General features: G+C 56.6%; 105 protein-coding genes, 8 tRNA genes and 2 pseudogenes (1 of these 115 running past the window's edge). 45 read left to right on the forward strand and 70 right to left on the reverse strand.

The annotated features are described in order from the left end of the window. Positions 1–53: 53 nt before the first annotated feature. The 3 genes from F7D08_RS05030 to F7D08_RS05040 all read left to right on the forward strand — a co-directional run bounded on the left by F7D08_RS05030 (position 54) and on the right by F7D08_RS05040 (position 1,404). Positions 54–126 (forward strand) — tRNA-Asn (locus tag F7D08_RS05030). Between the two features lie 73 nt (positions 127–199). Next, a tRNA-Asn gene (locus F7D08_RS05035) sits at positions 200–275 on the forward strand. 418 nt (positions 276–693) lie between these two features. Continuing rightward, positions 694–1,404: a M23 family metallopeptidase gene (locus F7D08_RS05040; RefSeq protein WP_226803381.1), complete on the forward strand. Its 711-nt coding sequence runs from the start codon at positions 694–696 to the stop codon at positions 1,402–1,404. A gap of 17 nt (positions 1,405–1,421) precedes the next feature. Here the strand turns inward: F7D08_RS05040 and F7D08_RS05045 are convergent, their stop codons facing one another. Further along, positions 1,422–3,053 (reverse strand): substrate-binding domain-containing protein, encoded by a 1,632-nt coding sequence (locus F7D08_RS05045; protein ID WP_152209594.1) that lies wholly within the window; start codon positions 3,051–3,053, stop codon positions 1,422–1,424. A 147-nt stretch (positions 3,054–3,200) separates the two neighbouring features. Continuing rightward, on the reverse strand, positions 3,201–4,418 hold the full coding sequence (locus F7D08_RS05050; protein WP_152209733.1) for an NADP-dependent isocitrate dehydrogenase: 1,218 nt from the start codon (positions 4,416–4,418) through the stop codon (positions 3,201–3,203). A 126-nt stretch (positions 4,419–4,544) separates the two neighbouring features. On the opposite strand from F7D08_RS05050, the gene F7D08_RS05055 reads away from it, so the two are divergent. From F7D08_RS05055 to F7D08_RS05120, 14 genes are all read left to right on the forward strand, one after another. Next, positions 4,545–5,669 (forward strand): GuaB3 family IMP dehydrogenase-related protein, encoded by a 1,125-nt coding sequence (locus F7D08_RS05055; RefSeq protein ID WP_152209595.1) that lies wholly within the window; start codon positions 4,545–4,547, stop codon positions 5,667–5,669. 210 nt (positions 5,670–5,879) lie between these two features. Beyond that, on the forward strand, positions 5,880–6,365 hold the full coding sequence (locus tag F7D08_RS05060; RefSeq protein ID WP_226803382.1) for a hypothetical protein: 486 nt from the start codon (positions 5,880–5,882) through the stop codon (positions 6,363–6,365). Positions 6,366–6,451: 86 nt separating this feature from the next. After that, positions 6,452–8,518 (forward strand): AMP-dependent synthetase/ligase, encoded by a 2,067-nt coding sequence (locus tag F7D08_RS05065; protein WP_152209596.1) that lies wholly within the window; start codon positions 6,452–6,454, stop codon positions 8,516–8,518. A 5-nt stretch (positions 8,519–8,523) separates the two neighbouring features. Then, on the forward strand, positions 8,524–9,012 hold the full coding sequence (gene def / locus F7D08_RS05070; protein WP_152209597.1) for a peptide deformylase: 489 nt from the start codon (positions 8,524–8,526) through the stop codon (positions 9,010–9,012). A gap of 290 nt (positions 9,013–9,302) precedes the next feature. Continuing rightward, positions 9,303–10,130: a 30S ribosomal protein S2 gene (rpsB, locus tag F7D08_RS05075; RefSeq protein ID WP_152209598.1), complete on the forward strand. Its 828-nt coding sequence runs from the start codon at positions 9,303–9,305 to the stop codon at positions 10,128–10,130. A gap of 79 nt (positions 10,131–10,209) precedes the next feature. After that, positions 10,210–11,061, forward strand: coding sequence for a translation elongation factor Ts (gene tsf / locus F7D08_RS05080; protein ID WP_152209599.1), 852 nt, complete (start codon positions 10,210–10,212; stop codon positions 11,059–11,061). 178 nt (positions 11,062–11,239) lie between these two features. Beyond that, complete coding sequence (gene pyrH / locus F7D08_RS05085; protein WP_152209600.1) at positions 11,240–11,980, forward strand: UMP kinase; 741 nt, start codon at positions 11,240–11,242, stop codon at positions 11,978–11,980. Between the two features lie 70 nt (positions 11,981–12,050). Next, positions 12,051–12,602, forward strand: coding sequence for a ribosome recycling factor (frr, locus tag F7D08_RS05090; protein WP_152209601.1), 552 nt, complete (start codon positions 12,051–12,053; stop codon positions 12,600–12,602). 26 nt (positions 12,603–12,628) lie between these two features. After that, complete coding sequence (locus F7D08_RS05095; protein WP_152209735.1) at positions 12,629–13,615, forward strand: phosphatidate cytidylyltransferase; 987 nt, start codon at positions 12,629–12,631, stop codon at positions 13,613–13,615. 160 nt (positions 13,616–13,775) lie between these two features. Next, the gene (gene rlmN / locus F7D08_RS05100; protein WP_152209602.1) at positions 13,776–14,945 is read left to right on the forward strand and encodes a 23S rRNA (adenine(2503)-C(2))-methyltransferase RlmN; all 1,170 of its coding nucleotides are present in this window, start codon (positions 13,776–13,778) and stop codon (positions 14,943–14,945) included. 161 nt (positions 14,946–15,106) lie between these two features. Then, the gene (gene hisF / locus F7D08_RS05105; protein WP_100493944.1) at positions 15,107–15,877 is read left to right on the forward strand and encodes an imidazole glycerol phosphate synthase subunit HisF; all 771 of its coding nucleotides are present in this window, start codon (positions 15,107–15,109) and stop codon (positions 15,875–15,877) included. A gap of 90 nt (positions 15,878–15,967) precedes the next feature. Beyond that, complete coding sequence (hisI, locus tag F7D08_RS05110) at positions 15,968–16,375, forward strand: phosphoribosyl-AMP cyclohydrolase (protein ID WP_152209603.1); 408 nt, start codon at positions 15,968–15,970, stop codon at positions 16,373–16,375. A gap of 2 nt (positions 16,376–16,377) precedes the next feature. Then, entirely contained in the window at positions 16,378–17,934 is a 1,557-nt protein-coding gene (locus F7D08_RS05115) for an anthranilate synthase component I (protein WP_152209736.1), read from the forward strand. A 160-nt stretch (positions 17,935–18,094) separates the two neighbouring features. Further along, positions 18,095–18,460 carry a phage holin family protein gene (locus F7D08_RS05120; RefSeq protein ID WP_152209604.1) on the forward strand — a complete coding sequence of 122 codons (366 nt, stop codon included), beginning with the start codon at positions 18,095–18,097 and terminating at the stop codon, positions 18,458–18,460. Between the two features lie 41 nt (positions 18,461–18,501). Here the strand turns inward: F7D08_RS05120 and F7D08_RS05125 are convergent, their stop codons facing one another. Next, positions 18,502–19,905 carry an amino acid permease gene (locus F7D08_RS05125; RefSeq protein WP_152209605.1) on the reverse strand — a complete coding sequence of 468 codons (1,404 nt, stop codon included), beginning with the start codon at positions 19,903–19,905 and terminating at the stop codon, positions 18,502–18,504. A gap of 313 nt (positions 19,906–20,218) precedes the next feature. Between F7D08_RS05125 and F7D08_RS05130 the strand changes: the two genes are divergently transcribed. Then, positions 20,219–20,899 (forward strand): DUF1287 domain-containing protein, encoded by a 681-nt coding sequence (locus F7D08_RS05130; protein ID WP_152209737.1) that lies wholly within the window; start codon positions 20,219–20,221, stop codon positions 20,897–20,899. Between the two features lie 19 nt (positions 20,900–20,918). On the opposite strand, the gene F7D08_RS09720 is transcribed toward F7D08_RS05130, so the two are convergent. Continuing rightward, positions 20,919–21,089, reverse strand: a complete 171-nt coding sequence (locus tag F7D08_RS09720; RefSeq protein ID WP_193316200.1) for a hypothetical protein — start codon at positions 21,087–21,089, stop codon at positions 20,919–20,921. Between the two features lie 129 nt (positions 21,090–21,218). Further along, positions 21,219–21,584 (reverse strand): YccF domain-containing protein, encoded by a 366-nt coding sequence (locus F7D08_RS05135; RefSeq protein ID WP_152209606.1) that lies wholly within the window; start codon positions 21,582–21,584, stop codon positions 21,219–21,221. A 248-nt stretch (positions 21,585–21,832) separates the two neighbouring features. Between F7D08_RS05135 and F7D08_RS05140 the strand changes: the two genes are divergently transcribed. Then, positions 21,833–22,279, forward strand: coding sequence for a hypothetical protein (locus tag F7D08_RS05140; protein ID WP_152209607.1), 447 nt, complete (start codon positions 21,833–21,835; stop codon positions 22,277–22,279). A gap of 34 nt (positions 22,280–22,313) precedes the next feature. Here the strand turns inward: F7D08_RS05140 and F7D08_RS09800 are convergent, their stop codons facing one another. Beyond that, positions 22,314–22,493, reverse strand: a complete 180-nt coding sequence (locus F7D08_RS09800) for a hypothetical protein (RefSeq protein WP_152209608.1) — start codon at positions 22,491–22,493, stop codon at positions 22,314–22,316. 151 nt (positions 22,494–22,644) lie between these two features. On the opposite strand from F7D08_RS09800, the gene F7D08_RS05150 reads away from it, so the two are divergent. The 14 genes from F7D08_RS05150 (at position 22,645) to F7D08_RS05215 (ending at position 34,060) form a co-directional block, all read left to right on the forward strand. Next, positions 22,645–23,502, forward strand: a complete 858-nt coding sequence (locus tag F7D08_RS05150; protein WP_152209609.1) for a deoxyribonuclease IV — start codon at positions 22,645–22,647, stop codon at positions 23,500–23,502. Between the two features lie 96 nt (positions 23,503–23,598). Further along, positions 23,599–25,686 (forward strand): bifunctional indole-3-glycerol phosphate synthase/tryptophan synthase subunit beta, encoded by a 2,088-nt coding sequence (locus tag F7D08_RS05155; RefSeq protein ID WP_152209610.1) that lies wholly within the window; start codon positions 23,599–23,601, stop codon positions 25,684–25,686. A gap of 35 nt (positions 25,687–25,721) precedes the next feature. Beyond that, the gene (trpA, locus tag F7D08_RS05160; protein ID WP_152209611.1) at positions 25,722–26,591 is read left to right on the forward strand and encodes a tryptophan synthase subunit alpha; all 870 of its coding nucleotides are present in this window, start codon (positions 25,722–25,724) and stop codon (positions 26,589–26,591) included. Positions 26,592–26,693: 102 nt separating this feature from the next. Beyond that, positions 26,694–27,629 (forward strand): prolipoprotein diacylglyceryl transferase, encoded by a 936-nt coding sequence (lgt, locus tag F7D08_RS05165; protein ID WP_152209612.1) that lies wholly within the window; start codon positions 26,694–26,696, stop codon positions 27,627–27,629. 59 nt (positions 27,630–27,688) lie between these two features. After that, positions 27,689–28,357 carry a ribulose-phosphate 3-epimerase gene (gene rpe / locus F7D08_RS05170; protein ID WP_033891136.1) on the forward strand — a complete coding sequence of 223 codons (669 nt, stop codon included), beginning with the start codon at positions 27,689–27,691 and terminating at the stop codon, positions 28,355–28,357. Between the two features lie 51 nt (positions 28,358–28,408). Next, a complete protein-coding gene (locus tag F7D08_RS05175) occupies positions 28,409–28,672 on the forward strand; it encodes a phosphoribosyl-ATP diphosphatase (RefSeq protein WP_100493955.1) in 264 nt (87 codons plus the stop codon). A 115-nt stretch (positions 28,673–28,787) separates the two neighbouring features. After that, positions 28,788–29,639 carry an ATP phosphoribosyltransferase gene (gene hisG, locus F7D08_RS05180; protein ID WP_152209613.1) on the forward strand — a complete coding sequence of 284 codons (852 nt, stop codon included), beginning with the start codon at positions 28,788–28,790 and terminating at the stop codon, positions 29,637–29,639. A gap of 14 nt (positions 29,640–29,653) precedes the next feature. Next, positions 29,654–30,271: a CDP-alcohol phosphatidyltransferase family protein gene (locus tag F7D08_RS05185; RefSeq protein ID WP_152209614.1), complete on the forward strand. Its 618-nt coding sequence runs from the start codon at positions 29,654–29,656 to the stop codon at positions 30,269–30,271. Next, on the forward strand, positions 30,261–31,238 hold the full coding sequence (locus tag F7D08_RS05190; protein WP_152209615.1) for a DUF881 domain-containing protein: 978 nt from the start codon (positions 30,261–30,263) through the stop codon (positions 31,236–31,238). Before F7D08_RS05185 ends, F7D08_RS05190 begins: the two co-directional genes overlap by 11 nt. Further along, a complete protein-coding gene (locus tag F7D08_RS05195) occupies positions 31,238–31,570 on the forward strand; it encodes a small basic family protein (protein WP_100493959.1) in 333 nt (110 codons plus the stop codon). Before F7D08_RS05190 ends, F7D08_RS05195 begins: the two co-directional genes overlap by 1 nt. Positions 31,571–31,572: 2 nt before the next feature. Continuing rightward, positions 31,573–32,394 carry a DUF881 domain-containing protein gene (locus F7D08_RS05200; RefSeq protein WP_152209616.1) on the forward strand — a complete coding sequence of 274 codons (822 nt, stop codon included), beginning with the start codon at positions 31,573–31,575 and terminating at the stop codon, positions 32,392–32,394. Between the two features lie 6 nt (positions 32,395–32,400). Continuing rightward, entirely contained in the window at positions 32,401–32,844 is a 444-nt protein-coding gene (locus tag F7D08_RS05205; RefSeq protein WP_152209617.1) for an FHA domain-containing protein, read from the forward strand. Positions 32,845–32,925: 81 nt separating this feature from the next. After that, positions 32,926–33,558 (forward strand): MerR family transcriptional regulator, encoded by a 633-nt coding sequence (locus F7D08_RS05210; protein ID WP_152209738.1) that lies wholly within the window; start codon positions 32,926–32,928, stop codon positions 33,556–33,558. A gap of 100 nt (positions 33,559–33,658) precedes the next feature. Next, positions 33,659–34,060, forward strand: a complete 402-nt coding sequence (locus tag F7D08_RS05215) for a hypothetical protein (RefSeq protein WP_152209618.1) — start codon at positions 33,659–33,661, stop codon at positions 34,058–34,060. Positions 34,061–34,258: 198 nt separating this feature from the next. Here the strand turns inward: F7D08_RS05215 and F7D08_RS05220 are convergent, their stop codons facing one another. The 9 genes from F7D08_RS05220 to F7D08_RS05260 form a co-directional block, all read right to left on the reverse strand. After that, positions 34,259–34,978, reverse strand: coding sequence for an HAD hydrolase-like protein (locus tag F7D08_RS05220; protein WP_152209619.1), 720 nt, complete (start codon positions 34,976–34,978; stop codon positions 34,259–34,261). A gap of 154 nt (positions 34,979–35,132) precedes the next feature. Next, positions 35,133–35,480: an RNA polymerase-binding protein RbpA gene (locus F7D08_RS05225; protein ID WP_100493965.1), complete on the reverse strand. Its 348-nt coding sequence runs from the start codon at positions 35,478–35,480 to the stop codon at positions 35,133–35,135. An 88-nt stretch (positions 35,481–35,568) separates the two neighbouring features. Then, positions 35,569–38,148 (reverse strand): DEAD/DEAH box helicase, encoded by a 2,580-nt coding sequence (locus tag F7D08_RS05230; protein WP_152209620.1) that lies wholly within the window; start codon positions 38,146–38,148, stop codon positions 35,569–35,571. A gap of 29 nt (positions 38,149–38,177) precedes the next feature. Next, positions 38,178–38,495, reverse strand: coding sequence for a hypothetical protein (locus F7D08_RS05235; protein ID WP_152209621.1), 318 nt, complete (start codon positions 38,493–38,495; stop codon positions 38,178–38,180). 9 nt (positions 38,496–38,504) lie between these two features. Then, complete coding sequence (locus F7D08_RS05240) at positions 38,505–40,418, reverse strand: helix-turn-helix transcriptional regulator (protein ID WP_152209622.1); 1,914 nt, start codon at positions 40,416–40,418, stop codon at positions 38,505–38,507. Positions 40,419–40,570: 152 nt separating this feature from the next. Then, on the reverse strand, positions 40,571–41,965 hold the full coding sequence (locus F7D08_RS05245) for a UTP--glucose-1-phosphate uridylyltransferase (RefSeq protein WP_193316207.1): 1,395 nt from the start codon (positions 41,963–41,965) through the stop codon (positions 40,571–40,573). 410 nt (positions 41,966–42,375) lie between these two features. Next, positions 42,376–42,449: transfer RNA gene (locus F7D08_RS05250), tRNA-Pro, on the reverse strand. Between the two features lie 115 nt (positions 42,450–42,564). After that, positions 42,565–44,694, reverse strand: a complete 2,130-nt coding sequence (der, locus tag F7D08_RS05255; protein ID WP_152209623.1) for a bifunctional cytidylate kinase/GTPase Der — start codon at positions 44,692–44,694, stop codon at positions 42,565–42,567. Continuing rightward, positions 44,691–45,461: a pseudouridine synthase gene (locus tag F7D08_RS05260; protein ID WP_152209624.1), complete on the reverse strand. Its 771-nt coding sequence runs from the start codon at positions 45,459–45,461 to the stop codon at positions 44,691–44,693. The genes der and F7D08_RS05260 overlap by 4 nt, the downstream gene beginning before the upstream one ends. A gap of 183 nt (positions 45,462–45,644) precedes the next feature. Here F7D08_RS05260 and F7D08_RS05265 point away from each other — a divergent pair, with 183 nt between their 5' ends. After that, positions 45,645–46,583: an MIP/aquaporin family protein gene (locus F7D08_RS05265; RefSeq protein ID WP_152209625.1), complete on the forward strand. Its 939-nt coding sequence runs from the start codon at positions 45,645–45,647 to the stop codon at positions 46,581–46,583. On the opposite strand, the gene F7D08_RS05270 is transcribed toward F7D08_RS05265, so the two are convergent. The 17 genes from F7D08_RS05270 to F7D08_RS05350 form a co-directional block, all read right to left on the reverse strand. Further along, complete coding sequence (locus F7D08_RS05270; RefSeq protein WP_226803384.1) at positions 46,497–46,832, reverse strand: DUF3017 domain-containing protein; 336 nt, start codon at positions 46,830–46,832, stop codon at positions 46,497–46,499. The genes F7D08_RS05265 and F7D08_RS05270 overlap by 87 nt on opposite strands. 92 nt (positions 46,833–46,924) lie before the next feature. Next, positions 46,925–48,562 (reverse strand): bifunctional phosphoribosylaminoimidazolecarboxamide formyltransferase/IMP cyclohydrolase, encoded by a 1,638-nt coding sequence (gene purH, locus F7D08_RS05275; RefSeq protein ID WP_152209626.1) that lies wholly within the window; start codon positions 48,560–48,562, stop codon positions 46,925–46,927. Beyond that, the gene (locus F7D08_RS05280; protein WP_226803385.1) at positions 48,559–49,791 is read right to left on the reverse strand and encodes a cell division protein PerM; all 1,233 of its coding nucleotides are present in this window, start codon (positions 49,789–49,791) and stop codon (positions 48,559–48,561) included. Before F7D08_RS05280 ends, purH begins: the two co-directional genes overlap by 4 nt. A 116-nt stretch (positions 49,792–49,907) precedes the next feature. Further along, positions 49,908–50,819 (reverse strand): succinate--CoA ligase subunit alpha, encoded by a 912-nt coding sequence (sucD, locus tag F7D08_RS05285; RefSeq protein ID WP_152209627.1) that lies wholly within the window; start codon positions 50,817–50,819, stop codon positions 49,908–49,910. Further along, positions 50,819–52,036 carry an ADP-forming succinate--CoA ligase subunit beta gene (sucC, locus tag F7D08_RS05290; RefSeq protein ID WP_264371452.1) on the reverse strand — a complete coding sequence of 406 codons (1,218 nt, stop codon included), beginning with the start codon at positions 52,034–52,036 and terminating at the stop codon, positions 50,819–50,821. Before sucC ends, sucD begins: the two co-directional genes overlap by 1 nt. Before the next feature lie 76 nt (positions 52,037–52,112). Next, a complete protein-coding gene (locus F7D08_RS05295) occupies positions 52,113–52,694 on the reverse strand; it encodes an adenine phosphoribosyltransferase (RefSeq protein ID WP_152209629.1) in 582 nt (193 codons plus the stop codon). A gap of 54 nt (positions 52,695–52,748) precedes the next feature. Then, positions 52,749–53,174 (reverse strand): preprotein translocase subunit YajC, encoded by a 426-nt coding sequence (locus tag F7D08_RS05300; protein ID WP_152209741.1) that lies wholly within the window; start codon positions 53,172–53,174, stop codon positions 52,749–52,751. Between the two features lie 89 nt (positions 53,175–53,263). Next, positions 53,264–54,328 (reverse strand): Holliday junction branch migration DNA helicase RuvB, encoded by a 1,065-nt coding sequence (gene ruvB / locus F7D08_RS05305; protein WP_100493978.1) that lies wholly within the window; start codon positions 54,326–54,328, stop codon positions 53,264–53,266. Beyond that, a complete protein-coding gene (gene ruvA / locus F7D08_RS05310) occupies positions 54,328–54,954 on the reverse strand; it encodes a Holliday junction branch migration protein RuvA (protein WP_152209630.1) in 627 nt (208 codons plus the stop codon). Before ruvA ends, ruvB begins: the two co-directional genes overlap by 1 nt. 68 nt (positions 54,955–55,022) lie before the next feature. Further along, positions 55,023–55,607, reverse strand: a complete 585-nt coding sequence (gene ruvC, locus F7D08_RS05315; protein WP_100493980.1) for a crossover junction endodeoxyribonuclease RuvC — start codon at positions 55,605–55,607, stop codon at positions 55,023–55,025. A 6-nt stretch (positions 55,608–55,613) separates the two neighbouring features. Further along, positions 55,614–56,369: a YebC/PmpR family DNA-binding transcriptional regulator gene (locus F7D08_RS05320; protein ID WP_152209631.1), complete on the reverse strand. Its 756-nt coding sequence runs from the start codon at positions 56,367–56,369 to the stop codon at positions 55,614–55,616. A gap of 96 nt (positions 56,370–56,465) precedes the next feature. Continuing rightward, positions 56,466–58,499 carry a threonine--tRNA ligase gene (gene thrS / locus F7D08_RS05325; protein WP_152209632.1) on the reverse strand — a complete coding sequence of 678 codons (2,034 nt, stop codon included), beginning with the start codon at positions 58,497–58,499 and terminating at the stop codon, positions 56,466–56,468. A gap of 182 nt (positions 58,500–58,681) precedes the next feature. Next, positions 58,682–58,757 (reverse strand) — tRNA-Gly (locus F7D08_RS05330). Between the two features lie 31 nt (positions 58,758–58,788). Continuing rightward, positions 58,789–58,861 (reverse strand) — tRNA-Val (locus tag F7D08_RS05335). A 47-nt stretch (positions 58,862–58,908) separates the two neighbouring features. Beyond that, positions 58,909–58,983, reverse strand: a tRNA-Val gene (locus tag F7D08_RS05340). Positions 58,984–59,028: 45 nt separating this feature from the next. Then, positions 59,029–59,099 (reverse strand) — tRNA-Cys (locus F7D08_RS05345). Between the two features lie 28 nt (positions 59,100–59,127). Further along, positions 59,128–59,200, reverse strand: a tRNA-Gly gene (locus F7D08_RS05350). A 155-nt stretch (positions 59,201–59,355) separates the two neighbouring features. Here F7D08_RS05350 and F7D08_RS05355 point away from each other — a divergent pair. Further along, entirely contained in the window at positions 59,356–60,189 is an 834-nt protein-coding gene (locus F7D08_RS05355) for a PAC2 family protein (RefSeq protein WP_152209633.1), read from the forward strand. 146 nt (positions 60,190–60,335) lie between these two features. Here F7D08_RS05355 and uppP read toward each other — a convergent pair whose 3' ends face one another. After that, positions 60,336–61,220, reverse strand: coding sequence for an undecaprenyl-diphosphatase UppP (gene uppP, locus F7D08_RS05360; protein ID WP_152209634.1), 885 nt, complete (start codon positions 61,218–61,220; stop codon positions 60,336–60,338). A gap of 139 nt (positions 61,221–61,359) precedes the next feature. On the opposite strand from uppP, the gene F7D08_RS05365 reads away from it, so the two are divergent. Continuing rightward, complete coding sequence (locus F7D08_RS05365) at positions 61,360–62,151, forward strand: fructosamine kinase family protein (RefSeq protein ID WP_152209635.1); 792 nt, start codon at positions 61,360–61,362, stop codon at positions 62,149–62,151. 142 nt (positions 62,152–62,293) lie between these two features. Here F7D08_RS05365 and dnaJ read toward each other — a convergent pair whose 3' ends face one another. Together dnaJ and hrcA are read right to left on the reverse strand one after the other, a co-directional pair. Continuing rightward, positions 62,294–63,439 carry a molecular chaperone DnaJ gene (gene dnaJ, locus F7D08_RS05370; protein ID WP_152209636.1) on the reverse strand — a complete coding sequence of 382 codons (1,146 nt, stop codon included), beginning with the start codon at positions 63,437–63,439 and terminating at the stop codon, positions 62,294–62,296. 88 nt (positions 63,440–63,527) lie between these two features. Further along, the gene (gene hrcA, locus F7D08_RS05375; protein WP_152209637.1) at positions 63,528–64,631 is read right to left on the reverse strand and encodes a heat-inducible transcriptional repressor HrcA; all 1,104 of its coding nucleotides are present in this window, start codon (positions 64,629–64,631) and stop codon (positions 63,528–63,530) included. Between the two features lie 377 nt (positions 64,632–65,008). On the opposite strand from hrcA, the gene tkt reads away from it, so the two are divergent. Together tkt and tal are read left to right on the forward strand one after the other, a co-directional pair. Next, on the forward strand, positions 65,009–67,111 hold the full coding sequence (gene tkt / locus F7D08_RS05380) for a transketolase (protein ID WP_152209638.1): 2,103 nt from the start codon (positions 65,009–65,011) through the stop codon (positions 67,109–67,111). 73 nt (positions 67,112–67,184) lie between these two features. Continuing rightward, complete coding sequence (gene tal, locus F7D08_RS05385; protein ID WP_152209639.1) at positions 67,185–68,288, forward strand: transaldolase; 1,104 nt, start codon at positions 67,185–67,187, stop codon at positions 68,286–68,288. 82 nt (positions 68,289–68,370) lie between these two features. Here the strand turns inward: tal and F7D08_RS05390 are convergent, their stop codons facing one another. Then, positions 68,371–69,537, reverse strand: coding sequence for a pyridoxal phosphate-dependent aminotransferase (locus tag F7D08_RS05390; protein ID WP_152209640.1), 1,167 nt, complete (start codon positions 69,535–69,537; stop codon positions 68,371–68,373). A 206-nt stretch (positions 69,538–69,743) separates the two neighbouring features. Between F7D08_RS05390 and brnQ the strand changes: the two genes are divergently transcribed. Continuing rightward, entirely contained in the window at positions 69,744–71,093 is a 1,350-nt protein-coding gene (gene brnQ, locus F7D08_RS05395) for a branched-chain amino acid transport system II carrier protein (protein ID WP_152209641.1), read from the forward strand. A gap of 201 nt (positions 71,094–71,294) precedes the next feature. After that, complete coding sequence (locus F7D08_RS05400) at positions 71,295–72,404, forward strand: 5-methyltetrahydropteroyltriglutamate--homocysteine S-methyltransferase (RefSeq protein WP_152209642.1); 1,110 nt, start codon at positions 71,295–71,297, stop codon at positions 72,402–72,404. 181 nt (positions 72,405–72,585) lie between these two features. On the opposite strand, the gene F7D08_RS05405 is transcribed toward F7D08_RS05400, so the two are convergent. The 17 genes from F7D08_RS05405 to F7D08_RS05485 form a co-directional block, all read right to left on the reverse strand. Continuing rightward, positions 72,586–74,163, reverse strand: coding sequence for an aminotransferase class I/II-fold pyridoxal phosphate-dependent enzyme (locus F7D08_RS05405; protein WP_152209643.1), 1,578 nt, complete (start codon positions 74,161–74,163; stop codon positions 72,586–72,588). A 142-nt stretch (positions 74,164–74,305) separates the two neighbouring features. Continuing rightward, positions 74,306–75,253 (reverse strand): PfkB family carbohydrate kinase, encoded by a 948-nt coding sequence (locus F7D08_RS05410; RefSeq protein WP_152209644.1) that lies wholly within the window; start codon positions 75,251–75,253, stop codon positions 74,306–74,308. Next, a complete protein-coding gene (locus tag F7D08_RS05415) occupies positions 75,250–76,314 on the reverse strand; it encodes an ADP-ribosylglycohydrolase family protein (protein ID WP_152209645.1) in 1,065 nt (354 codons plus the stop codon). Before F7D08_RS05415 ends, F7D08_RS05410 begins: the two co-directional genes overlap by 4 nt. Before the next feature lie 6 nt (positions 76,315–76,320). Further along, positions 76,321–77,178 carry an HAD family hydrolase gene (locus tag F7D08_RS05420; protein ID WP_152209646.1) on the reverse strand — a complete coding sequence of 286 codons (858 nt, stop codon included), beginning with the start codon at positions 77,176–77,178 and terminating at the stop codon, positions 76,321–76,323. After that, positions 77,175–78,125, reverse strand: a complete 951-nt coding sequence (locus F7D08_RS05425) for an L-lactate dehydrogenase (protein ID WP_152209647.1) — start codon at positions 78,123–78,125, stop codon at positions 77,175–77,177. The genes F7D08_RS05420 and F7D08_RS05425 overlap by 4 nt, the downstream gene beginning before the upstream one ends. Positions 78,126–78,249: 124 nt before the next feature. Further along, on the reverse strand, positions 78,250–78,498 hold the full coding sequence (secG, locus tag F7D08_RS05430; RefSeq protein ID WP_152209648.1) for a preprotein translocase subunit SecG: 249 nt from the start codon (positions 78,496–78,498) through the stop codon (positions 78,250–78,252). Between the two features lie 63 nt (positions 78,499–78,561). Then, on the reverse strand, positions 78,562–79,365 hold the full coding sequence (gene tpiA / locus F7D08_RS05435; protein WP_152209649.1) for a triose-phosphate isomerase: 804 nt from the start codon (positions 79,363–79,365) through the stop codon (positions 78,562–78,564). Between the two features lie 86 nt (positions 79,366–79,451). Next, a complete protein-coding gene (locus F7D08_RS05440; RefSeq protein ID WP_100493997.1) occupies positions 79,452–80,657 on the reverse strand; it encodes a phosphoglycerate kinase in 1,206 nt (401 codons plus the stop codon). A 140-nt stretch (positions 80,658–80,797) separates the two neighbouring features. Then, entirely contained in the window at positions 80,798–81,748 is a 951-nt protein-coding gene (whiA, locus tag F7D08_RS05445; protein ID WP_152209650.1) for a DNA-binding protein WhiA, read from the reverse strand. A gap of 155 nt (positions 81,749–81,903) precedes the next feature. Further along, positions 81,904–82,857, reverse strand: coding sequence for an RNase adapter RapZ (gene rapZ / locus F7D08_RS05450; protein WP_152209651.1), 954 nt, complete (start codon positions 82,855–82,857; stop codon positions 81,904–81,906). After that, positions 82,857–83,828, reverse strand: a complete 972-nt coding sequence (locus F7D08_RS05455) for a shikimate dehydrogenase family protein (protein ID WP_152209652.1) — start codon at positions 83,826–83,828, stop codon at positions 82,857–82,859. Before F7D08_RS05455 ends, rapZ begins: the two co-directional genes overlap by 1 nt. Before the next feature lie 126 nt (positions 83,829–83,954). Further along, positions 83,955–86,255 carry an excinuclease ABC subunit UvrC gene (gene uvrC, locus F7D08_RS05460; RefSeq protein ID WP_152209653.1) on the reverse strand — a complete coding sequence of 767 codons (2,301 nt, stop codon included), beginning with the start codon at positions 86,253–86,255 and terminating at the stop codon, positions 83,955–83,957. A 2-nt stretch (positions 86,256–86,257) separates the two neighbouring features. After that, positions 86,258–89,284 (reverse strand): excinuclease ABC subunit UvrA, encoded by a 3,027-nt coding sequence (gene uvrA / locus F7D08_RS05465; protein ID WP_152209654.1) that lies wholly within the window; start codon positions 89,282–89,284, stop codon positions 86,258–86,260. A 196-nt stretch (positions 89,285–89,480) separates the two neighbouring features. Next, on the reverse strand, positions 89,481–90,719 hold the full coding sequence (locus F7D08_RS05470; RefSeq protein WP_226803386.1) for an MFS transporter: 1,239 nt from the start codon (positions 90,717–90,719) through the stop codon (positions 89,481–89,483). A 145-nt stretch (positions 90,720–90,864) separates the two neighbouring features. After that, entirely contained in the window at positions 90,865–91,563 is a 699-nt protein-coding gene (locus F7D08_RS05475) for an SOS response-associated peptidase (RefSeq protein WP_152209655.1), read from the reverse strand. 44 nt (positions 91,564–91,607) lie between these two features. Then, entirely contained in the window at positions 91,608–91,931 is a 324-nt protein-coding gene (locus F7D08_RS05480) for a DUF2316 family protein (RefSeq protein ID WP_152209656.1), read from the reverse strand. A 63-nt stretch (positions 91,932–91,994) separates the two neighbouring features. Continuing rightward, positions 91,995–92,396 (reverse strand): VOC family protein, encoded by a 402-nt coding sequence (locus tag F7D08_RS05485; protein WP_152209657.1) that lies wholly within the window; start codon positions 92,394–92,396, stop codon positions 91,995–91,997. Positions 92,397–92,769: 373 nt separating this feature from the next. Here F7D08_RS05485 and F7D08_RS05490 point away from each other — a divergent pair, with 373 nt between their 5' ends. After that, positions 92,770–94,113 (forward strand): MFS transporter, encoded by a 1,344-nt coding sequence (locus F7D08_RS05490; protein ID WP_226803387.1) that lies wholly within the window; start codon positions 92,770–92,772, stop codon positions 94,111–94,113. Between the two features lie 740 nt (positions 94,114–94,853). On the opposite strand, the pseudogene F7D08_RS05495 reads toward F7D08_RS05490, so the two are convergent. From F7D08_RS05495 to F7D08_RS09805, 4 genes and pseudogenes are all read right to left on the reverse strand, one after another. After that, positions 94,854–95,351, reverse strand: a pseudogene (locus tag F7D08_RS05495) (GNAT family N-acetyltransferase). Beyond that, complete coding sequence (locus F7D08_RS05500; protein WP_193316202.1) at positions 95,348–95,740, reverse strand: SdpI family protein; 393 nt, start codon at positions 95,738–95,740, stop codon at positions 95,348–95,350. Before F7D08_RS05500 ends, F7D08_RS05495 begins: the two are co-directional and overlap by 4 nt. A 13-nt stretch (positions 95,741–95,753) precedes the next feature. After that, the gene (locus F7D08_RS05505) at positions 95,754–96,098 is read right to left on the reverse strand and encodes a hypothetical protein (protein ID WP_152209660.1); all 345 of its coding nucleotides are present in this window, start codon (positions 96,096–96,098) and stop codon (positions 95,754–95,756) included. Positions 96,099–96,109: 11 nt separating this feature from the next. After that, positions 96,110–96,259 carry a hypothetical protein gene (locus tag F7D08_RS09805; RefSeq protein ID WP_226803388.1) on the reverse strand — a complete coding sequence of 50 codons (150 nt, stop codon included), beginning with the start codon at positions 96,257–96,259 and terminating at the stop codon, positions 96,110–96,112. 148 nt (positions 96,260–96,407) lie between these two features. Here F7D08_RS09805 and F7D08_RS05515 point away from each other — a divergent pair, with 148 nt between their 5' ends. Further along, positions 96,408–97,106 (forward strand): response regulator, encoded by a 699-nt coding sequence (locus F7D08_RS05515; RefSeq protein ID WP_152209662.1) that lies wholly within the window; start codon positions 96,408–96,410, stop codon positions 97,104–97,106. Next, positions 97,082–98,281 carry a histidine kinase gene (locus F7D08_RS05520; RefSeq protein WP_226803389.1) on the forward strand — a complete coding sequence of 400 codons (1,200 nt, stop codon included), beginning with the start codon at positions 97,082–97,084 and terminating at the stop codon, positions 98,279–98,281. The genes F7D08_RS05515 and F7D08_RS05520 overlap by 25 nt, the downstream gene beginning before the upstream one ends. Before the next feature lie 26 nt (positions 98,282–98,307). Here the strand turns inward: F7D08_RS05520 and F7D08_RS05525 are convergent, their stop codons facing one another. From F7D08_RS05525 to F7D08_RS09810, 3 genes are all read right to left on the reverse strand, one after another. After that, positions 98,308–98,583: a hypothetical protein gene (locus tag F7D08_RS05525; RefSeq protein WP_152209663.1), complete on the reverse strand. Its 276-nt coding sequence runs from the start codon at positions 98,581–98,583 to the stop codon at positions 98,308–98,310. A 217-nt stretch (positions 98,584–98,800) separates the two neighbouring features. After that, complete coding sequence (locus F7D08_RS05530; protein ID WP_152209664.1) at positions 98,801–99,931, reverse strand: hypothetical protein; 1,131 nt, start codon at positions 99,929–99,931, stop codon at positions 98,801–98,803. 624 nt (positions 99,932–100,555) lie between these two features. Next, positions 100,556–100,903, reverse strand: a complete 348-nt coding sequence (locus F7D08_RS09810) for a hypothetical protein (RefSeq protein ID WP_226803390.1) — start codon at positions 100,901–100,903, stop codon at positions 100,556–100,558. Between the two features lie 279 nt (positions 100,904–101,182). Here F7D08_RS09810 and F7D08_RS05540 point away from each other — a divergent pair, with 279 nt between their 5' ends. Then, the gene (locus F7D08_RS05540) at positions 101,183–102,076 is read left to right on the forward strand and encodes a MazG family protein (protein WP_152209665.1); all 894 of its coding nucleotides are present in this window, start codon (positions 101,183–101,185) and stop codon (positions 102,074–102,076) included. A 79-nt stretch (positions 102,077–102,155) separates the two neighbouring features. Here the strand turns inward: F7D08_RS05540 and F7D08_RS05545 are convergent, their stop codons facing one another. From F7D08_RS05545 to F7D08_RS05590, 10 genes and pseudogenes are all read right to left on the reverse strand, one after another. Continuing rightward, positions 102,156–102,761, reverse strand: a complete 606-nt coding sequence (locus tag F7D08_RS05545; protein WP_152209666.1) for a pyridoxamine 5'-phosphate oxidase family protein — start codon at positions 102,759–102,761, stop codon at positions 102,156–102,158. Between the two features lie 47 nt (positions 102,762–102,808). Further along, complete coding sequence (locus tag F7D08_RS05550) at positions 102,809–106,339, reverse strand: ATP-binding protein (RefSeq protein ID WP_152209667.1); 3,531 nt, start codon at positions 106,337–106,339, stop codon at positions 102,809–102,811. A gap of 167 nt (positions 106,340–106,506) precedes the next feature. After that, a pseudogene (locus tag F7D08_RS05555) lies at positions 106,507–107,127 on the reverse strand (DUF4194 domain-containing protein); the annotation flags it as partial. Between the two features lie 2 nt (positions 107,128–107,129). Next, entirely contained in the window at positions 107,130–108,689 is a 1,560-nt protein-coding gene (locus F7D08_RS05560; RefSeq protein WP_152209669.1) for a DUF3375 domain-containing protein, read from the reverse strand. Positions 108,690–108,747: 58 nt separating this feature from the next. Further along, positions 108,748–109,947 carry an ABC transporter permease gene (locus tag F7D08_RS05565; RefSeq protein WP_193316203.1) on the reverse strand — a complete coding sequence of 400 codons (1,200 nt, stop codon included), beginning with the start codon at positions 109,945–109,947 and terminating at the stop codon, positions 108,748–108,750. After that, the gene (locus tag F7D08_RS05570) at positions 109,940–110,638 is read right to left on the reverse strand and encodes an ABC transporter ATP-binding protein (RefSeq protein WP_152209671.1); all 699 of its coding nucleotides are present in this window, start codon (positions 110,636–110,638) and stop codon (positions 109,940–109,942) included. Before F7D08_RS05570 ends, F7D08_RS05565 begins: the two co-directional genes overlap by 8 nt. Beyond that, positions 110,635–111,750, reverse strand: coding sequence for a peptidoglycan-binding protein (locus F7D08_RS05575; protein WP_152209672.1), 1,116 nt, complete (start codon positions 111,748–111,750; stop codon positions 110,635–110,637). Before F7D08_RS05575 ends, F7D08_RS05570 begins: the two co-directional genes overlap by 4 nt. 12 nt (positions 111,751–111,762) lie before the next feature. Beyond that, positions 111,763–112,605: a hypothetical protein gene (locus tag F7D08_RS05580; RefSeq protein WP_152209673.1), complete on the reverse strand. Its 843-nt coding sequence runs from the start codon at positions 112,603–112,605 to the stop codon at positions 111,763–111,765. A 108-nt stretch (positions 112,606–112,713) separates the two neighbouring features. Further along, positions 112,714–113,544: a hypothetical protein gene (locus tag F7D08_RS05585; protein WP_152209674.1), complete on the reverse strand. Its 831-nt coding sequence runs from the start codon at positions 113,542–113,544 to the stop codon at positions 112,714–112,716. Positions 113,545–113,685: 141 nt separating this feature from the next. After that, the gene (locus F7D08_RS05590; RefSeq protein WP_152209675.1) at positions 113,686–114,513 is read right to left on the reverse strand and encodes a hypothetical protein; all 828 of its coding nucleotides are present in this window, start codon (positions 114,511–114,513) and stop codon (positions 113,686–113,688) included. A gap of 249 nt (positions 114,514–114,762) precedes the next feature. Between F7D08_RS05590 and F7D08_RS05595 the strand changes: the two genes are divergently transcribed. After that, positions 114,763–115,343 carry the 5' portion of a response regulator transcription factor gene (locus F7D08_RS05595; protein WP_152209676.1) on the forward strand. Its footprint extends 91 nt past the window's final position, so only the first 581 of its 672 coding nucleotides appear in the window; it begins with the start codon at positions 114,763–114,765; its stop codon lies off the right edge, out of view.

Below are 115,343 nucleotides of genomic sequence, written 5' to 3' on the forward strand. Positions count from 1 at the left end.
CGGTTGGCATGATGTTGATTCAGCTGGCGGCAGTTGGGTTGATAATTGAATATTCCTGCGTAGCTCAGTTGGCAGAGCATCCGACTGTTAATCGGACGGTCGCTGGTTCAAGCCCAGCCGCAGGAGCTCATTCAACCGGAGTTGTTCGGTTGGCATGATGTTGATTCAGCTGGCGGCAGTTGGGTTGATAATTGAATATTCCTGCGTAGCTCAGTTGGCAGAGCATCCGACTGTTAATCGGACGGTCGCTGGTTCAAGCCCAGCCGCAGGAGCCACTTGAAACCCCTTGATTTTCAAGGGGTTTCATTGTATTGGGCAGTGATTCCACCCGGCCAGAACGGCCCTGGTAGTCAATAAATTGGGGTATAGGGGTTATACCAAAATCTTCTCTTCAGAGGTTTTTAGCGGCCGAATCGTCTCGTCAAAGCATCGAAACGCAGAACGAAACCAGATCACATCATTGATTGATTCTTGCAGCCATGGTTGGCGACCAGCGCAGCCGACGGACTGAGTTTATACAAGCAGCTTTATTTATGTGGATAACTCGGCAAGCTCGAACCACATACCCCATTTCAGCTGGACAGCATACGTGACTATGTCTCAAGGTGGAAGAAGACCGGCGATGAGGACGGTCGGACATCGATACATGCCATATGCGCATGTGTCGATATGTGTTGGGAAAGGGGATTGGTGATGATGTACGGGTATTGGTTTGATTGGCGGCGGCGATCTGCCCGACGTGCTGCGAGACAGCGTGAACAGGAGCGCCGGCGAGCTGAAGAGCGCAGGACGTGGGTCGATGCAGTGGTAGCGGCTGCAACGGCTCTTGGTCTATTGCTGGCGTTGCTAATCGGACTATTGTTGTCCGGTTCGAAGATTGATGCTTCCGCTCGTGGTGGGGATGCGGCGATACGGAGGCTTTCGTCTGATACTGTCGCATTGATTCCGGCTGACTTCACTGATCTGTCGGCGTTGGAACGGCAAGTAGATTCCTCATGCTCAGCTCGATTTGATTGGCCTGTTTCGAATGCGCAGGTAAGTCGGCCCTTTGATCGCCCTGTTACACCTTGGGCTCCGGGGCATCGCGGCATTGACCTTGCCGTTGACCCTGGTGAGACGATATCGGCTCCTGATGCTGGAACAATCAGTTTCATGGGCCGCGTAGGCGGCAAGGATGTGGTGAGTATTCGGCATCGTGGGGGAGTGACTTCAACGTTCGAGCCCGCAACTACTGATTTGCATACCGGTTCCATCGTCGGCAGAGGCGACATCATCGGCATTGTGGAGGGGGATTCAGATCATTGCGAATTGCAGTGCCTGCACTGGGGGTTGAAACGAGGAGCAGACGATTACCTCAATCCTGAGCCTTATGCAGCCAATCGCAAGATTGTGCTTAAGGAGTGAGCCGATAATCTCAACACTCACAAGCCGGCGTCAGCCAAGGTGATATAGCCGGGATCAATCAATGTGGCCTTGAGGTTACTGGCGCTCACTGCCACAACCGGCTCATTCAACGTCGGTATCTTCTTGATGCCGCCTACTTCAGTGTCACGAACCGAAGCCATTGAACTGATGGATTTGCCGGTGTTCAGTCGCCCGCACATTTCCGCAAGGTCCGTAGCCAGAGTCTGGCGGTTTTCGATGCCTGTCATCCACTGCTTGCCGTTCACCACAGAAGGAATGCTGGAGATATAAGCGCCATAACCGGTGACCAACGGCCATTGTGCATCCTTGACCTTGGTGTCGGTGGAATCGTTTGAGCCGTCGACATTTTGCGAACCATTGGATTCGTCGTTCTCCGGGGATTTGATCGGATCGGGAACCTGTTGGCGAGCGAGATCTTTCTTGCCAGTGATATTGCCCACGATTCCGGAAATGGTGATTTGAGGATTGATGTCCGCAGCGGAACCGTCATAGCCTAGATCATTGAGTTCCTTGACCACTTCGGAGGCAATGTAATCATTCATGGCGATGATGCCGTCGATACGGGTCGGAGCTGCAGAACTGCTGAGTTTCTCCAATCGCTTGGCAAGTACTCGTGCGGTGGCTCCATCCTTGCTGACATCGTAGGCGACGCTCATCCAATCATCTTCGGTCGAACTGCTGGTAAGCGTGCCGGAGGGGCTGACGATCACGCCTTTTTGATAATACGTGCCCAGCACTTGCCAGATACCGAGGAATGCCTCCTTGGCAAAAGTGGCGTCGACGCTTGCTCCGTTTTCGTCGGCGGAAATATACGGCAGCATGACCTCGATATGCTTTGGATTGTCCTTACTGGCTTTGTCGAGCTCGAGTTTGACGGCCAGTTTTTCCGCTTGCAGATGCCCAATCGTTCGGGCGTCGGAGAATTGCACAAAGGCGTCTGGCTTGTATCCCTCGATGCTGTTGGCCATCAATACCACATGCATGCCGGATTCTTGGGCGAGTTTGAGCGAAGAGACCAGCCGCTGCACCGCTTGCGCCTGAGTTGCGGAGGAGGAGTCGTTGGAATCATCCTCATCTGATGAATCGGCGGAATTCGCGCTGTCATCCGAATCCGCATTCGCCGAGCCCTCACTCGTGTCGTCTTCGGTGCTGAGCTCCTGGCTGACATAGTCTCCATATTGTCTGGTCGACTCATCGGCCTTGACCACGGGGGCTACGAGTAGCGTCATATTATCTGGGGTGAGTGCGATTCCGGAATCATCGGAACTGGCTTTCCCGGAGAGATGATCGACCACGAAATCCTGAATCGCACGGCTTTGTTTATCGAGGGAGTCAGATGTGGTGTGGGTGATGTTCTTTTTCTTGAACCCATAATCAACCAATGCGCCGGTCAGTTCGGGCGTGAGTTTGGCCCATTTGTTCAACGGCGTCTGTTGGTTGAGCGTAATGCCGTCGGAAGGCGTGAAAATCGCCGCCGCTCCTACGGAGGAGGAAGTCAGTGTGGTTTTCGAGGAATCCGTCTCTGACTGCTTGTCGGTGTCGGAAGCGCACGCGGTCAAAGACAATGCCATGGCGCAGGCAACGGCAATGGCAGTGATGACGGTGGCAGAGCGGTGTGCGAACCCCATAAGCGAACGGAACCCCCTTGAAGAGATCGGTATACAACACACTGTGCCATGATTGTAGTAGACAGGTTATGAAAAATCCCGGATACATGCACGGCAACGGCATATATCCGGGATAAATCAGGGCGGAACCTGATGATGACGAGGTAATCAGGCCAAGGCCTTTTGCAGATTTTCATCCAACGCGTTCATGAAGCCCTCGGTGTCGAGCCACGGCTCATCGGGGCCAATCAGCATGGCGAGATCCTTGGTCATCTGTCCGCCTTCGACGGTGTCGATGATGACCTTTTCCAATGTCTCGGCGAAGTGGCGCACTTCGGGAGTGCCATCCAGGTCGGCGCGATGCTTGAGACCACCCGTCCAAGCGAAGATGGAGGCGATCGGATTGGTAGAGGTCTTCTCGCCCTTGAGCCAACGGCGGTAGTGGCGGGTCACCGTGCCGTGGGCAGCCTCGGCCTCGACGGTCTGACCATCCGGAGTCATCAGCACGGAAGTCATCAGACCCAACGAGCCGAAACCTTGCGCCACGGAATCGGACTGCACGTCGCCGTCGTAGTTCTTGCAGGCCCAGATGTAGCCGCCATGCCATTTGAGCGAGCTGGCCACCATGTCGTCGATGAGTCGGTGCTCATACGTCAGACCTTCAGCGGCGAACTTATCCTTGTATTCGGTTTCGAACACTTCGGCGAAAATATCCTTGAACTGGCCGTCATATGCCTTCAGAATCGTGTTCTTGGTGGACAGATACACCGGATAATGACGCATCAGTCCGTAGTTGAAGCATGCACGGGCGAATCCGCGAATCGAATCGTTTACGTTGTACTGTACCTGTGCCACGCCGCCGTCCGGGCCGTAGTTGTACACCACGTGCTGGATGGGCTCGGAACCATCGTCCGGGGTGAAGGTCACGGTCAGCTGGCCGGCGCCCGGGACCTTGAAATCGGTGGCCTTGTATTGATCGCCGAAGGCGTGGCGGGCCACCACGATCGGCTTGGTCCAGCCTGGCACCAGACGGGGCACGTTGCTCATCACAATAGGCTCGCGGAAGATTGTGCCACCCAGAATATTGCGGATGGTGCCGTTGGGGGACTTCCACATCTTCTTCAGGCCGAATTCCTTGACTCGGGCCTCGTCAGGCGTGATGGTCGCGCATTTGACGCCCACGTGATGCTTCTGGATGGCGTGTGCCGCGTCGATGGTCACCTGATCGTCGGTTTCGTCGCGATGCTGGATTCCCAGGTCGTAGTAGTCGAGATTCACGTCAAGATATGGCAGAATCAGCCTATCCTTGATGTCCTTCCAGATCACGCGGGTCATTTCGTCGCCGTCTAGTTCGACGACGGTGCCTTCGACCTTGATTTTGGCCATGCTTCCTCCTGATTGTTTTTCGCGGAATGCTTTAGTCATATCGCAAGTTTGTAACGAGGCAATCCGTCATTCGAGAATATGGACACGCGGTTGGGGGCGTCCGTCCCGGGCAATACTCTGGAGACCATGTCTCAGGAAATTGAAATCGGTTTGGGTAAAAAAGGCCATCTCGGCTATGCGCTCGATGATGTAGCCATCGTTCCTTCTCGTCGTACTCGTGACCCCGAGGATGTCTCCACCTCTTGGCAAATCGACGCCTATGAGTTCGACGTGCCGGTGATTGGCGCTCCCATGGATTCGGTCACCAGCCCCGCCACCGCCATTCAGATGGGCAAGATGGGTGCGCTGGGAGTGCTTGATTTGGAAGGCTTGTGGACCCGTTACGAGGATCCGACGCCTTTGTTGGATGAGATTTCCCAGTTGCCTGCAGAGGAAGCCACTTCCCGCATTCAGCAGATTTATGCCGAGCCGGTCAAGCCGGAGCTTATCACCCAGCGGCTGCATGAGATTCGCGCGGCAGGCGTGACCGTGGCCGGCGCCCTGTCACCGCAGCGCACCCAGCAGTTCTACTCCACCGTGGTCGATGCCGGTGTGGACCTATTCGTGATTCGTGGAACTGTGGTTTCCGCCGAGCACGTCTCCTCCTCGCACGAGCCATTGAATCTGAAGAAGTTCATCTACGACCTTGACGTGCCGGTGATTGTCGGCGGTGCCGCCAACTACACCGCCGCCTTGCACCTGATGCGTACCGGTGCGGCCGGCGTGCTGGTCGGTTTCGGCGGTGGCGCGGTTTCCGCCACCCGTCAGACCCTGGGCGTTCAGGCTCCGATGGCCACCGCTATCGCGGATGTGGCCGAAGCTCGCCGTGACTACATGGATGAATCCGGCGGCCGTTACGTGCAGGTGATTGCCGACGGTGGCATGGGCGATTCCGGCAGCTTCGTCAAGGCTCTTGCTCTGGGAGCCGACGCGGTGATGCTCGGGGCTCCGCTGGCACGTGCCACTGAAGCTCCCGGCAAGGGCACGCACTGGGGCTCCGAAGCCCGTCATCAAACACTGCCTCGCGGCTACCGCACCACGGTCGGCACTGTGTCGCCGCTTGAGCAGATTCTGTTCGGACCCAGCCACCAGGCGGACGGCAAGACCAATTTCATCGGCGCGCTGAAACGCGCCATGGCCTCCACCGGTTATGTTGATGTGAAGAACTTCCAACGCTGCGGCATGGTGGTCAACCCCTATTCTGCTCGCTGAACGAACACTGCGATAGCAATGTGATTCGCATCATTACCGCTATCGGATACGCCCGCGAAATTCGACGAATTCCTATGATTTGTCTGTTTTCGCGGGCGTTTTTATACGCATAGCTGAGCCGTTTTGATTTTCTTCGGTTTTCGTGGTGGGCTTGGTAATGGATGCAGCCAAGGGAGGCTGTGCCAAGAAGGGGATCATAGGTGATTTGCCATGGACTATTTTGGCTATTTTCACAACCGTCGTACGCCATTGCCGAGTTTCGACGGTTTTATAACCGTGGAGCTTTCGGATCGTCCGGTCCGTTACCATATTCAACCGTTGTTCCCAAGCGGACTCAACGCGCAGGAGTGCCACACCATGGCGATGGCGGCATGCCGAATCGCATGCAATTGCGCGGATGCCATCCGCGGCAAGCTGAGCGTCGACCGCCTGCAACGAGCCTTGACCGCTCCCTGCCTGGAACGGTTGCAGACCATGCAATATCTGCTTGACATTCATATGGTCACGCACCCTGACATCAAAGCGAAGTTCTGCTATCTTCCCACCGTGCCCAATCTGATTGACGGCATGATCACCAGCGATAAAACCATGGAGATGACGGTGCTGATGACCATCGGGCGAGAAAACCTCCGCGTCAACTTGAAGATGCGATATATCGGGTCCCGCTGGATGTGTGTTTTCGCCGATCTGGGTTGATTCAGACTGATTCGGCGCATATAGGACTTCACGCATAGGCGATGCGTGCGGCGTTGTGATATGACGCTTCGCCTATAGTGGAGCGTATGCGTGAACATGTTGAAGAACCTAGGTACGTCACCACCGATGAGGATACGGTCTTTTCGCTATTGGCCAAGCGAGCGGCACGTACCCCGAACGACACCATTGCCGAATGGCAGGATGATGAGACCCACCAGTGGCATAGCGTGACTGCTGATGAGATGCTTGCCCGCGTGCGCGAAGTGGCGAAGGGCCTTATGGGACTTGGCGTCAAGGCCGGCACCATGGTGCTGATCTATTCGCCCACCTGCTATGAATGGGGGGTCGCCGACTTCGCATGTGCCGCCATCGGCGCCGTGGTCGTACCCGTGTATGAAACCGACTCTGCCAAGCAGACCGCGGGCATCATCGAGGAGGTCGATCCCGCGATCGCCTTCGCCGGTGATTTCCAACGTGCCCAGACGCTTGAGCAGATTCGTGTGAATCATCCGGGCATGAAGTACGTCTTCAACTTCAAGGCGGACGGTCTCGACGCGGTGGCTGATTTTGGTCGCGGCATCAGCGATGAGGCCTTGGACGCCGCCATCGCTAGGATCAAGGCGGATGACCTGCTCACCGTGGTCTATACCTCCGGGTCCACCGGCAAGCCCAAGGGCGCCATGCTTTCCAACCGCAACTACACGCATATCGTGCTCAACGGTTATGAGATTCTGAACGGCATGCTGTATCAGGATAATCGTCTGCTCCTGTTCCTGCCGCTGGCTCATTGCTTCGCACGCTACATCCAATACGTGTGCATCGGTGGTTGCGGCGTGGTGGGGTACATCCCCAATGCCAAGCATCTGCTGGCGGACATCCGTAGTTTTAAGCCCACGTACTTGCTTGGCGTACCGCGCGTATTCGAGAAGGTCTACAACGCCGCCTCCCAGAAGGCAGGCGCCGGCATCCAAGGCTACATCTTCGCCCAATCGGTGAAGCATTTTGTCAAGTGGAGCAAGGACGAGCAGGCCGGACGCGGCCATTCGTTGATTGAGCGCATGCGTCACTCCTTCTTCATGGCCACCGTCGGCAAGTCGATTCGTTCCGCGCTTGGCCCGAACCTGAAGTGGCTTGCCTGTGGCGGCGCTCCGCTCAACGTGGATCTGGCCCATTTCTTCAACGGCATGGATGATATTACCTTCATCCAAGGCTATGGCATGACCGAAACCGCGGCTCCGATGCTCGTCAATTGGGAGGACGACAACGAGGTTGGTTCCGTAGGCAAGCCTGGCCCTGGCATGGGCGTGCGCTTGGGGGAGGACGACGAAATCGAGCTCACAGGTCCGAATGTGTTCCTTGGCTACTACAAGCAGCCTGAACTCACCGCCGAGGCCATGACTGCCGACGGCTGGATCAAGACCGGCGATCTGGGCCGTATCGATGACCGCGGGTTCACTTTCATCACCGGTCGCAAGAAGGACATCATCATCACCGCGGGCGGCAAGAACATCAGCCCGGCCCCGATGGAAGACATCATCGACACCTGTCCAATCGTCGCTCATGCAGTGGTGGTGGGCGATGGCAAGCCGTTCGTCTCCGCGCTGATTGAACTCGACCCCGATATGCTTCGTTCCTGGCTGTCGGGACAAGGCCTGGACGCCGACATGACTCTCGCCGAGGCCAAGGACAACGACGCGGTTCGCGCGTTCATCCAGCAGTACATCGATCAGGCCAACGCCAACGTGTCCCGAGCCGAATCCGTGCGTAAGTTCGTCGTGCTCGACGAGGAATTCAGCCAGGATCGCGGCACGTTGACGCCGAGCATGAAGGTGGTGCGCCCCAAGGTGCTGCAGCGTTATGCCTCCATCATCGAAGAGGATCTCTACGCACCAAAACCGTCGAACAAACCGCTTCCCGCCACCGCCAAGATTATCGACAGCACGTCCGAGACGGTTAAGAAAGCTTCCGAACAGGTCAAGCAGGCGTCGGAGCAGGTTAAGCAGGCTTCCGAACAGGTAAAGACCAGTGTGTCTGATTCGCTTGCTAGCGTGCAGGAGAAAATCAAGAAGACGAAGGCCGAATCCGAGCAGGAAGAATCTGCCGCCGAATCCGGGGACGATTCCGCCAGCGTTGATGAGAAGAACGAGGAGTAATACCAGTGGCCATCCGCGAAATTCGAGTCGTGCCCGATCCCGTGCTGCGCACACCATGCGATGAAATCAAGGAGATCACTCCTGCGGTGCGTCGACTGGTGGAAGACCTGCTCGAGACAGTGAACGATCCCGGCCGTGCAGGCTTGTCCGCCAATCAGATCGGTGTGAGTCTGCGTGCATTCTCGTACAACATAGACGGCAAGATCGGCTATATCCTCAACCCGGTGATTGAGGAGACTTCCGGCGAACAGTACGGTGACGAAGGCTGCCTGTCGGTGCCGGGACTGTGGTACAAGACGCGCAGGGCCGATTACGCCCGCGTACGTGGCATCGATCTCGATGGCAGGGAAGTCATATTGGAAGGTCACGGTCTTATGGGCCGCATGCTGCAGCACGAATGTGACCATCTGGATGGACACGTCTACCTTGATCGACTTGAAAAAGAGGAACGCCGTGAGGCCCTGCGCTACATGCGCAACCGCTCGACCAAGTGATCCATCCGTCGATTCAACTCTCGCATCCGGGCCAAAGCCTCTCCATCGCACAGCGAGGAGAGGCTTTGGTTTAGACGCTGTGATATCCTCGAAACTTGTGTGCCACCCCGGCAATGAACGCAGTCGCAGGTGTTCGGAGCCACTCAATATTGTCTACCGGCACACAACAAATTCGCGTCATGCTCGCGACGGCCTGTGTCGGTCGGCTGCAAGCCCGGAAGCAACGGGGGAGCTGCTGCACGCAGGTGCGCATGGCCAGGCAAGAACCGACAATGAAAGGTAGTAATACCATGGCTCAAATCACTATGAGCGAAATGCTGAAGGCAGGCCTGCACTTCGGCCACCAGACCCGTCGTTGGAACCCGAAGATGAAGCAGTTCATCCTCACCCAGCGCAACGGCATCCATATCATCAACCTGTTCAAGTCGCTCGACATGATCGACAAGGCGTACGACTTCATCAAGACCACCGTTGCCCACAACGGCACCGTGCTCTTCGTCGGCACCAAGAAGCAGGCCCAGGAAGCCATCGCCGCCCAGGCCACCCGCGTGAACATGCCGTACGTTTCCGAGCGTTGGCTCGGCGGTATGCTGACCAACTTCCAGACCGTTTCCAAGCGCGTGAACCGCCTCAAGGAACTTGAGGAGATGGACTTCACCGACGTGCACGGTTCCGGCCTGACCAAGAAGGAACTGCTCCTGCTCGAGCGCGAGAAGGACAAGCTGAACAAGCAGCTCGGTGGTATCCGCAACATGAACCGCACCCCGTCCGCTATGTTCGTCGTCGACATCACCAAGGAATCCCTGGCTGTCGAGGAAGCTCACAAGCTGGGCATCCCGGTTGTGGCCATCGTCGACACCAACGCCGATCCCGACGTTGTCGACTACCCGATCCCGGCCAACGATGACGCCATCCGTGGCATCGAACTGCTCACCAGCCTGATGGCTGACGCTGTCGCCGAGGGCCTGCTGGAGCGTTCCGGCCAGGCTGCCAAGGCCGCTGACTCCGAGCAGCCGATGGCCGCTTGGGAGAAGGAGCTCCTGACCAACGAGGCTCCTGCCGAGGCTGCTCCGGCTGCCGCCGAAGCTGAAACCGCCGAGGCCCCGAAGGCTGAGTGATGCTCTACGATGGGAAGTGCCTGAACAAGCGCTTCCCATCCGTTTTGGGTAAGCAACATCTTCTTAAAGGAGAAAATCAATGGCAGCAATTACCGCCGCACTGATCAAGCAGGTTCGCGAGGACACCGGCGCCGGCATGCTCGACGTCAAGAAGGCCCTGACCGAAGCCGAAGGCGACGTGGCCCGCGCCAAGGAAATCATTCGCGCCAAGGGCATCGCCGCAGCCGGCAAGCGTGAAGGCCGCAAGGCTCAGGAAGGCACCATCGCGTCCAAGGTTGTCGAGGGTGCCAATGGTGAGACCGGTTACGCCGTCGAGCTGAACTCCGAAACCGACTTCGTGGCCAAGACCCCGAAGTTCGTCGAGTTCGCTGACGAGGTGCTCGGCTACGCCGTCGCCGCTGAGGCCAACAACGCCGAAGAGCTGGAAGCCGCCAAGGCCGGCGACTCCACTGTGAAGGTCGCCATCGAAGAGGCCGCCGCTCTGTTCGGCGAGCACGTCAAGGTCGGTCAGTTCGCCAAGATCTCCGGCGAGCACGTCGAGATCTACGCTCACAAGAAGTCCGCTGAGATGCCGCCGAGCATCGTCGCCATGATCGCCACCGACAAGGCTGGCGCCGCCGTGGCTCACGAAGCCGCTCTGCAGATCTCCGCCATGGGTGCCAAGTGGCTGACCCGCGAGGATGTCCCGGCCGATGTGGTCGAGTCCGAGCGTCGCGTGGCCACGGAGAAGTCCCAGGCTGAGGGCAAGCCGGAGAAGATCATCCCGAAGATCGTCGAAGGCCGTCTCAATGCCTTCTTCAAGGAAGTCGTGCTGCTCGAGCAGCCGTTCGTCAAGGATCCGTCCAAGACCGTCGGCAAGCTGTTCGAGGAAGTGGGCGGCAAGGCCACTGCCTTCGCCCGCATCGAGGTCGGCAAGGGCGAAGAGGAGTGAGTTAACGCTCATCCGATGCTCCTGACGCATTGATGGAAAACGTCATCCAAGGCAAGGTCTTTGGATGACGTTTTTTATTGCGCGGGTGTCGTTGCACAGGGTGTCGTTGTAAGCCGATACCCTTATCTACGGATATTTTTCAGGTACTTTTCGTGGATTCAAGGAAAGGTAGTCATAAATGACTGAAAGCGATAAGCCGCGCAGGGTTCTGCTCAAGCTGTCCGGTGAAGCGTTTGGCGGCGGTAAGGTCGGTATCGACACCCATGTGATTCGCCGCATCGCCGAGGAAATCGTCCCGGCCGTCCAGCAGGGCGTGCAGGTCGCCATTGTGGTCGGCGGCGGCAACTTCTTCCGCGGTGCCGAACTGCAGCAGGCCGGCATCGACCGTTCCCGTGGTGATTACATGGGCATGCTCGGCACGGTGATGAACTGCCTCGCGCTGCAGGATTTCCTTGAGCAGGAAGGCCAGTCCACCCGCGTGCAGACCGCCATCACCATGGGCCAGGTCGCTGAACCATACATTCCGCTCAAGGCCATCCGCCACCTCGAAAAGGGCCGCGTGGTCATCTTCGGCGCAGGTGCCGGCATGCCGTACTTCTCCACCGATACGGTTTCCGTCCAGCGTTCGCTGGAAATCCACTGTGATGAAGTGCTGATGGGCAAGAACGGCGTAGACGGTGTCTACACCGCCGACCCGCGCAAGGACCCGAATGCCAAGCGCTTCGTGACCCTGAGCTATAACCGCGCTCTGGTCGACAACCTCGCCGTCATGGATGCCTCCGCACTGTCAATGGCCCGCGACAACCGCAAGCTCATCCGAGTCTTCGGTCTCGAAGGCGCAGGCAACGTGACCCGTGCTCTGGTGGGCGACGAAATCGGCACGTTGGTCTCCACCGCCGAGTCGCGCGTGGCTGAATGAGCTCCAACGCCTACAATCAAATAACAAGCGTTCATCGAAGAACACAACCGTCCAACAACAAGGAGTAAACATGTCTCTTATCGATCAGGCCAAGGAACAGATGGCCAAGACCGTGGAAAACACGAAGGAGAACTTCTCCGGCATCCGTACTGGCCGTGCGAACCCGGCCCTGCTCAACGGCATTATGGTCGACTACTACGGTGCGCCGACCCCGATCAAGGCCGTGGCGTCCATCGGCGTCCCGGAGCCGCGCACCCTTGCCGTCACCCCGTTTGATGCGTCCCAGGCCGCAGCAGTGGAGAAGGCCATCCGTAATTCCGATCTCGGCATCAGCCCGAACCGTGATGGCAACGTCATTCGCCTGACCATGCCGGAACTCACCGAGGACCGCCGCAAAGAATACGTCAAGCTCGCCAAGGGCAAGGCCGAAGATGGCAAGGTCGCCGTGCGCAACATTCGTCGCAAGACCAAGGAGACCATCGACAAATCCGTCAAGGACGGCGATATGGGCGAGGATGAAGGCGATCGCCTGCTGAAGGACCTCGACAAGGTCACCAAGTCCATCACCGATGAAATCGATGCTCTGCTGGAAACCAAGCAGAAGGAGATCATGGAGGTCTGAGAGGACCGGATTCGGAAAGACGCATGATGGAACGTAACGAACAACTGCACGAAGAGGCCGAGGAAGCTCTCGATCAGATCAACAAGAAGACCGGCCGTAACATGCCCCAAGCCATAGGTACGGCCGTGTTGCTGGTTGCCCTGATTCTGGGAAGCCTGCTATTGAGCGTTGACCTGTTCGTGCTGTTGGTCGTCGTGTTTATGGTTTTGGCATTGTGGGAGCTCAGAGTGGATTTCGCCACGGTGGGACTTCATATCCCAGTGGTCATGTTGTGGATCTGCTCGGCATTTACGCTGATTGCCACCTATTACGCGCCATACCATCTCATCGCGATGTCCCTCAGCGTCATCGTCTCCATCATTCTTGTCGCCATTGCGGCTAGCGCAAAGCTGAGTTTCGGCAACCGCCTATCCCTGGCGGTTGCCGGCAAGCTCTCTAGTACGGATGCCAGCGCACGACTGGAATCCTCATTCAACCACGACGGCGGCGAGCTGCATCATTCGCGTCTCAGCCATGTGGCTGTTTCCGTGCTTACCGTGCTGTACATCCCGCTGCTGGCGAGCTGTATCATCATTCCCCTGACCTTCAACGACCATCCAGTGGCTCACGCCATCATGCTGGTGTTCCTGCCTGCCTTGTCTGATACAGGTGGTCTGTTCGCCGGCGCATGGCTTGGCAAGCATAAGCTCAGCCCCCGCATTTCACCGAAGAAGTCCGTGGAAGGCCTCATCGGTTCCATGCTATTCGCCATGGCCGGTGCCTTTGCGGTATTCGCCTGCACCTATGACTCATCGGCATGGGCCACCCGCTGGTGGGTTCCGATCATTGCCGGAATCCTTATCGGCGCGGTGGGTACGTTCGGTGACCTGTGTGCCTCCATGCTGAAGCGTGATATCGGCATCAAAGACATGGGCCATCTGCTCAAAGGCCATGGTGGCGTGATGGATCGTGTGGATTCCATCCTGATGAGCGCTCCGTTCACCTGTGCGCTGCTGTGGATCACAAGCTTGTGAATTCGCTCCGTCGTTGTTGATGTTCGCACGATGATGAAGCGAAAAAAATGATGGCGTCCCGCGTCCGCGCTGGGACGCCATCGCCGTTACGGCGCATGCACGGCATGCATCGTTCATATTGATAATTATCCTTGATTTGGTGAGAGTGGAGCGATACCCAATGACTACACACGAAACCGAGACCCCGGAAACCGGCATCACCCCTGGCGGCACATCCGGCGCATTCCGTGATGTGCTCTCCAAAGATCATGCCCGCCGCGGCAAGCCGCCGCTGCATTTCGTCGACATGACACCGGAGGAACGAATCGCCAAGGCGGCAGAATTGGGATTGCCGAAATTCCGTGCCAAGCAGCTGGCCAATCACTATTACGGACATTTCGATGTCAACGCCGCCGAATTCACCGATTTCCCGGCGGCCAAGCGAGCCGAAGCCGCTGAAGCGTTCTTCCCCCAGCTCATCACTGAGGTCACCCGACAGGTGGCTGATGAGGGAACCACGATCAAAACATTGTGGAAGCTGTTTGATGGTTCCTTGATCGAATCCGTGCTGATGCGTTACCCGACTCGAACCACGCTCTGCATTTCCTCGCAGGTCGGCTGCGGCATGGGCTGCCCGTTCTGCGCCACCGGCAAACTTGGTCTGACCCGCAACATGTCAGCCGGAGAAATCGTCGAACAAGTGCGCGTCGCCGCGAAAATGATGCGCGACGGCGAAGTCGCCGGGGGAGAAGGCCGTTTGAGCAACATCGTGTTCATGGGCATGGGTGAGCCCATGGGCAATTACAAGTCCGTGCTTTCCGCCGTTCGGCAGATTTCCTCCATGCCTCCCGAGGGTTTCGGCATTTCCGCGCGCAACATCACCGTCTCCACTGTGGGCGTGGTCCCCGGCATCAGGAAGCTCACCGCCGAAGGTATTCCGGTGCGTCTTGCCGTCTCCCTGCATGCGCCGAGTGACGAACTGCGTGACGAACTGGTGCCGATGAACAAGCGCTTCAACACCACACAGGTGTTGGATGCGGCGCACGACTACTGGCTTGCCTCGAAGCGCCGCGTCAGCATCGAATACGCTCTCATGCGTGGCATCAATGACCAAGCCGAGCACGCCCGTCTGCTGGCTAAGCGTCTGAACCATTACGGTGATAACTGGGCCCATGTGAACCCGATTCCGCTTAACCCGATTGAGGGATCCAGGTGGACGGCCTCCAAGCCTGAAGACGAGCGCCGATTCCTGGAAATCCTGCACGATGCCGGCATCACCGCCACATTGCGTGACACACGAGGCCAGGATATCGACGGCGCATGCGGCCAGCTCGCCGCTAAAGAGCGCTGATGATCCCAGTCGGCATGCAGCCAGCACATTCCCTGTGCTGGCTGCATGCCGTTTTTTGATTATGCGCTGCTTCTCATATTGCAGAACCTATGAGGGTCCATGTAACGGACGATAGGTAGGCTGAAAACGCAAAGGAACGAAACCGAACAGGGGAGTGGAGCATGTCGCTGGCGGTACGAGTCATCCCGTGCCTGGACGTTGACAACGGTCGCGTGGTGAAAGGTGTGCATTTCGAAAACCTGAAGGATGCCGGCGATCCGGTGGAGCTGGCGGCCGAATACTACCGTCAAGGTGCCGATGAACTCACCTTCCTGGATGTCACCGCGTCCAGTTCGCATCGCAACACGATGATCGATGTGGTCTCCCGCACCGCCGAACAGGTATTCATCCCAATGACGGTTGGCGGCGGCGTGAGAACGCCTGAAGACGTCGATTCGCTGCTGCGTTGCGGTGCAGACAAAGTCGGCGTCAACACCGCCGCCATCAATGACCCTTCGCTGATTAGCCGTGTGGCGGAGCGATTCGGCAATCAGGTGCTGGTGCTTTCCGTGGATGCCCGCCGAGAGAAGGGTGAGCAGCATACGCAATCCGGCTTCGAGGTCACCACGATGGGCGGCCGCAAGTCCACTGGTATTGACGCGATTTGGTGGGTCAAGCGGGCTGAAGAACTTGGTGCCGGCGAGATTCTGCTCAATTCCATGGACGCGGACGGTACGCAGCAAGGTTTTGATCTTGAAATGATTCGCGAGGTCCGCAAGGAAGTCAAGATCCCTATTATCGCATCCGGCGGTGCCGGCAAGGTGGAGGATTTCCCGCCGGCCATCGAGGCCGGAGCCAATGCGGTACTGGCCGCCTCCGTGTTCCATTACGGCATCATGACCATCGCGGATGTCAAAGCCGAACTGAAAAAACACGGCTACACTGTGCGGTAGCTCCGCGATTTACCGGCGCACGGAATCCCCGGTCCGTCCATGGTCCGTCAGATGGCGCAAGAGTTACATATCAAAGGCAGATAGATAATCATGACTGACATCACATACGATAATGCAACCGAACTTGATCCGCGCATTGCCTCACGACTGAAGCGCGATGCCAAGGGTCTGGTCGCCGCGGTAATCCAGCAGTACGACACCCATGAAGTGCTGATGGTCGGTTACATGAATGATGAGGCACTGCGCAGAACACTCACCACAGGGCGTGTCACGTTCTGGTCTCGTTCTCGCCAGGAATATTGGCGCAAAGGAGACACTTCCGGTCATGTGCAGTATGTGAAGAGCGTGTCCCTTGATTGCGATGGCGATGCACTTCTGGTCGAAGTGGACCAGGTTGGAGCCGCATGCCATACCGGCAAGCGCAGCTGCTTCCTCGAAGGAGGCCCGCTGCCGGTAGTCGAAGGGCATCGTCCCTCCGAACAAGAAAAGGAGGATTGATGATGAGCGAATGCAGCGTGAAGCATCTGAAATGGGGCGCGACATGGCCGAGCCGTGAACAGTTCCATGAGCTGGCCGATCAGGGATACCGCGTGATTCCCATTGTGCGTCGATTGCTTGCCGATTCGCTGACGCCGGTCGGCTTCTATGAACGTCTTGCCGGAGGGCGCAGCGGCACCTTCATTCTTGAATCCGCCGAATTCGGCGGGAGCTGGAGCCGTTACAGCTTCATCGGCGTCAATTCGATGGCACAGTTGCGCTCGAACAATGGCCAGGCTGATTGGCTGGGCAAAGTACCGGTCGGCGTTCCCACTACCGGTGATGCGGTTGAGGTGGCCCATGCCACGCTCAAAACCCTGAAGGCCCCGCACGTGGAAGGACTGCCGAACCTGACCTCAGGACTTGTCGGCACTGTCGGTTGGGACGCGATTCGCCACTGGGAGCCAACCTTGCGTGCCGAGGCGCCAAACGAGACCGGGCAGCCGGAAACCGTACTGGCGTTGGCCACTGACATCGCCGTGGTCGACCACGTCTCCGGTTCGGTCTGGCTCATCGCCAACGCCGTCAATGTGGATGACAAACCCACGCGCGCGGACAACGCCTACAACGAGGCCGTGGCGCGGCTTGACCAGATGCAGCGTGACGCCGCAACGCCGACGCCGGGCGAGGCCCGAGTCAACGTGCTGGATGAGTCGGTGCCTCAGCCGGAGCTTCGTTTCCGCACGGAAAAGAGCCATTACGAACACGCGGTGGAAGAGGCCAAGCGGCACATCATCGATGGCGACGTGTTCCAGGTGGTCATCTCCCAGCGTCTTGACATCGATTCTCCTGCTGACCCGTTCGATGTCTATCGCGTGTTGCGCACATTGAACCCAAGCCCATATATGTACTTCATGGCGCTTACGGATGCGCAAGGCCGTGATTTCAACGTGATTGGATCCAGCCCGGAGACCCTGATCAAGGTGGATAACGGCCATGCCATGACCTTCCCGATCGCCGGTTCCCGCCCGCGTGGAGCGACGCCCGAAGAGGATGAGAAACTCGCCAAGGAACTGCTTGCCGATCCGAAAGAACGCAGCGAACATATCATGCTCGTGGATTTGTCCCGCAATGACTTGAGCAAGGTGTGCGTGCCGCAATCCGTGGACGTTGTGCAGCTCATGGACATCAAGCGCTTCAGTCACATCATGCACATCTGCTCGACAGTCACCGGCAAGGTGGATCCATCGCTGACCGCTTTCGATGTGTTCAAATCCGCGTTTCCGGCCGGTACCCTTTCCGGTGCCCCCAAGCCTCGTGCTGTGGAGATCATCGACGAGCTGGAACCTGCAGATCGCGGCATTTACGGTGGTACGGTCGGCTATTTCGATTTCTCCGGCAACATGGATATGGCCATCGCCATTCGCACCGCATTCCTGCGTGATCATGAGGCGAGTGTGCAGGCCGGTGCCGGCATCGTACTCGATTCCGTGCCCGCCAACGAATGGCAGGAAACCCGCAACAAGGCCGAAGCCAGCGTCGAAGCCGTGCAGATTGCGGCTCAGCTGCGCGAACTGTAGTCCAAACGGCTCTGTCGTTCCGGCATTACTGGATTGCGACTGAGCAGGGTATGCGGCTGTTCCGCCATGGTTGGTGAGACAGCCGCATTGGCATATCGCTGAGTCAGCTCACAGCATTCATCACAGTCCATTGACATTTACGCTGGAATAATCAGGACATATGAAAGCTTTTATTTCTCGTTGGCTGGTGCTGACTGTGGCTGCAGCCGTGATGGTCGCCGTGCTTCCCGGCATGGAGGCGGTAGGTGAGCCCCCGATTCTGGGCATTGCAGCGTTTGCCCTATTCATGGCGTTGATTAATGCATCAATCAAACCGGTGATTCATCTGCTGGCTTTGCCGTTCACCATCCTGAGCTTCGGTTTGTTCGCGCTGATCCTCAACTGGCTTTTTATGGAGCTTGCTTCATGGCTGGCGTTTTCGATCTTCGATGTAGGCGTGATTATCGATGGATTCTGGTGGTCGGTTATTGGCTCGATTATCATGTCCATCGTCTCAAGCATCGTTGGCTCGGTTATCGGCGAATAAGCCAATAATATCCATAGCGCAGCATTGCCAGGGTATTCGGACTACTTCTGCTTTTCCTTACGCTTACGCTCGAGTGCATAGTAACCCGCGTAACAGCAGATTACGAACGGAACCATACAATACAGTGTGCTGCGCTGCGTTTCGTCCAGCACCACCAATACCAGCGCACCGATGCACATCACAATCGCCAGCCAAGGCAGCACAGGATATCCGGGCGCCTTGTATCCAAGCTCATCAACGGTATGGCCGGATGCCACCCATTCGCGGCGGAATCGGATATGGCATACGCATACGGAGAACCACACCACCAGCGTTGCCAAACCGGAAACAGCTACCAACACCAGATATACAGTGGACGCGGCAATGACCGAAGACAACAGCGCAAGCAGCGAGCCGGCCATGCTAAACAGCACCGCCCAGACCGGCACACCATGGAAATTCGTTTTGGCGAATCGAGTGGGAATCAGATGCTCCTTGGCCAGCGACCACACCATACGGGAGCACACGTATAGTCCTGAATTCGCGGCGGAGAGCACAGCGGTCAGCACCACAAAATTCATCACATCACCGGCGAACGGCATGCCGATCGATTGAAACACCAACACAAACGGACTGGTTTCCACGCCCGCCTGATGCCAGGGGATCAGCGCGGCCATCACCAGAATCGAGCCGATGAAGAACATCGCCAGCCTGAACACCGTGGTGTGCACGGCCTTCGGAATCGCCTTGCCCGGCTCCTTGGTCTCGCCGGCAGCGACACCCACCACTTCAGTGCCGGAGAACGCGAACACCACGGTCAGCAGCGTGGCGAATACAGGGGCGATGCCGTTCGGGAACCAGCCGTCAGCCACAAAGTTGGTGAATAACGGTGCCTCGGTTTGTCCGGCAATCGGAATCGCGCCGAAGATAGCCAGCAAGCCGATGATGATAAAGGCCACGATAGCGAACACTTTGATGGACGCGAACCAGAATTCCGCTTCGCCATAGAGACGGACAGACAGAATATTCAGTAAGAACACTACGGCAATGAATGCGGCGGACCATACCCAAGCGGGCGAATGAGGGAACCATCGTTGCATCAGCAATCCAGCTGCGGTGAACTCGCTGGCCAATGCTACCGCCCAGTTCAACCAATACAGGATGGCGATGGTGAATGCGGTACCGGGGCCAATGAAGCGCTTGGCATACATATGGAAGCTACCGGCGTACGGCATCGCCACAGACAGCTCGCCAAGCGATACCATGACGCAATATACCAACAGTGAGCCGACCGCATATGCCAAGATCGCGCCGAGAGGTCCGGCCTGATGAATCGTATAACCGGAGCTGACAAACAGGCCGGTGCCGATGACGCCGCCGAGGGAGATCATCGTCAAATGACGTGATTCCATTTTCCGCTCGAGACCGGTTTCCTCGGTGGACTTGCCTGTACCGGCGTTCGCCATGCTGGGGCTCCTTTATACGTTGTGCACGGATGTTGCCGTGCCGAAATAGTGCCGAATATCACATCATACCGGTTGATATGGCAAAACGATGTGGATGCATGGCGGAACTTTGTCTTGAGCGCGCTATTTGTGGTATTGGATGCCTACAGTGGTGAATGATGATGATAACAAGGCGATGGTGGTTGCTGAATCGCATGATGGCTGACTGACGAAGAGGAATGACATGGCACAACATCTCGCACAACGTGGGTTAAACAGTGCTGAGGATAAGCGGAGAAAAGTAATTATCGCCATCATCATCGTTATTGCATTGATGATTGCAGTCGGCATATCAGCTGGAAGATATCTTACGCAACAATTCAGAACCGATTCGGCTCCATCGGCACAGCCATCAACAAAGCCGATGACTGCCAGCTATAATCCCAGCCCCGTGGATTTCAATGGCAATGGCGTGGATGATTATGGCGATATCGTAGCTGGTGCACGCAAGGATGCCGAAGCCAGACCGCAATATGACGACGGTTATTATCAGGGCGGTTATCCGCCGGATGACCGCGGTGCCTGTACTGATCTAGTGTGGCGCGCGTTCCGTGAGGCCGGCTATGATTTGAAAGCCATGGTGGATGCCGATATCGCTGCCGATCCCGCCAGCTACGCGTCGGTTGCCCCCAATCCTGACCCCAATATCGATTTCCGACGTACCGGTGTGCTGGATGTGTTCTTCTCCAAATACGGGCAGACGCTGACCACGGATACTGCGGACACCAGTGCATGGCAGGCCGGCGATATCGTCGTATTCGAGCACACTCGCCATATCGGCGTGATCTCCGACAAGCGAGACGGCAATGGCCTGCCGTTTGTGCTGCACAACATGGGACAACGGCAGCGCGAAAACGATTACTTTGCGTTTAAACATCACATGACCGTGACCGGCCACTACCGGTTCGATGCGTCCAAGGTGCCGCAGCAGGTGCTAAAGGCCTGGCGGCAATAGGGACGGTCGCACGAAGCTATTACTCCGCCTTCTGATCGGAGTGGAATACCAGAATGCCTTTGGCCGAATTGGTGATGGAAAATGCCGTCAGCGTCCAGCCTTGAGCTTCCATCTCGTTGGCCTTGGCTTCGACTTGCTGTGCCATACTTGCGGCTCGCGGAGCGTAGCTCACCACCACTGTTTTGTACATATGAATCTCCTTGATCAACGGTCATACATCTATCTGACGAATGTAGCCTTTCAGTCTTTCAAGAAGACAATCCTTCAATGAATATTCGGTAACCCAACAATACGAAGTTGGATTACCAAATAGTGCTGATTACAGGTTTTCGATTTGTGTGCCGAACGGCCAGAGCGCCAGTTTCGCCATCTTGAACGACTGCAGTCCGAATGGAATGCCGATGATGGTGATGCAATTGAGCACGCCCGCGGCAACGTAGCTCAACGCCATCCATATGCCGACCAATACCACCCACACGATATTGGCGAGTGTAGAGCCGAAGCCACCGCCGTAACGTACGGTTTTGCCGAACGGCGTCAACGTTAGGCCAGCCATCTTAAAAGCTTGAACGCCAAGAGGAATGCCGACAATAGAAGCACACAGCACAAGTCCTACCAGAGCCCAGCCGATGGCGATCTCAATGCCGCCGAGAATGATCCATAGAATATTGCCGATAAGTCGCATCCCAAGTTCCTTCCCACGTCTCTTGTTTTGCCAATGGCATTCCATTATTGCGCAAATTCATTTGCTGAATTATCAGGGACTTCCCGGATATTGCCCTGAACAATCAATGAGATGCCATCGGCTTGCATGAGACTGGCATGCGCAGTATTGGTGCAGGAAGCATGAGGTGGATATCAATGACATGCGATGCGCGGAATACTGTATGCGAGATGACTGTAATCGCCCCGTCCATGAGGAAAGGATCCTGCATGATGAATGAGCAAGACAAGCAAGGATACCGATGGGGCGCGGTGATTGCGGGTGTTGCGGTACTGGTCGTCGTCGTGTGGTGCGTCTTCGCGAAATGGTGGATGAACCGACCGGCGGATACTTCGCACGTTCAATATTCCTATTCGGCATCCAGCAAATTCGACAAGGCCCAGCTTGATGCGGCTGGCAGAACTGTTACCCAGTCTTTTTCAGGATTCTCTGGCTGCACGCTGAATAAAGTCTCATATGATGAAGCCACGGCCAATAGAATGTTGGAATGGGGATATGACACGGAGGATCACAATCGCATGTTTGTGGCTACGGTCTATTTCACTTGCGATGGCAGTGATCCGTCTTTATCCAAAGGGGCCCAATCCATGTCCTGGTATTTGCGATTGAATGACGACGGAAAGACCTGGACGGAAATCGATTATGGCAATGGGTGAGCTCAAAGTCGAAGCCCATCTATGAGACGGATGACTACTGCTGTTTGGATTGATCGCGTTGATTGCGCTGATGGCGTTCCCAGAGATATCCGGCTATGTCCAGCGCAAGACCCAGGACGGCTATGGCGGTGATGAGCGAATTTTCGCCTATGGAAACAATGAGAAGCAATACATAACAGACAATCCGCGCCACAAGCCACCAATTGATAGTCATACATCAATACTACCGATGAGCGATCTGGTTTGAACAGTGACACGCTACGTGTACAGCCTCGGTTATCTTGCGTTGTTACTCAGTCGCACATGGCTGGCTACCGTAAGATATCGATAGCGCATACAGCACATATAACGTGGAAGGCACAGTTATGACGGCATTGTTCATCGGATCGCATCTCTCAACGGCAGGTGGGTGGAACGCATTGCTCAAGCGCTCCCATGATGAAGGTGGTACGGCATTTGCGTTCTTCCCACGTTCCCCGTATGGCAAACGCTCAAAAGCACTGGACCCGGCACAAGCAGGGGAGTTTGGCGCACGATTGAAGGCACAGGGCTATGGGCCGCTGGTGGTGCACGCGCCTTATGTCTACAATCTCGCGGGCAAGGATGAAGCCAAGCGCCAATTTGCCATCGAAGCATTGGCCGAAGATATCGAATTACTGACGCCGATTCGCGAAGCCGGGCAGGAAACCTACATCAACATCCATCCGGGGTCTCATGTCGGGCAAGGTGCTGAAACCGGCTGCCGGCTCATCAGCGATGGGCTCAACAGGGTTCTCGAACGCGCAAGCGGCATCCCGGTATTGTTGGAGACCATGGCTGGCAAAGGCACGGAATGCGGCAGAAACTTCGAAGAACTCGCCACCATCGTGGATGGTATTGACAACAAGGCCAACATTGGCATTACATTCGACACCTGCCATGTATTCGACGCCGGATACGATCTGGTGAACAATTATGACGATGTGATGGGCCAATTGGATGAGATCATCGGTCTGGACACAGTCAAAGCAATTCATGTGAACGACTCCCAATTCGGACTTGACTCGCACAAGGATCGCCATGCCAACATCGGCGAAGGGCAGCTGGGCATCCCATTCTTCAAACGACTTGTCAACGATCCGATTATGGCACGGCTACCTATGATCCTGGAGACCAAGGAACAGACGCCAACCACACATCGAGAGGAAATCGAGCTGTTGTGCTCACTTGCAAATCATTCATGAATAGCAAGCAATAGCCCAAAATGTAGGACGGGGAGCCACTGAATGCAATCAGTGACCTAGAGTGACGCATGATCGACTACCAACAAAGGGAGGATCATGTCGGTTCTGGACGAATTGGTGGCGGGAGCGCTGGAAGACCAGCAAACCCGTGAACGTACCGTGTCACTGGAGGATGTGAAGAAGGCCGCGATTGCAGCCCCGGCTCCGATTGATGCGATGCGATGGCTTAAGCGCGCTGACGGCATTCCGGTGATTGCCGAAATCAAGCGCGCGTCCCCGTCCAAGGGCCACCTGTCCGACATTCCGGATCCTGCCGGTTTGGCCCGCGAATATGAGAAGGGCGGCGCAAGCGCGATCTCAGTGCTTACCGAAGGCCGTCGTTTCCTTGGTTCGCTTGACGATCTGGACAAGGTCCGTGCCGCCGTGCACATTCCAGTGCTACGCAAGGACTTCATCGTCACCGACTACCAGATTTACGAGGCCCGTGCACACGGTGCCGATTTGGTGCTGCTCATTGTGGCGGCATTGGATGATGCCAAGCTCAAGCATTTGCTTGATGTGGCGCATGAGCTCAATATGACCGTGCTCGTGGAGACGCATACCCGTGAGGAAATCGAGCGCGCACGTAAGGCAGGTGCCCGAGTCATCGGCATCAATGCCCGCAATCTGAAAAACCTGCGCGTGGACGTCAACAAATACAATGAATTGGCCGCTGATTTGCCTGACGATGTCATCAAGGTGGCGGAATCCGGTGTCTTCGGCGCGGTCGAAGTGGAGGACTACGCCCGTGCGGGAGCGGACGCCGTCCTGGTCGGTGAGGGCGTGGCCACCGCCGACGATCATGAGCTTGCAGTGGAACGACTAGTAAAGGCAGGAGCACAAGTGAAAGCATCCGAAACCACCCCGTTAAGCGAACATCAAGGACCGTACTGGGGACAGTTCGGCGGCCGTTATGTGCCGGAAGCTCTGATCACTGCGCTCGATGAACTCGAGCGTGTCTACGACGAGGCTAAGGCCGATCCGGAATTCCATAAGGAGTTCATGACCTTGCAGCAGCGTTACGTGGGCCGTCCGAGCCCGCTGACTGAAGCTCCGCGCTTTGCCAAGCTCGTCAAGGACAAGACCGGCCTCGATGCACGTATCTTCCTGAAGCGTGAGGACCTGAACCATACGGGTGCCCACAAGATCAACAACGCGCTCGGCCAAGCGCTGCTCGTCAAGCGCATGGGCAAGACCCGTGTGATTGCCGAAACCGGTGCCGGCCAGCACGGCGTGGCCACCGCCACCGTCTGTGCCATGCTCGGACTCAAGTGTCGTATCTACATGGGGCAGATCGATGCCCGCCGCCAGGCCCTGAACGTAGCCCGTATGCGCATGCTTGGTGCCGAAGTCGTGGAAGTCACGCTCGGCGATCGCATTCTGAAGGACGCCATCAACGAGGCCCTGCGTGATTGGGTGACCAACGTCAAGGACACGCATTACCTGCTCGGCACGGTTGCGGGTCCTCACCCGTTCCCGGCCATGGTGCGTGACTTCCAGAAGATCATCGGCGAGGAAGCCAAGCAGCAGCTGCAGGATTGGTACGGCATCGACCATCCGGACGCGATCTGCGCCTGCGTGGGCGGCGGCTCCAACGCCATCGGTGTGATGAACGCGTTCCTCGATGACGATCGCGTGAACCTGTATGGCTATGAGGCTGGCGGCAACGGTCCTGAATCCGGCAAGCACGCCATTCGCTTCGCTCCCGGTACCGGCCAGCTTGGCATGTTCCAGGGCGCCAAGAGCTACCTGCTGGAGACCGACGAAGGCCAGACCCTCGACACCTACTCCATCTCCGCAGGCCTTGACTACGCATCCGTTGGCCCTGAGCACGCTTGGCTCAAGGACATCGGCCGCGTGAACTACTCCTGGGCCACCGACGAAGAGGCCATGAACGCCTTCCGCGACCTGAGCCAGACGGAAGGCATCATCCCTGCCATCGAAAGCTCCCACGCCGTTGCTGGCGCCTACAAGGCGGCTGCCGATCTGAAGGCCAAGGGATACGACAAGGCCGTGATGATCATCAACATCTCCGGCCGAGGCGACAAGGACATGGCCACCGCCGGCAAGTGGTTCGGGTACCTGACCGACGATCAGGCCAAGGCTTTGGAAGTCACCGGCGCACACGGCAACACCGTCGCGTGATTCCGACTCAATGCGTAAGTAGGAGAAAAACCATTATGACCAATACAGCAACCACGCCATCCGGCCAGCCGCTGGGCATCAGCCACAAGCCCAGCCAGACCGAGGCGATGTTCACTAAGTTCAAGGCTGAGAACAAGCCGGCCTTCATCGGCTACCTGCCATACGGTTTCCCGGATCCGGAAGCTTCTCTCGACGCGCTCAAGACCATGGTCGAGCACGGTGTCGATGCCGTGGAAATCGGTCTTCCGTATTCCGACCCGGTGATGGATGGTCCGGTGATTCAAGCCGCATCCTCCATTGCGTTGAAGAACGGCGAAACCATCAAACGCGTATTCGAGGCGGTCGAGACCGTGGCCAATGCTGGCGGCGTGCCGCTCATCATGAGCTACTGGAACCTCATCTACCACTACGGCGTCGAACGCTTCGCCACCGATTTCGAGAACGCCGGTGGTGCGGGCCTCATCACCCCGGATCTGATTCCCGATGAAGCTGGTGAATGGATTGAGGCCTCCGACCGTCACGGTCTGGACCGCATCTTCCTCGTCTCCCCGGATTCCGCTGATAACCGTCTGGAGACCGTGGCCCGCAACGCGCGTGGCTTCGTCTATGCCGCCGCACGTATGGGCGTCACCGGCGAACGCTCCACCATCGATGCTTCTCCGGAAGTGCTCGTGGAACGCACCCGTAATGCCGGGGCCAAGAACGTGTGTGTGGGCATCGGTGTGTCCACCGCCGAGCAGGGCGCTAAGGTCGGCTCCTATGCCGACGGCGTGATCGTTGGCTCCGCATTGGTTCATACCTTGCTGGCCGATGACAACAAGACCGCTCGCGATACGGCTGAAGGCTTGAAGCTGCTTGCCGCCAAGAGCGAGGAACTTGCCGAAGGTATTCATAACGCTCGATGAACTTTCTGGCGAGTCACTACCTTGTTGCGTCCATGACGCAGTAGGGTAGTGACTCGGCAAGTACGAGTAACGAGCAAAGAATACGGCACGACACGAGGCATCATGAATCTGGCTTATATACCATCACCGACCTTCTCGCAGTTCAAGATCGGTCCGGTCACTATCCATATGTACGCCATCTGCATCCTGATTGGCGTCTGCGTTGCGGTATGGATCCTCACCAAGCGATGGAAGCGCTACGGCGGTACCTTCGATCAGATTCTTGACACCACGTTGGTCACCGTGCCCTGCGCGCTGGTGGGCGCACGTCTTTACCACTGCATCACCACACCGTCCGCATATTTCCCTCCCACTGGCGAGCTCATCAATATCGTCAAGGTCTGGGAAGGCGGCATGGCCATCTTCGGCGGTATCTCCGTGGGCACTTTGGTCGCATTCCTGTGGTGTCGTCATAAGCATTACCCATTCGCCATCTTTGCCGACGCCATCGCGCCGGCATTGCCGGTGGCCCAGGCCATCGGACGACTGGGCAATTGGTTCAACCAGGAACTGTACGGTTGGCCCACGAATCTGCCATGGGGTTTGAAACTCAACGACGCCGACGCCATCGGCAAATCCGAAATCTGCTACAACGGATCGCAATGCCCTGACTACAAGACCACGCTGTTCCACCCGACGTTCCTTTACGAGATGATCTGGAACCTCATCGGTGCGGCGCTCATCATCTACGTTGGCTCCAAGCTGTTCGACCGTCTCAAGGCTGGCCAGCAGTTCGCCATGTACCTGATGTGGTATGGTCTTGGCCGTACTTGGATCGAGAACGTGCGCATCAATTACTCCACCGTCATTCTTGGTCTGAGGACCAACGTGTGGACGGCGATCATCGTCTTCATCATCGGTTGCGTGCTCTTCGTGGTGCTTTACCAGTATGGTCCCGATCCCAAGGCGCAGGCGCAACGCCTCGCCACAGTCACTGCCGATGAGCTTGAGCGTCAGCGCCTTCAAGAGGAGCAGGACGCTCAGAAGAAGCACAAGTAACAAGAAAAACGTGGAAAATAATAAGACCAAGTCCCATTGCAAAGATAAGGTAGGGAACCATGAGCAAGATCGCAATCGCCCCTAGCATTCTGTCCGCTGACTTCTGCAACCTTGAGCGTGATCTCAAGGCCATCTCCAACGCTGACCTGGTTCACGTCGACGTTATGGATCATCATTTCGTGCCGAACCTCACCCTTGGTGAGCCGATTGTCGGTCGCATCTGCCAGGTCACCGATTTGCCGGTCGACGTGCACCTGATGATTGAGGATCCCGATCGTTGGGCTCCCGAGTATGCGAAGCTTGGCGCCGCATCCGTTTCCTTCCATATGGGTGCCACCCACGCTCCGGTCCGTCTGGCTCGTCAGCTGCGCGACATGGGCTGCAAGGCCTGCTTCGCCGTGCGCCCGGCCGAGCCTGTCGAGCCGATTTTCGACATTCTTGATGAGTTCGACATGATTCTCGTCATGACCGTCGAGCCTGGCTTCGGTGGCCAGAAGTTCCTCGACAACCAGATGGCCAAGGTTCGCCGTCTGCGTGACGAGATCACTCGTCGAGGACTCAAGACCCGCATCCAGGTCGATGGCGGCGTGAGCCCCAAGACCGCCCACATCGTTGCCGAAGCAGGAGCCGATGTGCTTGTGGCCGGTTCTGCCGTGTACGGCGCCGAAAGCCCGGCACAGGCCATCGACGATATTCGTGCCAAGGCCGAAGCCGCCTACAAGGACTGAAATTATCCAGGTCGCCCACTCAAGGGCTTCCGTAATAAAGGACATTACATTATGAAGACGTTTGAATCCCTGTTCGCCGAGCTCTCCGAAAAGGCCAAAACTCGTCCGGAAGGCTCCCTGACCGTTGACGAGCTCGACAAGGGTACCCATTTCATCGGCAAGAAGATTATCGAAGAGGCCGGTGAGACCTGGATGGCCGCCGAATACGAAGGCGCTGACCGTACCGCCGAGGAGATGAGCCAGCTGATATACCATGTGCAGGTCATGATGATCAAGCACGGACTCACCCTCGAGGACGTGTACAAGCACCTGTGAGTTTTCAAGGCCCGGTGCCAAGTAGGTCCGGGCCTACTTGATCTTTGCACTGATTCGCCGCCACTACTTCATCATTTATTCAATAACCAACTCCCGATAGGGGAGAGGAGTCATCATGCTGAGAATCGCCGTACCCAACAAGGGAATGCTGTCCGAGCCGGCATGGAACATGCTCGCCGAGGCCGGTTACCGTCTGCGTACCAACACTCGCCAGCTCGTGGTTCAGGATCCCGACAACGATATCGAACTGTTCTACCTGCGTCCGCTCGATATCGCAGTGTACGTGGGCCGTGGTGCCATTGATGTCGGCATCACAGGAGAGGATCTGCTCAAGAACTCCGGCACGGCCGCCCTCGAACATATGCCGCTTGGCTTCGGTGCCTCGACCTTCCGTTTCGCGGCGCCGAACGAATCTCCGATTTCCACGCTCGAAGACATTCAGGGCAAGCGAGTCGGCACCACGTTCGACAAGCTCGTTCACGACTACTTGGTGGAGCATGGTGTTGAAGCCGAAACCATCCATTTGGATGGTGCTGTGGAATCTTCCGTGCAGCTGGGTGTGGCCGATCTGATCGCCGATGTGGTCTCCACCGGTACCACGCTGCGCAATGCCGGCCTGCGCGTGTTCTCCGAACCACTCATGCATTCCGAAGCCTGCCTGATCCGTTCTCCGCGCCTCGACAAGGACGATCCTCGTCTGGCCGTGCTGTCCCGCCGTCTTAAGGGCGTGCTCACGGCACACCAGTACGTGCTGATGGACTATGACATTCCTGTCAGCAAGGTCGCCGCCGCCGTGGCCGTGACCCCGGGATTCGAAAGCCCGACCATCTCCCCGCTGCATGATAAGCAGTGGAACGCCGTACGAGTCATGGTCCCCAAGGCCAAGGTCAACCAGCTTATGGATGATTTGTATGAAGTAGGGGCACGCGGCATCATCGTTACCGCGTTGCAGGCCTCTCGCATTTAAACTATTAAGCCGTTATGACCCATCAGAATGTCGATACGAAATACAGTCCGGAAGCTCGTGACATCTACTTCACGATTCCGAATCTGATCAGTGCACTAAGAATCATTTCGATTCCATTCATCACCGCACTGATCTCACACCATCAGATGATTGCGGCGTTGACGTTGATCGCTATTTCCTCGGCATCTGATGGAGTCGACGGCATTATCGCGCGCAAATTCAACCAGGTCAGCAAAATCGGCCAGATTCTCGATCCTCTGGCCGACAGATTGTTGATTATCTGCTCGATTCTTGCCCTCGGGCTTGCCGGCATCATCCCCATGTGGATGCTCATCGTCGTTGGTCTGCGTGACCTGTGGATGGCGATTCAGGTGTTGTGGCTTGCCCAATATGGATATGGCCCATTACCGGTCCATTTCGTCGGGAAGGCAGGCACGGCACTGCTGATGATTTCCATCGTGGCGCTGATCGTGGCCGACTTGGGTACCAGTGCATTCTTCCACACACTGTATTTGGCGGCTCTTGCGGCCGGTGTCTGGGGAATCGCGATGTATTGGCTTGCCGGATATATCTACACCCGTCAGGGCGTGACCTTGCTGCGCAAGGAACTGGGGGAGAAGTATGGCGCCTGATTCCGTTGCACCGGTCTCCTTCCCTGTGCCGCAGGAGAATACGCCAGTGCATCGTCGCGCCGTTTTTTCTCGTTCCATACGCGGCATAGACTCCCATCATGCCCTCGCCGCAACGGACGACATCGCTATCCGAGCCCGGCGTCGTCGCAAAACCGATGATGATTCCCTGCGCCTCATCGATGATTTGGTCAACCGTCCAATGGACCCGATGTTCTCGGATTCCAGGTTGGTTCATGAGCATCGTTCGGCAGTGTCGATATGGTTTAACCGCATCGTCGTGTTCCTTATCTGCGTAGGCGTCGGTTTTGCCGGCAGTTTGTTTGTCCAACAGCTGCAATCCGATCCCCGCAAGCAGGTCAGGCAGACCTTGATCAGCCAGCTGGAGGATCGAAACGATACGATTACCCAGCTGACCGGTGATGTCAACGCGTTGAAAACCCAAGTTGATGATCAGTCGAAGAGAATCTCCGGCAATGTGAAAAGCGACACTTTGATTCAAGACGAATTGGTCAATGGCACCGTACGAGTAACCGGTCCGGGAATCACCATGACATTGGCCGATCCGATCGCCGCAAGCCAATCCGATCAATCCACTTCCACCCGTGTAGGCAGCAGCAACAACATCCGTGTCGTCACCGATTTGGATCTGCAGCAGCTTGTCTCGCTGATGTTTGGCAATGGTGCCGAGGCAATCGCCATCAACGGCAATCGTATCGGTGCGCAAACATCCATTCGCAAGGCCGGCGGACATATTCTCATCGGTATGACCGCCATCGAAAGTCCCTACACCATTGAGGCCATTGGCGATAAAAATGTGCTAGCGGAGCAGATGGGCAGCAGAAAACTTGCAAGCCTTTACGATTCATTCAAAAAAGCCGGTATCTACCCTCAGGTCAGTACATCGAATTCGATTACACTTGAAGCAGCAGTAGCTGGTGATATCCAGTATGCAGAGAGGAATAAGTAATGGCAGCGGTTCTGGGTCTGATTATCGGAGTTGTTGTCGGCGTATTCGTGCGTCCGGACATCCCCGTTGTTGTGCAGCCCTATCTGCCCATCATGGTGGTTGCCGCCCTTGACGCTTTGCTCGGCGCCGCGCGAGCCTACTTCGAGCGCAGCTTCTCTGACCGAGTGTTCGTCATTTCCTTCCTGGCGAATGTGATCACCGCAACATTATTGGTGTTCCTCGGCAATCAGCTCGGTGTGGGATCCCAGCTGCAGACTGCGGTCATCGTGGTGCTCGGCATACGAATCTTCTCCAATGTCTCCGCCATCAGGCGATTCATCTTCAGAGGCTGACCATGGCACGTAGGTCTCGATCAAACAACATGCTGGAGAAGCTTCACGACCAGCATGCCCAGGATAAAGTCAACGACCGGATGGAAACCGGGTCGTTTCCTAAAGTGCGCAAAAAACCACGTAGGGATTTGAACCGCCACACCAATCGCTCTCGCCTCATCTCCTCCATTCTGGTCATGCTCATGTGCGCCTTGCTGGGCTTTGCCTACATGAGCCAGATCAACAACACCAAATCGACCTATGAGACACTGGACGAAAATGAACTGGTCCGCCTGCTCAACGAGTCGAATACGCAGATTTCCAATCTTGAACAGCGTAAAAGCCAGCTTTCCAGCCAGCTCAATTCACTGAAATCCGCTGCCAACGAGCAGGAGCAGGCTCGTAAGATCGCAAAACAGAATGAGGAAACCAGCGGATTGATTTCCGGCAGATTGGCGGCACGCGGCAGGGGAGTGACCGTTACCATCAGCAAGGGCACCTCGGCAAAAGTCGATGCTTCGATCATGTTTAATTTGATTGAAGAACTGCGCAATGCAGGAGCGGAGGTCATGGCTGTGAACGAAGTCCGTGTGGTCGCCTCCACCTATATCCAGGATGCCGATAGCGGACTTGTCTGCGATGGCATCACCATCGAACCGCCATATACCGTCAAGGCAATCGGCAACCCACAGGAGCTCTCCAATGCGGTCGATATCGCTGGAGGTGTCGGCGCCCAGCTTCAAGTCAAATATGGTGCTACTGTCGATGTACAGTCTTCGGATAACATCATCATTGACGAAGTGCGTGAAGCTACGCAAAATAAGTATGCAAAGACGGTAGAATGAGGAGTTATGACTGATCCGATTCCAAGCGCAGGCGAAACCACCATCATTGGTCTGCCTGCCATTAATGTGCTGCCCGTTACCTCCACCGGCGATCGTCCGCTGACCCAGGAGGATTTGGATACCATCACGCGTCTGTCCGACGGTACGGCTTTGCTGATTTCCACCAGGGGAGCAGTTTCCGGTTCCCGCTACCTGCTTGATGAGGATGAGATCACCGTAGGTCGCGACCCCCGCGCCGACATTCTTCTCGACGACTCCACCGTGTCTCGTCAGCATGCGGTGTTCCGCCGAGTCGGTGGGAAGTTCTCGGTGATTGATGCCGGCAGCCTGAACGGCACCTATGTGAACCGTCAGCGTGTCGATCAGGCGGTGTTGAAGAACGGTGACGAAATTATGATTGGCAAGTTCCGCCTCGTCTTCTTCACCAAATCTGCTGTTATCTCTCAGTAGTATTCATTGCTTTTCGCCTTACACTGGTGTCAGCATTGCAAATCATGCGGTTACTCGCCAGTGTAGGTGAAGGGGTGTGTGATGGGAGCAACAGGTCTGCATCTTCATATTCCGCTCGAGGAGCGTGATAGTTTGAACGATGAAGCGATTCAGGGGGAGTTGTTCTCCAATGCTGATGAGCAGGAGGCCAAGCGCGGCTACCGCGGCACTGTGGCCTCCAAAGTGGCTGGCATCACCTATCGACAGCTCGACTACTGGGCGCGCAAACAGATTGTCGAGCCTTCGATAACCCCATCACACGGTTCCGGCTCACGCCGACTGTATTCGTTTAAGGATGTGGTGATTCTTGCCGTGTCCAAACGATTGCTGGATGCCGGCGTGAATCTGCAGAATGTCACTGCGGCCATCGGTTTTCTGACTCAGCGAAGTGTTGATCAGTTGGCTCACGTCACCATCATGTGTGACGGCCAGCATGTACATGAATGCACCACCAGCGAACAAATGCTTGAGCTGTTGCAAAGCGGTAAGGCCGTATTCGCCGTCTCGGTCGGTTCATTATGGCATCAGATCGAGGCCGCTTTGGAACACGAGGATTACGTCGACTTGGAGGCACAGCCGATGAAAATCAGTGCCAATCGACCAATCGACGAGCTGACTGCCATGCGTATGCGCAAGAAGCTTGAAGCTCGACGGCTGCAGCGAGGAATGGCTTGACTCGATGAGATTCCAGACGATTTGTTGAGTATATCGACAAATCGTCTTTTTGCATATGCATAGATATTACTGAATCGGACCGAATAATACGGAGATTGATATGACGATGTTCGTGGAACTTTTGCCGGCATTGCTATGGATCATTGCAGCGGTATTGGCACTCAACATCATTGGCATGACTGTCATACGTGGCCATATATTCACTCCACGGAGCAAACGTCCGCCGGTCTATCCAGTGAGTTGGAACATGGTGATGCTGCACGTCGCATCGTTCATCATGGCTATTGTGCCGTTTCCGGTGTATGCGTTGACCGCTGACCAGATGGATGTCGACGTGCGTGGTTTCTATGAGATGAATGCATTCGCTGCAGCAATCGTCATCATTGTGCTGGTGATGCTTGAGATTCTGGTGATGTATCTTCAGGCGCATCATGCAATGGAAGCCGAAATGGACCGGCAACTTGGCATCGCAATCCATAAAAACAGTGCTAGAGAAAAATAGCCGATAATGTACGTTATGTCAGATTAGATTACGCTTCTTATTCTCCGATACGAGAGTCGACTCTCCATAGAACTTACTTCACAAGTAGCTGGAGGGCGATGTATCTGTTGCTCGGGCGTAAGACTTGGCCCGAGCGGCCCGGAGCGAACCCGAGCAACAGATACATCGCCCTCCAGCGTCAAATTCTAATAAAACGAATCAGTGCGAGGCGAAGTAACGATTCGCCGCGTCTTCAAGCTGATCGGTGGTTTCGATGATTTCGTACACGCCGTGTTCTTCCATTTCGCCTTCCGGAGCGTACCCCCAGCGGCAACCAATGGTATCGAGTCCGCAGGCACGAGCACCATCAATATCGGTGTAACGGTCGCCGATCATGACGGCCTTATCCCCCTGTGCCGCGTCAAAACCGATCTTCTCGAAGCAGTAGCGGATAACCTGATCTTTATCGAGACGCGTGTTGTCTTTGGAAGCGCCGTAAATGCCATCGAGCAATTCAGTCAAATGGAAATGCTCGCAGATCGGAATGCACTGATATTCGGGCTTGCAGCTGGCCAATGCCAGGTAATAACCGTCTTCGCGCAGCTTCTGCAGCTGTTCACGGATACCGGGGAACACGACATTCACCAAGCGGCCTGGCACCTTGTTGCCGGGCTCGTTCGGATCGTCGAACACGGCTTTGTCCGCATAATAGCTGCGGTAAATATCGACTGCGTGATCGAGCTCGTCCTCCGGCACATGGTTGCGCTGCAATGATTCGATGATGGCCGGTCCGATGAATCGTTTCAACTCGGCATCATCGGGAACCGGACGTCCCAACGCCTCAAAGGTTTTGACTACGGAAGCGATGATACCGCCATCGGACTTGGTCAGCGTGCCATCGAGATCAAGCAGAACCACGTTCCTCGGATGCTGTGCCATGGTGAGGTACTCCCCTGTTTTCTTTCTCTAATGTGTTGTCGCCCATTGTGCTACGTGATGTACGGCGACATATCCAGCAATGATTATGCCCAGTCGGTTTGACTGGGCATTGGTTTACGTGTTGTTCACTCACGCATAGTGGAATCCGGCGAACTCACTCGTAATCCGGAATCCAACCATCACGATGCATCTGCAGGCGCTTCTCCAGCAGCTTGGCCAGCTCTTCTTCGCTACGGCGCTCAAGCAGCATGTCCCAATGAGTGCGGCTCGGCTTGCTGATTTCGTCGGCCTCGCGATCCTCATCGCCTTCACGATGGGCTACGGCACCACAGCGGCACTCCCACTCATCAGGCACTTCGGCGCCTTCGGCAAACGGCAAGATGGTACGGTGACCCTTCGGGCACACATATGCCACATCGTTTCGTGCAGCGAAATCGACGTTGTCGTCAGATTCCAGTGATTTCGCTCCGATGCTCATACCCCTGAGGCTACGTTCTGCCATATTGGCATCCTCCTTGCAATTTCAATAACCGTACTACTGTACGCAACAGTTCGGACTTGGCTGGTATTCCCAGGCGTAACACAGCTCGTTATTCCACTCCGGAGTAAGAGACAATGCCGCGATTCACACGATCTGCCGCTTCGTGTGCGATGTTCTGCAATGCTTCTCCCCCATCCATAGGCAAAGGTCCGGCAACTGCGATTTGCTGCAGGACATCGGCCAGACGTTTTGCCGTGCGTACGAAATCACCGCCTGTCATATCCGTCCCGTAAAGACATGCCGCCAGCGACCCGCCATCGGCCCATTCATACATGATATCCACAATGCCGCAATCCGGTTGTGCGGTTTCCTCCAGACCGTGGTCTTCGCACAGCGCATCGATATTGGCGCAGACTCCCTTGAGCTTGGAAGCCGCAATGGCGATCCTGCCGGAAGTCCCCCCGGGATAGTGGCGTGGTTCGCCCTGCGAACCACGGCGTGACTCATACACGAGGCTGGATAGTACCGCAGCGAATCCATTGGCATCAAGCTTATTGAAGATGCCCGCAAGCAGTGCTTCGCATAGTTCAAGATCATGCTCGCTGTAGATGCGGCGCAGCAATCGGCCCTTATCGATGAGGGTCATGTCAATGCGACCGTCATCGTGCTCGTGGCGCTCTAAGTAATGCAGTTGGCACAGGATGTCGCAGATATGGTCGAACTGCCGAGCCACGGAACCTGTTCGGGAATCATAACGGTTTTGCACACGTGCGAGTTCCCGAGTCTCTCTGGCCCAGCGATGCCCCCACTTGAGGTGCTGCTGCAGATCCGGGCAGTCGCGGCAGGGATGCTCACGCTCGGCCGCGCGCAAAGCGCGAATCTCCTCATCCAATTGCTGGAAAGCTTCAGAGCGTTCCTTATCGGTGAGAAACACCTCATGTTTAAGCTTTTTGCGGCCTTCCTTTTCGATGTCGCTGAGCTTCATGCGAATGGTCATGAACTCTTTGAAATCACCATGGTTGCACTGGAATGCCTGTTCGTAGCCCTTCAGTGCGGTTTTCAGCGTGGTGATTTGCGATTCAAGCTGCCATGCCGATTCATTGGCCTCCCACTGGGCGAACGACTGATCCAAGGTGACGCGAGCCGTTTCGTAATCACTGGAATTCAAAAGATTCACGGCCATATTGAATGTCGGACGGAAGCTGGAGTGCAATGGATACACACGCTTGGATGACAATGCGGCTGCGGTGGCCGGTATGAAATCCGCATGATCGACGACGATGGCATGACCGATGGTGTCGATGCCTCTCCGTCCAGCGCGGCCGGTGAGCTGCGTGAACTCACCGGGCGTCAGCGCCACATGCCCGGTACCGTTGAATTTCTCCAGTTTTTCCACCACCACGCAGCGGGCTGGCATATTGATGCCCAAGGCCAATGTTTCGGTGGCGAACACCATCTTGACCAGACCCTCCTCGAACAGACGCTCGACGATCTGACGGAAAAGCGCGATCATACCGGCATGGTGGGAGGCGAATCCTTCCTCCAGCGCAAACCGGAACTTTGAGAAGTGCAGCGCCTTCAGATCCTCTTGAGTGAGCTGGTCCTCCACCATCTCATCCACGATACGGCGAATCCTGACGGCCTCCTCATCTGTGGTGAGTTCCAGCCCGGCATTGATGCATTGCTCCACGGCCTGATCACACCCATTGCGGGAGAAGATGAAATAGATTCCTGGCAGCATGCCAAGGAAGTTCAGCTCGTCAACCACTGCCCAACGGCGTGGGGTATGCCGTTGCGGCTTGGGTATATGGCCCTTGGATCCTTTGCCCTTGAACCCTTTACGCTTATCCGGCCGTTGCTCGCCACGGCGCCTTGCCGCCTTGCGATCAAAACGATCGAGCGTATTGATCAATTCCGGATTCAGCTTTGTGGTCTGCTGTCCGTCGCCATCGCGACGATAGAGATCAAGCATCTGGGGCTCGGTGTGGTCGTCTGCCTGTACGATGACATGCTGTTCCAATGGCACCGGGCGATGCTCACTGATCACCAATTTGGTATCGCCTCGGACTGATGCGATCCAGTTGGAGAAATCCTCCACATTAGACACGGTTGCGGATAACCCGACGATTTTCACCGTTTTCGGCAGATGAATGATGACTTCCTCCCAGACCGGTCCACGGAACCGGTCCGCGAGATAATGCACCTCATCTAAAATCACATAGCGCAAAGCCGTAAGCGTTGCGGAGCGTTCGTAGATCATATTACGAAGCACTTCAGTGGTCATCACCACAATGTCGGCTTCGGAGTTGATGGAAGTGTCGCCGGTGAGGAGGCCTACCTTATCCGGACCGTAGACCTCGACGAGATCATGGTATTTCTGATTGCTCAGCGCTTTAATCGGAGTCGTATAGAATGCTTTGACATTGCGATCCTGCGCGAGATAAATGGCGAAGTCCGCCACTACGGTCTTGCCTGCACCTGTAGGGGCTGCGACCAGCACATTGCTGCCTGATTCGAGGGCCTCATTGGCTTCGGTCTGGAAATCATCTAGGTCAAATGGCAAGGTGGCGGCGAATCGAGCCGCGACTGATGCACGGCGCTGTTTGACCTTCTGGAATGATGCATACCGCTGTGAAGGAGTCAGCACAGTTGTGGATGCTTCAGCCTTCTTGTGATGGTGACGTGCCATGATGCTTTCTATCTCGTAGATGGACCGGTCTAGCTATTGAACTTCTTCCACTCGTTCCAAGTCCGGATATGACGTTCCCGCTTGGCGGCCTGACGTTCAATGACCTCTGCGTGGGCATCGGCATAACGTTCTTGAGCCACGCGTAATGGTTGAGTGAATGCGATGGGAGATGCTGGACGCGACACGTCATCGGTCCGGCCCATTGCGGCGAGCTTTTCTCCCACCTGCCCGCCGATTTCGCTGGCGTCACGTAACGCACGCATGCCATGAATTCCCGCATATACCAATCCGGCGATGATCATGGCCAGCATGAACAACGCCAGCACCAGCCATATCCACCAAGGCATATGGACTCCTTACTTATCCGCGCTTAGGCTGAGTTCTCGTTCGGCTCGAGCCACAATCATCGTACGCAAGGTCTCCGGGGCAACCGCGGTGATATGCCGTGCGTGAGCGATGCAGAATGCCACAAACCACGAATCCGAGGAGACCGTCAGATGTACCTTCTCCCCCGCTCCGCATTGTTCGACTGTGGCTCCGGGCAGCGTCTTGATGAATGACAAATCAGCTTGATCGGTAATGAACACCGCTTCGGTGCCGTTATCGAAGCTCCACTTACGCAGTTCGCTGACCGGCATATTCGGTACATCGACGGGCTTGGTGGGTCTGACCACCTCGGCCCTCTCGATGCGGGCCAAACGGAGCACCTGCCAAGTGCGAGGCTTGCCGTTCGCCTTATCGATGGTCTTGTCTTTGGAGACGTACGCTTTCTTTTCCTTCGGGGCTGCCGCACCGACATCCGTGTAAACGGCTGCGTAGTAGACGCCCTCATCAATGAAGATTTTCGCCGGGGCCACAAGCTTGCGACGCGTGCGGCCTGTGCTATCGGTGTATTCCATGTCAAGCAGGCAATCCGTGTTAATAGCACGCTTGACCACGGAGAAGCTGCGGGGTTCCAGCTCATAGCCAGTCAGGCTCAGCCACGGTGTCTGGCCAGGTGTCACATGCCGGCGAAGACGCTCATATAAGGACTCCGCCTGCGCACGCTGCTTATCCGGCAGCAGTGGCGAATGCGCCAGATAGCTCACGGACGCAGTCAGCATGCTGAGATACTGCGGTGAAATGCCGGCAAGACGCTCCAAGCCTAGGGAATTCGTCGCGGAGACGATGCCTTCGGCATCCAGCAGCGGCCAATCAATATCAAAGAACTGGCTGCCAGCCATCTCACCGTCATCGGAAACTGTGGTGAGCGTGTTGATATCTTTGTGAATGATATTGACGAACTTCTTCAGCTCGTCATCGTTCTTCGGCTTGCCGATGAAGCGAACGGCAAGCTCGCTCAACGAGAATTCCTCGCCAAGATGAGCGGACAAGAACAACATCAGGCGTAGTCGGCGATCCACTTCACTACCGGTCTGGAATGCCGAACCATTCTTCTTATTCTGGGCCTTGATTGATTCCGGGTCGCCGGGTTCACGGACATCGCGGCTGATCGATGGCGACACCACGGATGCGCTGACCGGACCGGCGGATTCATCGGCCAACACGAACTGGCTCGCCGCATGGAGCCGACGATGATATGCATCCACGGCTTCCTGCGGGCTCACGATAGTCGCGCCGGGATGTTCAAGCACGTACATGGCCAAATCATCGGAATCCGTATAGGCCACATTCAAGTGCTCGCCATCCACGTCGATGGTAGCGGCGAAACGACGCGAATCAATGACTTTGACCAGGGAATCCGGAATATGCTGTGTACCGAGTCCGGGAGCGATGGAGTCCAGTCCCAGACCGGGAATCGGCGTCTGCGGTACACGCGGCGTAGTGCGGGACGCACGTTGCGCAACCTGCGACTGGTCCGGCTCAGAGGAAATGGCCATCGAACGGGCCAGATAGTTGGCAGAAGCCAGTACGGGCATATCTTCTGGCTCGAACATCAGCCTAATACGAGGTTCGTCGCCGAGCTGAAGACGATAGGAAGCGAAATCCTGTCCCTCAGATTTGGAGGAATATTCAGGCTGTCGTGATTCAATGGCGATGCCCATGGCGGCGAGCTTGGCGCGATCGCGCTGGAATTGCTTGGCGAATGCTGCCTTGGCTGCTTGATCGGCCAATTCCCCGTACGAGTCGGCGTATGCCTTGACCCGCTGCGCGATTTGGCGGGAAGTAAGCCATTGCGGGAACGCGGACGATAGCACGGCCAGTACATCCAGCTCGTGCTTACCCCACTTGTCGGAAAAACGCCGACGCCCGCTTGTACCTTCTGCCATTAGTCCTCACGTATAGATATTGTTTCGTTATAAGTGTGTGAGTTTTTTTATCTCACGCTTCCTCTATCTTAGAGGTTTTTTTCTGCAATATGTGTCATTTCACGAAATTTAACGACTCTTTTTTGTCGGAGCCGTTAAATTCCGCGTACAAATCACACCCAATCGTCAGGCTCGATGCCCTGCGGGCCAACATATTCACCGTTTGGCACGTAGCTGGGCTCTTCCTTGTCCTCCAATTTGGCATCAGCGAACATGACCACATCGCGGCCGAACGTCCAGTCTCCTCGGATCGTCACCGAATTGGCGGCTGCCAGTGAAGGCACCGCATACGGAAAACGCTCGTCAAAATCATGGATGTTCTTATAGAAGCGTGGATCGAGATCGACGTTCGGGAATATGTAGTTGCCATCTTCCATCTCATAGGTATCGGTCAGATGGAAGCGATCGGAACGCATGATGAACAGGTCATTGGTGGTCTTCACCGGCAGGAATCGCATACGGTCGACCTGCACGCAGATGGCGCCATTGAACAGGCCAATCGCGGCACCCATGGCGGTTTCGAGCTGAATCACATGTTCGGTGTCGGGATTCGTGGGGTCGACGGTCTTCTTATTGCGAATCACCGGCAACGGAAGCACGCCATTGTATTCGGCCAGCTTGGCTTTCAGGGCATCGATACGAATCCAAATCGAATTGGTGTTGAAGTAAGGATGCTTCTTGATGTCTTGCGCGGCGGCCTTATCCTCCGGATGCACCTGGCTCATTTCGCGCAGCATGAGACGGCCTGTGACCTTATCGCGCACGATATGGCCTCCCTTACGGTCGGCCGGGGTGCGAGTGGCGACTTCGGCCATGAAAGGAGCGCCGGTGTTCTCGAAATGCTGGGCAAGCGTACGCGACGGGCGGGCGCCAAGGTTGTCCGAATTCGAAATGAACAGATACTTAAAGCCATGCTCCTCAAGGACGTCCAGCAATCCCGATTCCCAGATCGTAGAGAACAGGTCACCGTGGCCCGGCGGACACCATTCGAGTTCGGGGTTCTGCGGGAAGCTGACCGGTTCGCCAGTCTCAATCACCAGTTTCGGCTCCTGATGCTGGATGATTTCCATGGGGATTTCGGTCTGTTCGAACTTGCGGTTGTACTTGAGCACCTTCATCGTATCCGCGGAGGTGCGGAAGGAGTTCATAAAGGTCAATGGCAGTTCCACGTTCAAGCGTGTCCGGGCGGTGAGCACCTGGCCGATGATGATATCGATGAATCGCATCTGCTTGGCCTTGTGGCGTCGCACCGGCAAAAGAGACTTCGCGCAGTCGAGACCCATGGAAGTGCCGAGACCTCCGTTAAGCTTCAGAAATGCGGTCTTGGCGAATGCATCCACAGCCTTGTCATGGTTGATGGTTTCATACACATCGTGGAAGCTGGGAACATGTTCCAACGGTTCGACATCATCTTCACGAATCCAGCTGGAGTCCTCTTCATGGCGCCACACGTTAAACAGATGGTGGAACTGATTGATGGCAGTTTCACTCATGCCATGCTCGCGCATTTTGATTGCCGAGTGCTCGAAGATTGCATCATCGGCGTTTGCAGCGAGTTCATCGGCGTTGGTGGCACCAATTTCCGCGGTGAGGTTTTTCTCCCCATCGTTTGGCTGGAGGCCATCGGTTGGTTCGGTCATTCAGGTCCCTTTCATCAAAACTACAAGGCACCAGTCTATCGCGTGATAATGCGTAGTGCCTCATGATAAGCGCAATAAGTAAGTGCTTTTATGGTGAATGCAGCGTGAACTCCATGCTTACAGAGACGTTTGTTCCATATATGCCGAAAACAAGTGCATAGAATGACGGGTTTGCCCATTTTATGTGATTACATATTGTCACGGGTTCAGAGGTCTCTGGGTCAAGCGTGGCAGAGCAAACAAGAAGCCCGGAACCACAATGATTCCGGGCTTATCTGTCGGCTCAGCGGGATTTGAACCCGCGACCCCTTGACCCCCAGTCAAGTGCGCTACCAAACTGCGCTATGAGCCGATGCTGCAAAAGCAACGGATAGATAATTTACCATGTGATGCAAATATTGCAAACCGGTAAAGGTTCAGCGTGTCTTCGCATCACATGGCGGTTGACGCAAATGTTGTAGGACTTGCTACTTGCGCTTCTTCTTTTCGCGGATGTTCACCGAAATCTGGATTGGAGTGCCTTCGAAGCCGAACTCCTCACGAAGCTGGCGTTCGATATAACGGCGGTATCCATGCTCCAGGAAGCCGGTGGCGAAAATCACGAAACGAGGCGGGCGTGTGGACGCTTGCGTAGCGAACAGGATTCGCGGCTGCTTACCACCGCGCAACGGATGCGGGTGCGCGGCCTGAATCTTGCCGAGGAACGCGTTGAGCTTGCCGGTGGGGATACGCTGATCCCAGGATTCCAGAGCGGTGTGCATCGCATTGGACAGACGGTTCGTGTGCCAGCCGGTCTTAGCGGAAAGGTTCACGCGCTGAGCCCAGGTCACACGATCGAACTCGGTGTTCCACAGGCGTTCCAGACGCTGCTTGTCGAACTCGTCCATGGCATCCCACTTGTTGAACACCAGCACGATTGCGCGTCCGGCATCCACTGCAGTGGACATGACCTTCAAATCCTGGTCGGAAATCGGCTGGGAAGCGTCGAACAAGATCAGAGCCAGCTCGGAACGCTCGATGGCAGCCTGCGTACGCAGTGAGGAATAATATTCCGCGCCGGTCAGTTTATGCTGACGACGTTTGATGCCTGCGGTATCGATGAACAGCCAGTCCTCACCATCGATGTCGATGATTTCATCGACCGGATCGCGTGTGGTGCCGGCCAAGTCGTTGACTACGGAACGTTCCTCGCGTGCCAGCTGGTTCAGCAATGAGGATTTGCCCACGTTCGGACGGCCCACCAGAGCGATGCGGCGCAAATTGGACGGGGTCAGGAAACCAGAGGTCTTTTCCGCCTTCTTCAACTTGTCGAGCGCGGCGTCGAGCAGCTCGCCTACTCCCCTGCCGTGCATGGCGGATACCGCGTACGGTTCGCCCAAGCCGAGTTTCCAGAACTCCGCAGCCATGTATTCGCTGGCATGGTCATCAATCTTGTTGACGGCCAGCGTAACCGGCTTACCGGCGGCTCGCAGCATCTTGACGATGCGTTCGTCGGTATCGGTCATACCGACCTGGGCATCCACCACGAACACCACGGCATCGGCCAGCTGCACAGCCACCTGAGCCTGCGATGCGATTGCGGAGTCGATGCCTTCCACATCGGCTTCCCAGCCGCCGGTATCCACGAGTTTGAAATCAGTGCCGGCCCATTCGGCGTCATAGCTCACGCGGTCACGCGTTACGCCAGGGGTATCTTCCACCACTGCGGCTCGGCGGCCGAGGATACGATTCACCAGCGAGGACTTGCCCACGTTCGGACGGCCCACCACGGCAAGCACGCCGACCGGCTTAGGACCGGCCTTACGCGTGCCTTCGGTGAAGCCACGACCGGTGATCAACGCCTCATCGGCCTCGTCGAGATCATAGCCTTCAAGGTTTGCCGCATACTGCTCATATTCCTGGTTTTCGATGGCGTCTTCCACCAAACCAATCAGTACATCCAGCGTATGCTCGAAATCCATATCCGAATTGTCGACGGTGGTCACGCCATCGGCTGCGGCCATGAAACTGGTTACTTTGGAATCGGCCTTATCGCGTGCAGCCACATCCTCGGCGCCGACCCCAGAGACAGCCTGACCGGTGCGACGGGCCTGACGGACCTCCTCGCGCGCGGTCAGGAGCACGCGCACTTCAGCGTCAGGAGCCACCACGGTCGTGATATCGCGCCCCTCGGCCACGATGCCCAATCCACCGGAGAATGAGTCCACGGACGCTTCGCGGGCAATGTAGGCGCGCTGTGCAGCGATCAGTACGTTACGTACCGGAATCACGTTCGAGACCTTCGACACATGGGAGGAGACCTCCGAGGAGCGAATAGCTTCGGAAATATCCTCATCATCGGCGAAGACCCGCGGATCGTCTGGATCGACGGAAATATCGAAGTGATCGCCGGTGAAGAACTCGCCCACGGCTTCGGTGACGATACGCTCATCCACAGTTTCGGCATCAAGGTCAATGCCCTGCTTCAGGCACCACCATGCACAAGCGCGATACATGGCGCCGGTATCGAGATAAGCGTATCCGAAATACTTGGCCAATGCTTTCGACGTGGATGATTTGCCTACGCCGGCAGGACCATCAATGGCAACACGGATCACAGACCGACCTCCTTGGACAGTGAACGAACCTCAGTCTGGGACAGTACGCGGTAGGAACCGGATTTCAGATCGCCGAGCTTGATTGGGCCGATTTGGGTGCGAACCAGTCGCTTGACCGGGAAGCCAATCGATCCGAAGATACGGCGGACAATACGGTTCTTGCCGGAGTGCAGTACGACTTTAACCATGGTGTAATCACGGCTGGCATCGATGATGGCGCAGTGGTCGAGCTTGATCCAGCCGTCATCCAGCTGTACGCCGGTCTTAACCAGGCGACGGCACACGGTGCCGGACAGCTTGCCTTCAACGGTGGCGATATAGGTCTTCTCGACTTCGTACTTCGGGTGCATGACGTGCTGGGACAGTTCGCCGTCATTGGTCATGAGAATCAGACCTTCGGAATCGTAATCCAAACGGCCCATGTGGAAGATGCGCTCGTACTTGTCTCCCACGATATCGCGCAACGTGTAGCGGCCCTTCGGATCCTCCATGGCGGACAGCACCTTGCGAGGCTTGTTCAGCGCAAGGGTGATATGGTTCGGGTTCACGCGCACGCGGGAACCGTCCACGCGCACCTGCTGTGTCTTGGGGTTCACACGGGAACCGAGCTCGGTGACCAGTTCGCCATCTACCTCAACGCGGCCTTCGGTGATCATTTCCTCACACTTGCGGCGAGAGCCGAAGCCTGCTTGAGCAAGAAGCTTCTGAAGACGAATGGAATTGGAATCATCATACGCTTTTTGAGCGCGGGAATATGCGTTTGGCATCGTTCTCCCAACGTGGCCGGGCAGGTTGTTATGTCAACCTGAATCTAATAATCGGGTTGGCTTGGCTGAAATTCACAGCTATTTCCAACCTTTACATAATACCGCATGGCCGGACTACTGATAGACTTGCAACCGTTTGTGCGGATTCGTCCGCCTTCCAATAGATGAAAAGGATTACAAATCATGGAAGAAACTAAGCAACAGCCGCTTGCCTTGCGTGTATGCGCTGAATTGGCTGGCAGCCTTCTGCTGTGCTTCGCCATCTATGCATTCTCCACGTGGGGCTCTGCTGTATATGGCGTGAATGTCGTGTTCATCCCGTTCGCCACCGGTTTGGCTTATGCGGTGATTACTACGCTTTTCGCTCGTATCTCCGGCGGTCATCTCAATCCCGCCGTTACCGTGGCTGCGGTACTGACTTCTAAGACCGCGCTGGTTGACGGTGTTTTGTATGTGATCGCACAGGTCGTTGGCGCCATTGCCGCTGCGTTTGCCGTAGTCAAGTTGCTGCCCACTTCCGAGCAGGTTGCCGCAAAGGTGTGGCTCTCCCCCGCCGTGAATGGTTTCGAGCAGGGTTCCGTCTCCTACACGTTACTCACTCAGTACGGTATTACGTTCTCCGTGACGCTGGCGATTATCGTGGAAGTAATCGCCTCCTTGATTGTGGTGGGCGCGGCAATGTCCTCGATGGATAAGACCAGCGAGTCTCATGGCCGTTACGCTTTGACAATGGGCGGCGCATACGCCATCGCCGTGGCCATCAGCTATCCGGTGACTGGTGCCGGTCTCAATCCTGCCCGTTCCACTGGCATCGCCTTGGCTGCAGTGAATGAAGGCTTGACTCAGAATCCGCTGCAGCAGCTGTGGGTCTTCTGGATTGCGCCGGTTCTGGCTGCCGCCATTGTGGCTTTGGTGATGATTGTGGCGCAAATGGCCACTGCCACGAAGCCGAAGGATGCGTCTGCCGCTGCTGTTGCGGAAGTTACCGGTGAGGATAAGAACGCTGAGCAGAAGTCGTTTGATGATGCAAATGCGTCAGCGGAGGAAGGCGCTGGAGAACAGGCCGAAGAAACTGAAGTACGTGATCAGCAGGCCGATTCCCAGGGCGATGCCGATAAATGAGTCGAAGGCAACTGATCGCACCTTCCACGGGCTTTTCTCGCGCATAATAAGCCGAATCAGCCCAGTGGTGATGGCCGTCACGGAAAGCAATACCGTGGCGGCCATTGTGTATCCGAACGCCGCCACGACGGCAATAACAACAACGATCCCCAGCACGATCCACTCGAACCAGGGTTTGCCTTCATGGGCTTCGGATACGAAGGGATGATTATGCATGGTGCTCTTTCTGATATTCCCGGAAACGAACATTCGTGATATATGATACGGTTCCCACCGCCATAGGTGATGGGAACCGTATCGCTTGCATCGTATTCGACAAGCCGATCAATGATCAGTGACGATCAGTGGAAGAAGTGACGGGTACCAGTCAGATACATGGTCACCCCTGCCTTCTTGGCGGCTTCGATAACTTCCTCATCGCGGATGGATCCGCCAGGCTGCACAATGGCCTTCACGCCTGCGTCGATCAGCACCTGAGCGCCATCGGCGAACGGGAAGAACGCGTCGGAAGCGGCAACGGAGCCGGTGGCGCGATCGGCGCCATCGGCCAATGTGTTGGCACGCTCGACGGCAAGATGGCAGGAATCCACGCGGTTGACCTGACCCATGCCAATACCCACGGTGGCCTGGTCATGGGCCAGCAGGATGGCGTTGGACTTCACACAGCGAATGGCGCGCCATGCAAACACGAGATCCTTCAGCGTGTCAGCGTCAGCTGCCTCGCCGGAGACCAGCTTCCAAGCGTCCGGGTCATCACCGGTGGCGTTGATCAGATCGGTGTCCTGAACCAGCAGACCGCCATCGATCTGGCGTACGGATTCGTGGCCCTTCGGCGGCTCTGCGACCTTCAGAATGCGCAGGTTCTTCTTCTTGGTCTGCAGCAGCTCCAGAGCTTCGGCATCGTAATCGGGCGCCACAATGACTTCCGTGAAGATTGGACGCACGCTTTCGGCCATCTCAAGCGTCACCTTGGAGTTGCAGGCGATGACACCGCCGTATGCGCTCATCGGATCGCAGGCATGTGCCTTCTTGTGTGCTTCGGCTGCAGTGGCGCCGATAGCCAGGCCACACGGATTGTTGTGCTTGACCACGGCAACGGCGATGGAAGGAGCCATGTCCCATACGGTACGCCAGGCGGCGTCGGCATCCACGTAGTTGTTGTAGCTCATCGGCTTGCCGCCGAGCTGTTCGGCGTGCGCGAAGCCGGTCTGGTTCAGCGGATCGATGTACAGTGCGGCCTGCTGATGAGCATTCTCACCGTAACGCAGCGTATGGGCACGATCCCAAGTGCGGGTGTACTGTGCCGGGAACTTCTGGGAGTTGACTTCAGTGCCCTGGTCGTCCTTATCCACTTCAACGGATTCCAGGGAAGCGGGCTTCGTCCAGTGCTTGGAGGTCCACTCATTGATCGTGGCATCGTAGGCGGCGGTGTGGGCGAAAGCCTTGGCGGCAAGCCACTTGCGCTCCTCGAGAGAGAATCCGGTACCATCGGCCACGCGAGCGGCGACCAGTGCGTAATCCGCCGGGTCGGTCACAATGGCGACGGTCGCATGGTTCTTGGCCGCACCGCGAACCATGGACGGACCGCCAATATCGATCTTTTCGATGGTGTCGGCCTCATTGGCGCCGGAACGAACGGTATCGGCGAATGGATACAGGTTGACGACCACCAGATCGAACGGCTTGATGCCGAACTCCTCGAGCTGCTTGGCATGCTCGGGATTGGTCATATCAGCCAGAATGCCGGCATGAATATAAGGGTGCAGCGTCTTGACACGGCCGTCCAGGCATTCGGGGAAACCGGTGACATCAGACACCTCAGTGACCTTGACGCCCAACTCAGCGAGCTTCTTAGCGGTTGATCCAGTGGATACGACTTCGGTACCTGCCTTCACGAACGCGTCGGCGAGTACTTCGATCCCTTCCTTGTGGAAAACGGAAACCAGTGCCCGTCGTATCGGCCTGTTCGTGTTTGTCATCCTTGTTCCTCCTTGGATTTTTGGGGTTGTGACACGTCTGAGTCCAGCTTGGCGTTAGCGCTTGAAGCCGTGGGAACAGCGACGTTGGAAGACTTGGTTTTTCCAACTATCCAGAATATCGAAAAAACGAGTGCGGTGCCAATCAGAGCTATAAGCCATGCCGCCGCGAGCCCTAATGCCGTCGGATGACCGACGGTTCTGGTCGAAACCATAACATCTACACCTACATGGGAGAGGCGGTGCTTGCCCAACGATCCATTCGACAACGCGAATAGCAGTGTGAAGCCTAAGGATACGAATACCGCACTGATGCAGAAGGAAACAGCGGGATAGACCAAATCCAATACCACGGGTACGCGCATGCGCGCATCGCGTACCTTCATCGGTCGATACCGGAATCCCTGAGGAAGGAAAAGCGTCAGAAGACCGACGAGAAGAGCGATTGCGAACGGCGTGCACATGGCAACGGTACGCCAGAGTCCGCTGGTCACGGGTTCGGGGAGAATGCCGAACACCGGCACTGCGGGCAGTGAACTGGACTGCCCAACCCATAACGTGAAATTGGCGAGCTCGCCAATGGCGAAGCCTGCGCCGAACAGCCAGGATATGGCCCAAATCATCACGTTCGGCAACCATATCAGCATGGCTATGGTGGTGAGGATCCGCGATCCCGTTTCCATGCCTGACATGTTGAATATGGACACCACTACCGCATTATTGAGCACTATCCAGATAATTACCGTGATGAGACCGGCAACGAGATACAACGTTGCGATGATGGCACTGATGATGCCACCTAGGGTGAGTGAACGGAGGGCCTGCACGGAAAGCAGTTCCCGCGCCTTGGCATTCACCGATTTCAGAAAGTCGGAGTGCGTCACCGCTGCAAGACCGTAGCCTAGAGCGAAGATGAGTGCGGCCTTGAGCAGAATCAGCCATTGCGGGTCCACCAGGCCCCCGCCGATAGAGCGTCTGAATGACTCATTGATAATTAGCCAGGCCACCAAACCGGCCGCCCCCGCATGAATGGACAGTGCCTTGAGCCTGACGACGACAGTCTCGACAAGCCAAATCAAGAGAACGGTGAGCAGTAAGGGAATGATGGTAAGCGTCACAGCATCGGTTTCGAAACCGGAGCCTTCGCTCAGCAGTACCATCGCCTGTGTGAGCGATGCCGTACTGCCTGTGAGATTGTCACCGCCTTCTTCCATGGAGATGACAAGCAGCATCAAGGCGATGTAGCATCCTATAGCAATGGCATACACGGCCATGGATGCGAGAGCGGCGACAATCCCCCGCATCCATTGGCGTATCACTGTTTTCATAAAGACCGTTCTGTACGCGATCAGATGATATTGGCCTTGGTAAGCAGATCGCGCATGATCTGTGCAGCTTGGCCAGGGGTCTTGCCCACGGGGATTCCCGCCGCTTCGAGAGCGTTCTTCTTATCCTGGGCAGTACCCTTGCCACCGGAGACGATGGCACCTGCATGGCCCATCTGCTTGCCCTCAGGGGCGGTGAAGCCAGCAATGTAAGCGACTACGGGCTTAGTCATATAATCCTTGGCCCATGCAGCCGCCTCCTGCTCGGCGAAACCACCGATCTCACCAATCATCATGACGGCTTTGGTGTCGGGGTCAGCCTCGAAAGCTTCCAAAGCTTCGAGCAACGTGGTACCGACGATAGGATCGCCGCCGGCACCAAGGCAGGCGGTGAAACCGATATCGGAAAGCTCGCCCATCAACTGGTAGGTCAAGGTACCGGACTTCGACACCAGGCCCAGAGGGCCACGACCGACGATGCCGTCAGGGATGATGCCGAGATTGACGCCGGGATTCCCCAAAGTGACCAGTCCCGGGCAATTCGGGCCGATAATGCGCACGCCCTTCTCAAGAGCCAGTTCGACGAAATATGCGGAATCGGCTACGGGAATGCCCTCTGTGATCACGACGATCAGTTTGATGCCGGCTTCCACGGCTTCCACAACCGCGTTCTTGGCGAAACGCGGCGGTACGAACACCACGCTGGCCTGTGCGCCAGTGGCCTCACGCGCTTCGTCGCAGGTGGCATATACCGGGATATCCACATCCTCGCCGTTACGGGCAGCCTCAAAGGTCACAGCCGTGCCGGCCTTACGCGGATTGACGCCGCCGACGATGTTGGTGCCGGCCTTAAGCATACGGGCGGTATGAGTCATGCCCTGATGGCCGGTCATACCCTGAACGATGACGGGTGCGCCGTCTTCAACAAACAACATCAGCGAATCTCCTTGGACTGAGTGGCCTCGGCGGCGAGCTGGGCAGCCTTCTGAGCTGCGCCTTCCATGGTTTCAGACACGTGAATGGTCGGGTTGGCGGCTTCGGCGAGAATATGCAGACCTTCAGCTGCGGCGTTGCCGTCAAAACGAACGACGATTGGCTTGGAACTGCCGAGGGTCTTAACGGCTTCGAGAATGCCGTTGGCCACTTCCACACAGGAGGTGATACCGCCGTAGACGTTGATGAACACCGATTCGACCTGTGGATCGGAAAGCACGATTTCCAGGCTCTGTGCCATAACCGTGGCCGATGCGCCACCACCGATGTCCAGGAAGTTGGCCGGCTTGATGCCGGTTCCCTGCTCTTCGCCCGCGCCGGATACGGCGTCGAGGGAGCTCATGACCAGACCTGCGCCATTGCCGATGACACCTACTTCGCCGTGCAGATGCACATAGTGCAGGCCATGCTCACGAGCCTTCTGCTCGAATGGGTCAGGAATGATCGGATCTTCGAAACGGGTCCATCCATCATGACGGAACGCGGCATTGTCGTCCAGGGAAATCTTGGCATCAAGCGCGCACAGCTGCTTGGATGATTCATCATTCGGATCGCCGATCTTGGCCAACGGATTGATCTCCACCAGTGTGGCGTCGTTTTCCTTGAAGCAGCGCCACATTTTCAACAGAATCTGGGCGGCCTGATCGACGTCGGCATGATAGAAGCCAATGCTTTCGGCCATCTTGGTCGCGGCCTCGAGATCGAAATCACCAAGAGCTTCGATGTGCAGTCGTTTGACGGATTCAGGGTGCTCTTTGGCGATTTCCTCAACCTCGGTGCCGCCGTTGGCGGTGGCGAGCACGTCGAAATCTCGGGAAGTACGATCCACGGAGATGGACACATAGTATTCGTGCAGGATGTTCTTGGCCTCAGCCACCAACACACCAGACACCTTGTGCCCATGGATGGTCATCGGGAGGATGCTCTCCGATTCGAGAATGGCCTCATCGCGATTGCGGGCGATCTTCACGCCGCCCGCCTGACCACGATGGCCGATCTTCACCTGTGCCTTGATAACGCATGGGTAGCCGATCTTATCGGCGGCTTCGGCGACTTCATGGGAGTTTTGGGCGAAAATGGCACCCGGAGTGGGGATGTCCTGTTCCTCAAGCAACTCTCGCGCCTGGTATTCGTAAAGGTCCATGGATCCTTCCCTAATGAAATGAATAATCCGGCATGTAACTGTACATGTTACATGCCGGACCTCATAAAGTGGCGATTAACTGGTGAGACAATCAGGCTGGCATCGAAATGAGCGAGCTCACTGGCACATCGCCCAGCTTGTCAAGACCATCCAGACCATTGAGCTTCATCACGAAACTGAATCCTGCGACCTTGCCTCCAGCCTTTTCGATGAGATCGGCTGCGGCCTTGGCAGTACCACCAGTGGCGATGAGATCGTCGACAATCAGGACGCGTTCACCGTTCTGAATCGCGTTGGTCTCGATTTCGACACTTGCTGTGCCGTATTCCAGATCATACGATTCGCCAATGGTCTTCGGCGGGAGCTTGCCAGCTTTGCGCACGGCGATGAAACCCTTGTTGAAGTGCTCGGCAAGTGATGGGCCGAACAGGAAGCCACGGGACTCAAGGCCGGCGATGGCGTCGAATTCATCCGGCTTCACCGGCAGTGATTCTTCAAGTGCCTTGAGGAGGATCTTAAGACCGCGCGGATCGGCAATCACCGGCATGAAATCACGGAAGATAATGCCTTCCTTAGGAAAGCCCGGTACGGAACGTACAAGGGAGACCAGATATTCGGCGTCTTCCTTGCCTACGATGTTGAGTGCTTCGATTGTGATATCCGACTGTGCCATGTTGATTGCCTTTGCCAGTTTAGTAACGGATGACTGCTCTACCTCGAGAAAACCTTACTTGGTCTCAGTTTCGGTGTTGTTGCCTTCAGCGGAATCGGACTGGGAATCGTTTTCGGCTACAGTGGTGTCGATCGGTTCCTGACCAGCCTCGTCATTGGCCGGAGCCTCATCGGCTTCCTCCTGCTGCAGCGGGTTGCCGTTCTCGTCTACTTCGTCATCGGAGACATACGCAGGGCGAACGTATTCACGGGCGATGGCATTGAATCCGAAGCGCAGCTTGGAGCCCTCGGAATCGATGACGATCTCCTCGTATTGCTCATCGACTTCCACAACCTTGCCGATGACCTGACCAATGGTGATGACTTCGGTGCCCGGCTTCAAGTTGCGACGGAAATCCTGCTTTTCTGCCTGCTGCTGCTTGGCCTTCTTGGACTGCCACCACATCATGCCGCCGATGACCACAATCATGACGATAAGCATTGCGTATGAAGAATTCACGGAAAACTCCTTTAGAACAACGGCTAAGACATCAATTGACATATAGCCGGATTGTGCAAACAGGCTAAAGTCTAGAAGAGCTTGCTGACATCATCGCTGGGTGTCAGACCAAGATGCTGCCATGCCTTTTCGGTTGCTACACGTCCTTTGGGCGTTCGAATCAGAAAACCTTCACGCACCAGATATGGTTCGCACACGGTCTCCACGGTCTCTGATTCCTCTCCCACCATAGCGGCGAGATTGTTGAGTCCCACTGGCCCGCCGTTGAAGTTACGCACGATGGCATTCAACACAGCAATATCCAGACGGTCCAGACCTTCCGAATCGATTTGGTACAAGGCCAATGCTTCTTTTACGTCCGCCGGACGTACCACGATCAAATCATGGACGATGGCCCAGTCGCGTACACGGCGCAGCAGCCTGTTGGCGATACGCGGTGTGCCGCGGGAGCGCAAGGCCAATTCATGCGCCGAGCCTTCATCGAGATTGACGCCCAACACGTTGGCCGAACGTTCGATAAGCTTCTCCAGTTCCTCATGAGGGTAGAAGTCCAAGTGCGCGGTGAATCCGAATCGCGCCCTCAGCGGGCTGGGCAGCATGCCTTCACGGGTGGTGGCTCCAATCACCGTGAAGCGTGGGAGCGTCAATGGTATTGAGCTTGCACCTGGCCCCTTGCCCACCATGACGTCCACGCGGAAATCCTCCATGGCGATATAGAGCAGTTCTTCCGCCGCTCTTGGCAGACGATGAATTTCGTCGATGAACAGGACCTCGCCAGTATCCAGAGAGCTGAGAATCGATGCCAGGTCCCCCGCATGCTGGACAGCCGGCCCGGAGGTGACACGAATTGGCACTTCCAATTCGTTGGCCACAATCATGGCCAACGTGGTTTTGCCTAGTCCTGGAGGACCGGCGAGCAGAATATGATCCGGCGGCACATCACGTTTGCGTGCAGCATCCAGGAACAACTGGAGCTGGGCCTTGAGCCGAGGCTGGCCGATAAAACCATCCAGTACATGAGGGCGCAGCTCTTCATCACTGACGGGCTCGTTGCCAATCGGCTGCGAGGAGACCATGCGCAGGGATTCCTCATTGGCGCCGGTGTTTGACGTTCCGAAATCAAGTGATTCGTTCATCAACGTCCCCTATCCATCAAAGTCAAAGCAAAGCGCAGCACTCGAGGTACATCCTCTGCCGCCAATGGTGTATTGATGTCATTATCCGCAATAGCCTCGGTGACCGCCTGCTGCGCATCCTGCTGACGCCACCCCAGCGAGATCAGGCCTTCCACGACTTGCTCCATACCGGTGTCGATAGGCTGCTGCGGTGCGGTTTCAGCAGTGTGCGCTCCTTCGATCTGGTCCAGGTCAATCGAACCTTTCAGCTCAAGGATTATTTTTTGCGCACCTTTTTTCCCTAAGCCTGGAGCTTTGGCTAAGGCTGTGGCATCGTTGTCGGCAATGGCGTGCGCCAGTTGGATTGGCGTCAACGTGGAGAGCAACGATTGCGCAACTTTCGGACCAATGCCTGAGACTTTGATGAGCTGCAGGAATGTCTTTTTTGCGTCCCTGTCAAGAAAGCCATGCAGGGTTACCGCATCCTGTGAGATATTCATATACGTATAAATGCGGGTTTCCTGCCCTGCATGAATCCTACTGAGGTCAGAAGAGGACATACGAACCTCGTATCCCACTCCCCCAACATCAATCAGTGCAGCGTCAGATTCCACCGAATCAACTCGGCCGGTCAGCATGCCAATCATCTACGCATCCTTTCACGCCGTGGTCTTTTTAGCCCGATATCAGTAATCGAACAACTGTTCGAAGTATACTACATGCCGCGGTCGTGATTCATGCGTCGACGTGCCGTATGCTGTGCCGCCTCGGCCCATTGGCGTTGCGCAGGAGTCAAGTGCTGTTCCCTCTCGCCGCCCTGAAGGGCACCGGCCGGTCGTAAAGCATGACATATGGCCAACGCCAATGCGTCGGCTGCATCGGCCGGAGTAGGCATTTTCGTGAGATTGAGGATGCGCGTGACCATGCGTTCCACTTGAATCTTTTGCGCCTGGCCATTACCGGTAATGGCCAGCTTAGCTTCCGTCGGCGTATGCAATGCAACCGGGATATTGCGTTGTGCGGCTGCGAGCATGGCAAGCCCTGCTGCCTGTGCCGTGCCAAGTACCGTATTGCGATTGGACTGCGCGAACACGCGTTCGATGGATACGCTATCAGGTGCAAAACGGTCCATTTTTTCAGACAAACCATTGTAGATTGCCAGCAGACGCAAATCCTGGGAGATATCAGGAGAGGAACGAACAACGTCGACGTGAATAAACGAAAGCCGGCGATGTTCGCCGGCTTCAATCACGCCGACCCCGCAGCGTGTAAGCCCGGGATCGACGCCAAGAATAATCACTGGTGATTACTCCTCATCAAGCTGGGCCATGACCTCGTCGGAAGCGGTCCAGTTGGAGTAGATGTTCTGCACATCGTCCAGATCATCGAGGTTGTCGATGAGCTTGGAGACCTTGCGAGCATCGTCGAGGCTTAGTTCGACTTCGTTCTTCGGCTGCATGACCTGATCGGCGGAATCGTAGTCGAAACCGGCATCCTGCAGGGCCTTGCGCACGGCGAACAAATCGGACGGGCCGGTGATGACGGTGTAGACTTCTCCGTCATCGGTCACGTCTTCGGCGCCAGCCTCAGCGGCGGTTTCGAAGAGCTTATCGTAATCCACGCCTTCGGAAGGAACCACAATCTGGCCCTTACGCTCAAAGTTGAAGGACACGGAGCCGGAGGTGGCCAGAGAACCGTTGCCCTTGGTCAGGGTGGAACGGACTTCTGCGGCGGCACGGTTGCGGTTATCGGTCAGGCACTCGATGATGAGGCCGACGCCTGCGGGAGCGTAGCCCTCGTACACGATGTCCTCATAGTTGGCGGCACCGTCTTCGGCACCGGAGCCACGCTTGACGGCACGGGCGATGTTGTCGGCCGGCATGGAAGCCTTCTTGGCCTTGTAGATGGCGTCGTACAGGGACGGGTTGCCGTCCGGGTCGCCACCGCCGAGACGAGCGGCGATTTCGATGTTCTTAATGAGCTTGGCGAAGAGCTTGCCGCGCTTAGCGTCGATAGCGGCCTTCTTGTGCTTGGTGGTCGCCCACTTGGAATGACCTGACATTGGTGCTCCTAGCGATTAAACGAATGATGTCAAACGGAATGATTGTAGGCCGGTAATCAGACATAGCCAATTACCGGCCTAGATGACTGTACGGAATCAGTCTTCGACGGCGGCCTTGAAGTCGTCGGCGGAGTTGACCTGAACGCGCTTCTTGATCACGGTGAGGATCTGCTCGCGGGCCTGATCGACCGGTACGCCATTGAGCTGGCTACCGTCACGGAAGCGGAAGCTCACAGCGTTGTTGTTCATATCTTCCTCACCAACGATGAGGATGAACGGCACCTTGGACTTGGAGGCGTTGCGAATCTTCTTGCCGAAACGATCGTCGGAGTAATCGATTTCGCAGCGGACCATATCCTCTTCCAAGGACTTGACGAAGTCAGCCAGGTGCGGTGCGAATTCGTCGGCAACCGGGACGCCAAGTACCTGAACAGGAGCCAGCCATGCCGGGAACGCGCCTGCGTAGTGCTCAAGCAGCACGGCGAAGAAGCGCTCGATGGAACCGAACAGAGCACGGTGAATCATCACCGGGCGCTGGTGGGTGCCATCCTTGGCGATGTACTCGAGCTGGAAGCGCTCAGGCAGGTTGAAGTCGAGCTGAATGGTCGAGACCTGCCAGGTGCGGCCGATGGCATCGCGGGCCTGCACGGAGATCTTCGGACCGTAGAAGGCGGCACCACCCGGATCAGCCACGAGGTCGAGGTGCGATGCCTCGGCGACCTCACGCAAGGTGTTGGTGGCCTCTTCCCAAATCTCGTCGGAGCCGACGTACTTGTCCGGATCCTTGGTGGAGAGCTCCAGATAGAAGTCGGACAGACCGAAATCGCGCAGTACCTTGAGCACGAAGGTCAGGAGGTTGGTCAGCTCATCCTTCATCTGCTCGCGGGTGCAGTAGATGTGGGAATCGTCCTGAGTCAAGCCGCGCACACGGGTCAAACCATGCACTTCGCCGGACTTCTCGTAACGGTACACGGTACCGAACTCGAAGAGACGCAACGGCAGCTCACGGTAGGAGCGCTGGCGGGACTTGAAGATCAGGTTGTGCATCGGGCAATTCATCGGCTTCAGGTAGTAGTCGGCGCCCGGCTTGGTCACGTTGCCGTTCTCGTCGTATTCCTCGTCGAGGTGCATCGGCGGGTACATGCCGTCCTTGTACCAGTGCAGATGGCCGGAGGTCTCGTACAGACCGCCCTTGGTGATGTGCGGGGTCTGCACGAAGCTGTAGTGGTACTTGCGGTGCATTTCGCGGGAGTAGTCCTCCATCGCGTTGATTACCGCAGCGCCCTTCGGATGGAACACGGCCAGACCCGGGCCGATTTCCTCCGGGAAGGAGAACAGGTCCATTTCGGCACCGAGTTTACGGTGATCGCGCTTGGCTGCCTCTTCCAGGCGGGTCTGGTAAGCCTTCAGATCCTCCTTGGTGGCCCAAGCGGTGCCGTAGATGCGCTGCATGGTCGGGTTCTTCTCGGAGCCGCGCCAGTAAGCGGCCGCGGAGCGCTCGATCTTGAAAGCCTTGATATAGCGGGTGTTCGGCAGGTGCGGGCCGCGGCACAGGTCCTTCCAGACCACATTGCCGTCGCGGTCGACGTTGTCGTAGAAGCTCAGTTCCTTCTCGGAGATTTCAGTAGCTGCTGCCGGATCGAGATGTGCTTCCTTATCCTTGATAAGCTCGATCTTGAACGGCTGGTCAGCTTCTTCCTTCAGTGCCTCCTCCTCGCTCACGGAACGGCGACGGAAGGACTGGGAGGACTTGATGATGCGCTGCATGCGCTTTTCGATGTCCTTGAGGTCTTCCGGGGTGAACGGCTTGTCAACCTGGAAGTCGTAGTAGAAACCATCTTTGATGACCGGGCCGACGCCAAGCTTGGCATCCGGATAGATTTCCTGCACGGCTTGGGCCATGACGTGGGTGGCCGAGTGGCGCATGATGGCGAGACCGTCCTCGGAATCGAGGGCAATAGGCATTACCGAGTCGCCGTCCGACAGCGGGGTGTAGAGGTCACGATTTTCACCGTTGATCTTCACTGCGATGATGTTCTTGTCTTCCGCGAACAGCTCTACGCCAGTGGTGGTTGCTTCCACCTCCTTCGCCTCGCCGTTGACTGTTATGGAGATGGTAGCTTGCGCCATGATTTGTCCTTTGCTATCGGGGTCCGCGTTACTAATGTGCAGGCCTGGACTGGTTAATCAACAGTGGACACGATAGGCACTGCGTCAGACAATAGCTCATGCGCGTTGTTATCGTTAACGGGATTGGACGCCGGTGGTATGTGTCGGAATACAAGAAAACCTCGCCGAAGCGAGGTTCACCATGGAGCGGACAACGGGACTCGAACCCGCGGTCTCAACCTTGGCAAGGTTGCGCTTTACCAACTAAGCTATGTCCGCAAAGAATCCTGCCGTGAGAAGCAAGATTCAGTGGGCGATGTAGGAATCGAACCTACGACCCCTTCGGTGTGAACGAAGTGCGCTAGCCGCTGCGCCAATCGCCCGATGAAAAATCGGTATTGAATTATGACAAGATGAATCTCTTCACCTTTGGTGGGCGATACAAGATTCGAACTTGTGACCCCTTCCGTGTCAGGGAAGTGCGCTACCACTGCGCCAACCGCCCGGGCCTGCATTGTTTGGTGGCAGCAAATTACTTTGCCGCCGTCCGAGGTGGGTACGAGAGTCGAACTCGTCTATACGGCTTTGCAGGCCGCTGCCTAACCGCTTGGCTAACCCACCGTAAGGTCTGTCAACTCATCGGACCTAGAGCGGACAACGGGACTCGAACCCGCGGTCTCAACCTTGGCAAGGTTGCGCTTTACCAACTAAGCTATGTCCGCGATGCTCTCTGCAGTGTTCCCTGCCGAAGCACGAGTGATTACTATACTCACAAGCATGTAGTTCGTCCAATCTCGGCGTGTCGTCTCGATTTGTCCTTGCTCGCTCATGGCTAAAGCACGCATGTATCGCAACTTCGACACGTTACCCTAGAGGCATGAGTGAAGAAGCGCAGATGTCGACGCCGGTGCTCATTGCCGCGTTCGAAGGATGGAACGACGCATGCCAAGCCGCTACCAACGTTATTCGCTATCTTGTCGGCCAGTACGAGTCCCGTGAAATTCGCCATATCAGTTGCGATGGATACTACGACTATCAGGTGGCTCGTCCCATGATGTGTCATGCCGCCGGCTATGCAAACCTGATTTGGCCTCAGACCACGTTCTATGACATCGTTCTGGAGCCGGATCGACATCTGTATGCGCAGATCGCTCCTGAGCCAAATTATCGGTGGCGTCAATATTGCAACGAGAGTTTGGCGATCGCCGAGGAACTCGATGTGAATCAGATCATTACCATGGGATCGATGTTCTCCGATTGCCCGCACACCAGACCGTTGCCATTATCGATCAGCGACAGCAACTGTCAATGCGAAGGCGATCGGGAATACAACGGCCCTGTGGGCATTCCCACCGTTCTGGATGTGGCTGCCGCTGATCAGGGATTCGCCCATGCCTCCATGTGGGTTTCCATTCCCCAGTACCTTGGCAGTGACGAGTGCGCGGCAGGTACCATACGACTTCTTCATGCGCTTGGCAATCGCATCGGGTTCACCTTTGACACTGGCGACCTGCAATCCAAAGCCGAACAATGGAAAGCGCAGGCGTCGGTTCTGGTCAGGTGCAATGATCAATTAGGCGATTACGTCAATCATCTAGAACATGAATATGATTTGAAGAAGAAGGCCGACGAGGAAGCGTCATTGGGGGCTCCGCAGGCCGAACAATTGGTCAAGGAAGCGGAAGATTATTTGAGAAGCATGGGTGAGTAGCCTACATGAAGTGGCTCGGTCTTGCGCGGATACACGGTTTCGAGGTTCCTGTTGGCGCTGCATAATACGAAAAGGGTGCTTGCTCTCAGTTAAGAGAGCAAGCACCCTTTCATCGTAGGTCGCAGATTAGTTTACCTTGCGAAGCGTCATGCTGCCGCGGCCACCGAGGGGTCGATGGCCGGCAGGATTCCCATCAGCAGCAGGATGGCGACCACGACGGCAAGGCCAATACGGTAGATGGCGAAGGCCTTGTAGGAGAATGTGGACACGAACTTCAGGAAGCCGATGATGACGATGTAGCCGAGGATGAAGCAGACGATGGTGGCCACAATCGTCGGGCCCCAGCCGGGGAACAAGGCGTCGGTCTTGTAGTTCTTTACTGCCTTGACCGCTTCGAGCAGACCGGAACCGAACACGGCGGGAATGGCCATCAGGAAGCTCAGGCGAACAGCTGCCTCACGTTCATAGCCGAGCGCGCGGCCCACGGTGATGGTGCCGCCGGAACGGGAGACGCCAGGAATCAGGGCCAGAGACTGGCCAAGACCGAAGAGGAAGGCATCGCGATAGGTCATATCGGCCATGGTCTTGGACTGGCGGGCACGGGCATCCACCACCCACAGCAGGATACCGAAGAGGAACAGCACGGTGACGGTGATCCACAGATTACGCAGGGTGGTTTCGATCACGTTCTGCAGTGTGAAGCCCAAAATAACGATTGGGATTGAGCCGACGATGACATTCCAGCCCATGGTGGCGTAGTAGTCGCCGCGACCCATGCGGGATTTGAAGTCCTTGCCGTTCTTGCCGAACAAGCATGCGAACCAGTGAGTCAGAATATTGATGATGTCGTGGCGGAAATACAGGATGACGGCAAGCTCAGTGCCGATTTGGATGATGGCGGTGAACGCGGCGCCAGGATCGGAGCCCAGCATCAAATCGCCGAAAATACGAATATGCGCGCTGGAGGACACCGGCAGATACTCGGTCAGCGCCTGAATAATGCCAAGAACAATGGCTTGGAAGAAATTCATAACCCCTCTTAATTACTATCTATCTCGTAGTTATGACGATGAACACACTACCTAATGGGGTGTAGAACGACACTAAGAATTGCTGACATACTTGGCTTCTACAATAAATGCGGTACCAGTTTCGAGGAAGGGAACAGCAATGGCGACATATCGTAAAAGCAGGGCGTTTGCGCCTCAAGGTTTCTTCGAATGCGAAGGCAAGGGCCTGCAATGGCTCGGCGCAGCGCATGCGCAGGGCGGTCCACGTGTGGTCGAGGTATATGGTTGGGGTAAGGATTATTTGGATATCGAGCGGGTGAGCAGCTCCTCCCCCACGGCGAAGGCCGCCTACGATTTCGGCGCAGCTCTGGCCCGCATGCATGACACCGGCGCCGAATACTTCGGTTCCGCACCGGACGGATATGATGGCACTTGCTACTTCGGCCCCCTCCAGGACCCGGTGAAGATGGATACTGGTACATGGAGCGACCCGGTCAGCTATTTTGCTGAAGGGCGATTGCGTCCAATGGTGGAGCTCGGCGTGAAGCGTGGTGAGCTTGATCAGCGTGATGTGGAGCTAACCGAGCGTGTGATTGAGGCGCTTCCTGATTTGATGGGCCGCGCGGCCGACGACAAACCGGCTCGAATCCACGGCGATTTGTGGAGCGGGAATGTGATGTGGACTGCAGATTCCGGCCACAGCGAAGCCGTTCTGATCGATCCGGCCGCGCATGGCGGACATCGTGAGGAAGATTTGGCCATGCTCCATCTGTTCGGTATGAGCTATCTGACGCAAATCACCGAGGGCTACCAGTCGGTCCATCCGTTGAAGGCCGGATGGCGGGAGCGTCTGACCTTGTGGCAGCTCTACCCCATCGCCGGTCACTGCGTGTTCTTCGGCGGCGGTTATGTGAGTGAATACCGCTCGATGTGCCGTTCGTTACTGAAGTAGTCAGCCGAACATAGCCGCAAGAGGTGTTATCGAGCTGATTCTTTTCACACAAACGGGTTGCACCATAGACTTCATGCACGATGAAGTCTATGGTGCAACCCGTTTGTGTTATTCAAAAAGGTTCGGTTTCATTCGCCTTTGCTCAGCTCAACGCGTCCTTCAATTTGCTGAAAAATCCGGCTTTCTTCTGACCGGTTTGAGGACGGGAAGCCTGGGAGATATGTTTGGCATCGGTGTCGTGCGAGGCGGCGAACTGCTCGATGAGGCTGCGTTCGTTGTCGTCAAGTTTCGTGGGGATAAGCACATTCACATGAGCGATGAGATCGCCGCGTTCGTCGTTATTGCGGATGTTGGTGACACCGAGCCCCTTCAATGTCACGGTATCCTCAGGCTGGCAGCCCGCAGGAATGGTAACGGTCTTCTTCCCATCAAAAGTGTCGATGTCAAGATTATGGCCAAGCACCGCCCAGCTCATCGGTACCTGAATCCAGCAATGCAGATCGTCGCCGTCTCGGGTGAACTGCTTATCCGCACGGATGCGGATATCGATATACAAATCACCAGCGGCTCCGCCGCCTTCGCCCACCTCGCCTTGGTTGGCGAGGCGAAGACGTGCATTGTCCCTGATACCAGCTGGCACGGTAACACCCACGTTACGGGTGGTACGCACGCGTCCATGACCCATGCAGCTCGGGCATGGGTTCTGAATAATGGTTCCATGGCCTTCGCAACGTTCACACGGCGCAGAGGTCATCATCTGGCCGAGCATGGTGCGAACCACTTTCTGCATGAAACCTTGACCATGGCAGTCCGGGCAGGTGACCGGCTGGGATCCGCCCTGCGCTCCGGACCCGCCGCATTCCTGGCACAGTGAAAAGGTGTTGATCTTCACATGAGCGGTACCGCCGAACACGGCAGTCTTCAAATCGATGGAAGCGGAGGCAAGAGCATCGCGACCAGGCTGCGTACGCGGTACCGGGCCCTGTGCGCCGCCGCCGAAAGCGGAGCCGAAGAATGTGGAGAACACATCGTTCATGTCGCCAAAACCACCGGAGAAGCCGCCGGCCCCTGCATTCGGATCGTTGGGATCTACGCCGGAATCGTACATGCGGCGCTTGTCCGGGTTGGACAGCACCTCGTATGCGTTGTTGACTTCCTTGAACTTATCTTCGAATTCCGGGCCGGCGATGTCGGGGTGGTATTTACGACTGAGCTTGCGGTACGCCTTCTTGATCTCCGTATCGCTTGCGTTGCGGTCAACACCTAGGGTCTCATAATAATCTGCCACTGATGGTTCCTTTGTGCTCGTTGAGTCTGCGGGTTATTGTGCCACAGCCCTCGGTCAGTCCGAGGTTGCTGATTGCGCCGGTGATGAACTAGCTTTCCGTGCCGCTCTCAGAAATGAACGCGGTAAGGTATCTGGCCACGGCCTTAACCGCGGCCATGGTCGCCGCATAATCCATGTGGGTCGGTCCAATGGAACCAACGAATGCAACCGGATCATTGCTGGTGTCGTCCACGTCGGATTGTTCCTGTTGCGCCGGGGCTTCCCGATGAGAAGAAGCATTGACGCTCCGGCCGTAGCCACTGCTGACCACTGAGGCGTGCAGCAGGCCTGGCGTATGACTTTCCGAACCGATGGCGACCCCTACGCCAGAGGCGTTTGACTCCTCGCTGAGGTTGCTCATCAATTTCATCAGGACCACTTGCTCTTCAAGCGCGTCGAATAATGGCGCAAGATCAGACAAAGAACGAGAATGAGCCAGGTATGAAGCACCTGACATGTACAGCTCGTTGGCCCGCTCATCCAAAGCCATCGATTCGAAGGCGCCGGCCAATGTCTTGGCTGCCTCCCGCACGTCTTCGTATCCTGTGCTGTCTGCGATGGAACGAACCTTCTCCCCCGCTTTCGACAGCGACAATCCATTGCATTGTTCGTTGACGGCAGCGGAAAGACGATTGATTTCGTCAATGGCCGGCATGGTGCTCACAGCGATACCGTGTTGGGCGACGCGCCCTGTGTCGGTGATGACCACGGCCAGTAATGTATTCATAGCCACGGGGACTATTTCGACATGACGAAGCGTCGCCTTGGCAAGGGACGGGGATGCGACCACGGCCACCTGGCCGGTGATTTCAGAGAGCAATCGAGCAGAACGCTGCAGCGCGTCCTTAAGGCTCACCGATCCAGACAGGAAGCTGTTGATTCCACGTCTCTGGGCTTCATTGAGAGGCACCACGGTGGCGAGGCGGTCCACAAAATACCGATACCCTTTTTCCGTGGGCACTCGTCCGGCTGAAGTATGCGGCTGGATGAGGTAGCCTTCGTCTTCAAGAGCCGCCATATCATTGCGTATGGTGGCTGAACTGACGCCGAGATCGTGCTCCTTGGTCAGGGATGTAGAGCCAACCGGCTCCTGCGAGCGAATGTAATCTTCAACTACGGCGCGCAGTACCAGCATGCGTCTTGTTTGCGTCATGCGCGCCTCCTTTATATATGCACCTAATGTTCATGCGGAGTATGTTCCGTGTTCGGTCTGCGTGCTCCCCGGCGACACGCTGAATGGGCATAATCACAGTATTCGGCGTGTCTTGAGCTGCTTGAGCACTCCTGGGAGCTCGCAAACGGCCTTATGCATATTGTATTAGCACTCATTGGTTTCGAGTGCTAATACGTTCGTCGGTAGCGAAGGATTGTGAATTGTGAACGCTAACAGAACACAACTTACCAAAACACGCCAAATATGCACCACAAACGTCTTCTTGCGACGTTAACATGGGAAACGCAATGTGAGGGCGTCAAGCGCCCGGCACAAGCCGGATACGCGGCCCGACCAATTGGAAGGAAAGTAAATCCATGACCGAATTCAAGGAGACCGAGCTCGACGAGCGCGCCATCGCAATGGCAAAGGTCCTTTCGGCTGACGCGGTTGAGAAGGCTGGTTCCGGCCACCCCGGTTCCCCCATCTCCCTGGCGCCTGTCGCCTACACCCTGTACCAGCACTTCATCAAGCACGATCCTAACGATCCCAACTGGGAAGGCCGCGATCGCTTCATCCTTTCCGGCGGTCATGCTTCCCTCACCCAGTACGTCCAGCTGTACTTCTCCGGCTATGGCGTGACCCTGGATGACCTCAAGCACTTCCGTGGCGGCGCTGACACCCGCACCCCGGGCCACCCTGAGTACGGCCTGACCCCGGGCATCGAAATGACCACCGGCCCGCTGGGCCAGGGCTTCGCTTCCGCCATCGGCTTCGCTTATGGTGAGCGTTTCCAGCGTGGTCTGCTCGATCCGGAGACCCCGAAGGAAGATTCCCCGTTCTACCACAAGATCTGGGCTATCTGCGGCGAAGGCGATATCGAGGAAGGCATTTCCGGCGAGGCTGCTGCTCTGGCTGCTAACCAGAAGCTCGGCAACCTGACCGTGATCTTCGATGCCAACCGCATTCAGATCGAGGGTGACACCAACCTGGTGCTGGCCGAGGATGTGCTCAAGCGCTTCCAGGCCTACGGTTGGTACACCGACGAGTTCAGCTTCATCCAGCCGGATGGCTCCTACAAGGAGGACATCGAAGGCCTGGCCGACGTGATTGCCAAGGCCGAGGCCGCTGCTCCGGATCAGCCGAAGCTCATCAAGGTTCACTCCCTGATCGCATGGCCGACCCCGGGCAAGACCAACGATCCGTCTTCCCACGGCTCCAAGCTTGGTGCTGAGGCTGTCGCCGGCCTGAAGAAGGTCCTCGGCTACGATCCTGAGGAATCCTTCCACGTTGACGAAGAGGCTCTGGCTCACGCTCGCAAGGTTGCCGAGCGCGGTCTCGAAGCCCACAAGGCATGGGACGAGAAGTTCGACGCCTGGCGCAAGGCCAACCCGGACAAGGCTGCCCTGTACGACCGCATCAAGGCCGGCGAACTGCCGGAAGGCTTCGACAAGGCCATCGATGACCTTGAAGCCACCTTCGAAGTCGGCAAGGGTGTTGCCACCCGTGGCGCTTCCGGTTCCGTGCTGAATGCCATCGCCGCTGTCATGCCGGAACTCTGGGGCGGCTCCGCCGACCTCGGTGGCTCCAACAAGACCGACCTCAAGGGCGCAGCCACCTTCGCTCCTGCAGAGTGCGCCACCAAGCAGTGGCCGAACTGCAACGAGTTCGGTCGCCAGCTGCACTTCGGCGTGCGCGAGTTCACCATGGGCTGCATCACCAACGGCATCCTGCTGGGCTCCCACACCCGTCCGTTCGGTGGCACCTTCTTCATGTTCTCCGACTACGAGCGTTCCGCTGTTCGTCTGGCCGCCCTCATGGAGATTCCGAACCTCTACGTCTGGACCCACGATTCCGTGGCCGTCGGCGAAGATGGTCCGACCCACCAGCCGGTTGAGCACCTCGCTTCCTTCCGCGCCATCCCGCAGCTCGAGGTCATCCGTCCTGCCGATGCCTTCGAGACCGCTGAAGCCTACCGTTACTTCTTCGAGAAGAAGAACGCCCTGCCGGGCGCCATGGTGCTGACCCGCCAGGGCGTGCCGGTTCTGGCTGAGACCGCCGCCAAGGCCAAGGAAGGCGTCAAGAAGGGCGCTTACGTGCTCGTCGACACCGAAGGCACCCCGGACGTCATCATCATGGCCTCCGGCTCCGAAGTCCAGTGGGCTGTCGCCGCCGCCAAGACCCTGGCTGAGAAGGGCACCAAGGCTCGCGTGGTCTCCTTCCCGTCCATGGAATGGTTCGAGGAGCAGGACGCCGAGTACAAGGAGGCCGTGCTTCCGGCTTCCGTCAAGGCTCGCGTCTCCGTCGAGGCCGGCGTTGCCATGCCGTGGTACAAGTACCTCGGCTCCTACGGCAAGCCTGTCTCCATCGAGCAGTTCGGCCTGCAGGGTGACGGCGCTCAGAACATGATCGACCTCGGTATCACCGCCGAGCACGTGGTCGAGGCTGCTGAGGCTTCCATCGCCGAGGCCAACGCCTGATCCACTGAATAATTTAAAAAAATTTCGGCTTCCCTCTTATCTGGGAGGGGAGCCAATAACAAGGAGAAACAATATGACTGAAGCAACTCAGCGTACGTCCGACAACGGCGTTTCCATCTGGCTGGACGATCTGTCCCGTTCCCGCATCGAGTCCGGCTCCCTGCAGGACCTCATCGCCAACAAGAACGTGGTCGGTGTTACCACCAACCCGTCCATCTTCCAGAAGGCCCTGAGCCAGGTTGGTCCGTACGATGCTCAGCTCAAGGAGCTCGGCAAGGTTGATGTTGAGACCGCTGTGCGCGAGCTCACCACCACCGACGTGCGTAACGCCACCGATATCTTCCGCGAGATTGCCGAGAAGACCGACTTCGTCGACGGCCGCGTCTCCATCGAGGTCGACCCGCGTCTGGCCCACGAGACCGAAGCCACTGAGAAGCAGGCTGTCGAGCTGTGGGAGAAGGTCAACCGTCCGAACGCCATGATCAAGATCCCGGCAACCCTCGAAGGCCTGCCGGCCATCACCGCTACCCTGGCCAAAGGCATCTCCGTGAACGTCACCCTGATCTTCTCTCTCGAGCGTTACGAGCAGGTCATCGACGCTTACATCGAGGGCATCGCCCAGGCTGCCGCCAACGGCCACGACCTGAAGCACATCGGTTCCGTCGCTTCCTTCTTCGTCTCCCGCGTGGACACCGCTGTGGACAAGCTGCTGGAAGCCAACGGCTCCGACGAAGCCAAGGCTCTGGAGGGCAAGGCCGCTGTGGCCAACGCTCGCCTGGCTTACGAGCTGTTCGAGAAGAAGTTCGCCGAGGATCCGCGTTGGGCCGACCTGGCTGCCAAGGGCGCCAAGGTCCAGCGTCCGCTGTGGGCCTCCACCGGCACCAAGAACCCGGCTTACTCCGACTGCAAGTACGTTGACGAGCTGGTTGCTCCGCACATCGTCAACACCATGCCGGAGAAGACCCTGAACGCTCTGGCTGACCACGGCAACGGCGCTCCGTCCATCGAGGGCACCTACGAAGAGTCCCACGCCATCATCAACAAGCTGGCTGAGCTCGGCATCAACCTCAAGGACGTCACCGACAAGCTGGAGGCCGACGGTGTCGCCGCCTTCATCAAGTCCTGGGATTCCGTGCTGGCCGACGTTCAGTCCGGCATCGATCGCGTGAACGCCTGAGACACACTGATGTAGTGCGTGAACAGCGCATTATCCAGTAACTTGAGGCCCTGACCTGTAATGGTCAGGGCCTCATCGCATATCACACTAATGATTCCAACCATGCCCGCATACGTCGCAGGCCTTCCGCCGTATCTTCGGCACTGCCCACGTAAGACAAACGCACATAGCCCTGCCCACGCAATCCAAAACCGGATGCCGGCGTAACCACCACTTTGGCTTCATTCAACAAACGAACCGCAAAGTCATGATCATCTAATCCGGTGTTCTTGACATTGATGAGAATATAGAACGCGCCGTCCGGCGTATTGCAAGTCACCAATGGCATATGTCGCACCGCATCGACGACCATATCCCTATTCGCGCGGTACGCATCCTTCATCGTGGAAAGAATATCCACGGAACCTTCCAACGCAGCAGCAGCCCCCATTTGCAACGCATCTGGTACACAGGACACCACATTCTCCTGCATAATCATCATCTGGTCGATAACTGCCTTAGGACCAAAGGCACATCCAATGCGCCAACCGGTCATAGCAAAGGTTTTCGAGAATGAATCAACGATAATCGTGTGCTCTTGCATGCCCGGCATTGATGCAATCGACAGGAATTGCGTGTGATCGTCATAGACGAACGCCCGATATACTTCATCGCTGATCACCCACAGATCATGTCGCTTGACTACTTCGGCTATCGCGGCAAGCTCTTGTGGATTGATGATCGCCCCAGTGGGATTGGACGGCGAATTCAGTAGCAGCGCCTTCGTCTGAGGTGTGATGGCTGCTTCAACATCAGCCGCACGCATGCGGAAGCCGTTATTTTCACGCAATGGTACTGGCACGACATGCGCATGCACCATCTGCACCTGTCCAAAATAGTTCGCGTAACCAGGGTCGGGAATAAGAATGTCGTCATTCTCATCCAACGTGGCGATCATCGCCAGATACATGGCTTCCATACCGCCCGCTGTAATGATGATATGGTCGTTTGGTTCGTATGCGATGCCATCCAGCCGAAGCCGATATTCGCACCATGCTCGGCGCAATGCCTCGGTTCCTCGGTTCGGCGTGTAATGGGTATCGCCATGAATGGCCGCCTCATATGCGGCATCAATCATAGGCCGAGGCGTATCGAATCCCGGCTCCCCTATCGCGAACGAGATTGCATCCGGCACATGCGAGGCGAGTTCGAACATCTCCCTCACACTGGGATACATCGCTTGTTGAGCGCGGCATGAAATCGCAGGCATAACCCCAACCCTTTCTCATATTGCAAGCCATAGCCCAATAGTGGTTTGCATTGTAGAGACAACATGTTTCGCCCACCATAATCACAACGTCACAGGCCATGAGATGCAAATGCCCGAAACGTGAACGCAACCATGGTATTCCGATTGGCTGGTCTTGACCCTGATTCGCAACAACTGGTAGGTTCGCGGGAGAAGAGAGGAGCATTATGCCGACATTGCATCCACGCCAACGACTTGTTATGACGTTCACGTTCTTTTCCATGTTCTTCGGAGCGGGTAATCTCATTTTCCCGCCATTCGTGGGTGCTCAGGCCGGTGCGGCCACAATTCCCGCGGCAATCGGCTTTATCGTGTCCGCGGTGGGCCTGCCTATTCTGGGTGTGCTGGCCGTCACATTCGCCGGTGGCTTCGACAAGCTCGCTGGTCGTGTCTCCCCCAAATTCGCCGTATTGTTAGGCGTGGCCATCATTCTGACCATCGGTCCATGCTTTGCGATTCCCCGCACCGCAACTACCTCATTCGAAATGATGGTGGCACCTTTTACGCCGGACAGTTCCCGATGGATCGCGCAACTGGCCTATTCATTGGTGTTTTTCGCTTTGTCATTCGTATTCGCCCAGCATCCAGAAAAACTGTCCAAGGTACTTGGACGGTTCATGGGACCGCTGCTTTTGGTCTTGATCGCAGTGCTGTTCGTAGCCTGCCTGGTGCACGGCATTGACACTGCTGCCCATCCTGGCGGTAATTATCAGACGAATCAGATGGCCCGAGGCTTTTTGGATGGTTATCAGACCATGGATTTGCTCGCCGCGCTTTACTTCGGCATTGTGATTTCCGCGAACATCCGTGCGCTTGATATCACCGCAGAGGCGCAAGTGCAACGCGAGACCGCTTTTGCCGGACTCGGCACAGGAGCATTGCTGATTCTGATTTATGGCGCATTGAGCTATGTGGGCACGGTATCCGGTTCCATCACCCCCATTGATGCGGATAGTGACACTGGCGCCACGGTGCTAACGAATCTCACCGATGCAGTATTTGGCACCGCAGGTACCGCTTTCCTCGGCGTAGTGTTCGTCATCGCTTGCCTCAACGTCTGCACTGGTCTCATTTGCACCTGTGCCACCTATTTCCATACCAAGTTCCCGACGGTTGCCGGTCGCTCGGTCAGCTACCGCGCCTGGCAGGTCATGTTTACCGTTTTCAGTTTCATCGTCTCCAACGCAGGACTGAGTTTAATCATCAAGGTTTCCGTGCCGGTGCTTTCGGCCTTGTACCCGATTTCGATTGTGCTGGTGCTGTTGGCAATCACCCATAAGGTGTTTGCGGCACGATTCCATCGCGTGTATTTCTGGACTGTGCTGATGGTAGGCGTCGTGGCGCTCATCGGATGCATTGATTCGCTGGCCGCCGTGTTTGGTGGATCATTGCCTTTGCTGGATTCGGCACTTGGCCTGCTTCCATTGCAGGAACAGCAGCTAGGCTGGTTCATTCCGGCGGTTCTCGGCATGATTATCGGTGTGGCGGATTCACTGAGAATAACCCGTACGGCTTGATTCGTCAGCTGATCACTCATACGACGTTCTATGAGACGATTGCCGACAACGTAGCCTTTGCACTGATAAGGTACCCATCGTATGGTTTGTTCTGCCATGCGATGACTGCATGGCAGAACAAATGATGTGGCATAACCGTATCAATCATGGTTACTTCAGCAGGTCGGCTGAAGTAACCATGTCTCGTTAAGGAGTGATTCCATGGCGTATCAGCATAATGCACCGTTCCGTGCCGACGTGGTCGGCAGCTTTCTTCGTCCTGCCGAACTGAAGGCGGCCCGCGTTGATTTCGAAGCAGGACGTATTGATGCTGCTGCACTGAAAGCAGTGGAAGACAAGGCCATCATCGAACTGGTCGACAAGCAGAAGGCCGCTGGACTGCATGTGATCACCGATGGTGAGTTCCGCCGCGCTTACTGGCACCTTGACTTCATGTGGGGACTGAACGGCGTCAAACGTGGCACCGCCCCCATTCTGTTCAAAGGCTCCGATGGCACGCCCGTGACCGAGGCTGCCGGTGTCGATGGCGAACTCAATGGTGAGAATCATCCATTTGTCGAGCACTACAAGTTCGTTAAAGCATTGGAGGATGAGAACACCATTGCCAAGCAGACTGTGCCCTCCCCCGCACAGACGCTGTTCGTACTGCAACAAGGCATCGCCGAAGAGGCCACTAATCCGTATAGGGATAATGATGCGTTGGCTGAAGCGATCGCCAATGCTTACATTCAGGTGGCTCACGATTTGTATGCTGCCGGTTGCCGCACGCTGCAATTCGATGATTGTACCTGGGGTGCGTTCGTGTCCGAAGACTTCAAAGACACAGTGTTTGGCGTCGATGCCAAGACCGTGCAGCGCCAGTATGCCGCCGTCAACAACGCCGTGATTGCCGCCGTACCGGATGACATGGTCGTCACCACGCATATCTGCCGCGGCAATTACCAATCCCAGTGGTTCTCCGCAGGCGGCTACGGTCAGGTTGCCGATGTGCTGTTCGGCGAAGAGAACGTCGCCGCCTACTACCTTGAGTTCGATGACGATCGCTCCGGTGATTTCGAGCCATTGGCCAAGGTATCCGGAGACAAGAAGGTGGTGCTTGGCCTGATCACCTCGAAGAAGCCGGAGCTTGAAGATCCGGAGGTGATCAAGGCTCGTATCGCCGAAGCCGCACAGTACGTGCCGCTGGAGCGTCTGTGTCTGTCCACCCAGTGCGGTTTCGCCTCCACCGAGGAAGGCAACCATCTGACCGAGGAGCAGCAATGGGCCAAGATCGCGCTGGTCCGTTCTATCGCGGAAGAAGTGTGGGGCTAACTAGTCATATGCATTGATGCAGTGATGGGGTTGAGGGATGCGATGCCGGACCGTAAGCTTGGCCGAACGGCCTTGAGTGTGTCAGGCATCGCATCCCTCAACCCCATCACTGCATAGGAGCTGGTCTTTTTTATTTCGAGGCGTTATACGCTCACATTAGTTTCTCTAGTGGTCTATAAGCTCAGTTTTGCCAATAGTAACTGAAGAAGTTGGCGATTTTGTTGGTGGCATCCTTGAGCACTTCGATGCGCGGCAGATACACGATACGGAAGTGATCCGGCTCTCCCCAGTTGAAGCCGCCGCCACGCGTGATCAGAATACGCTCATCATGAAGCAGATCAAGGGCGAACTGCTCATCATCATGAATATTGAACTTCTTCACATCGATTTTCGGGAAGATGTAGAACGCCGCCTTGGGTTTGACCGCAGTCAGACCAGGGATGCTGTTGATGGCATTGTAGATGTACTCGCGCTGTTCGTAGAGTCGGCCACCTGGCACGATGTAGTCATTCACACTCTGATGGCCACCCAATGCCGTCTGTACAATGGACTGCGCCGGCACGTTCGAGCAGATACGCATGTTCGCCAGCATGTTGATGCCCTCGATATAGTCCTTGGCGATGCGCTTATTGCCGGAAAGCACCATCCAGCCAACACGATAGCCCGCGATCATATGGGACTTCGACAGACCGGAGAACGTGACGCAGAACAGATCAGGCGCAAGCGATGCGATGGACGTATGCTTCAACCCGTCCATGACCAAACGATCGTAGATTTCATCGGAGAAGATGATGAGCTGATGCTCACGTGCGATATCCACGATCTGTTGCAGCACTTCCTTGGGATACAGTGCGCCCGTCGGATTATTCGGGTTGATAAGTACGATGGCCACTGTGCGATCGGTGATCTTGGAACGAATATCATCGATGTCCGGATACCACTCCGACTGCTCGTCGCACACGTAATGCACCGCAGTACCGCCGGCCAGATTCACGCAGGCGGTCCATAGTGGGTAATCCGGGCTGGGGATCAGTACCTCGTCGCCATCATCCAGCAAGGCCGACATACAGAGGTTGATGAGCTCGCTCACACCATTGCCAGTATAAATATCATCGATGGTCACGTTCGGCAGATTCTTCAGCTGCGCATACTGCATAATGGCCTTACGTGCGGAGAACAGGCCCTTGGAAGGCGAATAGCCTTCCGTATCGGTCAACTGATGGGCCATATCGTATACGACTTCGTCCGGTGTGCGGAAGCCGAATGGAGCGGGATTGCCGATGTTCAATTTCAGGATGTGCGTGCCGTCCGCCTCCATACGAGCCGCTTCATCGACCACCGGCCCTCGCACGTCGTATAGCACATTGTCGAGTTTGTGAGACTTGCCGAAGGCGCGGCGGCGACCAACCGGGATTTCGACGTCAAGGCTCATATCCTTGCCACGTTCCGGATGGGACTCCATTGGAACCGATGTGCTGCCTGTATCGGACGGGGTTTGAGAGTCCATGGTGTCGGGCATCGAATCCGCGTTATGGTCGCTGGATTCGCCGCGCAACCAGTTCACATCCACGTCCAGCTCGTTAGCCAGAAAATCAAGCACATCCTCACGCGGCATGGTTTTGCCGGCCACGTATTGACTGATATGACTTTTACCCATTTTGACGCCACGGTGTTCCGCCGCATGCACCAAATCGATCTGCTTCAATCCCCTGCTGTCCATGGCGCTGTGCAAACGCTGGGCGAATACCGTGACGGTCATAGTCCCTCCAAACAGAAGTTCAATTTCATGTTGAACAACGGTTCAAAGACTACACCTAGTTCAATTCGAGTTCAATTTACATGTCGTAATAATTGCATAATGAAATACCATGCAAACTTACTCCATGACGTCAAGCGGTTTTTCACTGAAACTCTGGAACAAGCGCTGCCAGCTCGCCTCGTGATGGACAGGTTGCGGGACCCCGCCGCGTCACGGAAATCGCGGCAGCGATATTGGCCATCCGCACTGCGTCGTGAAGTGATGCACCCCGAATCAATTCGGCACTCATCACTCCCACATGGCAATCACCGGCACCATTGGTATCCACGGCATGTACATGGTGCGAAGCGATAAGCTCAGCGCTGCGACCTGGCTTCTCGCACAGCCATGCGCCAGAGGAGCCGGCGCGCAGAATAACGGGAGCCTCGACCGCAGTGCTTAATGCTGCGCATGTATTGCCGGTATCGTCCAGCATGGCGCCGGCAATACCCAGTCTACGGGCCAGGGCAAGAGCCTCTTCGTAATTGCATGACCAAATGGGGTGATGCGCGATGATTGCGGACAATAAGCGGTCTTCCGCCCCAGCGGTGACCGAGGATGGGTCGAACACCGTGGTGAAATCGTGGGATTGGCATCGTTCGAGGAAAGCCAGCAGACCACGAGCCGTTGGATGCGCGAATGTATAGCCGTTGATATGTACGATATCGCTTCCTTCAGGCGCGATCGCATCGAAGCAATGCTCATCGCCCTGCGTTTCCGCACCGCGCACGGTGACGAATGTACGTTCGGCGCGGGCATCGGTCATGGCCATACATATTCCGGAATCACGGGAGAAATCCGTCAGGCCGATGTGTTCGATGCCATCGGTGGCCAGAGCTTCACGAATCTGCGTGGCCCATGGACCGGTGCCGATGATACCCCCGTGAGCTGCAGAGACCCCCATCTGCCGAACAGCATGCAGGATGTTGAAGCTGGAGCCCACTCGTGCCACGGCTTCGTCGGCGAAGGCATCGCCGCCCGGTTCGGGAACACGATCGATTCGCATGGTCAGATCGACCAGCATCTGTCCTAACGAAATGACCTTGCTCATTGTTCGCCGCTCCTGGAAATGGCCAGCAATTCATTGGCTACATGGCGTAAATCGATGTGATTGGTCTCTTGAACCAGGCGAACCATCTCTTCAGGGAAAGCTTCCACTCCATGAGATGCACCAAGTATGGCGCCAACCATTGCGCCGATGGTATCGGTATCGCCTCCGATATTCGCCGCCACGCATAAGGCGTCGTATGGCCGTTCGGAGTAGCGGGTGGCAATGGCAAATGCGGCAGGCACCGATTCGTTGGCTTCCACACTGGTGCCAACGAGTGCACGCAGCTGATCGCCGAACATGTCATGGTCATAGATATCACCGGACTGCGAATCGGCATGCTCTCGAGCCCAGCTGATGGCCCAGCGGGTGCGGGCGAGCACTGAAGCCTTAGGCGACCAGTGCCCCACTTCCATACCTTCGAAACGGTTCATGGCAAGATAGGCGGTGACATAGTTCAAAGCCATCATCATGGCTTCGCCGGCGTCGGTTCCTTCCAAACCATAACTCACGGTTGCCGCAATAAGCATGGTGGATTCAATGCCTTGCGTGGTGTTATGGGTCACGATGGAGGAACGGCGTGCGATATCCGCCAAATGGGTGTCCGGCCTATTGGCGATGCCGATGGGGCATGCTCGCATCGCACCTCCATTGGTGGTGCCGTGAATACCTGTAAGATTCACGTCCATACCGGCTTTGAATTGCTCCAGCGCGTATTTGGTGGAAGGCCCCAGCAGGTCAAGCGAGCCTTTGGCCTTCATGTCATCCTCCCAGTTGAGCAACGATTGTGCGTACTGGTGGATGTCCAGTTCTCCTTCACCGGCAATCAGCTGGTTCGCCAGAACAAGCGCCTGCTCGGTATCATCGGTGATGGAACCTGCTCTCATGCCCGGAGCTATAGGCTGCTCGGGAGAAGCATCCACAAAAGTCCGAATAGGCTTGAAACCATATTCCGCACGGATCTGGTCAGACGACATACTTTGTGTGGGCATGCCCAAGGCATCACCAATGGCGAGTCCCACTAACGCGCCGTAAGCGCGGCCCTCCAACATATTCTTCTTCATGATTCCCTACTGTAGACGTGCCTCAATCCATTGGGCGACGCCATCATCATTGTTTGCGGGGCAGACTTCGTCTGCGATTTCGAGCACCTGTGGATTCGCGTTGGCCACGGCCACTCCCCTGCCTGCGGCACGCATCATATTGATATCGATCAGATCATCGCCGAATGCGACGGTATCTTCAACTGGTACGCCTAATCGTTCACAGAGCATGCTGAACGCATGTTCCTTGCTTGCCTGCGGATTCATCAGCATCCACATCACACCCTCTGAAATGGATATGCTGAAATCATCAGGAACCAATGGTCGCAAAGCCTCCCACTGGTCTTGTTCCGGGAAGATTGTTATTTTGTCGGCCGTGCCCTGCGGCACGTTGCCGTTGGGCTCAATCTGGAAATTCGTGTATTGGAACGCCTGGGTCTTCCAATACTTCCGGACATCGAAATTGGTGTATCTGACATCGTTCATCACAATGCCCAATTGCAGTCCCGGCATCGCCTGCAGCAGCTGGAGACACACTTCACAGGCTCGCTGGGATGGAAACCCGACTTTGACTAGATTGGGGTTATCGTCGGCGGACGCGGAAGTCAAGGATTTGAAATCGGAGTGAGCCGGATCGAAATCAATCAGCGCGCCGTTGAGGTATATTACGGCATCCACGGGAAGCATTTGAGCGAACCTCAGTCCAGTGCTCACCGGGCGCGCGGTTGCGATGGCGAACTGGTAACCGGCTTCATGCGCCTGTTCAATGACCTTGATGCTGCGCTGCGTGATGGAGCGGTTTTCGAACACTGCAGCGTCATGCAGCAGCGTGCCATCAAGATCAGCGACCAGCAGTTTCGGCTTGTTGGTTGGCGTATCGGTCACAGCAGCCCCTCGCAATGTTCACGCACGAGCTCGGCAGAATGATGGAGCTTCTCACGCTCGTCATCGTTAAGATCCAGTTCCACGATTTCATTCGCGCCATTGGCACGCAATTCGGTGGGAACGCCGAGGAAGACGTCACGCTCGCCGTATTCGCCGTCCAACAGGGTGGAGACCGGCACGATTCGGCGTTCATCCCACAGAATCGTCTGCACAATACCGGCCACAGTGGATGCGATGCCGTAGTTCGTGCCATGCTTGGCGGCCACGATTTCGTTACCGCGCGTGCGGGTCTTCTCTTCGATCTCCGCCGTGGATACGGAGGAGAATCGATCCTGATTGTCGGCGAGGAATCGGCTGAACGGCTTGCCGCCGAGCGATACGGTGGACCATGCGGTGAATTGGGAGTTGCCATGCTCGCCCATGACGAAGCCGCCCACATTGCGCGGATCCAAGCCGGTCTCCTCGCCAATGATGGTCTTCAGACGGGAGGTATCGAGTGCGGTGCCGGTGCCCAGCACCTGTGTGCGTGGCAATCCGGAGCGTTTCCAGGCATACCAGGCCATGACGTCGACCGGATTGGAAACCATGACGATGACGCCGTTGAATCCGGAAGCCATCACATGATCGACCACATCGCCGACCAATCCCACCGTAAAGCCGAGCTCGGCCATTCTGGTGGAGTTTGCCGGCGGCTTGCGGCCTACGGTAATCACAACGATATCGGCGTCTTTGCACTCGTCATAATCACCAGCATGCACTTTGACATGACGATCCTGGAATTCGCTGCCATCATCAAGATCGTGGGCCTCGGCGATGGCTTTCTCCATGAAGTGATCGATGAGCACCAGTTCGTTGCATAGACCATGCGTGACGATGGCGTATGCGGCGGTGGAACCCACCTGGCCGGTGCCGACGATAACGACTTTGTTGCGGTTCATCGTAACCATATTGTCTCCTCCTGTCGCAGTCCTCCGTCATCTGTGATGACGTGATCCTGCTATGGATATGTGAAACGAATACGACCCATGACCGAACGGACGGCCATGGGTCGTATGAAGCATAAACGGATAATCAGCCCAAGTTGAACTTGGTCATCATATCGAGGCCGATAATCAAGGCCACCCAGATGAGGGCGATGATGACGGTCCAGCGGTTCAGGTTCTTCTCTGCCACACCGGAGGTGCCAGCGTTTTGGGTCAGACCGCCACCGAACATATCGGACAAGCCGCCGCCCTTGCCCTTGTGCATGAGGATGAGCAGGGTCAGCAAGCAGCTGAGCACGACGACAACAACTTCGAGCGTGATCTTAAGAGCGGTCACAGGGTACCTCCGAGTCCAAATTACTGTTGAATAGCATAGCGCACATGTGGGAAAACTATGGCATTATGACCGGGATTTTGTGATTTTCAATGCCAAACGTGCGATTTTGGTCAGTTCCTGAGCATCCAGTGACGCGCCTCCGATGAGGAACCCATCCACATCGGGCTGAGAGATCAGCTCTGCAGCATTCTTTGACGTAACCGATCCGCCATAGAGGATGCGGACGGTATCAGCCACGGACGGGTTGAATGTGGCTTTCAAATCATCGCGGATGGCATTGGCCGCCTCCTGAGCGGTCTGCGGGGTGGCAACCATACCGGTGCCGATGGCCCATACCGGTTCATAAGCCACAATCAGCTTCGCGGCTTCTTCGGTGTTCAGATCTCGGGTGACATCATGAACTTGCCCCACGGCGAAATCCAGCTCGATGCCTTGGCGGCGTTCCTCGAAGCTTTCCCCCACGCACAGGATCGGCTGCATGCCAGCGGCCAATACGGCACGGACCTGGTCGACGATGTTGGCATCGTCTTCAGGATGATACTTGCGGCGTTCCGAATGTCCGACGATGACGTATTTGCATCCCAGAGCCGCCAACATATCGGCGGAGACATCGCCGGTGAACGCTCCCTGCGTGGTCACGGACACCGATTGCGCACCATAGTTAATGTGCAGTTTGTCCGCTTCGACAAGCACCTGTACGCTGCGCAGGGATGTGAAGGATGGGAAAAGCGCGACTTCGCAGCGCCTGAAGTCGAAATGCGCGTCACGAAGCAGCCATACCAGCTTCTGCACGAAGTAAGTGGCCTCCAAGTGATTGAAGTTCATCTTCCAGTTGCCGGCCACCAGCGGAATACGTCGCGATGCCATCCTTGTCCTTTCCCCCTCAAGCATGCTCTAAAGCATAATAGGCTCCCCTATGGCGAGGGGAGCCTATTCCAACCAAAAACGGCTAACTACTCCAGAACCTTCAGGCCCGGCAGCTCCTTGCCCTCAAGGAATTCGAGGGAAGCGCCGCCACCGGTGGAGATGTGGGAGAAACCGTCCTCCGGGAAGCCGAGGTTGCGCACTGCGGAAGCGGAGTCACCACCGCCAACGATGGTGAATGCACCGGCTGCGGTGGCGTCCACGAGGCCCTGAGCCACAGCCTTGGTGCCGGCTGCGAACTCCGGAATCTCGAACACACCCATCGGACCGTTCCACACGACGGTCTTGGAATCGACGATCTTGTCGTGGAAGAGCTTCTGGGACTCCGGACCGATGTCCAGGCCCATCTTGTCGGCCGGGATGGCGTCAGCGGCAACGACCTCCGGAGCGACCGGGGTATCGCCAGCCGGGAAGCCGGGGTTCACGACGATATCGGTCGGCAGCACGAGCTCAACGCCGTTCTTCTCGGCAGTCTCGATGTAGCCCTTGACCTTGTCGAGCTGATCCTCTTCGAGCAGGGAGGTGCCGACTTCGTAGCCCTTGGCCTTGAGGAAGGTGAACACCATGCCACCGCCGATGACCAGACGATTGGCCTTGTCAAGCAGGTTCTCGATCACACCGAGCTTGTCGGAGACCTTGGAACCGCCGAGCACCACGGTGAACGGACGCTCCGGGTTCTCGGTGGCCTTGGACAGAGCCTTGACTTCCTTCTCGACCAGCAGGCCGGCGGCAGCCGGCAGATCGGCGGCCACATCATAATCGGAACCCTGAGCGCGGTGCACAACACCGAAGCCATCGGAGACGAAGACCTCGCCGAGGGCGGCGATCTTCTTGGCGTACGGAGCGCGCACAGCCGGATCCTTGCTGGTCTCCTCCGGGTTGAAGCGAACGTTCTCGAGCAGCACAACATCACCGTCGTTCATGGCGGCAACCTTAGCCTGGGCATCCTCGCCGTAGGTGTCCTTGGCCAGCGGCACAGTGATGCCGAGCAGTTCGCCGAGACGAGCGGCAACCGGGGCCAGGCTCAGCTCAGGAACGACCTTGCCCTTCGGACGGCCGAGATGAGCCATCAGAATGACCTTTGCGCCTTCCTCGCGCAGAGCCTTGATGGTCGGCAGGGCGGCCTTGATACGACCGTCATCGGTGATCGTAGTGCCGTCCAGCGGGACGTTGAAATCAGCACGCATCAGAACGCGCTTGCCCTTGAGATCTCCAAGATCCTTGAGTGTCTTCATGAATATCCTTTCCTTGACGTTCGACGCCAAAGTGGCCAGTTTTGCCAATTCGCATATTACAGGCATTGAAGAACAAAACACCGCATTGCCTCACAGGGCGAATGCGGTGTTGTGAATTCGTGATACACGAGTAGAAGGTCTTACTTTCCTTCCGCGGCACGTGCCTTTTCGGTTTTCTCGGCCAGCTGCAGCAGACGGCGGATGCGGCCTGCGATGGCATCCTTGGTGATCTGCGGTTCCGCGATCTTGCCAAGCTCCTCCAGACTCTTGTCCACGTGGTCGATACGCAGCTGGCCTGCCTGACGCAGATTTTCAGGGATGTTATCGCCAAGGATTTCGAATGCGCGCTGCACTTTTTCGCTGGCCTCGGCTGCCGCTTTGGCGCTACGGCGCATATTCGCGTCATCGAAGTTCGCGAGACGATTGGCCTTGCCGCGGGTTTCGCCATCCGAACGTTTGCCGGTCCATTCGCGAACCGAACGAGAGGCCCCCATGGATTTCAGCATGCGCTCAATGGCATCGGGATCCTTCAACGTCACGCGCTCCGAAGTGCGCGTCGTGCGATGCTTGGCCTGGAAGCCCAGACGACGAGCCATGCCGCACAGCGCCATTGCGGCCTCTTCGGAAGGACATGCAATGTCCAGGAAACTTGCCTTGCCGGGTTCGGAGAGCATGCCACGAGCCATGAATGCTCCGCGCCAAGCGGCTTTGATCTGGGCAATGGAACCATTGACCACTTCGGCGGGCAGACCATGAACCTGCTGCTTGCGACGGTCGACCAAACCGGTCTGCAATGCGAGTGCCACAACGTTGCGGGTCACCAGCACGATGTAGGTTTCGACAGGTCCGTTCTGGGTCTGACGAGTCTGGTGCTTGATTTCAGCCTCATGCCCGAACACGTTCCTCAACGTATCGCGCAGCCATTCCGCCGCTTCAAGCGAGGTGTATATGGATCGAATCACATATGCGTTCTGCACGCGGTGAAGTCCACCGCCGAAACGAATCATGGTCGCCGCCTGGGCCTTGATCGCGGCTGGCGAATCACCTTCAAAAGCTGCCAATTCGCTTTTGACGTCGTCCAGAAGAGCCAAGATCCAACCTCCTACAGTCTCGTTCTTCCCAATGCTTCAGCCGCTTCGTGCCGTTGCACGCCGGAAGCCATCGGCTTACTGTGATACCTAATCTCGTGGACAAGCGAACCCGTTCGATACGCTTTTCGGGCAACGCTTTCTCGTAGTGTGGTCATTCAGGATGAGTGATGTTTGTGCTGCTCCCTTGCGGAAACAGTGACTTTCAGCCCATGAGCGCGTAATCTGCGAGCGAGTTCCTCGCTCATGGCGACCGAACGGTGTTGGCCACCGGTGCATCCGATGGCAATGGTCACGAAATGCTTATCCTCGCGCGCATAGCCTTCCAATGCGGTCTCGATGGCCTTCTCATAGGCGTCAAGGAATTCTGTGGCCCCCTTGCTGGAAAGCACATAGTCGGCGACCGGTTTGTCATGACCGGTGAGTTCCCGCAGACTTGGCACCCAGAACGGATTGGGCAGGAATCGTACATCGGCGACGAAATCGGCATCGATGGGGGTGCCGTATTTGAATCCGAAGCTGAAGATGTGCACGGCCACGGTAGTCGGGCCGGAACCCAGCATCGTCTCATAGAGCTTGGTGGATAGCTGATGGATACTGAGCCTACTGGTATCGATGACCCAGTCGGCACGCTCCTTCAGATTGCTCAGCAGGTGGCGTTCCTCCAGAATACCGTCGATAAGACGGTTGCCATGCTGCAGAGGATGCGGGCGACGAACGGATTCATAACGCTTGATGAGCACGTCATTGCTGGCATCGAGGAACAGGATGCGGGTTTTGACTCCAAGGTCATCCAAATGGCTCAATACGGCGGCCAGATCATCGAAGTAGCTACGTGAACGCACATCGATGACAGCTGCGAGCTTATGGATGCCGCTATCGGAACCGGAAGTGGTCATCATGTCCACGAGCGGTACCAGCAATTTGGGCGGCAGATTATCGACCACATACCAGCCCATATCCTCCACGGTGCCTGCAGCTCGGGATCGCCCAGCGCCGGACATGCCGGTAATCAGTAATACTTCAAATGCGTCCGCCGGATTCGGCTGATCACCGTCGGTCTGCGCAACGTTGATGATGGAACTGTTGGCCGCTACTGCATGCTGGCTCATCACAAGGCCTCCTCCAATGCATTGCGCATGGCGATTTCCAACTGGTCGTCTTCGGTGGTGGTGTCCTGCAGACGTTTATCCGCATCACTGGGCGGATCGTCGTCCCAGATGCCGGTCATCAGCAATACCTGGATCAAGGCCTGATACAGTAGCATTTCCTCGCCGCCGATGGCATCACCGCCGCGGGCACGCCAGGCTTCCATGAGCTTGGTAGGTCTGGGATCGTATACCACGTCCAGCAGGAGCCCGCGGGATTCATCGAATTCGATGTTGCCCAGCTCAACGGCAACACTATCCGCGGCATGGCCGGGAATGGTGTTGATGATGTATGTGGCGTCGTGGGCGGCCGTCAATAGCGCAGACACATCAGACAGACTGATCTCACTATATGGAGTATGAGTATTGATGTAACGCTCGGCCAATGGCTTGAACGAGGTGTTCTTTCCGGGATGGCGTGCCGCCACCGTCACGTGCCCTATCTCCGGCATCATGCAGCATGCCGCCATTGCCGAGGTGGCTGTGTTGCCGTTGCCGATGATCAATGCACTGCCGGCATGGTCGGGCTTATGATGTGCACCAAGTTCACGATTGGCATGATCGAACGCCAGCTGAATGCCAATCACATCCGTGTTATACAACTTGATGCTCGGCTTTCCATGCGGCCAAGTGGGATCATCGGTAATCCGGGACCAGTCGAAGATGGCGGTATTGGCCACTTTCAGCTCTTTGGCCCATAGATTCGCAGGAACGCCATACGGCTGTATGGTTTTCTTCAACGGCATGGTCAGGCTCAACCCCGACCATGTAGGATCAAGGCTTTTGAGGAATGAGTCAAGGTCCTCTTCGCCGATTTCATGCTTGTCGTAGAGCCAGTCAGTCAAGCACAATGCCCGATAGGCGGCATTATGAAGCACCGGTGAGAGCGAATGTGCGATCGGCTTGCCGAGAACCGCGCAACGATGGTTGATCATGTCCCCTCCTTCAACTTCCTTCCATGCTAGCCGAACTTGTAGGCAGATATGTGTCTTCGCTTGAAGTCAATAGGCATCATCGACCCTGCACCGCATACACCACTGCTGATGCATATTTACGCTTGACTATGATTCATCACGGTGCAGCGCCTGATACAACGTTTCGGCTTTGGCTTGTCCCACGCCCCTGACCTGCATGAAATCCTCGACGTTGGCTTCGCGCATGGCCTTGACGGAGCCGAAATGGTTCAGCAGCTTCTTCTGATAGCTCTCGCCGATGCCCGGGATTTCGTCTAGCGCACTGCGCAACGCTCCTTTACGCCGTTGCTGGCGATGGTAGGTGATAGCGAAGCGGTGGGATTCATCGCGCACTCGTTGCAGCAGGTACATGCCTTCGGATTGACGTTTGAGAATGATCGGATAATCGTCATCCGGCACCCAAACCTCTTCCAATCGCTTGGCCAAGCCGCATACGGCGACATCGTCGACTCCGCAATCCTCTAACGCCCTTGCCGCGGCCATGACCTGCGGTTTGCCGCCATCGACCACGACAAGATTCGGCTTGTAGGCGAAATGACGACGGTCAGTGTTCTGTTGCACGGTTTCAGCGACTTGATCATCGCGCTCGGAACCGGTTGCGGCTTTTGCTTTGGCTGTGGCCATTCGCTGTTCGGCATCCATGCTCTCTCCGGAATCGCCGGCGATGTTGCCGTGCTTGAATCGACGGGTCAGAGTCTCATACAAGGCTGACAGATCATCTACCGCCCCCTTGCCGTCCTTGCCTCGAATGGCGAATCGCCGGTACTCGGATTTCTTGGCGATGGCATCCTCGAACACCACCATCGACGCCACCTGGAAGGCTCCACCCACGGTATTGGAGATGTCGTAGCATTCGATGCGCAGCGGAGCCTCATCGAGGAACAGTGCCTTGGCCACATCATTCATAGCCTGCGTGCGTGCGCCCATGTCCGAGATGCGGCTGAGTTTGCTGCGCTGCAGAGCTTGATTGGCGTTCTCATTGGCGCGGTCCATGAGCTGCTTCTTATCGCCGCGGGAGGCCACCCGGATGGACACCGCACCCCCACGCAAACCGGTGAGCCAATCCTCTAATTCCTCGCGACGGCTCGGTTCGATGGGCAGGATGATTTCACGAGGCACAGGCGCGATGGGCGCCAGTAAATCAGCACGACCGGTGACTTCTTGGCGGCTGTTGCGTTCCCGGGTCGCTTTGGCTCGAGCTATAGCATCCGTAGCGGTGATGGTTTGCGTGGAACCGATGGCCTCGCGTTGCTCCTGAATAGATGCTGTATGCTCCTTGGCCTGCCTGTCTTTCGATTCGCTGCCAGCGGCGTCAGAATACACTTGGACAATCAGGTCGGCCATCAAATCGCCATCGCTGATATCTTCGACACGTTCCACACTCCAGTTGCGTTCGCCTCGGATGGCTCCGGCACGTACATAGAACGCGTGCACGGACGCTTCCAGTTCATCGCTGGCGAATCCGAATACGTCGGCATCCACATCCTGATCGAAAACGACCGCATTCTGCTGCACCACGGTTTCCAACATTTGAATCTGGTCGCGCAGACGTGCGGCTTTTTCGAATTCCAGTTCGGCGCTGGCCTCTTTCATTGCTCGGGTCAGCTGAGCAATGTACGGACGGCCGAGACGACCGGTCATGACGCCAACCAATTGTTCGGCGAGCTTGCGATGGTCCATTGGTGTGATTCGTCCGATGCAAGGAGCAGAGCATTTACCAATCGAGGCGAACAGGCATGGACGGCCAGTGAGCTCCGCTTTGTGGAATACGTTGGGTGTGCAGGTGCGTACCGGGAATGTGCGCAGCAGCCTGTCCAAGCTATGACGTAATTCCCAAACCTTGGCATAGGGGCCGAAATATCTGGTGTCGTGGCGTTTGCGTGAACGCGTGACCCAAACGCGCGGAATCCGCTCCCCTGTGCTGACTGCCAGATACGGATAGGTTTTATCATCACGGAACTGCACATTGAATCGAGGATCGAATTCCTTGATCCACGTGTATTCCAACGTCAGCGATTCCAGCTCGGTGCCGACAACGGTCCATTCGAGACTGCGGGCGGTAAGCACCATCGTCTGGGTGCGCGGGTGCAGCAGGTAAAGCGGCTGGAAATAGTTGGTGAGTCTATTGCGTAGGTTCTTGGCCTTGCCTACATAAATGACTCGCCCTTCACCGTCCCGCCATTTGTAGACGCCTGGTTTCGCTGGAATATCCGAGGTTTTCGGCCTGAACAGATCACGCGTATCCCCGAGCAGCGGAGCCCCATTCACATTGACGTTCGCTTCCGCTCCGCGTTCGACTGCGATGCTCTCGGCCGTGCTTTCCGTCATCAACGCCGAAGCGGTCTTGCGCCACGTATCCGGACTATGCCGTTCAATATCGTTCGTCATATCTATAGCATTGGTTTCAGGAACTTGCCGGTCCAGGATTCAGCGCATTCGGCCACTTGTTCAGGGGTACCCTGCGTGACGATGGTGCCGCCGCCATCGCCTCCTTCGGGGCCCAGATCAATCAGCCAGTCCGCTTCCTTGATTACATCGAGATTGTGTTCGATGACAATCACCGTATTGCCTTTATCAACCAACGACTGCAGCACTTTGAGCAGCTTGTTCACGTCTTCGAAGTGCAGGCCGGTGGTCGGCTCGTCCAGAATGTATACGGTTTTACCGTCCGAACGACGCTGCAGCTCGGTGGCGAGCTTCACGCGCTGTGATTCACCACCGGAAAGCGTAGGCGCCGGCTGGCCGAGTCGGATATAGCCCAGGCCGACATCCACTAGCGTCTTCAGATAACGGGAGATGCCGGTGTATGCCTTGAAGAAGTCGGCGGCCTCCTCGATCGGCATATCGAGAATGTCGGAAACGGTTTTGCCGTTGTACTTCACTTCAAGGGTTTCACGGTTGTAGCGTTTGCCGTGGCATGTCTCGCATTCCACATACACATCCGGCAGGAAGTTCATCTCGATCTTCAGCGTGCCGTCGCCATGGCAGGCTTCGCATCGGCCGCCCTTGACGTTGAAGCTGAATCGGCCCGGGCCATAGCCGCGTACCTGCGCTTCCGGCGTCTTGGCGAACAATGTGCGAATCTTATCCCACACGCCGGTGTATGTGGCCGGGTTGGAACGCGGCGTGCGTCCGATTGGATTCTGATCCACATGGATCACCTTGCGCACCTGGTCGACGCCTTCGACGCGTGTGTGTTTGCCGGGCACGATGCGTGCGCCGTTGAGCTTGTCCGCAAGCACCGGATACAGAATCGTGTTCACCAAGGAGGATTTGCCGGAGCCGGAGACACCAGTGACCACGGTGAAGACGCCGAGCGGGAAGCTCACATTGATGTTCTTCAGGTTGTTCTCACGTGCGCCCACGACCTTGAGCATCTTGGTCTTGTTGATCTTGCGGCGGTGCGCAGGCACGGCGATTTCGCGGCGATGCGCGATGTAATCGCCGGTGATGGAGCGCTTGGCTTCGATGAGATGCTTGGCTGGGCCTGAGTAGATGACCTCGCCGCCATGTTCGCCGGCACCGGGGCCGATGTCCACCAGCCAGTCTGCCTGACGAATCGTATCCTCATCATGCTCGACCACGATGAGCGTATTGCCGAGATCACGCAGATGGTGCAGGGTTTCGATCAATCGTTCGTTGTCTCGCTGGTGCAAACCGATGGACGGCTCATCAAGCACATACATGACGCCGACCAGACCGGAACCAATCTGCGTGGCCAGGCGGATGCGCTGTGCTTCGCCACCGGATAGTGTGGCCGCCGCGCGCGAGAGCGTCAGGTAGTCGAGACCGACATCGTTGAGGAATCCAAGTCGTGCCTTGATCTCCTTGAGGACTTCGCCGGCAATCAGCTGTGCGGAGCCTTCGAGCTTCAGTCCGTTGACCCATTCGAGTTCGCGGACTACCGGCATATCGCAGACGTCGAAAATGGACTTGCCATTCACGGTGACCGCCAACACTTCCGGCTTTAGACGACGGCCATGGCATACCTGGCATGGCACTTCGCGCATGTACGATTCGTAGTATTCGCGCATGGACTGCGAGTCGGTTTCGTCATGGCGGCGCATCAGCGTGCGTACCACGCCTTCGAAACCGGTGGAGTATTCGCGCAGACGCCCCCAACGATTGCGGTAGGAGACATCCACCTTGAAATCGTGACCGTAGAGGATGTCATGCTTCACATCCTCGGGCAGGTCTTTCCACGGGGTTTTCATTGAGAAGCCCATTTCACGGGCCAGGCCTTCAAGTACATGGCTGTAATACTGGGAGGTCATCTTCGTGTTGCCCCACGGTTCGATGACGCCTTCGGCCAGCGACTTCTCCGGATCGGAAATCACGAGTTCCGGATCAATCTCCAACTTAAAACCAAGACCGGTGCACGCCGGGCATGCGCCATAAGGCGCGTTGAAGGAGAAGGTACGTGGCTCGATCTCATCGAGCTCCAAAGTGTGGCCGTTCGGGCAGCTGCGATGTTCGGAAAATGGTCGACGGCGTGCCGGAGAGCCTTCCTCCTCATCCACGAAGTCGATGACGATGCTACCGTTGGCGAGCTTCAATGCGGTCTCCACCGAATCAGTCAAACGCTGACGAATACCATCCTTGATCACCAGACGATCCACCACCACTTCGATGGTGTGCTTCTTCTGTTTGGTGAGCTTGATGTCTTCCGAGAGCTGCTTCATTTCGCCGTCGATGAGCGCGCGGGCATAGCCATCGGAGCGCAGTAGCTCCAACATGTCCACGAACTCGCCCTTACGGCCCTTCACCACCGGGGCGAGAATCTGGAATCGCGTGCGCTCCGGATAGTCCAGCAGCGTATCGACGATTTGCTGTGGTGTCTGTGAGGCTACAGGCTCACCGCATTCCGGGCAGTGCGGCACGCCGGTACGGGCGAACAGCAGTCGCAGATAATCATAGATTTCGGTGATGGTGCCCACGGTGGATCGCGGGTTGCGGTTCGTGGTTTTCTGATCGATGGAGACGGCCGGGCTTAAACCTTCGATGAAGTCGACATCGGGCTTATCCATCTGCCCCAGGAACTGGCGCGCATAGGCGGACAGGGATTCCACATAGCGACGCTGGCCTTCAGCGAACAGGGTGTCGAACGCGAGCGAGGATTTACCAGAACCCGATAGTCCGGTAAATACCACCATACGATTGCGCGGAATCGCCAAATCCACATTCTTCAGGTTGTGTTCGCGCGCGCCTTGGATGGTGATTTTCAAGTCATTGGGGATATGTGAGATGTCCGCCACCAGCGAGCCGTTATGTTCGACGAGCGGCGCCTTCTTGATTTCACGGCTCAGGAAGGAGTCGCTGGTCATGACTTTCTCAACGATGACCTCGCCGTTCTTGCCTTTGGTCTTTGCTCCCCCAGCCGTGCGCTTTGTGCCAGTCTGCGTTGCCGCCACCGCAATCCCGCCTTCCCTGTCGCCTTCGTTCGCACACGAGCGTCATAAGCGGCGCCCGCACATAACAATCTGCCCCAAGAATACCCGAACACCCGACCTCAGTCGAACGCTTGTTCGATGGCGTGTTCGGCTCGGATACGCGCTATGGATACGAGTAAGGGCCCCGGATAATGCATTCGAGGCCCTTACCGATCATCAGGAATTACGCGTAGCGCTTACTCGAGCGCGACGCCCTTCTTTTCGGGGATGAAGAACATCGTGATGAACGCGATGATATAGATGGACGCGATGGCCGCCAGCGCGAAGCCGAAGCCGTGGCCGGTGGCGATGGCCGCGATAACAACCGGGCCCAGACCGCCGCGATGAAGCGACCAGTGTTGTACAGGGCGGTTTGCGCGGTGGCGCGCAGCTCGGTCGGGAATAGTTCGGAAATCAGCGCACCGTAGCCGCCGATCATGCCGTTGGCGAACATACCCATGAAGAAGCCGCCGATAAGCAATGCGGTCGGGTCCTTGAGCTGGCTGTAGATCACCACCATGATGGCGGCACCGATCTGGAAGATCCAGAATGCCGGGCGACGGCCGAGGTGATCGGCGAGGAAGCCGAACACCGAGATGCCGAGCATCATGCCGAGTACGGTGACGGCGGTCCAGATACCGGTGGAGGTCAGGGACAGATTCAACTCGGTGTTGAGGTAGCTGGGCAGCCAGGTCATGATGCCGAAGTAGCCGCAGTTCTGCACGGTGCACAGGATGATGATGGCGATGGAGAAGCGCACGCGCTCCGGGGTGGAGAACAGCTGGCGAATCGAGCCATGCTCCTTGGCGGTCTGGCGGTGCTTCAAATACAGCGGAGGCTCAGGCACGAAGACTCGAATGAAGATTGCCACGATGGCAGGCACGATGCCGATGGCGAACAGTCCGCGCCAGCCGAAGGCGGTCAGGATCGGAGCGCTCAGCAGGGAAGCCAGCAGCACGCCCACCTGGAAGCCGAGGCCCACGCCGGAAGTCGCCTTGGCGCGGTTGGCCGGGCTGGACGCTTCGGCGGCGATGGCCATGCCGATGCCGAACTCAGCGCCGATACCCACGCCGGCGAGGAAGCGGAACAATGCCATCAGGAAGAAGTTCGGCGCGAATGCAGAGAACAGCGTGAACACGCCGAAGAAAATCACCGAATAGGTCAGCACGCGAATGCGACCGTACTTATCCGCCATACGGCCGAACACCAGACCGCCCAGAAATGCACCGGCCAGCGTGATGGTGGTCAGTGTGCTTGCCGTGGTCTTGTCGATGTTGAAGCTGGCCATGATGCCGGACATCGCAAAGCCCAAAATCATCAGATCAAGGCCGTCGAGTGCATGCCCGACCGCCGAGGAGAATACTGCCAGACCGGCGTAATGCTTCATGCCGCTGGCCTTATCCACCGTTTCCTTATCTGCCATGAACATGGCTATCCCTCCGCTCTTCTCGTTACGGTTCGGCGGAAGATTGTAATAGATAAGGTGAACAGATGGTGAACAAGGTATGTCGAATAGTTGCGGGCTATCCGTTTGCGCGACAACCCAGCGCTCAATGGCAGGTTGCGCATTAGAACAGACTGGGGACATCAATCTGCGCTAGCGGTCGAATCAGCCTACGACCATCATCCGATGCATTGAATGCAGCGACCTCATGATAGGCAAGGTTACGGGATAGTTCGGTGCCGTTGTTCTGCATATCCGGCATTAATGATGCGCCATCGATTGAACGATCAAGCCATGCATCGGTGAGATTGTGCGGCACCAGTAACGGCATGCGATTATGCACCGTAGCGGGGCCATCCACAGCCTGGCAGGTAAGTATCGTGGAGGTCAGTAGCCACGCGGATTGCTGCTCGCCCCGCCACCAGGAAAATAGCCCGGCCAAATACAACGTGGCATTATCCGGCGCATGGAAATAATACGGCTTGCGTCCATGAAATTCGTAGTATCCGGAAGCGGGAATGATGGCTCGCATCGATTTGGCGGATTCCGCGAACGTGGGTTTGGTACAGGCTGATTCGACGCGTGCGTTGTATGTGGGATACGCGAGTTCTTTGCTTTGGCTCCATGCGGGAATCAACGACCAATATGCGTCAGCCAGATGGCGCCGTCCGTCTCTTCCCTGAGCCACGATACCGATGGTCTGTTTAGGTGTGATGTTGTATGACGGCTGCGGTAGTTCGGCGGAATCTACTTCGTCCTTGTCCACGCTGAATTGCTCGGCGATTGCATCCCAATCCAAATCAGCCGCAAAACACCTGCACATAGCGTCAATATCCCATCGTGTAATTCATGACAATATCCGACGGATCAGTTCAATCTGTTCGCGTCGATGATTCGGTCGTCAAGGAACCAATAGCCGTGCGGATCGCCACGCAATGCACTGAATGGTATCGGATTCACGCCCTCGGCTGCGACCTTGTCAAGCAGATATCCACGCACAATCCATGGGTACTCCAGCACGCCGGACCGTAGCTCGATGATATTCGTAATAATTGCGCCCGATACCCCGAAATCCGCGCCGATTTGGTCTGCGGTCAACCCCAACAAGGCCATATTTTCACGAAACTCGCGGATAGTCGCCGCCCGCTGCTCGCTCGTCAATGACACGCCAAACTCCTTATCTTTCAGCATAGAAATGCCGCATTCAACAGTATTAGCTGGTGATGATTATGCAATGCGCAGGTCGATGATTATTTAGCTTGCTTGACGCTTCTCAAACCAGCCGGACCAGTCGACCACGGCTTCGATATTATTGCCGTCCGGATCCAATACGAACGCCGAATAATAGCCGGGATGGTAAGGCCGGGGCCCGGGGGCTCCGTTATCTCGGCCACCGGCTGCGAGCGCGGCCTGGTAGAACGTCTGTACGGCCTCAACGTTGGGAGTCAAAAACGCGATATGGGTGACCGGAGAGGCTTCCTCATCATCCATCGGCGAAACATAGAAATCGGAATGGGGCGTGCCATCGTCCACGCCGAAACCAATCGTCGGTTCGTGATGTGCTTTGGCGACATATCCCAGTGGGGCAAGCGCTTGCCGGTAGAACGCGATGCTGCGTTCTATATCCTTTACATGCAGCGTGATGTGATCCAACATGGCTGCCACTGTACGCGCATCACGTGCTATCTGTCTGTTTCTGATTATTTGTTCGACCGCATACCGCGGAATGGTGTTTTGCTATATTCCGCCTGATTAACATAGATATATGTAGGAAGCATTGCGGAGCCCATCATTGGCGATTTTCGCAATGCGCCATTATCGGTCATTGGAGACTTACATGTACGTCGTTCTGGAATCATTCGCATACGACTAAGCGGGTTAGCGGTTTGTTTTCCCCGCCTCTTCCCTATCGCTACGGGTCGCTTTAGCTCGCGCGATATGTCGTTATGCCTGATTTCCGAACGTTCCCATGAGCGCGATGTGCGATGCCATAATCAGCAGTAATCCGATTGGGTATCGCATGCCGTTCATGGGCAGTCATGAAATGAGTTTCACCATGAACACCGATATCCACCCGTCCAATCACTCCTCCGTCAAGGCCGCACACAATCCTCGTTCACTGTGGCGCCTGTCCGCATACCGTAACTGGTTCATTTCAGACACTGCCGATGTTTTCGCGGTCAGTCTTCGTACGTTCGCCATACCGTTAATCGGCCTTGCCTTGTCCGGTTCTGCTTTTATTTCAGGGCTATTGGTTGCCATCGAATCAGCTATAGGGCTGGTGCTTATGTCCATCGGCGGCGCAATCGCCGACCGACATGATCGCAGACGACTGATGATTCTGCTCGGGCTTGTTGGCGTGGTGCTGTCTGTGTCAGCGACTGTTCTTCTCGCTTTTGGCATGATGAATACGACAGCATTCATGTTTTTTGTCGTTATGTTTGCAATGATGAACGGCCTCTTAGGGCCATCCAACGACGCGATGCTCAAATCGATTGTGCCGATGGAACGATTTGCCAAAGCCCAAGCAATACGCGAGGCTCGTGAATCCTGCGTCGAACTGTCTGGCGGCGCAATCGGCGGATTGTTGTACAGGATTGCCGGTTGGTGCCCGTTCCTCACGTCTGCAGCGCTATACCTGATTGCGAGCATCACCGCACTGGCCTTGCCGAAGAACACGACAGTCGCAACCGAGAACGTTCCAGCAAATCGACAAATTTCTAGTAGTTCGACAATGGATTCGTCGTTCCTCGCCCAGTTTATTGAGGGTTGGAAATGGACATTGACCAGACGAACGGTTCTTGCAGCCATCGTCCAGGGAGCGGTCATCAACGTCGCTTGCTATGGGAACATCATCGGAGTTCAAATCATGCTCGCCGAACGTGGTACGGACGCTGCGCTTATCGGACTGGTGGGCACAGCTACCGGCGTCGCGGCTTTAATCGGATCACTGGCTGCCAATTGGCTGGTGGATCATATTCCGACCGGCAAGCTCATCATGCTTACCTTTGCCGTGTTTACGTTTGCGATAACACCTCTGCTATTCACCGACTCATACGGTGTAATCGTTGCATGCACGGCGATGGCTTCCTTGCTGTTTCCTGCGTTTAACGCCGGCGAGCTCGGATTCATTTATGGGCGCACGCCAGACCACATGCAAGGCAGGGTGTCTACCGTATTCGAGACCGCAATCGGCATTCCCGGAGCCTTGACGCCTGCTTTGGTCGGTTGGCTGTTGCAGACACCCGGACTTGGTTTCAGGGCAGTCATGATACTGGTCGTTGCATGTGCGGGCGTTGGACTGTTGCTCGCCTGCGTCACCCCGACGCGCGACATCCCTCTGCCATCACAATGGGAACAAGCTGAACTGTAAGACGATGGCCGACAATGCGCGGCAATCGAACGAGGGCACCGCAAATATATCGCGTCGTGCCCTCGTATACCAGAATCGACTCATTGTCTGGTCTGTGCGGCGTTCAACGCCGGCCAATTCATACGCAGCAAAGCCTATTTCGCTATCAATCGATAGATTGTCCGATATGTCCAATATCGCCGAAATGTCTGGACTGAGGTAGGCTGAGCATAAGGTTTCAGGAAAGGATCAGTTAGTAGCTTTTCTCGATGCGAACATCTTCCCGCCACACTTGGCTGACGGATGTACTGCTCACGTTTGCAGACCATCACCTGTTCGACCCCGAGTACTCCGATGACGTGCTTGAAAAAGCCAGCTGGGCACCATGCAGGAGGAGCTTGAACGGCTCGAACATTTCGACATGCCGGGATTTGCCCAGACAATGCGCCGACTGATGAATGGGCGGGTTCAGATTTAAGATCGTTTCATTATCTGCGTTTAATTATTCCAAAAGATGTTTCATAGGGCTGTCTGATTTTAGAAAAAAGTTGGTTTAGAGAGTTGTTTTATCGGCGGTAAATGATGGCTACATGCGCATTACGCTATGCGTATTGGTTTGTGCACATTGAGCTGATACGACTCTTGGGGCATGTGTACAGCATCACTGAAAAATCGCCACCCTAACTGTCATTTTTGGAAAGGCGACATAAAGATTCAAACAAATGCTGACAATGGAGTGACCTCCAGCGGCAGTCCTGCTATCAGTAGTTGGTCATTTCGAGTTCCAAGCCCATGTCTTCAGTTTGGGTGAGACCGGTCTCATGAAAACCGATGTGTCGGTAAAAACCTTGGGCGTTGTCGTTGAAGCCAGCGACCCAAAGCGCAAGCCGGTCGTTGCCGACGGCCCGTTTGCCGGCCTCGACCAGCATGCGTCCAACGCCCTGCCGGCGCCGGTCGGCCAACACATACAATGAGGCCAGTTCCGCTGCTTCGGGACGGTCAATCGGTGGTCGCGGCGTGCGCAGCAGTTCCGCGAACCCAATCACGTGGTCGTCGTCAAGCGCCACCAGCACGACCTGATCGGAGTCCCTGGCGTGGGCATCCGTGAGCTTCAGCGCGAACTGTGGTGTGATGGCATCCACTATCTCCTGCGGAATATGCCCCTGATTTAGCTCCCGCTACGTTTGAGACTGCACCTGCGCCTTCTCCTCGAACCATCGTGGTTCGATCGGAGCGATACGAATCGTCATGTCTATCATTCCTTCTGAATATCTTCGTTCGATTCTAGGTAATGCCTTTTTGCGTCGAAATTCGCGATGGTGCCGCATGCAACAAGCCAAGCAACAAGCATGGCGGCAAGTGCAAGAAGCATCCACCACCAGATCATGTTCATGGTATTAATGTCACGGGTTGCAATCATGCCGACCAGTACGTCTAATGGCATCAGAGTGGTCAGAACACCACAGCCGAGGAACACGAACGCATACTTGCGGTGTATGTATTCCCATGTTTCGTCCGAGGCGATGGTCCAGCGGGTCTTGATGCCGACCTGATAATTCCTCTCCAATTGACCGTTCCTCGCGAACCCATACATGGAGAAGCACCACTGGACTATCGGCAGGAATAAACCGATCAGGCAAAGAAGCATATCCCGATTCCTTTCAGGCATTATGCCGGTTAAGGGGCGCTTGCACGGCGGCGACACCGAACACGGACTGCACGCAGAACAATCCCGTGAGGAATACGAATGCGGCGGGATGGTATGTGCGGTAGAAATCAACCATGTCGGGTTGCGCGTATGGCATCGCGATGGTGTACGCACAACCGACGAGCAGAGCGACGGATAGCGAGCCGACCAGTAGTGCGATGACTGTGAAACGCAGTCGTCGCCGGTCTTCGCACGCATGCGCAAGCCAGCGAAACGACAGCGTGATGCAAATGCTGACCAGTAGGTAGCACACCAGTCCGTATGCGGGCAGCATATCGATGATAAGCAGATACTTCATGGAAGATCCTTTCAGATCAGGCATTCGAAAAGATGCCATTCCGAGGAATCAGCATCACGGATGATGATCAACGTACCGCTCTCGTTGTCTATCTCCCTATGAGGCTGATCGTATAGATCATCAAGTTGTGTTCCCAGATCCAATTGCAGAGTCTTTTCCATCGGAGGTCTCCTAGCCTTCGCTGTATACCGATAAGTCTCATTGAATCCACGTACGTCCAGCAATCGCAACGTCATGTCAAGCAATCGCATGACAGCGGTGCCGTTTCATGTAGGAGAACCAATGTCCGCCGGCGGTACAGTGGACGTTATGGGACTTGAGAACAAGCCGGACGTAATGGGCGTGATTCGTATCGGCGTGTTGGATAATGATCCGTTCGCATTGGATGCGATGTGTGCGATGATCGCGGCCATGTCCCGGGATTTCCGCGTCGTGTGGAGCACGGGGTCGCCGGCGGTGGCGATCGAGCACTGCCATAACGCGCATACGAGGCCGGATGTGCTCGTGCTGGACATGGCGTTGGGCGGCATCACGGGCGCGGACGTGTGCCGGCGCATCCGACGCAGGACGAGTGCGGTGGGTATCGTGTGCGTCACCTCGTATTCGACGGACGTCTACCGGGCGGAGGCGATTGCGGCCGGCGCGCAGGGACTGCTCGCCAAGGAACGACTCAGTGCCGATATCGTTGACGCCGTGCGTCAGGCGGCCTCAGGGGAACCGACCGCAGTGCAGGCCGCGGCGGGGTTCCGTGACGCGGTTTCGGCGTATGCGCTGCTGTCCGGCACGGTGCCGGCGAGGATGTCGGAGGACATGAAAGACTCGTTGTCCGCGCGTGAGAAGGACATCCTGCGCCTGTACTCGCAGCGTCTCACTACCGACGAGATCGCACAACGTCTGGGCATTACTAAGGGCAGCGTGTTCACGTACGTGCATCGCGCGGCCGACAAGCTCGGTGTGACCAGCCGTAGGGAGGTGCTGGAGGCATGCGCCAGATACGATCTGCTGTAAACCGGCTTATCGGACGACTCGGTCCAAACAACGATCACCCGGTCATCGCGGCGACATGCGTGCTGCTGGCCGCGGCCCTCATCGCGGAATATACGGCTCGGGCCGCGACGGATGCCTCCTCAACGGTGAGCGTGCAGCATCTCGTACTGGTTCTGGTGATACTCGTCGGTCTGACCGGCGGCATATTCCGCCCGCATCGGTTCCTCTGGGCGGCGCTTGTGGCCGGGGAGATATTGCTGATGAGGACACTCATGATTACTCCGTTAGCCATCAGCATCGTCTGTACGGGATTTCTTGCCTACCTCAATACATGGTCCGGCGCAATCGCCACCGGACTGCTACTCACGTTGCTGTTCGCTCCGGCACCACCTAGTAGCAACCATCTGCTGGTAGCCACATTGATGCATATCGCGCTCTATTGCTTCCCGCTAGTGACCGGACTGCTACTGCACATGATGCGACAGCGCGACCGTGACTCGTATCTGCTGCGTCGCCAGCAGGAACACGAGGACACGGCCCGCAATTTGCATGACACCATCAGCAACGATCTCGCCTATCTCATCCTACGCATCGACCACGCCGAAACCAGCGGCATGCCCGCCGGCGAGCATGAATACCGTCGGCAACTCCGGGAACTACGCGACGCGGCCGATCGCGCCATGACCCACACACACACGGTCATCGAGTCGCTAGAAGAGCATCCGGAGCAACATCCGCAACCAGAACCGTCGGAACCGCGAAGCACGGCAATATTCCCGCTAGCAACGGCCGCAGATCACGCCACCGTGCAACAGGCGGAACTGCAATCCCTGATCGACGACGAGGAGACGAAACTCGAATCGCTCGGCTTCACCGGTGACAACCTGCTCGGCGAACTCCGCCGCCCGCTCTCCCCGGGCATGATGCAGCTGTTCACAGGATTGCTGACGGAACTCTACGCGAACATCGCCAAGCACGCCGACCCAGCCGAATGGTACGCCGTCTCCATCAGCTTTGACGCTGAAGAGCTCCGCATCTCCGTCAGCGACACCATCGCCAAACATGACGGAAAGCTCGGGTTGGGCAGCGGCCTCGACCGTTACCGCATCATCATCGAAAAAGCCGGCGGCAATTTCACCATCCACGCGGAACAGCGACACTGGCAACTGGATGCCACCATCCCAAACAAGCTATGAACCATCGGCAAGTTCGGCAGCTTGGACTACAGGAGCGCAATCACCAGAGCAATAGACGCCAAACTTGCGGTTACGCCAATCCCTATGGCAAGAAGCGGTTTTTGCTGAGCGTTGCTTTTCACAGCGGCAAGCAACGCCATGACCAGCAGTAGCACTCCGACGGCTCGACAGAGCAGGCTCAAGGCACCTCCCGGGATCGCAAACGCAAGAGACTGCAATGCTATGGATGCGCACAGCAGGATCACGACCAATCGTCTGGCGCCACTGTTTTGTACCGACGTGTTAGGAGTGGACTTTCCCATTGCGATCGCTTCCCTTCGTTGGGACTCGGTTCTCTTGCGATTTCCATTCAATCAGGGAACGGCCGACAGCACAACATCATGTCAAGCGATCGCATGACAGGAATCATTATCCGAGGCCTGCACCCAGTCAAGCCCGTCGTTAGCTGAACACGCATCGCCCTCAATATCGAGCTAATCGTAAAATCGAGCATACAGGGATGTCGTTGTTCGTTCACGGTTATGGTGCCACCGGCGCGACGAGGATGTCGTCGCTGCTGCGGTTGGTCGGAATAAGCGCGGGTGTGGTCGATACCTTGCCGGTAGTCATGTCGGCGTTCGCAATGATGCCGATCTGCTTCACTCCACGTGCCGGGACCTTCACGGCCGGGTTCAAGGATTCTCGGACCAGCATGACGATCCGCGTGTCCACGACGATGGCCTGCGAAACATACGGCGACGACCCCGTGGGCATGGAGATGCACTGATTACCGATAGCGAACGGCTGCTCGATGACGGGGCAGATTTGCCGTGTTCCTACGGCCCATGGCTTTCCCGCAACGACTACAAGCGTCTGGAAATCCGAGGAGACCGTGGTGCTGTCCGTTCGTTCCAAGGTGTTCGCATCGAACATGTCGATTTGCCGGGGAGTCCCGTTCATGTCCGTACCGGCCACCAGCACGTGATTGTTCCATACGACCGGCCGCAAGTACAGCAGAGCGTCGTCGGTCACCTGTGCCTTGACCGAACGGTCGGATAACCCGTAGCGGATGATTTTACCCTGGTATCGGTTGGAACTCAACGTGAGCTCGTGACCGGTGATGAACAGGTGCTGCCCGTCGGAGACCTGGCCTTCGGTGTAGATCTTCAGTATTTTTCGCTCAGTGATTTTGCCCGTACCGTCCTGGACGACCAGCAGGTTGAGATACGAGTCGTCTTCCGGAGAATCGTTGCCGTTCATCACCGCCACGACCCCGCCGCCATACGGTCCGATGGACATAACACCGGAATAATTCGGATTATCCAACAGATGGAATGATCGCATCACGCCATCCTTGTCGATGATGAGATGCATGTTCGAGCGTTGGCCTCCGGCGATGAACTCGCCGTTCTCATACGAGTATACGGACACGTTCTGCAATTCGGGGACCCGTTCATCCGTAATGATGCCGCCCTTACGGTCAATGGTCAGCACGCCGCCCTTGTTCGATTCCAGCATGGCCGAATAGATAATCCGATAGGCTGCCGGCTTGTTCGAGCGCTCATAATGCGGGACGAGGTACCAGACGATGAGCGAAGCGGCCGCTATGATCGCCGTTGATACCGCGGCGACTATGGCAATCGCCGTCTTGTGATAGTGTCGCATCTTCATCGTTGCATCTTTCCTATGTTTTCCGAATCGATCATGGATCCGAACCGATACCGTCAGCATACGAACGATTCCACATCCGCTTGTCACGCTGTCATCAATCACATGGCAGGCACGCAAACCGGCTATGCAGGATAAGGGAACACCCAACTTACGGAACTTGACTATATGTGATGTCCCTGCTCACAGGCTTAATCCGCTCGATCCTTCTTTCTTTTCGCTAGAAGTATCCGGGTGACCCGGATCGATAGGATTGCTAGAACGAGTGGAACGACCACCCATTTAGGGAATTGCATCGCGTTGGAAACCAATGCCAGCACAAAAATCAACACGTACGCCAAAAGTTCCCACCATTTTAGAGGCAAACGATACGTTCCCTTCACGTTCTTGCACCGGTGTTGTATCTCAGTCGAGTTCTTCTTCTGTCGATTCATGGCTTCTTCCTTGTGTTTTGGTAATAGGTTTTGGAGACGATCGAAATCACCGCATACAATGCGCAGGTTCCGGCCGCAGCGAGCAAACGCCATCGTCCCTCGCTCCTGCACAAACGCCTATTACTTGAGCCGTGTGAAGTACCATCGGTCATGGTCATTCCCCTCTTCGAGGGCCAGCACTTTCCCATAATCCTTATTCAATCCGAGAACAGCCGGCCATACAACATCCTGTCAAGCAATCGCATGACAGGAATCTTCGTAGACATAGGATGAGACGGGAAGAGCCTGTCGCGGCAAGCCCTCCGACTATAGATGCAGGGGAACCGGCGGCGACGATGTCGGCACACAGGGTCAGGAACAGTCGCGTCCGTTTCGGTTCGATCAGGAACAATGGCATGGCCGTGGCCGTGTCGGTCAGGACTCGAACGGATAGCAGCGCCGCGATGATCGCCACGGGTTCGCTCATGGGTATGATCGCCCCGGCGATGTCCAGTCCGTTGAACGGCTTGTACAACACGATGATTGGCGCGTCGGCGAGCATCGCCCCAGCCACTCCTCACCCATTGGCGCATGCCCGTGGAATGCCCCTTGATCCGGGCCTTCGGCCAACGGTCCAATCCGCAATCGTGCATCATGCGGCGCACGCGATGACGCACGTCAGGCAAGATCATCATGCTCACCTTTGCCGTGTTCACGCTTGCGATGGTACCGTTGCTGTCTTTAGGCAATGGATGACAATGAGCGCGGAGACTCAATATACAGCCATAATTGGTATGTCTAGAGCAGGTAGATTCGCGGCGCGAGTGAAAGGACCAACAGCATGGATAGCAGCACGGGACGCAGCCAGGAACAGATTTCGAACGCACAATACGAATATCGTCTGCCGGCTGGATTTGAACGGTGTTCGAAACTGAAACCAGTCGCACAGGCTCCGAGTGCGTTGGAGCGGGTCAAGGCCATTGTGGACATTCTGTATTCGCCGGGCGGCTGCCCTTGGGATGGCAAGCAGACGAACCGTTCGCTGCTCAAACCGCTGCTTGAAGAGACCTATGAGTATGTGGATGCAGTTGAAACGAACGACAGGGATAACATGCGCGAGGAGCTGGGCGACGTGTTGCTGCAGTCGGTGTTCCAAGCGCGGGTGTGCGCGGCCGACTCAGCCGATCCATTTGACATTGACGAAGTGGCTGATCGTCTGGTGAACAAACTCATTACCCGCCATCCGCACGTATTCGAGCCTGATGATGACGCTGATGCGGAAGACAAGGCACAAAAAAACGAGACTGAGTTTTCTCCGGAGGAGACTCTCGCGCTGTGGGAACGCATGAAGCAGCAGGAGAAGCATCGCAGATCCGTGCTCGACGGCATCTCGCATGCGCAAGGCGCGCTGCCTCGTGCAGCCAAAGTGGTCTCGCGCATCATGAAATCGGTACACAAGGATGAGCTGCTCGCCGTTTTTGACGAGGCAATCAGAGCGAATAATACCCAGTGTCACACTGAAGAAGCTGCGTTGGATTCATCGATTACCACGGATTCTTCTGATTCAAGGCCCTCGACTTACGCCAATGAAATCCTCACCATCGTGCGCCGCGCTCAATCCGAAGGCATCGACCTCGAAGCTGCATTGCGCAATCGACTGCGCGATGTGGAGGCTACTATCTCCTCGCATGAAAAGGCACTTGAAAGCGAAGCGTCAGATTATTCCACTGAATGACAGGGGTATGCCGATTCTGTTTGACTGCAACTGTCGGCAGTCATTTTTGGATGCTTATGCGCTGCCCTAATCATCCAAACTATTTGGCATGCATGCGGCTTGGCCTCGGATGTGCTTTTGCCGTGAGTCTGGTTGCTTCGATTTTCCACACGGTGACGGCGTTCACCTGTGCATCGGTAAATTCGACATGTGGCATATGAGCCTGATGGTCCATAAGCAGCTGCAACCCATGTCGTCGTTCTTCAAAATCGTCCACAATCGAGGCGATGCCATTGCCGATGACCGAGGTGAACGCCTCGCCCCAGTTGCAGGCAGTACGCCCCTCGATGACCTCGCAATCGGTTCGCATGGCGAATGATACAGGCAGTTGATTGCTCGCAGCTCGGATAGCGTCAAGTTTGCGTCCGCGTGACGCCGAATGGATCCATAGGGTGAGGGAACCGGAAGCCGGATCATAGTCGTACCCGAAGTTGAGCGGCACCATCGTCAGGCCTTCAATATCCATGTACGCGACATCAATGATGTCGCATCGGCTGATGATTGCACCTATTTGAGCGAAATCGACGATCTCACGGTCGGCACGCCGCATCCTGCGATGTCCACCGGCTACAGTGTGCTCGTCATCCCGACGCTTCAGCACATGCACGCCATCGGCTGGTTTGCTGTCGTCATTCATGCCAGTCATGATTGGATATCCTTGTCGCTTCCCTGTAGCTGTGCAGCTGTATCAAATCATTCGGATGCGGATTGGTCTGTGATTAGCGGAGCCTCCTCATCGATGCCATCCAGGCTGGCTTCGCGCAGGGAGGTGAGGCCGGTGTCGGGATCCTTGTAGGTCACGTAAGCCTTGGTGGACACCTCGAGGATTTCGCCGGTCTTGCTTTCCGGAGCGGATACGATGACCTGGAAGCCGAGGCGCGGCAGCACGCTCAATGCACGCTGCGTGTAACGACCGTCCGCCTTGATGAGCGCCTCGTCAAGGAACAAGGTGGTGTAGCTCGGTTTCAGACGGTTCTCCATACCGCCGCCCAACAGGTAGATCAATGCAGCGCCATAGACGAACGAGGTGAGTTCCTGCAACGCGCCGCCCGAACGGCCTCCGGTCGAGGTGATGCGCTCGTCCGGACCATCCGCATGGTGCACGATGGCGTAGAACGAGGAGCGGCAGCGCGGGTCCAGATTGCGGGCACCATACTGTTTGATACCGTTGGCGTCCTTGACTTGCGCAAGCTCGTCCTTCAACAGCGTGACCATGGGAGCGCACGCGGTAAAGACGCGGCGGGACTCAGCGTGCTGCTTGGCGGCATCATCCGCTTCCCCGGCAGCAGTCTTCCAATCGTTCAATGCACCGATGGCCCGTGTGAGCTGGCTGGAGAACACGCGTTCCGGTCTGCGTACATCCGCTTGCAAGGACAGGCTGCCGTGCTTGGGGCCGAATTGCTGGCCTTCCAGCATGGCGTTGATGCGGTCGAGCTGATCGTGGATGTCGGTGGCATCCGTGTCGATGGCTCGTTTGATGGTCAGGAAGCTCATCAGCAGTTGTTCAAGGCAACGCCGGTATTCGGCTTCCGTGGCCGTGGTGGTTGCCAGTTGCGCAAGGCTTTCAAGCTCATCGAGATAGTAACGGTAGTCTTCCACGCTTGCGGTGAGCGCATCATCGTCCGCCGCCCAGATGCCGATGTAAGCGCTCATCTTCGATTCGACGGCCGTGCGTGCCGCGTTTGCCTGAGTCTGCAGCATGGTGATGCGTGTGTTGATATCGTTGGCCATGCCGGCAAGGACGCGTGCAGTGAAATCCGAGGTTCCAGCTCCCGCGCCGATGATCATATGAGCTCGTAGCGCCGTGTCTTCGATGCCGGTGAATCGATTTTCATATGCTTCGGCAAGTGCTGCGGTTACCTCAGCCGGTAGCTGACGCGTTGCGACTTGTTCGCGGCCACCGTCCTCCTCTGTATCTTCCGCTGCTGCGGCATGACGACTGAGCCACATGAGTGCCGCCTCAACTGCCCGCGATGATGCAGCTGAAGCTTGTTCGGCTTTCATACGACGCTCGTCCAACTGTTCGAGTTCTGTGGTTAGCTCGTCCTTGCGGGCAGAGAGCTCGGCGAGCTTGGGGTCGTTCTTAATGGAACTCATCGACTCTTCGATATCGGCGATTGTTTTGCGGGCGCCGTCGATGTCGATGCGTTCCCAAGAGGTGTAGGCAAGCTGGTTGGCGAGTTCGAGCTCGCGATGCAGCTTGTCTGAATTCTGCTTTGCGGATGTATAGTCGCTGTCTGACTGTTGCAACTTCCGCTTCGCCTGATCGATCTGCTGCTCGAGATCGTTCAGGTAGGCTTCGTTGACGAAACCAATGACTTGCGAACGATCTTTGATGCCGTGCTGCCCACGGGCTCCGGATTTGATCTGACCATCCGTCTGCACCTGGCGCATGCTGCGGTCGTCATCATCGATGGCATCCACACACAGGGCGTCATAATGCTCGGATTGGGCTTGCGAGCGCAGCCATCCGGCGAATGGCGAGTCTTCGCGGTAGCGCAGTTTGCTGGAAAGCCAGTTGCTCTCAGCGGATGCGGAAACGTCGGATGTATCGTCGTTTGCGTAATCGCGTGAGGTGTCTACGAATTGCCAGGTGCGTCGGCTCATGGCGTGCGGGTCGATGGTGCTGACCTTGGCTGCGAAACCTTGTTCATGGCGTTTGTCCACGAGGATGGTTTGCGCGATGGGCGCATAGGCTACGTTCATGGCGAGGCGCCAGCGTTCGTCGGTTTCCTTGACGTCCATGAGTTCGGCCACATAGGGCAGATCCGTTGGAGTCAGTCCGGTGGCGCGCGCCAGCATGGCACGGGTTTCGTCCATGTGCTGGGTGATGCGGGTGCGCTGCGATTTCTGGCGGTCGTAGTCGCGTTGCAATCGTTCGAGGTCGGCGCGCGCTTCAGCACGTGCGTTCATGGCCGTGGCGAGCTGTTCCTCGCATTCGCCGGAACGTTCGTCATACGTGCGTTTGAAGTTCACGGCATTGATGCGTCGCTCGTTCCATGCCTGTTCGTCGGTCGGCAGCTGCTCATCAATGGATGCGAACGTTTGTTCGATGCGCTTGCGGCTGGTTTCCGTATCCTCCAGCGTGCGCTTGGCCTGGTCCAGTTCCATTTCCAGGCGGGTCAGGTTGCCGCCGTCGAGGCCTTGCATCTGGCCGCGCAGCATGTCGATGCGGCTGTGCAGGTTCTCGGCGTTGCGGCGTGCGTTTCGGGCTTCGGATTCGTAGGCTTGCGCTTCATTGCGGTCGACGGGCAGCTGTGCGCCGACTTCCATGCGCATGCGGGCCATGGCCCAATCTTCCAGCGCATCCGGAATCGCCTTGCCATCCTCGGTCGCAACATCATCGAACATATGTACGCATTGGTTGGCTTTGGCATATTCGCCGTAAGCGTTTTGGATGCCGCGCAATGCGTCCATGCGTTTGGTTTTCTCTTCCATGGCATGGAAGTTCGCGTCGTAGCGTTCGTAATCCTCGACCGTGGTGCGTGCGAGCTCCAATGCTTCGGGTACGCCGAGCACACCTTGTTTGAAGATGTCGTCGAGTCTGGATGGCGCGTCCGCGGATTGGATCTTATGCAAGAGTCGGCAGGCTTCCTCGCTCAGGCCCATGATCGACCAAATGTGGCTGTGGAAGGCTTCGGCGCTGGGGAAGGTCAGACAGTCGGGGTAGGTGTCGCGCAACTGGCCGGGTGTGAACGGGTTTTCGCGATACTGATCCATGAGTCTGGGATCGATGGGCTTGCCCCAGACCGCGTATTGGCGGCGCACGTCGGCGCGACCATCACCGGGCATCAGGTACAGGAATTTCGCGCAGGAGAGAATCTGACCGGAGGTTTGATTGCGATAGGTGTCCACGATGGCACCCCATACCGCTTGCGGAGCGCCGGTAACAGGATCTTTGCCGCGTAGGTAGATTGGCTCATCGCCGTGTTCGGTGCTGCCGACACCGATCATGCCCTTCAAATACGTGTAGTCGCTGCGTTCGGAACGTCCGGAGTTCGATGCCTTGTTGAATGGCGTACCGGTCGGGTAGAGCAGTGAGATTTGCGCATCCACCAATGTGGATTTGCCGGACTCGCTGGCGCCGGCGAGCAGCGTCACGGGAAGTGTGGAATCCGTGGAGGGGCGGAATTCGTGATAGCCCTCGTAGGAACCCCAGTTGACGAGTCGGCGGCTGACCATCATCCAACGGTCGGCGATCATCTGCAGTTCTGCGGCTGCCATCGTCACTCCCCTTCCTTCTGCGTGTGTACCGTATTGGCTGTATCGCCGTCATCATCCGTGGCATCGAACAATGGCTCGGTGAAGAGATTCTCATCCGGAATGTCGTCATCCGATTCGGCTGCATCGGAATCCGATGATTCCACCGACTCGGCATCCGCGCCATTGAAATCATCCGAATCAGATGCCTCCCCCAGGTTCTTGGCCGCGGTATCCAGCCAGGTATCGGCCAATGCGCGGTCCAGTACCACGGGCACCAATGGTGTGATGAGGTACATGGCCTCATCATCCATTCGAGCCAGATAGCCGTAGGTGATCATCGTGGAGACGATGGCGCCTACCTGTTTGAGCACGCCTTCCTCATCGTTGCGCGAGGCCAAGAAACCTGCTCCCGAGGCGAGCGCGGCGCGGATTTCCTCGAAACTCACCAGCCATTCCGATTGGTCGGTGCGCGTGTTTTCATATTCGAGCACGCGGATGCGCAGGAAGGCGAGCAATGCCGCTTCCTCGCGTTTCAAGCTGGCTCGGGTTTTCAATGCTCGCAATGCCACATTGTCGTTGGCCACGGGGGTCGCATACATGATGCGGTAACGTTCGTTGACCACGAGGGCGAGCAGATCGTTGTTGAGTGAACGTTCCACCGCTTCACGGTTATCGTTGACCAGATCGTAGAGTTGACCGGAAATATAGCGTTCACGTTTCAAGGCGATGGCGGCCATGCGCGCGTCCGCGGTCATATCGCCGTAATCGTCTTCAAACAGGGCGTACGGGTTGGCGACTGGTTCGCTCATGCTTATCCTTCCTCCACGATGCTGTCAAGTTCCTCCAACGAAGCCCATACCGGGCTCGTGATCCAATCCCTGGGTGTGCCGTCCAGGGCGACGCAATGCCAGACCACACCAGCTGCGGGATTCGCCACAGAATCCTTGTCTTGACCTTGGCTCCCGTTTGGCGTGGCCACGGATGGCAAACTGCCGAGGAATCCGACGATTTCGCTTTCGCGGCGTTCCCGTTCGGGCAATCGGTTGAAACTGGCGGCTACATCCACCTTGCCCTGTGCGATGGCTGGATTGCGGCGAATGAGTTCCACCATATGACGCAATCGCGGGCCTCCACCTTCGACCATGTCTTTGAGATTGACCTGCGGCACTTGCCGTTCAGCGACGTCCAAGGAATCCAAGCCCGGCATCTCGGTATAGGCCATCGAACGCGCGGGCCGCATCGGCAAGGGGGCGAACAGAGCGCTCGCCGTATCAGTGCCGTATGGTCGTGAGGCATCGCCGGTATGGGCTTTCGCATCGGCGTTCAGGTTCACGTACAGCCGGTTCAATCGGCTCATCATCGTACGGTATCGCGTATCGGTTTGCTGGCGCACCAGACGGCTGATGGCCTCATCGGAGACGCGCATCTGATGGCGTACCGCTTCGATGCCGTCGTAGATGCGGGACAGTTCGTCACGAATCTGCCCGAGCAATGCCGCGGATTCACCGGCGAGATACGGGGTTTTGGCGATGTCTCGCAAGGCGGAGTCAATCTGCTGGCGGCCTTCGTCAGTAATGATCACCTGGAACGCGTCTTCGAATCGACGTCCGGAATCGGATTCGCTGAATGAACGGCGGTATTCCTCGTGATACCGGTTCAGGGTTTCGTCCACGCTCATGTCGCCGGCCTGCATGCGGCGGCGCAACGCATCGCCGTTATCGCGTTCGGTGAGCACCAGTTCGCGCAGATCGATGGGAACGCCTCGCAACGTGTTATGGATCACGGCGATCACATCCTCCACCTGAGCCTGACTCAATGTGGCATGCTGCTGGCCTTGCTGGATGCGCTTGATCTCATGCTTGCGTTCTTTGATCTCACTGTTGAGTAAGCGGACACGTTCACCGGGGTCGGCGGTCAACTGCATGCGCGCATGTTCGATCTCCATGATGATGCTGTTGGCCTGGGCGCCGGAGAGAGCACGGGATTCGTCTTCCAAACGGCTTAACGCTTCGATGGCGCGATGCGCACGAGCGGTCAGGCGGTAGAGGAATCGATGGGAGGCGGCGTCATGCGAGTTGGCGAGCCAGGCGTAGTCGCCCTCGCCTTCACGGGTCAGATCGGCAAGGATGCGATGAGCCGCGTCCGCATAGGATTGGTCTTTCAACGTGTATTCGCCGCTGGAGGCCAGTAGCTCCAGACTCTGCGCGAAGCGTTCCTCCACGGTTTCGCGCGGCAGCTCGCCGGTCAACGGGTCGAAGGCGGCGCGCAGCAACGCCACATACAGCATGGCATGCTGCCGCAACAGCAGACGGAGCACGCCGGTTTCATAAATCGGCCGCAGACGTTCCATTTCCCGTCTGATATCGCCCATGCGTCTCCTTTGCGTCGTGCCAGAATGACGTATCGACGCTAGCACACACTCGGGAGCGTCACTCGCCGCGCAACGCATCGGTCGGCGTGAGTCGGGCCGCGCGCGATGCCGGATAGAAACCGGCGATGATGCCGACCAGCACGGCAGCACCCCATGCGGCAGGCAATCCAGTCCAATCCAAGGTCAATGGTTGGCCTGCGTTCATGGCAACGCCTATGGCGGTAGCTGCACCGATCAGAACCCCAGTGAACCCGCCGATGGCGGACAACAATGCCGCTTCGGTGACGAATTGCATGCGGATGTTGCCGGGCGTGGCGCCAAGCGCACGCCGCAAGCCGATTTCCCCTCGACGTTCCATCACGGTCACAATCATCATGTTCGCGATGCTCATGCCACCCACGGCGAGCGCGATGGCACCGATCATCAGCCCCAAGGTAGTCAGAGAGTCATTGGTGGCGTTTCGGGCTTGGGAGAGGTTCGCCGAAGCTGAAACGGAGACGTTGCCGCCGGACAGGTTCGCCGCATGTGCGATGATGCGGCGCAAGGATTCGGCGTTACCGGGTTTGGTGCGCACGTAGATCTGGCTGATTTGCTGTATTGATTCCTTCTGGTCCGGGTAATGGCTGATTGCCCAGTCGGCTCCGATGATGACGGATGCGTTGATGGATTGCGCTTGTGGAGCGGGCTCAAGGATGCCGATGACGCCGTACCATTCGTTGTCGATGAGAATGCGGTCGCCAGTCTGATTGATACCGAGACGGTAGGCGGCCTCGGATCCGAGGACCGCGACCGGTAGACTCTCGTTGTTCGCATTGATACCATGCCCTTGAGCGAATGAGGCATCCACAGCTTGGATTGCGCCCGGCTTCATGATGGATACGGCCAGCGCATTGCCATTGGTTTTCGGTACAAGCTCGTTTTTGAAGACTTGGGCGTCCTTGGGTGGGGTGAGGAATACGCCGACTTGTTCAACGCTGGGCTGACGCGCGATGGTTTCAGGCGCATAATCGGGCAACGGCACAGGCTGTCCTGTGGCATCCTGCCCGGGGGCCACGACCTGCAGGTTCGCCCCAAGCGCATCGAGCTGGGCGAGCAAAGCGGCTTGGTTGGAGGCGGCGATACCGGAGAGCGCCACATAGGAGGCAACACCCAATGCGATGCCGAGCGAGGCGAGAATGGTACGTGAGATGCGGCCTGTGGCACCGATCCATGCCGTATGCAGGAGGTCGGCCACACGTGTGGCAAGCGGCTTACGCATGGCTGCCTCCTTCATCAAGTTCCGTGACCACGCCATCCTGAATGTGCAGGCGGCGCGGGAATCGTGCGGCAATATTGGGGTCATGGGTCACGATTACAAGGCTCGCTCCTTGATCGGCAGCGCCCATGAGCAGTTCGATGATGGCATGGCCGGTATCGGTGTCGAGTGCGCCGGTGGGCTCGTCGGCGAAGATGATGTCGGGCTTCTTCGCCAATGCCCGGGCGATGGCAACACGTTGCTGTTCGCCGCCAGACAACTGAGAAGGCTTGTGCAATATGCGCTCACCAAGTCCAACCTGTTCGAGCGCTTGGATGGCCTGCTCACGGCGGGCGTTGCGCGGCAGTGTTGTGTATTGCAGCCCGGTCATCACGTTCTCCAACGCGGAAACGGTGGCGATTAGATGGAATTGTTGGAATACGAATCCGATGTGTTGGGCTCTGAGAATGCTGCGGCGCTTCTCCCCCATGTCCGTCACGTTCTGGTCATCGTAGGCGAGCATGCCGGAGGTGGGCATGTCCAATGCGCCGAGCAAGGACAGCAAGGTGGATTTGCCGGAGCCGGATGGTCCCACGATGGCGATGCGCTCACCATGATTGATGGCGAGTGACGTGTCATGCAGTATTTCCAGAGGATTGCCATCCTTGCCCGGAAAGGATTTGGTGACGTGATCCAACGTCAGCAGCGCGTTCATGAGACCACCACCTTGTCGTCTTCCTTCAAGCCGTTGGCTTTGGTGATCTGCGCCTGGGCGCCCGCCACGAGACCAATCTCAACGCTGATGCGTGTGATCTCATTGCCGCGAATCACCTCGACCGCATATGAGTTGCCGGCGCCGGCAATCAATGCGGTGACCGGTACGATAAGCGTCTCCGTGTTTGCCGCTGCGGCGTTCGGCACAATGACTTGGATGGTCGCAGGTCCGAATTGCGCCACTTGCGTCTGATCGGGGAAATCAATGCGCACCGAAGGTGAGGTGACCTGTCCGTCCTTGCCGGTGGATTGCCCGCCTTGATCGACGGCAGTGAGCGTGGTGTCAACCGTGGTGTTGTCCGGCAGGATCACCTGTGCCTTATCACCGGCCTTGAATGTGGCGGCCTGGGCTGCGGTGATGGTGGATTGCGCATGTAGGGTCACGCCCGTGTAGCTGGCTGGGCTCACGTTGGTGTCTCCGAGTTTCGCGTTCACGGTTTTGATGCGAATCGGAGCTGAGGAAGCCAACGCTACGGATCCGGGATTAAATACCCCGTTGACCGCGTCCCCGGTGAGGCCGAGAGAACGCTGCCATTGTTTGATAGCTTCACGGGTCAGCCAATTGACATGCGGACCTACCTCACCGGTATAGAAACCGAGCTCCTTAAGGTTCTGCTCCAATTGGGTCACATCCGGACCGTCCGAAATCCCCACTTCGATGGTGCGCCAGAAAGGGCGCTCGCCATGGAAGAGCGGCACAGACACCCCATCCATCTCATACACCTGTTCACCGGCGTTGATTTGTTTGCCGGCAACCGGCAGTTGGGTGATAATGCCGGTGGCGGCAGCAAAATCGGAAGCGTCATCGTATTGGAGGGTCGCACCGAGCCGGGTCTCCGCGTTGAGCACACCTTTGGTGACCGGCTGCGCGCGCAGCGTGGTCACATCGATGTTTTGTGTGGATGATTGGTTCGCCGCGGTCATATGGCCGATAAGCGTCCACGGGCGTGTGGCCACACAAGTGGCGGCGAGTCCTATCACTGCGATGAGCACGATGATGATGGTGATGATTCTGCGGCGTTTGGAAAATCGTCGCGCTTCCGTTCGTGTCATGATGGGCTCCGATCAGTTCATCGCCTGCTGGACGGCGAAGGTGTCGTAGGGGTAATCGCCATTCCAAGCGAAGATTACGGGCGTATCGTTTGCCGGGCATTCTTTGAAAAAGCGCCGCACATCTTCTTCCGGTACGGTGTTCGGGATCACGATGGTCAATGGATGTTCGCCGCTCGGATCGGCGATCCAACTGAACCCTTTGGCACGGGCGTCCTGTGCGTATTGCAAAACGGAAGCCTTGTCTTCCTCCGATGCATTGGCATCTTTGTCTTCAGCACTGAGCGTGGATTGAGAAAAGTCAGGGACTGCCGCCTCACAAGCAGCATAATCGGATTGTTTGGATGCGTATGGCGAACCGGCCATGTCTGCCGCGGTTCGGAAGATCACGTAGTTCCAGTCCTCTTTGGTGATGCTGTTGCCGATACCACCCGACGATTTGACGTGAGGATACAGTTCTGGCGGCGTTGCATGGTAGTGTTCCTCCGTGCCATCCTCAAGATATCTGATTTCGGATGGCGCGGGATTGCCGGCCGCATCAAGCTCCACGACTCCTACCTGATTATTATCCCAGCCAACCGATCGCGCATCGAAGCCTTTACTGGTGAGGCAGGAAACAAATCGCTTGACCTCAATGCTCGGCTCTTCCGGCCCATCATTATCATGTGAGTCCGTGGCGCCGGTTGAAGTGCCGGTATTGTCACCGGTTGCCGCATCTGTTCCACTGTTCACAGTGAGCGGTGACGAGCATGCGGCCAGCATGGCTAGACCGAATGCGGACACGACTAGGCTGGCCGCTATTCGTCTTAGCCCATAACGGCTCTCGCCCTCTTCGATATGCTGATGCTGTTTCATCATGCCCCCCTAATTTCGCTATTCCGGTCATTGGTCATCGATGGTCGAATGCGAAAGAAATATGAATCAATGTGAAAGCGTTCCGTGCCTCATTGCCGGATGGATGCGTGTTCAGGAAACCACTCCCATGGCCTCATCCATAACTTTGGTGTAGTCGTAACCGAAATCATCCGGTGTTCCATCGAAGCCGAAGGTGATGTGCGCATCCCTTACTGGGCATTCCTTGAAGAAACGGCGCAACTCGTCTTCGGACACGGTTTTGGGGACGAGGATGGTGGTCGGTTCGTTTCCTGTCGGATCGGCGACCCAGCTGAAGCCTTTGCTTCGCGCGTTCTTGGCGAAGTCAAGCGCCGCCTGCTTATCCTCATCGGAATAGGTCGGTGTCTGGCTCAGGTCCTGTGCGGGCTGGGCGAAGTTCGGGTTCTTGGCCTCGCAGTCTGCGTAGTCCTGTCGTTTCGACTCGTATGGGCTGCCGGCCAACGCAGCGGAATCCTTGAACGCCACCCATACCGTGCCGTAGTCGATGGATGTGAACATGGAGTTGGCGTACATCTGCTGCGTTGCGGAGTCGGTGGACACGCTCATGCCATTGTCGTCAGCCTTGACCGGCTGCCCGTTTGAGTCGAGCATGCGCAGCATGACCATGTTTTTGGTGGTCGGAGTCTTTGACTTGCCGGACGAGCCCGGCATTCCAGGCATGGCCGCGGCTTGCGCTTCGAATCCTTTGTCGGTCAGGCAGGAGACGAATTGCTTTGCGCTCGCATCGGTTGCGAGATTATCTGTGGAACTGGCAGCATTACCGGTACCGTTGGTATCCGCTGCCTGGTTGATGAACGGCATGGAGCATCCGGCGAGCGCAATCAGACATGCTGCCGATGCGGAGGCTGCCGCCAATGTACGCCGCAATGGCTGATTGGGAATGTGATTGAAGTTGATGACCATGTCGGTTCCTTTCGGCAGACGATTCTCATGTGGCTGATGACTTCATCAAACTCCGTTCGCTGTGGCGCGTCGGTGAGGGATCGTCTTACTTTTGCTTTACCTGGTTTTCGAATCATGTGGACCCTGCTGAGTTCACTGAGCTTACTGTTGTCGTTCGCTGAGAATGCGGTTGTATGCCGTGCACTCCCCGGTGCAGGAGGTGCCGAACGGAATGCCGTCATGGCTGGGCCATTGATCACCGGAGTAGGTGTCAAAGAAACGACGTAGCTCCTCATAAGACACGTTGGATGGAATCTCAACCGCCTGAGTCTCCCCGGGTGCAGGGTCGGCCATCCAGCTGAATCCATCTGCGCGAGCCCTGCGCGCGAAGTCGATGAGTATCTGCTGGTTATTGGAGTTTGTGGAGGTCGAATCGGAAGCTGTGCCGTTCGAAGCATTGCCGTTTCCATAATTCGGCTGCGCGAAATCAGGATTCGCCGCCTCGCATGCCGCGTAATCAGCCTGCTTGTCCGCATAGATGGAGCCGGTGAGCGACTTGGAATTCTTGAAGCCCACCCATGCGCCTTCCTTGGCGGAGACGATGGTGTACATCACGTCTGGGTACAGTGGATCCGCATCTGCGCTAATCACCATTCCGGGGCCGGGCACAATCGGGGTGCCGTCCGCTCCAAGCCGGCGCACCACCACAGTGGTTTGCGGAGCTTCGTCGACTGATGAGCCAAGAGGCTGCAACGCATAGCTTCCGGTGACTTTCGCATCGAATCCTTTCTCGACCAGGCAGGCCGCGAATCGTTTGGCTATCGTCTCCAGTTCGGTGGTGCTGAAATTCGCGGATGGATTGCTGGAATCATCGGTTGCCTTCGCGGTGTTTTCTGCGCTCTTAGCGGCAGTTTTCCCATCATTGCCGGCACCCTCGGTCGTAGTCGATGATGAACATGCGGCTGTTCCAAATAGGCACGTCAATGCCATCAGACTTACTGTCAGACTACGGGTTATCGTTCGGACATTGGCTTTGCCACCTTGTTCGCTTGCCATGGTTTCTCACCTCCGCTGATGTAATCGCTGCTTCGCTGCGGTTGATTCCATTCAACCTCCTACCCAGTGCGCCGACGGTGAGAAAAAGGATTACCTTCGCCTTACCTAAAAAGCTTGAAAATGAACGAATAACGCCTGTATAGGCGGATAATTGGATGTACCAGACATGGTGAGGGGCATGGCATGAGAATCCTGATCGTTGAGGACGACCGCGAATTGGCGGCCGCATTAGATGATGCACTGCGCTACGAAGGATACGCCACAAGCATGGCCGCAACCGGCGTGGAAGCGCTGAAGATTCTTGCCGAACAAACCGTGGATATCGTGCTGCTGGACCGTGATCTGCCGGTGCTCTCCGGAGACGCGGTGATGGCCACGATTGCCGCGAACCATATCCCTGTAGCAGTGATCATGTTGACGGCCGCCGCCGAGGTGAGCGACCGGGTGAGCGGACTTGATTTAGGCGCTGACGATTATCTGACCAAACCGTTCGCCTATCCGGAATTGCTGGCACGTATCCGCGCATTGCAACGCCGTGCCAGCAAGGGCGCTGCTACGGCGGCGGTGCTCATGCATGGCGATTTGACGCTCGATACCACACGACGTCTCGTGTTCCGGGACCGTGGCCATACACTCGTCAAACTCACACCCAAGGAGTACGGCGTGCTGTTGGAACTCATGCGCGCGGATGGCGGATACGTGAGCGTAGGCGAACTGTATGAGACCGTCTGGGATGATGCCACAGCCGCGGAACCAGCCGACGT

Source organism: Bifidobacterium cebidarum, from assembly GCF_009193305.1.
Taxonomy (GTDB): Bacteria; Actinomycetota; Actinomycetes; order Actinomycetales; family Bifidobacteriaceae; genus Bifidobacterium; species Bifidobacterium cebidarum.

Excerpts from the sequence above, each read along its gene's own strand:
- F7D08_RS05300 (WP_152209741.1), bottom strand. The coding sequence starts at position 53,174 with ATGCTTATCGTCATGATTGTGGTCATCGGCGGCATGATGTGGTGGCAG.
- F7D08_RS05185 (WP_152209614.1), top strand. The coding sequence starts at position 29,654 with ATGACCCATCAGAATGTCGATACGAAATACAGTCCGGAAGCTCGTGAC.
- F7D08_RS05530 (WP_152209664.1), bottom strand. The coding sequence starts at position 99,931 with ATGAAGATGCGACACTATCACAAGACGGCGATTGCCATAGTCGCCGCG.
- F7D08_RS05505 (WP_152209660.1), bottom strand. The coding sequence starts at position 96,098 with ATGAAGTATCTGCTTATCATCGATATGCTGCCCGCATACGGACTGGTG.
- F7D08_RS05220 (WP_152209619.1), bottom strand. The coding sequence starts at position 34,978 with ATGGCACAGCATCCGAGGAACGTGGTTCTGCTTGATCTCGATGGCACG.
- rpe (WP_033891136.1), top strand. The coding sequence starts at position 27,689 with ATGAGCAAGATCGCAATCGCCCCTAGCATTCTGTCCGCTGACTTCTGC.
- F7D08_RS05235 (WP_152209621.1), bottom strand. The coding sequence starts at position 38,495 with ATGCCTTGGTGGATATGGCTGGTGCTGGCGTTGTTCATGCTGGCCATG.
- F7D08_RS05475 (WP_152209655.1), bottom strand. The coding sequence starts at position 91,563 with ATGTGCAGGTGTTTTGCGGCTGATTTGGATTGGGATGCAATCGCCGAG.
- F7D08_RS05155 (WP_152209610.1), top strand. The coding sequence starts at position 23,599 with ATGTCGGTTCTGGACGAATTGGTGGCGGGAGCGCTGGAAGACCAGCAA.
- tkt (WP_152209638.1), top strand. The coding sequence starts at position 65,009 with ATGACCGAATTCAAGGAGACCGAGCTCGACGAGCGCGCCATCGCAATG.
- F7D08_RS05400 (WP_152209642.1), top strand. The coding sequence starts at position 71,295 with ATGGCGTATCAGCATAATGCACCGTTCCGTGCCGACGTGGTCGGCAGC.
- F7D08_RS05120 (WP_152209604.1), top strand. The coding sequence starts at position 18,095 with ATGAAAGCTTTTATTTCTCGTTGGCTGGTGCTGACTGTGGCTGCAGCC.
- F7D08_RS05230 (WP_152209620.1), bottom strand. The coding sequence starts at position 38,148 with ATGGCACGTCACCATCACAAGAAGGCTGAAGCATCCACAACTGTGCTG.
- rpsB (WP_152209598.1), top strand. The coding sequence starts at position 9,303 with ATGGCTCAAATCACTATGAGCGAAATGCTGAAGGCAGGCCTGCACTTC.
- F7D08_RS05280 (WP_226803385.1), bottom strand. The coding sequence starts at position 49,791 with ATGCTGCTTGTCATCTCCATGGAAGAAGGCGGTGACAATCTCACAGGC.
- F7D08_RS05560 (WP_152209669.1), bottom strand. The coding sequence starts at position 108,689 with ATGGGCGATATCAGACGGGAAATGGAACGTCTGCGGCCGATTTATGAA.
- frr (WP_152209601.1), top strand. The coding sequence starts at position 12,051 with ATGTCTCTTATCGATCAGGCCAAGGAACAGATGGCCAAGACCGTGGAA.
- uppP (WP_152209634.1), bottom strand. The coding sequence starts at position 61,220 with ATGAATTTCTTCCAAGCCATTGTTCTTGGCATTATTCAGGCGCTGACC.
- F7D08_RS05390 (WP_152209640.1), bottom strand. The coding sequence starts at position 69,537 with ATGCCTGCGATTTCATGCCGCGCTCAACAAGCGATGTATCCCAGTGTG.
- F7D08_RS05580 (WP_152209673.1), bottom strand. The coding sequence starts at position 112,605 with ATGATGAAACAGCATCAGCATATCGAAGAGGGCGAGAGCCGTTATGGG.
- F7D08_RS05500 (WP_193316202.1), bottom strand. The coding sequence starts at position 95,740 with ATGCTTCTTTGCCTGATCGGTTTATTCCTGCCGATAGTCCAGTGGTGC.
- F7D08_RS09800 (WP_152209608.1), bottom strand. The coding sequence starts at position 22,493 with ATGACTATCAATTGGTGGCTTGTGGCGCGGATTGTCTGTTATGTATTG.
- F7D08_RS05570 (WP_152209671.1), bottom strand. The coding sequence starts at position 110,638 with ATGAACGCGCTGCTGACGTTGGATCACGTCACCAAATCCTTTCCGGGC.
- F7D08_RS05320 (WP_152209631.1), bottom strand. The coding sequence starts at position 56,369 with ATGTCAGGTCATTCCAAGTGGGCGACCACCAAGCACAAGAAGGCCGCT.
- F7D08_RS05245 (WP_193316207.1), bottom strand. The coding sequence starts at position 41,965 with ATGCGCGAGCATGGCATGAGTGAAACTGCCATCAATCAGTTCCACCAT.
- rlmN (WP_152209602.1), top strand. The coding sequence starts at position 13,776 with ATGACTACACACGAAACCGAGACCCCGGAAACCGGCATCACCCCTGGC.
- F7D08_RS05470 (WP_226803386.1), bottom strand. The coding sequence starts at position 90,719 with ATGGCAGATAAGGAAACGGTGGATAAGGCCAGCGGCATGAAGCATTAC.
- hrcA (WP_152209637.1), bottom strand. The coding sequence starts at position 64,631 with ATGACGCAAACAAGACGCATGCTGGTACTGCGCGCCGTAGTTGAAGAT.
- F7D08_RS05210 (WP_152209738.1), top strand. The coding sequence starts at position 32,926 with ATGGGAGCAACAGGTCTGCATCTTCATATTCCGCTCGAGGAGCGTGAT.
- ruvA (WP_152209630.1), bottom strand. The coding sequence starts at position 54,954 with ATGATTGGCATGCTGACCGGCCGAGTTGATTCGGTGGAATCTGACGCT.
- F7D08_RS05205 (WP_152209617.1), top strand. The coding sequence starts at position 32,401 with ATGACTGATCCGATTCCAAGCGCAGGCGAAACCACCATCATTGGTCTG.
- F7D08_RS05240 (WP_152209622.1), bottom strand. The coding sequence starts at position 40,418 with ATGGCAGAAGGTACAAGCGGGCGTCGGCGTTTTTCCGACAAGTGGGGT.
- F7D08_RS05115 (WP_152209736.1), top strand. The coding sequence starts at position 16,378 with ATGAGCGAATGCAGCGTGAAGCATCTGAAATGGGGCGCGACATGGCCG.
- F7D08_RS05260 (WP_152209624.1), bottom strand. The coding sequence starts at position 45,461 with ATGCCAAACGCATATTCCCGCGCTCAAAAAGCGTATGATGATTCCAAT.
- F7D08_RS05295 (WP_152209629.1), bottom strand. The coding sequence starts at position 52,694 with ATGGCACAGTCGGATATCACAATCGAAGCACTCAACATCGTAGGCAAG.
- trpA (WP_152209611.1), top strand. The coding sequence starts at position 25,722 with ATGACCAATACAGCAACCACGCCATCCGGCCAGCCGCTGGGCATCAGC.
- F7D08_RS05265 (WP_152209625.1), top strand. The coding sequence starts at position 45,645 with ATGGAAGAAACTAAGCAACAGCCGCTTGCCTTGCGTGTATGCGCTGAA.
- tpiA (WP_152209649.1), bottom strand. The coding sequence starts at position 79,365 with ATGGCATCGCGACGTATTCCGCTGGTGGCCGGCAACTGGAAGATGAAC.
- F7D08_RS05065 (WP_152209596.1), top strand. The coding sequence starts at position 6,452 with ATGCGTGAACATGTTGAAGAACCTAGGTACGTCACCACCGATGAGGAT.
- F7D08_RS05425 (WP_152209647.1), bottom strand. The coding sequence starts at position 78,125 with ATGGTTACGATGAACCGCAACAAAGTCGTTATCGTCGGCACCGGCCAG.
- F7D08_RS05565 (WP_193316203.1), bottom strand. The coding sequence starts at position 109,947 with ATGCGTAAGCCGCTTGCCACACGTGTGGCCGACCTCCTGCATACGGCA.
- purH (WP_152209626.1), bottom strand. The coding sequence starts at position 48,562 with ATGACAAACACGAACAGGCCGATACGACGGGCACTGGTTTCCGTTTTC.
- F7D08_RS05045 (WP_152209594.1), bottom strand. The coding sequence starts at position 3,053 with ATGGGGTTCGCACACCGCTCTGCCACCGTCATCACTGCCATTGCCGTT.
- F7D08_RS05095 (WP_152209735.1), top strand. The coding sequence starts at position 12,629 with ATGGAACGTAACGAACAACTGCACGAAGAGGCCGAGGAAGCTCTCGAT.
- F7D08_RS05270 (WP_226803384.1), bottom strand. The coding sequence starts at position 46,832 with ATGTTCGTTTCCGGGAATATCAGAAAGAGCACCATGCATAATCATCCC.
- tal (WP_152209639.1), top strand. The coding sequence starts at position 67,185 with ATGACTGAAGCAACTCAGCGTACGTCCGACAACGGCGTTTCCATCTGG.
- sucD (WP_152209627.1), bottom strand. The coding sequence starts at position 50,819 with ATGTTGTTTGTTGAAGACGGCGCACCCGTCATCGTTCAGGGTATGACC.
- F7D08_RS05455 (WP_152209652.1), bottom strand. The coding sequence starts at position 83,828 with ATGATCAACCATCGTTGCGCGGTTCTCGGCAAGCCGATCGCACATTCG.
- F7D08_RS05490 (WP_226803387.1), top strand. The coding sequence starts at position 92,770 with ATGGGCAGTCATGAAATGAGTTTCACCATGAACACCGATATCCACCCG.
- F7D08_RS05050 (WP_152209733.1), bottom strand. The coding sequence starts at position 4,418 with ATGGCCAAAATCAAGGTCGAAGGCACCGTCGTCGAACTAGACGGCGAC.
- F7D08_RS05150 (WP_152209609.1), top strand. The coding sequence starts at position 22,645 with ATGACGGCATTGTTCATCGGATCGCATCTCTCAACGGCAGGTGGGTGG.
- F7D08_RS05140 (WP_152209607.1), top strand. The coding sequence starts at position 21,833 with ATGATGAATGAGCAAGACAAGCAAGGATACCGATGGGGCGCGGTGATT.
- F7D08_RS05405 (WP_152209643.1), bottom strand. The coding sequence starts at position 74,163 with ATGACCGTCACGGTATTCGCCCAGCGTTTGCACAGCGCCATGGACAGC.
- brnQ (WP_152209641.1), top strand. The coding sequence starts at position 69,744 with ATGCCGACATTGCATCCACGCCAACGACTTGTTATGACGTTCACGTTC.
- F7D08_RS05550 (WP_152209667.1), bottom strand. The coding sequence starts at position 106,339 with ATGGCAGCCGCAGAACTGCAGATGATCGCCGACCGTTGGATGATGGTC.
- F7D08_RS05125 (WP_152209605.1), bottom strand. The coding sequence starts at position 19,905 with ATGGCGAACGCCGGTACAGGCAAGTCCACCGAGGAAACCGGTCTCGAG.
- F7D08_RS05135 (WP_152209606.1), bottom strand. The coding sequence starts at position 21,584 with ATGCGACTTATCGGCAATATTCTATGGATCATTCTCGGCGGCATTGAG.
- F7D08_RS05195 (WP_100493959.1), top strand. The coding sequence starts at position 31,238 with ATGGCAGCGGTTCTGGGTCTGATTATCGGAGTTGTTGTCGGCGTATTC.
- F7D08_RS05575 (WP_152209672.1), bottom strand. The coding sequence starts at position 111,750 with ATGACACGAACGGAAGCGCGACGATTTTCCAAACGCCGCAGAATCATC.
- F7D08_RS05415 (WP_152209645.1), bottom strand. The coding sequence starts at position 76,314 with ATGAAGAAGAATATGTTGGAGGGCCGCGCTTACGGCGCGTTAGTGGGA.
- F7D08_RS09720 (WP_193316200.1), bottom strand. The coding sequence starts at position 21,089 with ATGTACAAAACAGTGGTGGTGAGCTACGCTCCGCGAGCCGCAAGTATG.
- F7D08_RS05585 (WP_152209674.1), bottom strand. The coding sequence starts at position 113,544 with ATGGTCATCAACTTCAATCACATTCCCAATCAGCCATTGCGGCGTACA.
- F7D08_RS05225 (WP_100493965.1), bottom strand. The coding sequence starts at position 35,480 with ATGGCAGAACGTAGCCTCAGGGGTATGAGCATCGGAGCGAAATCACTG.
- hisG (WP_152209613.1), top strand. The coding sequence starts at position 28,788 with ATGCTGAGAATCGCCGTACCCAACAAGGGAATGCTGTCCGAGCCGGCA.
- F7D08_RS05365 (WP_152209635.1), top strand. The coding sequence starts at position 61,360 with ATGGCGACATATCGTAAAAGCAGGGCGTTTGCGCCTCAAGGTTTCTTC.
- F7D08_RS05060 (WP_226803382.1), top strand. The coding sequence starts at position 5,880 with ATGGACTATTTTGGCTATTTTCACAACCGTCGTACGCCATTGCCGAGT.
- F7D08_RS05215 (WP_152209618.1), top strand. The coding sequence starts at position 33,659 with ATGACGATGTTCGTGGAACTTTTGCCGGCATTGCTATGGATCATTGCA.
- ruvB (WP_100493978.1), bottom strand. The coding sequence starts at position 54,328 with ATGAACGAATCACTTGATTTCGGAACGTCAAACACCGGCGCCAATGAG.
- hisI (WP_152209603.1), top strand. The coding sequence starts at position 15,968 with ATGACTGACATCACATACGATAATGCAACCGAACTTGATCCGCGCATT.
- thrS (WP_152209632.1), bottom strand. The coding sequence starts at position 58,499 with ATGGCGCAAGCTACCATCTCCATAACAGTCAACGGCGAGGCGAAGGAG.
- F7D08_RS05485 (WP_152209657.1), bottom strand. The coding sequence starts at position 92,396 with ATGTTGGATCACATCACGCTGCATGTAAAGGATATAGAACGCAGCATC.
- uvrC (WP_152209653.1), bottom strand. The coding sequence starts at position 86,255 with ATGACGAACGATATTGAACGGCATAGTCCGGATACGTGGCGCAAGACC.
- F7D08_RS05175 (WP_100493955.1), top strand. The coding sequence starts at position 28,409 with ATGAAGACGTTTGAATCCCTGTTCGCCGAGCTCTCCGAAAAGGCCAAA.
- F7D08_RS05040 (WP_226803381.1), top strand. The coding sequence starts at position 694 with ATGATGTACGGGTATTGGTTTGATTGGCGGCGGCGATCTGCCCGACGT.
- F7D08_RS05540 (WP_152209665.1), top strand. The coding sequence starts at position 101,183 with ATGGATAGCAGCACGGGACGCAGCCAGGAACAGATTTCGAACGCACAA.
- F7D08_RS09810 (WP_226803390.1), bottom strand. The coding sequence starts at position 100,903 with ATGCTCGCCGACGCGCCAATCATCGTGTTGTACAAGCCGTTCAACGGA.
- F7D08_RS05525 (WP_152209663.1), bottom strand. The coding sequence starts at position 98,583 with ATGGGAAAGTCCACTCCTAACACGTCGGTACAAAACAGTGGCGCCAGA.
- F7D08_RS05545 (WP_152209666.1), bottom strand. The coding sequence starts at position 102,761 with ATGACTGGCATGAATGACGACAGCAAACCAGCCGATGGCGTGCATGTG.
- F7D08_RS05590 (WP_152209675.1), bottom strand. The coding sequence starts at position 114,513 with ATGGCATTGACGTGCCTATTTGGAACAGCCGCATGTTCATCATCGACT.
- F7D08_RS05055 (WP_152209595.1), top strand. The coding sequence starts at position 4,545 with ATGTCTCAGGAAATTGAAATCGGTTTGGGTAAAAAAGGCCATCTCGGC.
- F7D08_RS09805 (WP_226803388.1), bottom strand. The coding sequence starts at position 96,259 with ATGGAAAAGACTCTGCAATTGGATCTGGGAACACAACTTGATGATCTA.
- F7D08_RS05440 (WP_100493997.1), bottom strand. The coding sequence starts at position 80,657 with ATGAAGACACTCAAGGATCTTGGAGATCTCAAGGGCAAGCGCGTTCTG.
- tsf (WP_152209599.1), top strand. The coding sequence starts at position 10,210 with ATGGCAGCAATTACCGCCGCACTGATCAAGCAGGTTCGCGAGGACACC.
- F7D08_RS05130 (WP_152209737.1), top strand. The coding sequence starts at position 20,219 with ATGATTGCAGTCGGCATATCAGCTGGAAGATATCTTACGCAACAATTC.
- F7D08_RS05520 (WP_226803389.1), top strand. The coding sequence starts at position 97,082 with ATGCGCCAGATACGATCTGCTGTAAACCGGCTTATCGGACGACTCGGT.
- F7D08_RS05410 (WP_152209644.1), bottom strand. The coding sequence starts at position 75,253 with ATGAGCAAGGTCATTTCGTTAGGACAGATGCTGGTCGATCTGACCATG.
- rapZ (WP_152209651.1), bottom strand. The coding sequence starts at position 82,857 with ATGAGCCAGCATGCAGTAGCGGCCAACAGTTCCATCATCAACGTTGCG.
- pyrH (WP_152209600.1), top strand. The coding sequence starts at position 11,240 with ATGACTGAAAGCGATAAGCCGCGCAGGGTTCTGCTCAAGCTGTCCGGT.
- F7D08_RS05480 (WP_152209656.1), bottom strand. The coding sequence starts at position 91,931 with ATGCTGAAAGATAAGGAGTTTGGCGTGTCATTGACGAGCGAGCAGCGG.
- F7D08_RS05200 (WP_152209616.1), top strand. The coding sequence starts at position 31,573 with ATGGCACGTAGGTCTCGATCAAACAACATGCTGGAGAAGCTTCACGAC.
- hisF (WP_100493944.1), top strand. The coding sequence starts at position 15,107 with ATGTCGCTGGCGGTACGAGTCATCCCGTGCCTGGACGTTGACAACGGT.
- F7D08_RS05355 (WP_152209633.1), top strand. The coding sequence starts at position 59,356 with ATGAGTGAAGAAGCGCAGATGTCGACGCCGGTGCTCATTGCCGCGTTC.
- F7D08_RS05190 (WP_152209615.1), top strand. The coding sequence starts at position 30,261 with ATGGCGCCTGATTCCGTTGCACCGGTCTCCTTCCCTGTGCCGCAGGAG.
- lgt (WP_152209612.1), top strand. The coding sequence starts at position 26,694 with ATGAATCTGGCTTATATACCATCACCGACCTTCTCGCAGTTCAAGATC.
- F7D08_RS05515 (WP_152209662.1), top strand. The coding sequence starts at position 96,408 with ATGGGACTTGAGAACAAGCCGGACGTAATGGGCGTGATTCGTATCGGC.